102 protein-coding genes and 4 pseudogenes (2 of these 106 cut by a window edge) are annotated in these 115,343 nt (G+C 60.5%); 55 read left to right on the forward strand and 51 right to left on the reverse strand.

What is annotated here, in order from left to right:
* The 3 genes in view from FJV83_RS37595 to FJV83_RS28710 are tightly spaced (at most 28 nt apart) and all read left to right on the forward strand, a layout consistent with a single transcriptional unit that may run on beyond the window.
* A protein-coding gene (locus FJV83_RS37595; RefSeq protein ID WP_281408800.1) for a calcium-binding protein crosses the window boundary here: on the forward strand, positions 1-708 show its 3' portion. It extends 5,004 nt beyond the left edge of the window; only the last 708 of its 5,712 coding nucleotides appear in the window; its start codon lies off the left edge, out of view; the stop codon is at positions 706-708.
* 28 nt (positions 709-736) lie between these two features.
* Positions 737-2,482, forward strand: coding sequence for a type I secretion system permease/ATPase (locus FJV83_RS28705; RefSeq protein ID WP_095794101.1), 1,746 nt, complete (start codon positions 737-739; stop codon positions 2,480-2,482).
* Positions 2,482-3,786, forward strand: coding sequence for an HlyD family type I secretion periplasmic adaptor subunit (locus tag FJV83_RS28710; protein WP_095794088.1), 1,305 nt, complete (start codon positions 2,482-2,484; stop codon positions 3,784-3,786). Before FJV83_RS28705 ends, FJV83_RS28710 begins: the two co-directional genes overlap by 1 nt.
* 216 nt (positions 3,787-4,002) lie before the next feature.
* On the opposite strand, the gene FJV83_RS28715 is transcribed toward FJV83_RS28710, so the two are convergent.
* From FJV83_RS28715 to FJV83_RS28750, 7 genes are all read right to left on the reverse strand, one after another.
* Positions 4,003-5,691: an LTA synthase family protein gene (locus FJV83_RS28715; protein WP_245437931.1), complete on the reverse strand. Its 1,689-nt coding sequence runs from the start codon at positions 5,689-5,691 to the stop codon at positions 4,003-4,005.
* Positions 5,692-6,463: 772 nt separating this feature from the next.
* On the reverse strand, positions 6,464-6,688 hold the full coding sequence (locus tag FJV83_RS28720) for a helix-turn-helix domain-containing protein (protein WP_095794089.1): 225 nt from the start codon (positions 6,686-6,688) through the stop codon (positions 6,464-6,466).
* Positions 6,689-7,110: 422 nt separating this feature from the next.
* Entirely contained in the window at positions 7,111-7,569 is a 459-nt protein-coding gene (locus tag FJV83_RS28725) for a MucR family transcriptional regulator (protein WP_095794090.1), read from the reverse strand.
* Positions 7,570-8,333: 764 nt separating this feature from the next.
* Entirely contained in the window at positions 8,334-10,400 is a 2,067-nt protein-coding gene (locus FJV83_RS28730; RefSeq protein ID WP_185973340.1) for a mechanosensitive ion channel family protein, read from the reverse strand.
* Between the two features lie 212 nt (positions 10,401-10,612).
* Positions 10,613-11,143, reverse strand: coding sequence for a hypothetical protein (locus FJV83_RS28735; RefSeq protein WP_142878208.1), 531 nt, complete (start codon positions 11,141-11,143; stop codon positions 10,613-10,615).
* Positions 11,113-11,499 (reverse strand): hypothetical protein, encoded by a 387-nt coding sequence (locus FJV83_RS36595; protein ID WP_185973341.1) that lies wholly within the window; start codon positions 11,497-11,499, stop codon positions 11,113-11,115. Before FJV83_RS36595 ends, FJV83_RS28735 begins: the two co-directional genes overlap by 31 nt.
* 390 nt (positions 11,500-11,889) lie before the next feature.
* The gene (locus FJV83_RS28750; protein WP_095794092.1) at positions 11,890-13,605 is read right to left on the reverse strand and encodes a hypothetical protein; all 1,716 of its coding nucleotides are present in this window, start codon (positions 13,603-13,605) and stop codon (positions 11,890-11,892) included.
* Between the two features lie 25 nt (positions 13,606-13,630).
* On the opposite strand from FJV83_RS28750, the gene FJV83_RS28755 reads away from it, so the two are divergent.
* The 11 genes from FJV83_RS28755 (at position 13,631) to FJV83_RS28805 (ending at position 25,652) form a co-directional block, all read left to right on the forward strand.
* Positions 13,631-14,074 carry a hypothetical protein gene (locus tag FJV83_RS28755; protein ID WP_245437932.1) on the forward strand — a complete coding sequence of 148 codons (444 nt, stop codon included), beginning with the start codon at positions 13,631-13,633 and terminating at the stop codon, positions 14,072-14,074.
* Positions 14,075-14,282: 208 nt separating this feature from the next.
* Positions 14,283-15,083, forward strand: coding sequence for a hypothetical protein (locus FJV83_RS28760; protein WP_095794093.1), 801 nt, complete (start codon positions 14,283-14,285; stop codon positions 15,081-15,083).
* A 390-nt stretch (positions 15,084-15,473) separates the two neighbouring features.
* Complete coding sequence (locus FJV83_RS28765) at positions 15,474-15,713, forward strand: DUF3604 domain-containing protein (RefSeq protein WP_095794094.1); 240 nt, start codon at positions 15,474-15,476, stop codon at positions 15,711-15,713.
* Positions 15,710-16,585, forward strand: a complete 876-nt coding sequence (locus FJV83_RS28770) for a peptidylprolyl isomerase (RefSeq protein WP_095794095.1) — start codon at positions 15,710-15,712, stop codon at positions 16,583-16,585. The genes FJV83_RS28765 and FJV83_RS28770 overlap by 4 nt, the downstream gene beginning before the upstream one ends.
* 44 nt (positions 16,586-16,629) lie before the next feature.
* Positions 16,630-17,625 carry a HupE/UreJ family protein gene (locus tag FJV83_RS28775; protein ID WP_095794096.1) on the forward strand — a complete coding sequence of 332 codons (996 nt, stop codon included), beginning with the start codon at positions 16,630-16,632 and terminating at the stop codon, positions 17,623-17,625.
* 11 nt (positions 17,626-17,636) lie between these two features.
* Positions 17,637-19,601 carry a DUF3604 domain-containing protein gene (locus tag FJV83_RS28780; RefSeq protein ID WP_095794097.1) on the forward strand — a complete coding sequence of 655 codons (1,965 nt, stop codon included), beginning with the start codon at positions 17,637-17,639 and terminating at the stop codon, positions 19,599-19,601.
* 491 nt (positions 19,602-20,092) lie between these two features.
* The gene (locus FJV83_RS28785; protein WP_210202267.1) at positions 20,093-21,121 is read left to right on the forward strand and encodes an alpha/beta hydrolase; all 1,029 of its coding nucleotides are present in this window, start codon (positions 20,093-20,095) and stop codon (positions 21,119-21,121) included.
* Positions 21,122-21,159: 38 nt separating this feature from the next.
* Positions 21,160-21,486, forward strand: a complete 327-nt coding sequence (locus FJV83_RS28790; protein WP_095794099.1) for a hypothetical protein — start codon at positions 21,160-21,162, stop codon at positions 21,484-21,486.
* Positions 21,487-21,522: 36 nt separating this feature from the next.
* On the forward strand, positions 21,523-22,941 hold the full coding sequence (locus tag FJV83_RS28795) for a DUF1254 domain-containing protein (protein WP_095794100.1): 1,419 nt from the start codon (positions 21,523-21,525) through the stop codon (positions 22,939-22,941).
* 169 nt (positions 22,942-23,110) lie between these two features.
* Positions 23,111-24,616: an arylsulfatase gene (locus FJV83_RS28800; protein ID WP_348645158.1), complete on the forward strand. Its 1,506-nt coding sequence runs from the start codon at positions 23,111-23,113 to the stop codon at positions 24,614-24,616.
* Positions 24,617-24,743: 127 nt separating this feature from the next.
* Positions 24,744-25,652, forward strand: coding sequence for a formylglycine-generating enzyme family protein (locus FJV83_RS28805; protein WP_142885363.1), 909 nt, complete (start codon positions 24,744-24,746; stop codon positions 25,650-25,652).
* 806 nt (positions 25,653-26,458) lie between these two features.
* Here the strand turns inward: FJV83_RS28805 and FJV83_RS28810 are convergent.
* The gene (locus FJV83_RS28810) at positions 26,459-26,707 is read right to left on the reverse strand and encodes a conjugal transfer protein TraD (RefSeq protein WP_095793751.1); all 249 of its coding nucleotides are present in this window, start codon (positions 26,705-26,707) and stop codon (positions 26,459-26,461) included.
* Between the two features lies 1 nt (position 26,708).
* On the reverse strand, positions 26,709-27,035 hold the full coding sequence (locus FJV83_RS28815; protein WP_095793782.1) for a conjugal transfer protein TraD: 327 nt from the start codon (positions 27,033-27,035) through the stop codon (positions 26,709-26,711).
* Positions 27,036-27,207: 172 nt separating this feature from the next.
* On the opposite strand from FJV83_RS28815, the gene traA reads away from it, so the two are divergent.
* The 3 genes from traA to FJV83_RS28830 all read left to right on the forward strand — a co-directional run bounded on the left by traA (position 27,208) and on the right by FJV83_RS28830 (position 31,472).
* Positions 27,208-30,255, forward strand: coding sequence for a Ti-type conjugative transfer relaxase TraA (traA, locus tag FJV83_RS28820; RefSeq protein ID WP_095793753.1), 3,048 nt, complete (start codon positions 27,208-27,210; stop codon positions 30,253-30,255).
* Between the two features lie 131 nt (positions 30,256-30,386).
* Entirely contained in the window at positions 30,387-30,620 is a 234-nt protein-coding gene (locus FJV83_RS28825) for an AlpA family phage regulatory protein (RefSeq protein WP_142877766.1), read from the forward strand.
* Between the two features lie 180 nt (positions 30,621-30,800).
* Positions 30,801-31,472, forward strand: a complete 672-nt coding sequence (locus tag FJV83_RS28830; protein ID WP_142877767.1) for a hypothetical protein — start codon at positions 30,801-30,803, stop codon at positions 31,470-31,472.
* 52 nt (positions 31,473-31,524) lie between these two features.
* Here FJV83_RS28830 and FJV83_RS28835 read toward each other — a convergent pair whose 3' ends face one another.
* Entirely contained in the window at positions 31,525-32,604 is a 1,080-nt protein-coding gene (locus tag FJV83_RS28835; RefSeq protein WP_095793756.1) for an ATP-binding protein, read from the reverse strand.
* Between the two features lie 137 nt (positions 32,605-32,741).
* Between FJV83_RS28835 and FJV83_RS28840 the strand changes: the two genes are divergently transcribed.
* Both FJV83_RS28840 and FJV83_RS28845 read left to right on the forward strand, forming a co-directional pair.
* On the forward strand, positions 32,742-33,107 hold the full coding sequence (locus tag FJV83_RS28840; protein WP_142887462.1) for a hypothetical protein: 366 nt from the start codon (positions 32,742-32,744) through the stop codon (positions 33,105-33,107).
* Positions 33,104-34,768, forward strand: a complete 1,665-nt coding sequence (locus FJV83_RS28845; protein WP_095793758.1) for a hypothetical protein — start codon at positions 33,104-33,106, stop codon at positions 34,766-34,768. Before FJV83_RS28840 ends, FJV83_RS28845 begins: the two co-directional genes overlap by 4 nt.
* 31 nt (positions 34,769-34,799) lie before the next feature.
* On the opposite strand, the gene FJV83_RS28850 is transcribed toward FJV83_RS28845, so the two are convergent.
* From FJV83_RS28850 to FJV83_RS28865, 4 genes are all read right to left on the reverse strand, one after another.
* Positions 34,800-36,251 (reverse strand): hypothetical protein, encoded by a 1,452-nt coding sequence (locus tag FJV83_RS28850; RefSeq protein ID WP_142877768.1) that lies wholly within the window; start codon positions 36,249-36,251, stop codon positions 34,800-34,802.
* Between the two features lie 23 nt (positions 36,252-36,274).
* Entirely contained in the window at positions 36,275-37,348 is a 1,074-nt protein-coding gene (locus FJV83_RS28855) for a reverse transcriptase family protein (protein ID WP_210202265.1), read from the reverse strand.
* Positions 37,349-37,630: 282 nt separating this feature from the next.
* Positions 37,631-38,779, reverse strand: coding sequence for a hypothetical protein (locus tag FJV83_RS28860; RefSeq protein WP_142885358.1), 1,149 nt, complete (start codon positions 38,777-38,779; stop codon positions 37,631-37,633).
* Positions 38,780-39,190: 411 nt separating this feature from the next.
* Positions 39,191-39,418, reverse strand: a complete 228-nt coding sequence (locus FJV83_RS28865) for a helix-turn-helix transcriptional regulator (protein WP_095793762.1) — start codon at positions 39,416-39,418, stop codon at positions 39,191-39,193.
* A 246-nt stretch (positions 39,419-39,664) separates the two neighbouring features.
* Between FJV83_RS28865 and FJV83_RS28870 the strand changes: the two genes are divergently transcribed.
* The 4 genes from FJV83_RS28870 (at position 39,665) to FJV83_RS28885 (ending at position 42,879) form a co-directional block, all read left to right on the forward strand.
* Entirely contained in the window at positions 39,665-40,093 is a 429-nt protein-coding gene (locus FJV83_RS28870; protein WP_095793783.1) for a hypothetical protein, read from the forward strand.
* Between the two features lie 245 nt (positions 40,094-40,338).
* Positions 40,339-40,563, forward strand: coding sequence for a hypothetical protein (locus FJV83_RS28875; protein ID WP_142877769.1), 225 nt, complete (start codon positions 40,339-40,341; stop codon positions 40,561-40,563).
* Positions 40,560-42,341 carry a recombinase family protein gene (locus tag FJV83_RS28880; RefSeq protein WP_095793763.1) on the forward strand — a complete coding sequence of 594 codons (1,782 nt, stop codon included), beginning with the start codon at positions 40,560-40,562 and terminating at the stop codon, positions 42,339-42,341. The genes FJV83_RS28875 and FJV83_RS28880 overlap by 4 nt, the downstream gene beginning before the upstream one ends.
* Positions 42,342-42,381: 40 nt before the next feature.
* A complete protein-coding gene (locus FJV83_RS28885; RefSeq protein ID WP_210248210.1) occupies positions 42,382-42,879 on the forward strand; it encodes a sulfotransferase family protein in 498 nt (165 codons plus the stop codon).
* 336 nt (positions 42,880-43,215) lie between these two features.
* Here FJV83_RS28885 and FJV83_RS28890 read toward each other — a convergent pair whose 3' ends face one another.
* On the reverse strand, positions 43,216-43,827 hold the full coding sequence (locus tag FJV83_RS28890; protein WP_142877770.1) for a hypothetical protein: 612 nt from the start codon (positions 43,825-43,827) through the stop codon (positions 43,216-43,218).
* A gap of 408 nt (positions 43,828-44,235) precedes the next feature.
* On the opposite strand from FJV83_RS28890, the gene FJV83_RS28895 reads away from it, so the two are divergent.
* From FJV83_RS28895 to FJV83_RS28905, 3 genes and pseudogenes are all read left to right on the forward strand, one after another.
* A complete protein-coding gene (locus tag FJV83_RS28895; RefSeq protein ID WP_246689054.1) occupies positions 44,236-44,787 on the forward strand; it encodes a site-specific integrase in 552 nt (183 codons plus the stop codon).
* Positions 44,788-44,869: 82 nt separating this feature from the next.
* Positions 44,870-46,183: pseudogene (locus FJV83_RS28900) on the forward strand (TRAP transporter fused permease subunit); the annotation flags it as partial.
* Positions 46,180-46,551: a DUF1850 domain-containing protein gene (locus tag FJV83_RS28905; protein ID WP_095793764.1), complete on the forward strand. Its 372-nt coding sequence runs from the start codon at positions 46,180-46,182 to the stop codon at positions 46,549-46,551. The pseudogene FJV83_RS28900 and the gene FJV83_RS28905, both read left to right, overlap by 4 nt.
* Positions 46,552-46,631: 80 nt before the next feature.
* Here FJV83_RS28905 and FJV83_RS28910 read toward each other — a convergent pair whose 3' ends face one another.
* Positions 46,632-46,970: a cupin domain-containing protein gene (locus tag FJV83_RS28910; RefSeq protein WP_095789633.1), complete on the reverse strand. Its 339-nt coding sequence runs from the start codon at positions 46,968-46,970 to the stop codon at positions 46,632-46,634.
* 9 nt (positions 46,971-46,979) lie between these two features.
* Positions 46,980-47,153 (reverse strand): annotated as a pseudogene (locus FJV83_RS28915) (SDR family oxidoreductase); the annotation flags it as partial.
* A 144-nt stretch (positions 47,154-47,297) separates the two neighbouring features.
* Here FJV83_RS28915 and FJV83_RS28920 point away from each other — a divergent pair.
* Positions 47,298-49,082: a thiamine pyrophosphate-requiring protein gene (locus FJV83_RS28920; protein ID WP_095789632.1), complete on the forward strand. Its 1,785-nt coding sequence runs from the start codon at positions 47,298-47,300 to the stop codon at positions 49,080-49,082.
* Positions 49,083-49,767: 685 nt separating this feature from the next.
* Here the strand turns inward: FJV83_RS28920 and FJV83_RS28935 are convergent.
* Positions 49,768-51,357 carry a GMC family oxidoreductase N-terminal domain-containing protein gene (locus FJV83_RS28935; protein ID WP_095789630.1) on the reverse strand — a complete coding sequence of 530 codons (1,590 nt, stop codon included), beginning with the start codon at positions 51,355-51,357 and terminating at the stop codon, positions 49,768-49,770.
* A 4-nt stretch (positions 51,358-51,361) separates the two neighbouring features.
* On the reverse strand, positions 51,362-52,864 hold the full coding sequence (locus FJV83_RS28940) for an aldehyde dehydrogenase family protein (RefSeq protein WP_095793765.1): 1,503 nt from the start codon (positions 52,862-52,864) through the stop codon (positions 51,362-51,364).
* A gap of 206 nt (positions 52,865-53,070) precedes the next feature.
* On the opposite strand from FJV83_RS28940, the gene FJV83_RS28945 reads away from it, so the two are divergent.
* The 10 genes from FJV83_RS28945 to FJV83_RS28990 all read left to right on the forward strand — a co-directional run bounded on the left by FJV83_RS28945 (position 53,071) and on the right by FJV83_RS28990 (position 61,573).
* Positions 53,071-53,970, forward strand: a complete 900-nt coding sequence (locus FJV83_RS28945; protein WP_095789628.1) for a hypothetical protein — start codon at positions 53,071-53,073, stop codon at positions 53,968-53,970.
* 33 nt (positions 53,971-54,003) lie between these two features.
* Positions 54,004-54,591 carry a YceI family protein gene (locus tag FJV83_RS28950; RefSeq protein ID WP_095789627.1) on the forward strand — a complete coding sequence of 196 codons (588 nt, stop codon included), beginning with the start codon at positions 54,004-54,006 and terminating at the stop codon, positions 54,589-54,591.
* Between the two features lie 213 nt (positions 54,592-54,804).
* Positions 54,805-55,593 carry an SDR family oxidoreductase gene (locus tag FJV83_RS28955; RefSeq protein WP_095789626.1) on the forward strand — a complete coding sequence of 263 codons (789 nt, stop codon included), beginning with the start codon at positions 54,805-54,807 and terminating at the stop codon, positions 55,591-55,593.
* A gap of 13 nt (positions 55,594-55,606) precedes the next feature.
* Positions 55,607-56,401 carry a MoaF C-terminal domain-containing protein gene (locus FJV83_RS28960; protein ID WP_095789667.1) on the forward strand — a complete coding sequence of 265 codons (795 nt, stop codon included), beginning with the start codon at positions 55,607-55,609 and terminating at the stop codon, positions 56,399-56,401.
* Between the two features lie 17 nt (positions 56,402-56,418).
* Positions 56,419-56,808: a nuclear transport factor 2 family protein gene (locus tag FJV83_RS28965; protein ID WP_095789625.1), complete on the forward strand. Its 390-nt coding sequence runs from the start codon at positions 56,419-56,421 to the stop codon at positions 56,806-56,808.
* A gap of 65 nt (positions 56,809-56,873) precedes the next feature.
* Positions 56,874-58,082: an amino acid ABC transporter substrate-binding protein gene (locus tag FJV83_RS28970; RefSeq protein ID WP_095789624.1), complete on the forward strand. Its 1,209-nt coding sequence runs from the start codon at positions 56,874-56,876 to the stop codon at positions 58,080-58,082.
* Positions 58,083-58,261: 179 nt separating this feature from the next.
* On the forward strand, positions 58,262-58,999 hold the full coding sequence (locus tag FJV83_RS28975; RefSeq protein WP_095789623.1) for an ABC transporter ATP-binding protein: 738 nt from the start codon (positions 58,262-58,264) through the stop codon (positions 58,997-58,999).
* The gene (locus FJV83_RS28980; RefSeq protein WP_095789666.1) at positions 58,992-59,702 is read left to right on the forward strand and encodes an ABC transporter ATP-binding protein; all 711 of its coding nucleotides are present in this window, start codon (positions 58,992-58,994) and stop codon (positions 59,700-59,702) included. The genes FJV83_RS28975 and FJV83_RS28980 overlap by 8 nt, the downstream gene beginning before the upstream one ends.
* Before the next feature lie 5 nt (positions 59,703-59,707).
* Complete coding sequence (locus FJV83_RS28985) at positions 59,708-60,601, forward strand: branched-chain amino acid ABC transporter permease (protein WP_095789622.1); 894 nt, start codon at positions 59,708-59,710, stop codon at positions 60,599-60,601.
* A gap of 3 nt (positions 60,602-60,604) precedes the next feature.
* Positions 60,605-61,573, forward strand: coding sequence for a branched-chain amino acid ABC transporter permease (locus FJV83_RS28990; RefSeq protein WP_095789621.1), 969 nt, complete (start codon positions 60,605-60,607; stop codon positions 61,571-61,573).
* A gap of 56 nt (positions 61,574-61,629) precedes the next feature.
* Here FJV83_RS28990 and FJV83_RS28995 read toward each other — a convergent pair whose 3' ends face one another.
* The 3 genes from FJV83_RS28995 to FJV83_RS29005 form a co-directional block, all read right to left on the reverse strand.
* Positions 61,630-62,577, reverse strand: a complete 948-nt coding sequence (locus FJV83_RS28995) for a helix-turn-helix domain-containing protein (protein ID WP_179301155.1) — start codon at positions 62,575-62,577, stop codon at positions 61,630-61,632.
* Positions 62,578-62,800: 223 nt separating this feature from the next.
* Positions 62,801-63,697: an MBL fold metallo-hydrolase gene (locus FJV83_RS29000; RefSeq protein ID WP_179296046.1), complete on the reverse strand. Its 897-nt coding sequence runs from the start codon at positions 63,695-63,697 to the stop codon at positions 62,801-62,803.
* 56 nt (positions 63,698-63,753) lie between these two features.
* Entirely contained in the window at positions 63,754-64,077 is a 324-nt protein-coding gene (locus FJV83_RS29005) for a hypothetical protein (protein WP_095789619.1), read from the reverse strand.
* Between the two features lie 142 nt (positions 64,078-64,219).
* On the opposite strand from FJV83_RS29005, the gene FJV83_RS29010 reads away from it, so the two are divergent.
* Entirely contained in the window at positions 64,220-65,122 is a 903-nt protein-coding gene (locus FJV83_RS29010) for a LysR family transcriptional regulator (protein WP_095789618.1), read from the forward strand.
* Between the two features lie 716 nt (positions 65,123-65,838).
* A complete protein-coding gene (locus tag FJV83_RS29015) occupies positions 65,839-66,345 on the forward strand; it encodes a sigma-70 family RNA polymerase sigma factor (protein WP_095789664.1) in 507 nt (168 codons plus the stop codon).
* Here FJV83_RS29015 and FJV83_RS36600 read toward each other — a convergent pair whose 3' ends face one another.
* The 10 genes from FJV83_RS36600 to FJV83_RS29060 all read right to left on the reverse strand — a co-directional run bounded on the left by FJV83_RS36600 (position 66,346) and on the right by FJV83_RS29060 (position 75,323).
* Entirely contained in the window at positions 66,346-66,501 is a 156-nt protein-coding gene (locus FJV83_RS36600) for a hypothetical protein (protein ID WP_179296030.1), read from the reverse strand.
* A gap of 396 nt (positions 66,502-66,897) precedes the next feature.
* Positions 66,898-67,797, reverse strand: a complete 900-nt coding sequence (locus FJV83_RS29020; RefSeq protein WP_245437886.1) for a class I SAM-dependent methyltransferase — start codon at positions 67,795-67,797, stop codon at positions 66,898-66,900.
* Between the two features lie 70 nt (positions 67,798-67,867).
* Positions 67,868-68,662 carry a GNAT family N-acetyltransferase gene (locus FJV83_RS29025; RefSeq protein WP_246691933.1) on the reverse strand — a complete coding sequence of 265 codons (795 nt, stop codon included), beginning with the start codon at positions 68,660-68,662 and terminating at the stop codon, positions 67,868-67,870.
* 194 nt (positions 68,663-68,856) lie between these two features.
* The gene (locus FJV83_RS29030; RefSeq protein WP_095793769.1) at positions 68,857-69,921 is read right to left on the reverse strand and encodes a glycosyltransferase family 4 protein; all 1,065 of its coding nucleotides are present in this window, start codon (positions 69,919-69,921) and stop codon (positions 68,857-68,859) included.
* Complete coding sequence (locus tag FJV83_RS29035) at positions 69,918-70,952, reverse strand: beta-xylosidase (protein ID WP_245437888.1); 1,035 nt, start codon at positions 70,950-70,952, stop codon at positions 69,918-69,920. Before FJV83_RS29035 ends, FJV83_RS29030 begins: the two co-directional genes overlap by 4 nt.
* Positions 70,945-71,706, reverse strand: coding sequence for a TIGR04290 family methyltransferase (locus FJV83_RS29040; RefSeq protein ID WP_095789663.1), 762 nt, complete (start codon positions 71,704-71,706; stop codon positions 70,945-70,947). Before FJV83_RS29040 ends, FJV83_RS29035 begins: the two co-directional genes overlap by 8 nt.
* Positions 71,707-71,708: 2 nt before the next feature.
* On the reverse strand, positions 71,709-72,512 hold the full coding sequence (locus tag FJV83_RS29045) for a sugar phosphate nucleotidyltransferase (RefSeq protein ID WP_142887463.1): 804 nt from the start codon (positions 72,510-72,512) through the stop codon (positions 71,709-71,711).
* Positions 72,512-73,612, reverse strand: a complete 1,101-nt coding sequence (locus FJV83_RS29050) for a glycosyltransferase (protein ID WP_095789612.1) — start codon at positions 73,610-73,612, stop codon at positions 72,512-72,514. The genes FJV83_RS29045 and FJV83_RS29050 overlap by 1 nt, the downstream gene beginning before the upstream one ends.
* A gap of 14 nt (positions 73,613-73,626) precedes the next feature.
* Positions 73,627-74,223 (reverse strand): histidine phosphatase family protein, encoded by a 597-nt coding sequence (locus FJV83_RS29055; protein ID WP_095789611.1) that lies wholly within the window; start codon positions 74,221-74,223, stop codon positions 73,627-73,629.
* Positions 74,220-75,323 carry an inositol-3-phosphate synthase gene (locus tag FJV83_RS29060; protein WP_095789610.1) on the reverse strand — a complete coding sequence of 368 codons (1,104 nt, stop codon included), beginning with the start codon at positions 75,321-75,323 and terminating at the stop codon, positions 74,220-74,222. The genes FJV83_RS29055 and FJV83_RS29060 overlap by 4 nt, the downstream gene beginning before the upstream one ends.
* 69 nt (positions 75,324-75,392) lie before the next feature.
* Between FJV83_RS29060 and FJV83_RS29065 the strand changes: the two genes are divergently transcribed.
* Positions 75,393-77,219, forward strand: a complete 1,827-nt coding sequence (locus FJV83_RS29065) for a hypothetical protein (RefSeq protein WP_246689055.1) — start codon at positions 75,393-75,395, stop codon at positions 77,217-77,219.
* A gap of 6 nt (positions 77,220-77,225) precedes the next feature.
* On the opposite strand, the gene FJV83_RS29070 is transcribed toward FJV83_RS29065, so the two are convergent.
* The 9 genes from FJV83_RS29070 to FJV83_RS29110 form a co-directional block, all read right to left on the reverse strand.
* Complete coding sequence (locus tag FJV83_RS29070) at positions 77,226-77,426, reverse strand: hypothetical protein (protein WP_246689056.1); 201 nt, start codon at positions 77,424-77,426, stop codon at positions 77,226-77,228.
* Positions 77,427-77,507: 81 nt separating this feature from the next.
* A complete protein-coding gene (locus tag FJV83_RS29075) occupies positions 77,508-78,554 on the reverse strand; it encodes a UDP-glucuronic acid decarboxylase family protein (protein WP_142877772.1) in 1,047 nt (348 codons plus the stop codon).
* A 23-nt stretch (positions 78,555-78,577) separates the two neighbouring features.
* The gene (locus FJV83_RS29080) at positions 78,578-79,681 is read right to left on the reverse strand and encodes a glycosyltransferase (protein ID WP_095793770.1); all 1,104 of its coding nucleotides are present in this window, start codon (positions 79,679-79,681) and stop codon (positions 78,578-78,580) included.
* Complete coding sequence (locus FJV83_RS29085; protein ID WP_095789607.1) at positions 79,678-80,772, reverse strand: glycosyltransferase; 1,095 nt, start codon at positions 80,770-80,772, stop codon at positions 79,678-79,680. The genes FJV83_RS29080 and FJV83_RS29085 overlap by 4 nt, the downstream gene beginning before the upstream one ends.
* The gene (locus FJV83_RS29090) at positions 80,769-81,899 is read right to left on the reverse strand and encodes a glycosyltransferase (RefSeq protein ID WP_095793771.1); all 1,131 of its coding nucleotides are present in this window, start codon (positions 81,897-81,899) and stop codon (positions 80,769-80,771) included. Before FJV83_RS29090 ends, FJV83_RS29085 begins: the two co-directional genes overlap by 4 nt.
* Positions 81,900-81,901: 2 nt before the next feature.
* Complete coding sequence (locus FJV83_RS29095; RefSeq protein ID WP_095793772.1) at positions 81,902-83,002, reverse strand: glycosyltransferase family 4 protein; 1,101 nt, start codon at positions 83,000-83,002, stop codon at positions 81,902-81,904.
* Positions 82,987-84,279, reverse strand: coding sequence for a TIGR04295 family B12-binding domain-containing radical SAM protein (locus FJV83_RS29100; protein WP_095789604.1), 1,293 nt, complete (start codon positions 84,277-84,279; stop codon positions 82,987-82,989). Before FJV83_RS29100 ends, FJV83_RS29095 begins: the two co-directional genes overlap by 16 nt.
* A complete protein-coding gene (locus FJV83_RS29105; protein WP_095789603.1) occupies positions 84,276-85,355 on the reverse strand; it encodes an NAD-dependent epimerase/dehydratase family protein in 1,080 nt (359 codons plus the stop codon). The genes FJV83_RS29100 and FJV83_RS29105 overlap by 4 nt, the downstream gene beginning before the upstream one ends.
* Positions 85,352-86,458: an NAD-dependent epimerase/dehydratase family protein gene (locus FJV83_RS29110; RefSeq protein ID WP_095793773.1), complete on the reverse strand. Its 1,107-nt coding sequence runs from the start codon at positions 86,456-86,458 to the stop codon at positions 85,352-85,354. Before FJV83_RS29110 ends, FJV83_RS29105 begins: the two co-directional genes overlap by 4 nt.
* 220 nt (positions 86,459-86,678) lie before the next feature.
* On the opposite strand from FJV83_RS29110, the gene FJV83_RS29115 reads away from it, so the two are divergent.
* A complete protein-coding gene (locus FJV83_RS29115) occupies positions 86,679-86,951 on the forward strand; it encodes a hypothetical protein (RefSeq protein ID WP_095793774.1) in 273 nt (90 codons plus the stop codon).
* A 42-nt stretch (positions 86,952-86,993) separates the two neighbouring features.
* Here the strand turns inward: FJV83_RS29115 and FJV83_RS29120 are convergent, their stop codons facing one another.
* On the reverse strand, positions 86,994-87,653 hold the full coding sequence (locus FJV83_RS29120; protein WP_095793775.1) for a response regulator: 660 nt from the start codon (positions 87,651-87,653) through the stop codon (positions 86,994-86,996).
* Between the two features lie 266 nt (positions 87,654-87,919).
* On the opposite strand from FJV83_RS29120, the gene FJV83_RS29125 reads away from it, so the two are divergent.
* The 9 genes from FJV83_RS29125 to FJV83_RS29175 all read left to right on the forward strand — a co-directional run bounded on the left by FJV83_RS29125 (position 87,920) and on the right by FJV83_RS29175 (position 101,565).
* A complete protein-coding gene (locus FJV83_RS29125; RefSeq protein WP_095793776.1) occupies positions 87,920-91,030 on the forward strand; it encodes a CheR family methyltransferase in 3,111 nt (1,036 codons plus the stop codon).
* Positions 91,027-91,404: a response regulator gene (locus tag FJV83_RS29130; protein WP_095789599.1), complete on the forward strand. Its 378-nt coding sequence runs from the start codon at positions 91,027-91,029 to the stop codon at positions 91,402-91,404. The genes FJV83_RS29125 and FJV83_RS29130 overlap by 4 nt, the downstream gene beginning before the upstream one ends.
* Positions 91,405-93,476: 2,072 nt before the next feature.
* Positions 93,477-95,870, forward strand: coding sequence for an FdhF/YdeP family oxidoreductase (locus FJV83_RS29145; RefSeq protein ID WP_142885364.1), 2,394 nt, complete (start codon positions 93,477-93,479; stop codon positions 95,868-95,870).
* A gap of 56 nt (positions 95,871-95,926) precedes the next feature.
* Positions 95,927-96,487 carry a cytochrome c gene (locus FJV83_RS29150; RefSeq protein ID WP_095774659.1) on the forward strand — a complete coding sequence of 187 codons (561 nt, stop codon included), beginning with the start codon at positions 95,927-95,929 and terminating at the stop codon, positions 96,485-96,487.
* Between the two features lie 11 nt (positions 96,488-96,498).
* The gene (gene coxB, locus FJV83_RS29155) at positions 96,499-97,476 is read left to right on the forward strand and encodes a cytochrome c oxidase subunit II (RefSeq protein WP_095774660.1); all 978 of its coding nucleotides are present in this window, start codon (positions 96,499-96,501) and stop codon (positions 97,474-97,476) included.
* 38 nt (positions 97,477-97,514) lie between these two features.
* Positions 97,515-99,386: a cytochrome c oxidase subunit I gene (gene ctaD / locus FJV83_RS29160; protein WP_246689057.1), complete on the forward strand. Its 1,872-nt coding sequence runs from the start codon at positions 97,515-97,517 to the stop codon at positions 99,384-99,386.
* A complete protein-coding gene (locus FJV83_RS29165; RefSeq protein ID WP_095774662.1) occupies positions 99,383-99,985 on the forward strand; it encodes a cytochrome c oxidase subunit 3 in 603 nt (200 codons plus the stop codon). Before ctaD ends, FJV83_RS29165 begins: the two co-directional genes overlap by 4 nt.
* 343 nt (positions 99,986-100,328) lie before the next feature.
* Positions 100,329-101,156, forward strand: a complete 828-nt coding sequence (locus FJV83_RS29170; protein WP_348643994.1) for a cytochrome c oxidase assembly protein — start codon at positions 100,329-100,331, stop codon at positions 101,154-101,156.
* 34 nt (positions 101,157-101,190) lie between these two features.
* Positions 101,191-101,565: a c-type cytochrome gene (locus tag FJV83_RS29175; RefSeq protein WP_095774665.1), complete on the forward strand. Its 375-nt coding sequence runs from the start codon at positions 101,191-101,193 to the stop codon at positions 101,563-101,565.
* 2 nt (positions 101,566-101,567) lie between these two features.
* Here the strand turns inward: FJV83_RS29175 and FJV83_RS29180 are convergent, their stop codons facing one another.
* Both FJV83_RS29180 and FJV83_RS29185 read right to left on the reverse strand, forming a co-directional pair.
* Positions 101,568-102,518 carry a cytochrome c gene (locus tag FJV83_RS29180; protein WP_095774666.1) on the reverse strand — a complete coding sequence of 317 codons (951 nt, stop codon included), beginning with the start codon at positions 102,516-102,518 and terminating at the stop codon, positions 101,568-101,570.
* Positions 102,518-102,825 (reverse strand): annotated as a pseudogene (locus tag FJV83_RS29185) (hypothetical protein). Before FJV83_RS29185 ends, FJV83_RS29180 begins: the two are co-directional and overlap by 1 nt.
* A gap of 580 nt (positions 102,826-103,405) precedes the next feature.
* Here FJV83_RS29185 and FJV83_RS29190 point away from each other — a divergent pair.
* The 3 genes from FJV83_RS29190 to ligD all read left to right on the forward strand — a co-directional run bounded on the left by FJV83_RS29190 (position 103,406) and on the right by ligD (position 107,165).
* A complete protein-coding gene (locus FJV83_RS29190) occupies positions 103,406-103,894 on the forward strand; it encodes an Hsp20 family protein (RefSeq protein ID WP_095774667.1) in 489 nt (162 codons plus the stop codon).
* Positions 103,895-103,969: 75 nt separating this feature from the next.
* Entirely contained in the window at positions 103,970-104,422 is a 453-nt protein-coding gene (locus tag FJV83_RS29195) for a hypothetical protein (protein ID WP_142885359.1), read from the forward strand.
* Between the two features lie 94 nt (positions 104,423-104,516).
* Positions 104,517-107,165 (forward strand): DNA ligase D, encoded by a 2,649-nt coding sequence (gene ligD / locus FJV83_RS29200; RefSeq protein WP_142877775.1) that lies wholly within the window; start codon positions 104,517-104,519, stop codon positions 107,163-107,165.
* A 141-nt stretch (positions 107,166-107,306) separates the two neighbouring features.
* Here ligD and FJV83_RS29205 read toward each other — a convergent pair whose 3' ends face one another.
* From FJV83_RS29205 to FJV83_RS37775, 4 genes are all read right to left on the reverse strand, one after another.
* Entirely contained in the window at positions 107,307-108,116 is an 810-nt protein-coding gene (locus FJV83_RS29205) for a Ku protein (protein WP_142877776.1), read from the reverse strand.
* A gap of 12 nt (positions 108,117-108,128) precedes the next feature.
* The gene (locus tag FJV83_RS29210) at positions 108,129-108,995 is read right to left on the reverse strand and encodes a Ku protein (protein WP_095774670.1); all 867 of its coding nucleotides are present in this window, start codon (positions 108,993-108,995) and stop codon (positions 108,129-108,131) included.
* Between the two features lie 380 nt (positions 108,996-109,375).
* A complete protein-coding gene (locus FJV83_RS29220; RefSeq protein ID WP_095774671.1) occupies positions 109,376-109,621 on the reverse strand; it encodes a WGR domain-containing protein in 246 nt (81 codons plus the stop codon).
* Complete coding sequence (locus FJV83_RS37775; protein WP_348628975.1) at positions 109,578-109,979, reverse strand: hypothetical protein; 402 nt, start codon at positions 109,977-109,979, stop codon at positions 109,578-109,580. The genes FJV83_RS29220 and FJV83_RS37775 overlap by 44 nt, the downstream gene beginning before the upstream one ends.
* Before the next feature lie 487 nt (positions 109,980-110,466).
* Between FJV83_RS37775 and FJV83_RS29235 the strand changes: the two are divergent.
* Positions 110,467-111,378 (forward strand): annotated as a pseudogene (locus tag FJV83_RS29235) (hypothetical protein).
* Between the two features lie 193 nt (positions 111,379-111,571).
* On the opposite strand, the gene FJV83_RS29240 reads toward FJV83_RS29235, so the two are convergent.
* Positions 111,572-112,546: a L,D-transpeptidase gene (locus tag FJV83_RS29240; RefSeq protein ID WP_348645159.1), complete on the reverse strand. Its 975-nt coding sequence runs from the start codon at positions 112,544-112,546 to the stop codon at positions 111,572-111,574.
* Between the two features lie 647 nt (positions 112,547-113,193).
* Here FJV83_RS29240 and FJV83_RS29245 point away from each other — a divergent pair.
* Positions 113,194-113,601 carry a DUF427 domain-containing protein gene (locus tag FJV83_RS29245; protein ID WP_142878166.1) on the forward strand — a complete coding sequence of 136 codons (408 nt, stop codon included), beginning with the start codon at positions 113,194-113,196 and terminating at the stop codon, positions 113,599-113,601.
* Between the two features lie 1,172 nt (positions 113,602-114,773).
* Here the strand turns inward: FJV83_RS29245 and FJV83_RS29255 are convergent.
* Entirely contained in the window at positions 114,774-115,058 is a 285-nt protein-coding gene (locus FJV83_RS29255) for a DUF982 domain-containing protein (protein WP_095776118.1), read from the reverse strand.
* Between the two features lie 22 nt (positions 115,059-115,080).
* Positions 115,081-115,343, reverse strand: the 3' portion of a protein-coding gene (locus FJV83_RS29260; protein WP_142878165.1) for a DUF982 domain-containing protein. Its footprint extends 43 nt past the window's final position; 263 of the gene's 306 nt are visible here — the last part of the coding sequence; its start codon lies beyond the right edge, outside the window — the gene reads right to left on this strand; the stop codon is at positions 115,081-115,083.

Raw genomic sequence — 115,343 nt, forward strand, 5'->3', positions numbered from 1 at the left:
GCCGGCCGCGCCAACGACGGGAATACCGATGGAGATTTCAGTCACGGTTCCGTGAGTCACACAGGAACGCCCAACGTTGGGGAATGGTGGCAAGTCGACCTTGGACAAACCGCTACAATCGACAAGATTGTCGTATTTAACTGGCCAGATTACTCATACAGGCTCAGCGACTTTGACATCGTCGTGACTAGCCAGCAACTGTCAGCATCTGCAACACTACAGGACGCGATCTCGCAGCCTGGTGCTCAATCCGTGCACTACGCAGGTACATTTCCCACAAGCGATACTGTGTTCGCGACCAGCGAAACGCATACGTTGACGAACATCAAATACGTCATTGGGTCCGCTTTCAATGACACCCTTCTTGGAGACGCATCGGCCAACATGCTCCTCGGTGGCGCCGGAAACGATGCGATTGAAGGGCGAGGTGGTCAGGACCTTCTGTCGGGCGGAGCCGACAACGACACCTTCATCTTCAAGGCCGGCTTCGGTCTCGACACCATCACGGACTTCACCGCTGGAGCCGCGTCCGACGATATTATCCAGTTCGGCAACGACGTCTTCGCCGACTTCGCCTCCGTGCTCGCTGCCGCCAGCCAGGTCGGCGCCGACACGGTGATAACCCACGACGCCGGCAATACGCTGACCCTGAAGAATGTTGCGCTGGCAAATCTTCATCAGGACGATTTCCAGTTCATTGCCGCCTGATGCCTGAACTGGAATTCACTTGAAGGCGATGCCGCAGTCCCGTCCATCAGAGCCGCCGCGAACGACCCTCGCGGCGGTTCTTGGCTCCTTCCGGCGTGCCTTCGCCGGCATTGCGCTGATGAGCGGTGTCGTCAACATACTGGCGCTGACCGGCTCGTTCTTCATGCTGCAGGTCTATGACCGCGTGATTCCCGGCCGCAGCGTACCGACGCTTGTCGGGCTTGCCGTGTTTGCAGGCACGCTGTTTGTTTTCCAGGGCGTGCTCGAGCTCATCCGGTCGCGGCTCCTGGTGCGCATCGGCATGGGGCTGGATGCCAGGCTGAGCGGCCAGGTCTATTCAGCACTCATGCGACTGCCCTTGCGCACCAAGCTCGCGGGGGATGGCCTGCAATCCTTGCGCGATCTCGACCAGGTGCGGTCGTTCCTGTCGAGCGCGGGGCCGACTGCGCTTTTCGACCTGCCGTGGATGCCGCTCTATCTCGGCATCTGTTTCCTCTTCCATTTCTGGATTGGCATGACTGCGCTCGCCGGCGCCATCATCCTGTTTGGCCTGACGCTGCTTGCCGAGGCCCGCACGCGCGAACCCGCCAAGGAAGCCAACCGCCAGGCCGCCGCACGCAACACGCTGGCCGAGGCGACACGGCGCAATGTCGAGGTACTGCAGGCGATGGGTTTTGGCTCGCGCATCGCCTCCCGCTGGGCCGATATCAACGCCGATTATCTCGGCACCAACGCCAAGGCGAGCGATCTCGCCGGCACGCTCGGAACCATTTCCAAGATCCTGCGCATGATGCTGCAATCGGGCATACTGGCGATCGGCGCGTGGCTCGTCATTCACCAGGAGGCGACGGGCGGCATCATGATTGCGAGTTCCATCATGATGGGCCGGGCCCTGGCGCCGATCGAACTGGCCATCGCGCACTGGAAGAGCTTCGTCACCGCCCGCCAGGCCTGGACGCGGCTCACCCAGCTCCTGGCGCTGCTTCCCGAGGCCGCGGCGACCGTTTCCTTGCCGGCGCCGGTTTCAGCCCTTGTCGTCGAAGGCATCAGCGTCACGCCGCCGGGCGAGCGGCGCGTGGTCGTGCAGGATGCCAGCTTTGCGCTGGAAAAAGGCGCTGGCCTCGGCATCATCGGGCCAAGTGCTTCCGGCAAATCCTCACTGGTGCGGGCAATTGCCGGCATCTGGCTGCCAGCGCGCGGCGCCGTTAGGCTGGACGGTGCAACGCTTGACCAGTGGTCGCCGGAGGAGCTCGGCAAGCATGTCGGCTATCTGCCGCAGGATGTGCAGCTGTTCGACGGCACCATTGCCGAAAACATCGCGCGTTTCGAGCCCGAGGCGTCCTCGGACAGGATCTTGTCGGCCGCCCGGGCGGCGGGTGTGCACGACCTGATCGTTCATCTGCCGGAAGGCTACGAAACACACATCGGCGAGGCCGGATCGGCCCTGTCGGCCGGCCAGCGGCAAAGGGTGGCGCTGGCGCGGGCTCTTTACGGCGATCCGTTCCTGGTCATACTCGACGAACCCAATTCGAACCTCGATGCCGAAGGCGAGGCCGCCCTGACCGAGGCGATCCAGGGTGTTCGCGCCCGCGGCGGCATCGCCGTCGTGGTGGCGCATCGCCCAAGCGCGCTGGCGAGCCTCGACCAGGCCCTGGTCATGGCCAATGGCCGGGTCCAGGCCTTCGGGCCGAAGAACGAGGTTCTGAACAAGGTCACCCGGCCGGCCGGTGTCCCGTTGAAAGTCGTGCCCGCGCCTGAAGAGAACGTGTCCTGATGGCTGTGGCTCCCACCATCGATCGCACCATCCGGCGCTATTTGCTTGGCGGTGTGGCCGCTTGCATCTTTCTTGTCGGTGGCGCCGGCAGCCTGGCGGCGGTGACCGAGCTTTCCGGCGCGGTGATCGCACCGGGCAAGCTGGTCGTCGATTCCAGCGTCAAGAAGGTGCAGCATCCCACCGGTGGCGTGGTCGGCGCCATTCTAGCACGTGAAGGCGATGCCGTGATGTCCGGGCAGGTCCTGATCCGTCTCGACGAAACCGTCACCCGCGCCAATCTGGCGATCGTCACCAAGGGGCTCGATGAATTCGATGCGCGTCTCGCCCGCCTCGAAGCCGAGCGCGACGACCATGCCGACATTGTCTTTCCCGCTTCATTGACATCGAGGCGCGATGACCCTGGCGTCGAGCGCGCCATGGCCGGCGAACAGTCGCTGTTCGAGTTTCGCCGCCAGGCTCGCGCCGGACAGAAGGCGCAATTGGAAGAGCGCATCGCGCAGCTTGCCGAGGAGGCCTCGGGGCTCACCGAGCAGCGGACTGCCAAAAGCCGGGAGATAGAACTGATCGGCACCGAGCTCGACAGCATCCGCATGCTCTGGCTCAAGAAGCTGGTCTCAATCGACCGCATGACGGCCTTGGAGCGCGACGCGGTGCGGCTCGATGGCGAACACGGACAACTGACGGCGTCGATTGCACAGGCCAAGGGCCGCATCGCCGAAACCCGGCTGCAGATCATCCAGGTCGACCAGGATCTGCGCAGCGAGGTCGCGACCGAGCTGCGCGACGTTCAGGGCAAAATATCCGAGTTCGTCGAACGCAAGGTTTCCGCCGAGGATCAGCTCAAGCGCATCGACATCCGCAGTCCGCAGGATGGCGTGGTCCACCAGCTTGCCGTCCATACGATCGGCGGCGTCATTTCGCCGGGCGAGGTGATCATGCTCGTGGTGCCGGTGGCGGATGATCTGACCGTTGAGGCTCGCATTGCCCCGCAGGACATCGACCAGCTCTCGCTGGGGCAGGACGTGGCCCTGAAGCTTTCAGCATTCAACCAGCGCGTGACGCCGGAACTGAACGGCGTGGTCAACGAGATCTCCGCCGATCTCAGCGTCGACGAGCGCAGTGGCGCTGGCTTCTACACGGTTCGCGTCAGCCTGCCGCGCACGGAACTGAAGAAACTGAAGGGCCTCACCCTGGCGCCGGGCATGCCTGTCGAGGCGTTCTTCTCCACCGGCAGCCGAACCATGCTGTCCTATTTGGTGAAACCTCTGGCCGATCAGATACAGCGCGCGTTCAGGGAAGAGTGACGCTCCTGCGTCGCCAGTTTGCGCTCTTCAGGCGGGCTGCCTTTGGGCCGCTTTGCTGATTGTCAGGCCGCGGTTTGGCGAGATTAGAAAGCGGAGCCGACGCCCGCCGATCGCCATCACAACCCGCTGCAGTCTGGCAAATTCGCGGCGATGTGGGCAAGACCATCGAGTGCTCCGCGCTCCAGCCATCTCAGCTTGCCGACGCGTCCCGTGGCGTTAATGTGGGCCGGCCTCGGGCGCCGTAGCCGACCGTGTCGGTCTCGGCTGCCAGAATGACCTGACGAGGATATCCTCGGCATAGATCGCGCCATCGAACTGACCCTGCCCGAGTTCCTGGGTCAGCGTCGGCCGATCCCCAAGCAGCGAGACGCCAAGGCCAGCCTGGCCATTCGCGGGCGGCACACCCAGCGCGTCGAGGATGGTGGGAAATATGTCAATCGTGCCCGAAAGTCCGACATATGTTCTGGACGGGATGCCATCTCCCGACAGTGAGAAAAAGTTGCGTCTTTCATACTTGTTCAGGCGGTCCGTCACCGCGCTTGGCGCACTGAGATGGTCGCTTTGCAGCGCCAGAACGGTGTTCGCCATCAGACCTTCGGCCTCGGCTTTGTGGATGAAGTCGGCAATGAGCATGTTGGTGCATTTCACGGCGTGGAGGATATTGGGAACTTGCGGGGAAAGTCCCGTCTTGCCGATACATTTGTCGGTCAGGTAGCCATCCATCGCATGCCCGCCACTGACGGCGATCGTCAGGGAGAACGGTTTGCCATCGCGCTGCGCGCGCCGCAAAATGCCGAAGCTCAGATCGAGGACTTCGGCGTCGTCGGCGCCGAAACTGTTGCCGCGCCCGGCGAGGGCGGCCACCACTTCGGGACCCCCGAAAAGCGATGAGTAGCCATGGGTGGAATAGAATGTCCCCTGACCGGTGAAGCTGAGTGGCCAACCGGTAACAAAGTTCTGCCGATAGCCCCGCGCCTTCAGGGCATCGCCCAGGCAGGTCAGGCCAGGCAGGAATTGCGAATGCTCCTCCAGATACCGGCGCGAGGTGAAGAACGTTATCAGCAGCGGCGTTCCACAGTTCGCGGCGACCATCCCTGAGATGGAGTTGTTGGTGTAGGCAAGCTGCACCATGTTGCTCGCCGAAACGCCACGCCTGTCGAATTCCAGCAGCGGCCCCATGACGTCGCCGAACTCCGCCTCGTTCATGTAGGTGCGCTCGGCGCTCTCGATGAAAATATGAACGAGGTTTTTTGGCGCGACCGTCACGGACGCTACCGCAACCTGCGGCTCTGCCAAAGCGATAATATCGACGAACCGTCGGGACAGGAAATCATGCAGCGGGTTGGTATGGATCGCCGCCGCGATCGGACGCGTCAGCATCGGGTTTGCCGCCAGGAAGAACGCCATCAAGGCAACGTCCAATCCTCTGGTCAGCGTGCCGCGCGCCTTCAGGGCGCCGAGACCGAGAAGAACGACCAAAATAACCAGCATCGTGCTTCCGGTATTCCACAAATACTCAAGGACGACACCCGGCGTAAGCATGCCGGCGCCGGCATGCATGAACATCGCACCCCAGTCGAAATAGCCGAAGACGCTTTCCAGATAGACATAGACAAGGAACAGAAGGCAGGGGAAGAGCGAGAAATAAGGTCTGAACCGCCTGCTTCCTTGTCGATCCGCCTTCCTGTCCCGGAAGCCGTCAAGCCAGAGAAGCGCGATCAAAACCCCCAGGCCGAGAACCGCAAGCAGCCCCTTCTCCTGAACATAGATAAGCGACGCGAGCCAGGTGAGCGATCCTACCGTCGCGACGCTAACCAATGGACCAACTGACCAGCAACGAACCGCAAGAAGTTTCGGCATACTTTGCACCCATGCGCCAATCGCAAAGTTGATATCCAGTATCACTTAAAACTATTATAATGAAATTCTGAAAAATCGCAGATATCTAATTGCTATTACTTGAGAAGGCGCTAATATACATCACCCGAAAATAGCCTCGGTTTCGACCCTCTGCCGTCTACAACGCCTTGCATAGTGCCCGAGCCAGGACTGATCCAAGGCGGTTTCCACCGTTACACCTTGGCCCTCGGCCAACCCTCGCCTCACACCTTTCATGACCATCAGCGTGCCCGACAAGTGCTCGCGGTTCAGGACCAACCTTGACGTTGGCATTTGATTTCGGCTCTCCGCATTTGCCAGGGGGGCACCAACAGCCGACAGTCTGCTTGCGGCCCCATTTCAGTCATCCCAATCGCGGGCCAGTGGGGCCGTTCTGAGAGCAATATATCGTTTCAGCGAGCGTCGATTGCCGATAGCTCCGGCGCTCAGCAGTTTGTCAAAGGTGCCGTGGCGCGAGATCGACACTGCGTTGTGGGGCAGGGAAGGGCGCATGTCTTGCGCCGATAACGCCCTCGCAGGTCGCTGGCTATATTTGCGATCTATCACCCGTCGCACGACGGTTGGGCAAACTGGCAAATCTATGATTTCAGGGGAAATTGGATCGAAGCGTGACCAACCGTGATCCACAATGGTCGTAGGGTGTCGAGCGGGATCGTTGTGCAACTCCCTCTCGCAGTAAGCTATCTTGTTGAAAGATATTGCAAAAATCTCTACACCCGAGAACGTGAGGGGAGGCTTATGGGGGCGGTGTTGGATGCTCCGCCGTCACTAGCCACGCTCACTCACCGCCGTTCATGCTGAATCGCTTTGACGCACGGCACGCCACTGTATTCTTGTGATCCCACGTCTCTAGTTCCTCAATTGGATACAACACGGCTTTGCCAAGCTTGACGTACGCCGGTCCAATCCTCTTGGCTCGCCAATTTCGCAGCGTTCCAACAGAAATGGTGCCGCGATAGCGTTCCGAGACTTCCTCAGCTGTCAAAAACTTCCTGTCGTCCATCAAGCTCCCCAAATGTCCGACGTCGGGAACATGGGAGCAGGCTCAAGCACGCTCCCAAACCCTTGGTCATGCAGTTGCGTGGCCATGAGTAGGTATGTGCATCGGAAATAAAAGCCGCTGAGTGGGGGAGTAGAAGCAGGGGATATGTCTGGATAGAAATCGGATCAACTGCCAACGGGTGTGCAAGGTCGGTCAACCTGGGCCAACCGAAACGCTCGGTGACCACGGCACGAGTTGCGAGTCGAGGCCGTCGTTGATCATCGCCAAGCGGCCCGATGACAGTTTCAGTTTCCGCCCCGCTAGGAAAAAGGCCGGCGCCCTCGCTGGGAGGTTGCCCGAATGGCGCCGGCCAGACGGTCCTTTTCAGGTCCGCCGCTCGCCAAACACAGCTGAGTCTTTCCGTTGCGTCAGGTAGTGGCGGACTACGCTTTGGCTTTCTGCTTCCCAGGTGCCTTCTTGGCTGGTGCGACGGGTTCAGCCTTGCGGCCAAGTCCGATGGACTTCGCTAGTTGCGAGCGCTGAGCAGCGTAATTCGGAGCTGTCATTGGGTAGTCGTGCGGCAAGTTCCACTTGGCGCGATAGGCCTCCGGTGTCAGGCCGAAGTCCGTGCTAAGATGCCGTTTCAGTGATTTGAACTTCTTGCCGTCTTCGAGGCAGATAATGAAGTCCGGCGTCACCGACTTCTTCGGGTTGACCGCGGGAGTTTGCGGCTCAGCGATCGGTGGGACCGGAGTGCCAAGTCCGGACAGCGAAGCATGAACCGATGCTATCACGTCCGGCAAGCCAGACACCGGCAATGGATTGTTGCTGACATATGCTGAGACAATGTCGGCGGTTAACTCAGTTAATTCGGCAGAGCGGGTATCGGATTCGTTGGTCATTGGTGGTCCTTTTTGCCTGATTTATCCCCTCTCTATGGGCGGATGATCAACGACGCAACCGTCGTCCTAAGCCTAATCTATCGAACTGCAGTGGAGCCAACGCAGAATTTGTAAGGTCTTCGGACAACCCTTTGATGTTATTTCCGAAGTAGTTCCTGCCGTCGAGCGAATGAAGCTCGTGGAGCGGAGCTGCCTGCCCAGCCTCCGGTTTGGCTGGGGTTCTTGGAAGCTTTTCGAACTTTCTGGGTCACGTCTCAGCCCGAGTTGCGCGCGCTTATGGACAAAGCGGGACACTAGATTCGGCTTTTGGATAATTTCGGTGGCAGCGACTTTCTGGCGCGTGTGACTTCCTGATAGCGCCGGTCAGCACGACGCCCCCAACGGCCCAAGTTCTGAATGGCAGCTTTGCGGCGGAACCCACCGCCCAATCCCGGCCGCTTGGCATTCCACCGTCACTATCTGAAAGCGGACATAGCGAAGTTCAGTTCGACGCTGCTCGAGTCGCGGCACCCGGCATCAACTGGCGGACGCTGTTGTCAGCAGCAGAACTTCGTAGCGGTATTGTCGGGCAGCATTGCCTAGAATGCAGCGCCTAATAGAGCGAGAGGAATCCGAAACCAACCTTCTCTGGCCTGGAGGTCATCAAGCAGCCATCGGCGAGATGACTGCAGAGCCGAAAAGGCAAAGCACTCCCCAGGTCGCGCGTTGCAGGCGCCACCTGGATCTTGCCGGCCTTGTGGCTGACGTTCGATGCTCTTCTTTAGCTAGTTGGCAGCTTGCTTCATTTTGAGTAGTTGCTGCGCGGCAGCCGCGTTGTCGCCGCCACCTGCCACATGTACGGTTGGAACGGCGAGCTTGATGCCGTTATCGTCAAATGCCTTCTTAATCATCATGAACGCTCTCCGCTTGATGCCGAACTGAGTTCCCGGCTTGGTCATCAGCTTCATCCTGATGTCGATCCCTGAGTCGCCGAAACTGTCGACACCTTGCATTTTCAGTGGCTCGATCGTATCGGCCGCGAATTCAGGATCCGCGGCCAGTTCCTGACCGATCTTCTTGATAAGCTTGCGAGCGAGGTCTACGTCAGAATCGTAGGTGATACTGAGAGCCATCTTGTCCATCACCCAGTCACGGCTCATGTTTTGGATAGCGCCGAGCGCGCCGAACGGCACGGTGAAAATCGGTCCGCGATGATGCCGCAGCCTGACTGATCTCAGGCTGAACGATTCGACAGTGCCCTTATAGCTACCGCTCTGAATATACTCGCCGACACGGAAGGCATCGTCCAGCATGTAAAAAACACCGCTCAAAATGTCCTTGACCAGCGTTTGCGAACCGAAGCCAATAGCCACGCCGAAAATGCCGGCGCCGGCGATCAAAGGTGCGATCTGTATGCCTAGTCCGGACAGGATTGTCAGCACAGTGACTACGGCGATGAAGACAGCGAGCGCGTTGCGGAATATCGGCAGCAGCGTACGCAGCCGGCCGTCGCGGGCAACGTCGCCGGCGTTGGACCCGGCCGCCGGCGAAAGCGCCATCCGGTAGGCGATCAGCGCCTTCGCCATCTGCCAAAGTAGGTCGGCAACCAGGAGAACGATGATGCCATTAAGCAGGCCTGAAATCACTAGCTCGCCTGTTTTACTGCCTGCAAGGGCTGCAGCTCTGATGCGCCAGAGATAGGCGAGCCATGCGACCGCAGCGCCGATCACTGCCGCCCTGGCACCCCTGACGATCAAAACGTTCCCTACGATGCCGAGGGCGCCACTGCGCTGCGCCCGGCCGACGAAAGCCTGTGCGACGCTGCCAACCCCACGTACGACGGCCGGCAACAGCAACACATAGAGGCCGAGCCATAGCACGCCAAGCAGTCCTGCCACCCAAACTAGCCAAAGCGCGATCAGATAGAGCGTCAGCAGCGATTGCCTGACTGCGGTAGCTGCGCTGCCCGGCCGGCGCCATACGATTTCGACAGCGACGGCGAGCATGCCCAGGCCACAAAGCAGTGCAACCACCCGCGCAACGTCGATGGAGAAACCGATGCCAGGCATGAGACTGGCCACGGCCCAGCCAAACAGCAGAAATCCGGCCATGAGGTTTACGCGCGGAATCCAGAAAGGCCGCGCGGTCTCATCTGTGGCAGGAACTGCCGTCGGCGTCTCATCCGACGTTCCGCTGCCCGCGCGGGCTACTCCAAACAGCAACATGGCAACTGCTCGGATGAATCGCACTGCGACGAAGGCGAGCAGCAAGGTCAGCACGATGCGGCGAAGCAAAGGCGGCCATTCCAGCGCGACAAACGATCCGATGGCGGCCAGAGCAAATGTCACCAAGGCAGCGACCTCGGACAGGAGTGCCTGTTTGGGGTCAACTTCTCCGCCAGAATGGCCCAACGCCAAAGCCCGGCGAACAAGCCACTCTGCGCCGAAGCCGATGACGGTCAATACTGCCAGGATCAGGATCACCAGGCCGGGCCTGCCAGTATTCACGTCCCGCGAGACGACGCCGGCGGCATTGGCAAGCTCTTGCGGGATGCGAGGAATGGCGTCACTGAGCGTGACGAGTCGTGCGCGAACGGCCAGTTCCCAACTAGAGATCGCATCGGCCAATGATGCGGCAGACGGTTCCTCGGCGGCTGCCGGTGTCTTTCCCTCGAGCCATACCTTCACCTCGGGGTCGGAGAGCAGGTCGAGGAGTTGCCGCGCCTTTGCTGGCGGCACGCCGTCCGGAGGCTGTTGGGCATGAGCCCAAGAGGTTGCAGCGAGCAGCCAGAAGAAAATCGGAACGACTGCCTTCACCAAAATACCAATTCGAGTGGGCAGTGCTTTGCTCATCGCGCCCTCCGGCAATTCTCGATCGACAATAAGATCGGACTATCCCGCAATCGAACGAACCATGGCGGATCGAACGCGGAACCTTGCTACTTGACCACGTCAGACTCGCCCGGCCGCCAGGACTGTTGGTGACTGGGCCATGCAGGTGGTCATGCCCTCACAACCCCACCATCGCGTCGACCTCTATGCCGGTCGAAAATCGGTGGAATCGATCAGCCTGACTTTTGTGCGGTCAGGCACTTGCGACCTGCTGCCATAGCCTTGAAGGTGCCCTTCAGATCGACGACAAAGCTACCCTGGGTTTGCGGAAAAACGGTCATCTTGTATTTCTTCGCCACGTCGCGTTTGAAAGATGGGTCATCTGTCAAAATGTAACCTCCCGAAAAGCCGCCTTTGAGTTGGCCGGTCGTTGTGGTCACCACGCCGCGGTAAAGATGGCCGTCGATATCGACGAAGATGTCCTTGACTCCGTTCTTGATGCCAATGTCCAGCTTTGTGAACACGCCAAGGTACCCGACCGCCTGGTTTGCGGCTACGCCCATTTGCACCGAACCTGGGCCAAACGCACTCACGATCAGGCAATCTCCGCGTGTTTTATTTGCGTAGACAGTCCAGCCCTCGACATCGTCCCCGTATTTGACAAGATTATCGCTAGCTTTGGGGAGGGGATTTTCTTGCGCGCAGACCGCCGTCGCAGAAAGCGCTACTGACGCTACCAATATGAGTGCTGTAAAATTTCGCATGGTTCTCCCTCAGATTTAAGAGTTTTTAGTTCGCGGCCTTTGAAGGCCGGGTGAAGCGACGGTGCTGCCCCCGAATGCCAACAATGCCCAGAAAGATTTGCTTTCGCTTCGCGCCGCAGTCGCAGCTTCCCTTCAACAGTCAGACAATGTAGTTCGTCCAACTTTTCATCCGCACAAGGATTCGTCGAACGACGGTGACCGACGCCATATGGTTGCTGTACACGGGGATCTGACCTGTCGATCCGGCAGGCAGCTGGTATGGCGATCTCGTAAGGGATTGCCCAGACAGCGATCGCGCCGTAGACGACCAGCAAAAGCACGATGATCACGGTAATGAGTGCGACGCTGTCGAGCATTGTTGTTTCCATCCGAGGTCGAGGCGCCCTTCTTCAGTCCACTTTCCCGCCGGGCTTCTTGCTTTTCCATCGATGCTGCCGGCGGGACCATGGTCATGCATTGACTGGAGCAATGCATGACCCACCTACGCTGGGGCATTGTCCCGTTGTTTTGAAGGTAACTAACTGTAGCCTACCCATTAAAAATGCGGTCTGGCCCGCTGCCGGTTCGTGGATACCGATAAAGGTTTGACGGAACTGGAGGAATGCAGAGCCGAGCGCAGGTCGCGCAAGGTCTAGGATGGCGCCGGGGCGGGCGTGTTCGGTTGCCTCAGGCGCTTCGATAGTCTTCCGCGACAGAAAACGAGCTATGCTAGCTCGACTGCGCGGTTTAAAATCGGCGCAGCCCACTCAATCAGGGATCACAAGACCTGCTTTTCTAAGCGAGCCGAGAATGGTCTCGACATCTTGCGGGCGGGCCAAACGCATTGACACTTGCCCCCTCAGGTTCTTCACCAATGCCGGAAAATTCTGTTGAAGCCATTCGCTTTCGCGGTGCGCTTCCGCAACATTTCCTGCCTCACCGTTTATCGCAGCGCCAATCAAATGATAGATCGGATTCATCGGCGAAGGAGCTTTCTTCAGCCAGTTCGCTGCTTGCGCATAGTCGCCGCCAAAATAGGAGCAGAGGGCCAAGACCGCTTCATAGTCGGCTGAGGTTCCGGGATTCAATTGACGCGCCCCCGCTATCATCGAGCAACCTTTCGTCCATTGTCCTGAAACGGCCAGGCGCTCGCCATATTCGCTCAAAAACTCGGTGTCGTTTGGGTTGAGTTTCAAGCTCTCCTCGCCTAGCGCCAACGCGGCATCAATCTGTCGGTCGAAATAGAGTGCCAGCATTTTTGCCTGACGCGCTGGCATATTCAGGGGATCGAGCGCCGCGGCGTGCCGGGCGGCAGCGAAAGCGCGCTCAAGCGCTGATGCCGGAGGCCTCCCATCGACTCCATACCGGTAGTCATCGACATAGACCAATGACAGGAGACCCCATGCCGAGGCGTAGCCGGGGAAGCGATCCACAGCTTTCTCAAGGCATGTACGGACAGCGGGACGGCGCTCCGGATCCATTTCCAACCGATACGCATAGAAAGAAAGTGTACAACCATAGGCTACCCAATCATCGGGGGCGTTGCTCACGTCGAGATCCTCGTCCGCCTGGAAGATCACGCCGTAAACCTGAGCCAAATTTTGTGATACGCTGTGCGCAATTTCCTTCTGGGCATCCCGAAATACCGAGACTTTCAATGGGCCGTCGTAGGTATTTGCCCAAATGACCGACCCATTTCCGCGATTGATGAGCCGGACCCGAAGCTGAAAGGCCTCATCCGACAGCGTGACACTTCCAGCGACAACAAATCGTGGTGGCGCCAATGAGGCATCTTCCGGCTTCGGGGCTGACTCCATAACCAGCAAGTCTCTGAACTTGGAAAGCTGCTCGACAATTTCCTCCTTCAATCCACTTGCAACCACGCCTGCGGCCTGAGTGCCGCCCGGATTGTCAAACGTCTGCACGAGCACTCGGGGCCTTGCTGGCTCGGTATATGTGGAGGGCGCCCACCACCACCAGACCGATAGAGATGCCACGATCGCCACAAGAGGCATGAGCACGGCTGCCAGCACTCGCGGCCGAGTTCTCCACAGGGTCGGGCGCTCCGAGACTGGCTGCGCGACAAGTGGGGCCGGGAGCGGTGCTAACTCAGTTTCGGCCTGGCGTGCGAACGAAGGAACATATCCGCCCTTGGGAATTGTTATGAGTATAGGATCCCTTTGTCCTGAGGTCAGGTAGTAGCGTTCCAGCGCCCGACGAAGGTGGCCGGCCTCAATGCGGACGATTGGGTCCGTCTGAGGGTCAAATGATTGGCCACGGCCGAACACTTCGACCGCGATGGTGTAAGCCTTGATGCGATCGCCACGCCCGGATAAGGCTTCCTCGACCACGTAGCTAAGGAAACGGTGCTCACGGCCCGTGGCATCGAAGTCCGCGCTGCCGAGGATCAGGCCAAGCTGGGCGCGACAACTCTCGGCAGGGAGAACTGGCTCCGCTGTGAAGGATGATTCAGGCTTATTCACTGCCCCTCGCTCGACCAGTGACTACATGGTCCCCCACGTAATTTACATTCCCCAGCCGGTCGTGGGCAATATACAATTCACTCAGGTCGCGAACTGGCGAATTGAAAATCGAATTGAAAAAATCGTTATTTCGGTCGGATTTATGTCAGATCAACGAATCATGGCCACGCAACAGGAATCATCCGAGAGACAAAGAGCGATCCTAGCGGCGGTACGCCGCTTTCCGCAGTTTGAGTTGGCGATCCACCGACTGGTCGTTCGGAGTGAGAGCTTTCTGGAAATATGCGAGGAGCTTGCGGACGCCGAGCGGGCGCTCTCAAGTGTCGACCAGACCACAACGACATTGGTCGAGGCCAGACGAGCCGAATGGCAGCAACTTGTTGACCGGCTGGTTGGAGAGGTCGGGGCAGCGGTGCGGGACTCAGAGGCTCCCCGCAACCTGGGCGTCAATCCTCGGCCGCCATGGTAAGCGCCACGGATGGTCAGAACTGGTCGGTGGTCAGCCTCCCGCCATACGGGGTTCGATTGCAATTGCACAACCCTGTTAACGATAGGATGCTGTCGCAATGCGGTTGTCTAACAATCAGCCCTACGGCGCTACGTCGTGGTCCAATGTCGACTAAGCCTTCTAATGAAACCGGGACTGAGAGTCGCAACCCACAACCGAGCAAAGATCAATGAAAATTTTCTGTCGGACGGTGACTACCGGCTATGCCGCGCTTTGTATCCTGTGCCTTGCTAACAACGCGGGCGCGGCCGATCTGGTCTCCCCGGTGACGCCGGACCTGAAACCCATAGTGACCGAGCAGGGATGGACGTTCAGCGTCGCGCCGTATTTCTGGGCTGCTGGCCTCTCGGGCGACGTGGGGCAGTTCGGTTTGCCCGCCGTCGAGGTTGATTCTAATTTTGGCGACATCCTGAAGAATCTTGATTTCGCGGCCATGGCCGTTATCGAGGCACGCTACGACCGCTACAGCATTTTCGGCGACCTCCAATACGTCAAGATTTCCGCCGGCAATGGCACGCCCAAAGGCATCTTGGCAGACAGCGTCGATCTCACGTCGCAAACTTTTTCAGGTCTGGGTGGAGTTGGTTATTCAGTCCTCCAGAGCGACGCTGGACGTCTCGATGTGGTCGGCGCCATGAGGGTCTGGTCGGTCAATACGGACCTTGAGTTCCATGGTGGAATTCTTGACGGCCGCTCCGCCAGCGACGGCAAGACCTGGGTAGACGGGCTGGTTGGTATTCGTGCGAACTATTCGCTCACACCCGAGGTCTATGTCACCGGTTGGGGAATGGTGGGAGCTGGCGCGGCCAATGTCGATTGGGACGTCGCAGCCGCGCTGGGCTATCGTTTCAACGATCGATTTTCGGCGGTCGTCGGCTATCGCGCATTGGGCGTCAACTACGACAATAACGGGTTTGTCTTCGATGTCGTGCAACAAGGCCCGATCATGGGTCTGATCATGCGTTTCTAGGGCAGCGCCCAAATCGCAGCAATTGCGCCAGACCTTCGCAGGGTCCTGGCGCGGGGTTTTGAAGAACCGGGGTAGGGCGGACGGGCCGGCGCCACTACCCGCGTTAAGTTGGCCAGTCGCGGCGCTGATAGTGATGCTGACGGCCAAGTAGAACGTGCTGCAGGCAAAGAATGCGTCTGAACTCGTGGGTGATGCGCGCCAAAAGGTCGGCGACGACTTGGCCGGGCGGAAGACACGCAGTTTTCCCGAACTCGTTGCGCAGAACAGGTCTGGACGTCCGAAGCCTGTGATCGACAGCTTGCACCCAGCTGCATCTTTACAGTTAATTACGTTCCCCACCCGCGCCCTTTGTGTGCAAACCATCCCAGGCGTCCACTGCTGTTGGCCGCGATGCAATGGGTACATTGGGAAGAGGGCATGGGCTACCTCAGCGAAGTGAAAAAGCCGGAGATGCTGCAGAGCGAGTATGCGCGCACAGCGTTGCAGACTGGCCTGCGGTTCGAGGCGAAGCTCGGAGTGAATACCTATGAATTCGGCATGATAGGCTCGACCGACAGCCACACCTCGCTCACCACCACCCAGGAGGAGAACTTCTTCGCCCGGATGTCAGCGCGGGATCACCGCAAGTGAGTTGGCTGAGAGAACCCCTGCTGCATTTCGCGGTCGTCGGCGCGATCCTGTTCGGCAGCTACTCGTGGCTGCACGAAAGCAGTGTCGCCGCTTCAGCTGTCCAACCCGTCCGCATTGGCGAGGGCGATGTACGCTGGCTGAAGCAGACGTGGTCGAGCCAGTGGCTGCGCCAGCCCACGGCGGAAGAGTTGAAGGGTTTGGTCGACGATTTCCTGAACGAAAAATTGTTGGCACGCGAGGCTGAAGAGATGGGCCTTGAGCAGGACGACTCCATCATTCGCCGCCGCCTGGCGCAGAAGCTGAAGTTCCTGGTCGAGGACACTGCCCAACTTGCCGAACCTAGCGTGACGGACCTGCGGCAGTTCTATGCTGCCAATCCCGCACAATTCGAGACGCCGGGAAAGCTGTCGTTCAGGCAGATCTACTTCGATCCGAGACATCGCAAGGACGCCGCAGCGGACGCCCAAATGGCGCTCGCCGCGCTGAATGCGACGGGCGACGCGGACGCGGCGGCGGGTGATCCTCTGATATTCGGCGACAGTTTTGAAAACACCAACGAGCTGGCGCTGTCGGGGATGTTCGGTCCGGACTTTGCACGCGAGGTCATTGCGCTCGACCCCGGCCAGTGGCGCGGTCCGGTGAAGTCGGGGTACGGCGTTCACCTGGTGCTGGTCACCGAGCGCACGCCGACGGTGTTGAAGCCTTTCGAGACGGTCAGGGATGCCGTTCTTGGCGAATGGCGCGGCGCCAAGCAGACAGAGCTCACCCGCGACTATCTCGTCGAGCTGCGCAGGAAGTACGCGGTAGAGGTGGACGACAGCGTTAAGGCGATGCTGGGACCAGAGCCGGCACACAACGTGGCGGCAAAATGAGGCGACCGGGCAAAAAGTCTCTTCTCATGGGATGCGCCCGCGCAATGGAGCGCGTTGCGCTGGTCGTGCTGGCAGCGGTCATCATCGTGCTGCTGCCCGCGGCCGCCTCTGCCCATGAGGTACGCCCCGCCTATCTCAGCGTGCAGGAAGAGGCGCCGAACGAGTTCAGCGTGCTGTTCAAGACCCCGATGCAGGGCGACGCGAGACTGGCGTTGTCGGCGCTGTTTTCCGGCAGGAACGAGACGTTGACGCCGATCGTCTCCCATCCGACCGGCGATGCGATGGTGCAGACCTGGCACATGCGCACGCTCGACCCGCTCACTGGCCAGAACGTTCTGATCGACGGCTTGCAGAACACCATGACCGACGCGCTGGTCCATGTGGCCTTCGCCAACGGCAACAGCTGGACGGCGCGGCTGACGCCGAGCGAACCTTCCGCGGTAATCCCCGCGTCGCAGAGCGCCTGGGCGCTGTTCGCCACCTATGTCCGCCACGGCATCGAGCACATCGCGTTCGGTTTCGACCATCTGCTCTTCGTCTGCGGGCTGATGCTGATCGTGCACGACTGGCGAAAGCTGGTGAAGGCGATCACCGCGTTCACGGCGGCGCATTCCATCACCTTAAGTTGCGCGACGCTCGGATGGGTGAGGCTGCCTTCGCTGCCGGTGGAGACGATGATCGCCATCAGCATCGTCATGGTCGCCGCCGAGGTCGTGCGCATGGAGCGCGGCCAGCTCAGCCTCGCCATCGTTCGGCCCTGGATGGTGGCCTTCGCCTTCGGCCTGCTGCACGGCTTCGGCTTTGCCAGCGCGCTGGTCGAGCTCGGCCTGCCGCAAGGCGACATCCCCCTGGCGCTGCTCAGCTTCAACGTCGGCGTCGAGCTCGGACAACTGGCCTTCATCGCCGTGTTGCTGAGCTCGGTATACGCCGTGCGGCGGGTCATCTTCATTCCCCGGCAGGCGATCGTCGCGTCAGCCTATGCCATCGGCATCATCGCAGCATTCTGGAGCGTCCAGCGGCTGGACGCGATGTTTTCATAGTGGAGGTTCAAATGAAGTTCAGAAATCTCGATCGCGCACTGCTGAGAAGTGCAGCACTTGCAGGCCTGTTGGTCGTCGCGCAGTCCGTTCGGGCTCAGGAGGCTGTGAATACGGATATCGGCGACATCGACAAGACCACCGGCGCAACGGTGTTCCAGACAAAGCGGCCCTACTCGCCTTATGCCGGCCGCAACTTCCCGGTGCGGCCACTATTCGGCGACACCCATTTGCACACCGCGCTCTCCTTCGATGCCGGCGCTGCCGGCGCCAGGATCGGGCCGCGCGAAGCGTACAAATTTGCCAAGGGCGAGGAGATCGTTTCCAACACGGGGCTGCCGGTGAAGCTGTCGCGCCCGCTCGACTTCCTGGTCGTGGCCGATCACTCCGACAATCTCGGTTTTTTCGGCGATTTCCTCGCCGGCAAACCCGAGATCCTGCAAAATCCCCAGGCCCGCACCTGGTACGACATGATGCAGTCGGGCAAGGGCGCCGAGGCGGCCTACGACATCGTCAAAACCTTCGCACAAGGCAAGTTTCCGAAGGAGATTACCTATTCGCCGGGCAGCGCCGCGTATCGTTCCACCTGGCAGAGCATCATCGACGCGGCCGAAGAGGCCAACGAGCCCGGCCGTTTCACCGCGATCATCGGTTATGAATGGACCTCGCTATCGAAGGGCAACAATCTGCACCGCAACGTGATCTTCCGCGACAACGGCGACAAGGCCGCGATGATCGAGCCCTATACGACGCAGCCGCCGCTCGGCTCCAACAATCCGCGCGACCTCTGGAAATGGCTGCAGAACTATGAGGACAAGACCGGTGGCCAGGTGCTGGCGATCGCCCACAACGGAAATCTGAGCAACGGCACGATGTTCCCGATCATCGAGTCCTTCACTGGCAAGGAGATCGACCGCGAATATGCCGAGCAGCGGGCGCGCTGGGAGGTCCTGTACGAAACCACGCAGATGAAGGGCGACGGCGAGAGCCATCCGGTCCTGTCGCCGAACGACGAGTTCGCCAATTTCGAGAAGTGGGACAAGGGCAACCTCGACCTCAGCGAGGCCAAGAAGCCGGAGATGCTGGAGTTCGAATACACGCGCTCGGCCCTCAAGAATGGCCTTAAGCTGGAAGCGAAGCTCGGCGTGAACCCCTACAAGTTCGGGCTGGTCGGCAGCACCGATTCGCATACCGGCCTCGCCACCGCCGATGACGACAACTTCTTCGGAAAGGTCGCGTCGGCCGAGCCAAACCCCGAGCGCACCTCGCATGCCTTCATGTCCAACGCGAAGCTCGGGCTGAAGATCATGGAATGGGAGATGACCGCGTCGGGCTACGCAGCGGTGTGGGCGCAGGAGAACACCCGCGCCTCGATCTTCGACGCCATGAAGCGGCGCGAGACCTATGCCACGACCGGGCCGCGCATGGTGGTGCGCTTCTTTGGCGGCTTCGACTTCGAGGCCGCCGACGCCAACAGCCGCAGCCCGGCGATTGCCGGCTACAGCAAGGGTGTGCCGATGGGCGGCGACCTCAGCCACGCGCCCGACGGCAAGGCGCCGACGTTCCTGGTCGCCGCGCTGAAGGACCCGATCGGGGCCAATCTCGACCGCTACCAGATCGTCAAGGGCTGGCTAGACGCGGCCGGCGAGGTGCATGAGAAGATTTACGACGTCGCCTGGTCCGGCGACCGCAAGGCGGACGCCAGCGGCAAGCTGCCGCCGGTCGGTAGCACGGTCGACGTGCCCAATGCGACGTGGACCAACACGATCGGTGCGCCCGAGTTGATCGCGGTCTGGAAGGACACGGATTTCGACCCCTCGCTGCGTGCTTTCTACTACGGCCGTGTCATCGAGATCCCGACGCCGCGCTGGACCGCCTACGACGCGAAGTATTTTGGCCTGACCTTGCCGGCCGACGTGCCGATGACGACCCAGGAGCGCGCCTATACGTCGCCGATCTGGTACAATCCGGCAGGTTAATTTGGGTGGATCCCTGCAGGAGGGCCTGCATCATGCGTTTGTTGGATGGCAATTTTGTTGCTGTTCCAAAACGCGCCAGCTGAAGTCAATTTCCGGCCACGAGCTTCAGGGTTCCGGCCGTAGGATACAGTTAGTTACCTTCCTTACAGGACGCTCGAAACGTAAGCGGTTTCCGCGCCACCGTTGGGGATTGATCGCGATCAGTCAGCTGCCGATCTTGTATTGGGTCGGCAAGCGGGTTGTGTCTTGACTGACCTTTACGCAAGTCGCGTCACGCGACGACTTGTGTCCGATCACGGACAACGCTCGGCGGGGGGAGGCAAGGCTGCCTTCTCGGAGATGACATCGGGGTGCACGAAAGAATGAAGCTGGTAAATCGCTGCCGGGTACTGGTGGGAGTGAGCATGCGAGCAGGGCGAACCCTGGCAATATCCTCTGCTTGCGCACTCATCCTCTCTTCTTGCGCAAGCAGGCCTGAGACCGGGGCCCTTTTGTCGAATACCTCCGTAGCTCAAGGTGCCAGTTCGCATACCATTCTCGTTGCTACCACTCGAGCGCCTGATGCTCGACCGGGAACCTACTTCGATGGCGAACGGTCATCTGCCCTGAACTTTGCATCGATCACCGTCAGCGTGCCGCCGAACCATAGGGCTGGCAATGTCGAATGGCCTTCTTCGAAGCCGGGAAATGCTCAGACGGATTTTGTCACGCGAGATGGCGAGGTCCTGCCGAACGAAAAGCAGTTTCTGGCCGAATTGAACCAACGTTTGAAAGCTCAGCCCAAAGGCCAGCGCAAGGTCCTGCTCTTTGTGCATGGTTACAACACGCTGTTTGCCGAAGGACTCTATCGCTTCGCGCAAGTCGTTCATGATTCCCGTGCGCCTAGCGTTCCCGTCTTCTTCAGTTGGGCCTCGCGGGGCAAGACGCTGGACTACGTATATGACAACAACAGCGCGACTATCGCTCGCGACAGATTGGAGCGGACGCTGCGCCTTTTGATGGCAAGTGATGCTGATGAAATCAACGTCCTCGCGCATTCGATGGGCAACTGGGTGACCGTCGAGGCATTTCGGCAAATCAAGATATCGGGAAATATCGCTTCAGCCGGCAAGCTTGGCACGGTGATACTCGCCGCCCCCGATATCGACGAGGACGTATTCAAATCGGAAATGCAGCGAATCGGAAAACCTAAAAAGCCGTTTTTGATCATTCTCTCGCGCGACGACAAAGCATTGGGACTGTCGCGAGTTATCGCTGGCGGCAAAGATCGGCTTGGAGCGAGTAAAGACAGTGCGGGCCTCGCAGATCTCGGCGCCATCGTGGTCGACCTGTCGAATGTGAAAGCGACGGATGCGACCAATCACGGCAAGTTCGCTCAAATTGCAGAAATTGCGCCGGAACTTCGCAAGGTCCTGGCGCAGGGTATTCCAGATCAGGAAGAGGGCGGGCTGGCCGGCGCCACTACCCGCGTTCTCACGTTACCAGTCGCGGCGCCGATAACGATGCTGTCGGCCAATTAGAACCTGCTGCAGCTATTTGAATTTAGAGAGGATGAACGATGACAAGAATTAGCTTGAGATTGGCCGGTGGCGCGGCTGCGATTGCCGTCGCTATAATTTTTGGCGGACTGATCGACGAAGTTGTACCGCTCCCCTCTTTCGTCGGCGACGCGCAGGCGCGAGTTGGTCATCCGCTCACGCCCGGCAGCGTCGCTGGCGTTGCCAGGCGTACCACTCGCCGAACAATCCGCCGGACGGCTATCTACGTGAACAGCCTCCCGGCCGCGTGTGTGAAGACCACCGTCTACGGCCCCGTGCTGTGGCACTGCGGCGGCAAGTACTATCAGGCTCATAACGGGCGCTACGTCGTGGTCCACATACAGTGACTTGGGGTTGACTTCTGGAAACAGCGGAGGGGAAAAATGCCGTTGGTTCAAAGCTTCTTCGGCAGCATCTTGTTGTGTCTGGCCGTGGCGCTTCCAGCACAGGCGCAGGACGCGCCGAAACCGACTAGCTGGCAGGAACAGTACGCCTATTCCCTCGGACTGCAGGCCTATGTCTTTGGATTTCCCTACGTCTACCTGCCGTCATTGCGCTGGAATTGGGTGACCGTGCCAAAGCCTGCCGGAAGCATCACGCCCTACGCGCCGCTGAACCACTTCTACAACGTCCGTGATCTGGCCACGGCCGAATACCGCGATGGCGGCTCGCCGAACAACGACACGCTGTATTCCATCGCCTGGATCGACGTGTCGAAAGAACCGCTCATTCTGACTCATCCCGACATGGGCGACCGCTACTTCACCTTCGAACTGGCGAGCATTGACAGCGACAACTTTGCCTATGTCGGCACCCGCACCACTGGGGGCAAGGCGGGAAGCTACGCGATTATCGGTCCGAACTGGAAGGGTCAGCTACCGGCTGGAGTGAAGTCTATCACGCCGTCCAGAACCAACAGCGTTCTGATCCTCGGACGCACATTGGTCGATGGTCCGGCCGATCTGCCTGTCGTCCGCAAGCTGCAGGACCAGTACACGCTGATCCCGCTCAGCCAATGGGGCAAGGCCGAACCTTTGCTGCCTGCGAGCCGCGATGTCTGGGCTCCCTTCGACGCGAAGACCGATCCGCTCGGCGAATGGAAGACGATGAACCGGGCGATGACCGAGAACCCGCCCGAGGCGAGGCTGGCGAAGCTAACCGAGCTTTTCGCCAAGATCGGCATCGGCCCCGGCCAAGACATCGACAAGCTGGACGAGGACACCAAGCGCGGTCTGGCGCGAGCTTCCAAGGACGGCTTTGCCATGCTTCATCAGGTGATCCGCTCTGGCGCTCTCGGCAAGCGCGTGAACGGCTGGAATATCCCGCCGAAGGCGATGGGGACGGCGGGCCTGATTGACGATTTCCTGCTGCGGGCGTCAATACAGTGCCTTGGCGGGATCATCGCCAACGACCCGGACGAAGCAGTCTACTACAACACCGCGCTTGACCAGTCAGGCCAGCCGCTGGACGGCAACAAGCAATATGCGATGCGCTTTGCTCCCGGCCAACTGCCAGAAGTGAAGGCGTTCTGGTCGATCACCATGTACGATCCCACCTACAACCTAGTTGCTAATTCCATCAACCGATATGCAATCGGAAACCGGACCCCGAACCTCAAAACCGATGCCGATGGTGGTCTGACGCTTTATATCCAGAGCGAGGCTCCGAGTGCAGATAAGATGGCGAACTGGCTGCCAAGTCCGAAAGCTGGCTCGTTCACCGTCATTATGCGGACTTATATGCCGGACAAAGCCATCGTCGACCAGACGTGGGCACCACCGGGAGTCGCGCCTGCTCGCTGACCACCCGATGTAATCGACCGAGCAAGTCCGAAATGGGGTCGGAGGCAGAAGGGCGGCTTACCGCCTGCGATCCCCTAACCTGGCGGGGACTATGAATAGACAAGAAGTATTCCGGAAAAGCGTGCTCGGCGTCAGGCTAGCGCCGACAAATCAAGGGAGGGCGAAAAAGGTGAACAACGATCAGGACTTGCCGGAAGCCGATATCGGCATCAAAATCACGCGCCGCGACGCATTGATGGCCGGCACGGCGGTAGCCGTTTCCCGCTTGGTTGCACCAATCGGCCTTTCGGGCGCGCTCGCTGGCCTCGCCGGCGTTCAGCAGGCAGAGGCACAGCCGGCGGCCCCCAACATCGTCTACATCATCTCCGACGATCAGGGCTGGAAGGACGTGGGCTTCCACGGCTCGGATATCAAGACGCCCAACATCGACAAGCTCGCCGCCGAAGGCGCGCGGCTGGAACAATTCTATGCCCAGCCGATGTGCACGCCCACCCGCGCGGCGCTGATGACCGGGCGCTATCCGCTGCGCTACGGGCTGCAGATGGGCGTTATCCCGTCAGGTGGCAGTTACGGCCTTGCCACCGACGAGTATCTCCTGCCCCAGATGCTCAAGGACGCAGGATACAAGACCGCGATGGTGGGCAAGTGGCATCTTGGTCACGCAAAGACTGAATACTGGCCGCGCCAGCGCGGATTCGATTCGTTCTACGGCGCCCTGGTCGGCGAAATCGATCATTTCAAGCACGCTTCTCATGGCGTGATGGACTGGTACCGCAACAACAAGCCGCTGAAGGAGCCTGGCTTCGATAATACCCTGTTCGGCACGGAAGCCGCCAAGGTAATCGAAAAACATGACGGCAAGGCGTCACTATTCCTGTATCTGGCATTCACCGCACCGCATTCGCCCTACCAGGCACCCGAAGAGTACATCAAAAAATATGCTCATGTCGCCGATGAGCAACGGCGGCTCTATTCCGCCATGGTCTCCGTCATGGACGACGAGATCGGCCGGGTTGTTGCCGCGCTCGAGAAGAAGAAGATGCGCGACAATACAATCATCATCTTCCAGAGCGACAATGGCGGCGTGCGGGATGCAATGTTTGCGGGCGAATCGAAGGTCGGAAACAGCCTTCCGGCCGACAATGGGCCATATCGCAGCGGCAAGGGCACGCTCTATGAGGGCGGCACCCGTGTCTGCGCTCTGGCGAACTGGCCGGGCAAGGTGAAGGCCGGTGACGTGAACGGCCTGATACATGTCTCGGACATTTATCCGACCCTTGCTGGGCTTGCCGGAGCGAAGCCAACCAAGAACAAGCCGCTCGACGGCATGGATGTCTGGGGGACGATCAGCGAAGGCAAACCCTCGCCCCGCAGCGACATGGTCTACAATGTCGACCCGACAGGCGGCGCAATCCGTGAGGGCGATGTGAAGCTTGTATGGTCGGCCGGCGTGTTGGAGCGCGTCGAACTGTTCGACCTAGCCGCCGACAAGTCCGAAACTACTAACCTGGCCGACAAGAAGCCGGACAGCGTCAAAAAAATGAAGGCGAAGATCGTGGATATCGCCAAGCAAATGGCACCGCCGCTGCTGATCGGGGAGGCGATCAAGCTGACCTTCGGTGCACCGCCAATTGCAGCGGATCCATCCTCGATGTTCAATCAACTCGGAGACTAGTTCGGCCCGGATCAAAGTTCGCTTCTATGGAACTATAGTCATGAATGATGCAGGGATGGCTGTGCCGTCTACGGAGGATCTGGAGCATGTTCGTTCCGTTCCTAGGCACAGCCCGCCATTTCCAAACATGGTGCGAATCCCTGGTGGCGAATTCCTAATGGGATCAGACCACCATTATCCGGAAGAGGCTCCAACCCACCGCGTCGTGGTCGATGGTTTCTGGGCGGATGTGACGACTGTTACGAACGATGATTTTGCGAAATTTGTCGCGGCGACAGGGTACGTGACGCTGGCTGAGCGTCCTGCCAACGCAGCCGAGTATCCCGGCGCGCCGGCGGAGTCGCTCGCTCCCGCATCGGCGATATTCGTTCGACCGCCGCCTGGCACCAACCGAAGCGACCATTACCGGTGGTGGGCCTATGTGAAGGGTGCCAATTGGCGCCATCCACGTGGGCCTGCGAGTTCTATCAAAGGTCTCAACAACCACCCGGTAGTCCACCTCGCGTTTGAGGATGCCGAAGCCTATGCGAACTGGGCGGGAAAGGCGCTCCCGACCGAGGCGGAATGGGAGTTCGCGGCACGTGGAGGATTGGACGGCGCAGAGTTCGTATGGGGCGACGAATTGACCCCCGGCGGCCGGCATATGGCCAACACGTATCAGGGCGACTTCCCATTCCGCAACGATTGCGAGGATGGCTACGAGTGGACCGCTCCGGTCGGCTCGTTTCCTGCAAACAGCTATGGTCTCTACGATATGGCAGGCAACGTCTGGCAGTGGACCACGGACTGGTACCAGGAGCATCGCCGCATCGAAAGCCCTTGTTGCACGATGACAGATCCGCGCGGCGGCGAGCGCGACGCGAGCTACGATCCGCTGACGCCTGACATCAGGATTCCGCGCAAGGTCACCAAGGGCGGGTCCTTCCTCTGCGCGCCCAACTACTGCCGGCGTTATCGTCCCGCCGCGCGCATGGCGCAGGCGATAGACACGTCCACTTGCCACCTCGGCTTCCGCTGCATCGTGCGTCCGGTGTGAGGGAAGAGTGCGGAAGCTTGACCAGTCCGACGCGGCGCACAAAGCTATCGTCACCAAAAAGGGTTAGGCCGCGACCGCCAATGTGTGAGAGTCCGCTGGTGCCTCTGTACGGTTTCCCAAGCTAAATCCCAAAGGACGCTGGCGGCCTTGATGCGATAGTCGCGAGCATGCCGGCACGACCCTTAGGGCTTCGACGGATAGCTAGAGAGAGGGGCACAGTCCGACATTGGCTAAACCACGCTTCGGCGGACTTTTTCGTGCGCGCACAATTTTTTCGACGCCCGCGTCGTATGGTGTTGCTGCTGCGGCGGCTCGTGATGCCGCCAGAAACAGGAGGCCCGAGATGTACTCTTCAATGTTACCGACCCATGGCGCGTTGGTTGAAATCGCGATGCGACTCGCGACGACGACAGATCGGCAGCGGCGATCGGCTACATACGATCCGGTGAAGTGCGGAGATGCCTGGTGTCCGTGGTGCCACATGACAGGCGCCACAAAGCCATCGGAACTGGAAGCTGTTGCAAATGATGACCCAGCCGAAACACGCAGGTACGATTGCACGGTCTGCCGAGAAAAGTTTCGAGTCGGCACGTAATTATCGGCCGAGCGCTGGGTCTGCGAAGGTTATGCCAAACCGAATATTCGGCAAAAAAATAACGAAAACAATGGAGATGGCGGAGAGAGTGAATTCCAAGCGCGGCCTAGTGTTCTCTGCGTGTAAAATACCCTTTTCACACTGACTCGGTTTTTGGTCAGGCGTGATCGAATGGGCTGCTTCGCATCGCCCGCCGCCCGTCGACCACCTTTCATCTTGTCTGGCTCATTTGGTCTTCATGCCGGTCCGCGTTGAATGCCTGCTTTCCCTTCGCGATCCATAGGTCCCGCGCCTGCTCGCCTTCGTGGCCCTGCAGCTCGGCAGCGATCCAGAGCAGCGCGCCGTAGATGATAGCGCGATCGTCATTGGCGAGCTCGACAATGCCTGCCTTGACGACGAGACCGCCGAGTTCGATCAGATGCCGTGTGCGCTTGCGGCGCTCGACCTGCCAGGTGCGCATGTCATTGCGAGCCTGTGCCGCCTGCCGGCGATTGCGGGCTGCCCGATTGCGCCGGAGCGCGTCGCAGGTTGCCTTCAGATGCCGGAGCAGTTCGCCGGGACCCGCTCTCGAAAAACATCACCCCACGCTTGGCCCATGCCTCACGCTTTGCGGCTTCTTTTGTTTCAGCGATTGCGACCAGCGCGCCGGCCAATTCGTCGGTGCTGAGTTGATCGGCGCCGGTGGCGATCACCAGCTCGCCAAGCTGCTGGACCTTTCGCGTTTTGAGTTCTCGTGCCTTTTCTTCCAGCGCCCTCAGTTCCGCGTCGAAGTCTCTTGGTTTACGCATGGCGGTCTCCATAGATTGTCGATGCAGGTATGACAGGCGAGCGCCTGCCGGAAGGCTTCAGGGTTGCCGAGACAGGCGGGGACGGGCTGGTCCATCCCGAGAATTTTTCGAGGGAGGGCGCGCTTATACGTCGTGCCGACGTGCGCTTTGACGTGCAAATGATCTGGTCGCGATGGCGATCTATCATCTTCACGTCAAGGTCATTGGCCGCAAGGCCGGCTCGAGTGCTGTTGCCTCGGCCGCCTACCGGTCGGCCTCGCGGTTGCGCGACGAGCGGATCGAACGCACGCATGATTTCTCGGCCAAGCGCGGTGTCGTCCATTCCGAGGTGATGATGCCGGAGAATGCACCAGAAGCCTGGAGCGACCGCGAACGGCTGTGGAACGATGTCGAGGCCTTCGAGGTCAGGAAGGATGCGCAGCTTGCCCGCGAGGTGGAGTTTGCCCTGCCGCGTGAACTCAGCCAGGCGCAAGGCATCGAGTTGGCGCGCGACTTCGTTCAGACCGAGTTCGTCAGCCGGGGCATGGTCGCCGATCTCAACGTGCATTGGGACAGGGCAGAGGACGGCAGCCCCAAACCGCATGCCCATGTCATGCTCGCCATGCGATCCGTGGATGAGAACGGTTTTGGTCCAAAGGTCCGTGACTGGAATCAGACCGAGCTGGTCGAGCGCTGGCGTGAACGATGGGCCGAGCTTGCCAATGAGCGCCTTGCCGAACTCGACATCGACGCCTGCATTGATCATCGCAGTCTGGAAGCGCAGGGCATTGCCTTGGAGCCGCAGACTCAGATTGGTGCACCGGCCCAACGCATTGAAGGCGACGGCCTTGACGCTGCCGGCATTGAAGCAGATCGCGCCGAACTGCACCGCGACATCGCGCGCAACAATGGCGCGCGCATCATCGGGGATCCATCGGTGGCGCTGGACGCCATCACGCATCAGCAATCGACCTTTACGCGAAGGGACATTGCGAAGTTCGCGCATCGACACAGCGATGGAATCGAGCAGTTCAACCACGTGATGGCAGCCGTCAGCAACGCGCCCGATCTGGTCGAACTCGGCAAGGACGGACGCGGCGAAGATCGGTTCACGACCCGGCAGATGATCGAGACCGAACAGCGCCTGCATCGCGCGGCAGAACGCATGGCCGGACAGGAGCACTATGCGGTGAGTAACGCACATCGCGAGGCTGCTCTCGCGAATGCCAAGCAGCTCGGTCTTGTCCTTTCTGGCGAGCAGGCCGATGCATTGACTCACATCACCGATGGCCGCGGTCTTGGTGTTGTTGTCGGCTTTGCCGGAACGGGCAAGAGCGCGATGCTGGGTGTTGCACGCCAGGCATGGGCGGCAGCGGGCTTTGAGGTCCGAGGCGCGGCACTCTCCGGCATTGCGGCCGAGAATCTCGAAAGCGGCTCAGGCATCTCGTCACGCACCATCGCCAGCATGGAACACAGTTGGGAACAGGGCCGTGACCAGCTCACCGCACGTGATGTCCTGGTGATCGACGAGGCTGGCATGGTCGGCACGCGCCAGTTGGAGCGCGTGCTCTCCCATGCGGCGGACGTTGGTGCAAAAGTAGTGCTGGTTGGTGATCCGCAGCAGCTGCAGGCCATCGAAGCGGGTGCTGCATTCCGTTCGATCCATGAGCGCCACGGCGGCGTCAAGATCGGCCAGGTGCGCCGGCAGCGCGAGGACTGGCAGCGTCACGCCACGCGCGATCTGGCAACCGGCAGGATCGGTGCTGCGATCGGCGCCTATGACGCGAAAGGCATGGTGCACCAGGCTGCGACGCGCGATGAGGCGCGCAGCAATCTGGTCGAGCGCTGGGATCGCGACAGGCAGGCGCAGCCACAGGCAAGCCGGATCATCCTCACCCACACAAACGACGAGGTGCGCGCGCTCAACCACGCAGCGCGAGAGCGCATGCGCGCCGCCGGCGATCTCGGCGAAGAAGTGCAGGTGGATATCGAACGCGGGGTGAGAAGTTTCGCCAGCGGCGACCGCATCATGTTCTTGCGCAACGAGCGCGGGCTCGGCGTCAAGAACGGCACGCTTGGTGTGATCGAAGAGGTCAGCACACACAACATGGCCGTGCGCACCGATGACGGCAGGTCCGTACGGTTCGATCTGAAAGACTATGCCCACATTGACCACGGCTATGCAGCGACCATTCACAAGGCTCAGGGCATGACCGTTGACCGCACCCATGTCTTGGCAACACCGGGTATGGATGCGCACGGCAGCTACGTTTCGATGTCGCGGCATCGAGATGAGCTGAACCTACACTACGGCAGCGATGACTTTGCAACACAAGACCGGCTCGTCCGCACGCTGTCACGCGACCGCGCCAAGGACATGGCGTCGGATTATGAGCAAGCCGACCCAGCTCAGATCTATGCCGAGCGGCGGGGGATCACTTTCCGCGAGCGTGTGGTCGAGATCGTGCGCCGGATCGTTCCGGAGAAACTGCGCGATAGGATCGGCGGGCTGCTGGACGGGCTGCGCTCGCCCGGAGACGGCGAACCCGGCCAGAACCGTGGGCAAAGGCCGGGAAGGGAGAATGTCGGGGCCCAGATCGGAGATCGTGGCCCCACGCCTGGAAGAGAAGCTCTTGCTGAGGGAGCGCAGCGCGACACGACTGTGCCGGGGAACCGAGAGGCAGAAATGCGTCGAGCCCGCACCCAGGCGCTTGTGGGTCACGCGCGCGTCATCGATGCGATCCTCAGCACCGGAAGTGAGGACGGGCAGGGCAGTCCCGAGCAGATGCGCGAATTGAAGGATGCCCGTGGCGCGTTCGAGAAGGTTCGGCGGCATGGCTGGCGTGACGCCGAAGCGGCCTACGTCAAGAACCCTGAGCTAGTTCGTGAAGCGGCGGCCGGCCGGGTCAACCGCGTCGTGCAGGCGCTCCAGCTAGAAACCGAAATCCGCACCGGACTGGACATCGATCCGGGCCGCCGCGCAGACCGTTTCGTGGAACGCTGGCAAAAGCTTGATCGCACGGGCCAGCGCCAATACCAGGCCGGCGACATGTCCGGCTACAAGTCAACGCTCTCGGCTATGTCCGACATGGCAAAAAGCCTCGAACGCGATCCACAGCTGGAATCCCTGCTTGCCAACCGCAAGCGCGATCTTGGCATCAACATCGATTCCGGCCGGCGCCTTGGTGCGGAACTCGCATTCAGCCATGGCATCGGTAGGGGGCGGGGCCTTGGGCTTTGAGATCCCTCCGATTTGCCGCCGTTTTCACGCCGCAGGCGGCTGAAGCCACAAACCTGATTGCGTCCAGCGTTCGGTCTGTCCTGTCTGTCCCAATAGATACCAGCAACAACCACTGAGAAGCAGCGCGAGCTATGTCCGAGCCGGATCGCATCATACGCCTCAGAACCGTCAGGACCGGTCTGTCCCGCTCGACCATCTATCGCAAAATCGCCGAAGGCACGTTCCCCGCGCAGATCAAGATCAGCATCAACGGGGCGGGCTGGCGGGAATCCGACGTCAATCGATGGATCGCCGATCCTGTTTCGTGGTGTGCCAGAACGGGGCGGAACATAGCTACTAGCGGCAAACGGTCTGAGGGCACATAAGTTCACCTCTTGTCGAATCCGATGAACGATTAGGGCCGTCTCCTGGCAGCCCCCATCGGACGCCTTTTTTGCCGAAGTTGACATCAGACCCGTCGTGAATCGGGTGACCAACTAAGTAGACAACCCGGACCGTCGTGCACACTAGGGTTTAGTTCGGCATTTTCCAGCGGGAGGACGCCAATGCAGAGTTCCGAGGTACTTATACGGCGCGCCGAGGTTGTCTGCGTCCACCTCAATACACTTGAGGAACTCCTAAATGTATCGAAGCCGGGGGTCGCAGAGGCGCTCCGCGCCAGCCTCTCTCTACGATTTCTATTCGACGGTGCGCTCATTCAAACCGCTCATCTGCTCGGGCACGCCATCGAGATACCCGCACCGGTCTTAGAGAGAATTCCAATTGAGGAGGCGGTGCTCTTTGCGTGTGGCGGCTATCATCTGGGAGCTGCAACTGTTAGCCCGCACTACACCTACCGGGAGCCAGGACCCAACAGTGGGCACCGTCCGCAATTTGAAAGTCAGGTTGCCAGTTCCCCTAGCACGCACGTGTTCGCCGACATCAAACTGTCGAAGTTCCTGCTACAGCCTTGCTTGGGCCTTGTTGGCCTCACCATCTCGCGCAACGCCACGATCCGGTATGTGGCCAACAAGTGTGGCGGCGCACACCACCACGACGACCTCGCCGGGTTCAGCGAGTTGGATATGCGGCTGACACTTGTCGGGCATGCATTGCGCGTGAATGGTGACAGTATATCAGCGGTGTTTCTTGAAACACTTGGAACGGCGTCGCTGCTGCTCGCTTCGAACAGCATCATCACCCTACGTGCAGCTTTGGCCGCAGCCAGAACCCACTAAAGCCGCACCTGTCGATTGTCGCGCGGATGCCCGAAACTTCAGGATTCGACCATCAGCGACCATAAACCGAAACGCCTCTGACCTTGTCATAAAAGCGATCGATGAGCCTTTGCTCGTCTACGCGCTCCACGCGCATCGGCCGTCCGAGGCTCGCAAACCTGGCGTTGGGAAAAGCCCATTCAAGCTTTGAGTTACGCCGCAGATTTTTCACGGCAAACAAAACTCCGAACGGCCCTCGAATGCCCGAGTCATCTAGGATGAGTTGAATGTCTCGCAAATGCCGGGCGAACTCCGCGTGAAACTCGTTAATGGTCAGCCGTCCCTCCCCGTCCCGAACAGAAAATGGATGGGCAACATAGGAATGGACGAGCCAATCATCGTCGATAAAGAAGCGCGATATCGAACGGCCCTCCTGAAAGGTTGCGTCCCGAACCTCAACGCCATTATCGCAGCCTTTGAAAACGCCACGGCTTTCGCCATGATAGTGACGCATCACTTTCAGAACAGTTCGGCCGGGATCAAAAGACGTCCGCCCTCGTTCGTAGTGCTCCTGCGGCACGATCGCTATATGCAGGGTCGCGCCATTGTTCTGCATGATGTCGCGCGCTTCGACAGCTGCATTCTCACGTTCCATCAATTGCACCGTGTCGGCCTCTAGCTTCTCTAGTGGCGTAAACAGGGCGTGGAGTTGGTCGCGCGGGATTGGCGTATTTTGGGCGCCGGTGCGCAGGTAAAAGCCGCCTGTGATTTTGTTCTGATAGGGTCGTAACCGGTGGTCGGGCAGATCAAGACAAAGAATGAAACCTCCCGTGTCCAAATCGAGGAACTCTGCACGAACGCCCAACGGCTTGGGATCGATGTTGTCCTGAAGGATCGAGATGATGCGGCGTTGCAAAGCATCCCGATCGCCATCCATCGCTTCGAAGCGTTCGAAGGCGCCCTTCTTTTCATGTACCCCAACGATAAGATATCCAGGCCCTGCATTTAGAAACGCGACCACGTCATCGATGAAGTTTGACTTTCCACGTTGCTCGTCGAGGTTCAGGCGTGCCTTGAATTCATGGTGTTGCCCCTCGATGACAAGGCCAGATCGGATGCTGTCGCGTGTCGGCGCGGCTGGTTGTTTATTCATTCTGTAGCCCTCTCAAATTTTTCCGATCAAATGCTGTGGGCAACATTTCATCGCCGGGTATTTAGATCAACGCACGCTTGAGAAATATGCCTTTAGATAACAGTGTTCCCAACACCGCCCGACAGACGGAATAATTCTTGAACATCGCCGATATCGACCTCGACATATTCCTTGACGACGTCTGTTCACTCGACAGACGCCCCCGGGCACCGTCAACGACGCGCCCTTGGACCGGAGAGCAACTTCGGCGCTTTCTCGAAGACCAGTGCGGACTGAAGCGTGCCCTGTCGTCTAGCCGGCCCAAGGGGCGGTTTGTCGTCCATCATGACGAAGCATTCCCCATTCTAAACGTGCTCTCTCAAAACGGTGCTGTGCCGCTAACCCTCACTGAGGCCGACACCTTGATCCCGATCTTTCAGGATTACGTCGACTTCGGCGACGTTCGTGCCCAAGGTTTCCCAGGCTCGGGCTCCCTCCCGAGCGGCAAAGGAGAGGCTCAGTGACACTGGACGGCTTCCTGAGTTTCCTCGCGCTTTTCATTGCATTCTACACGATCGTATCGCCAGTAACGCGACTACGCGCGCAGTTGCATCTGGCGGTGCAAATTCCGTTGGCGCTTCTGGCAGTCTCGCTTGTCTTCTACTTCGAGTTTTTCTCCTTGGTGAGTCAGCCTTGCCTGTTAGCAAGCACTGAAGCCTGTACCTGGCTGACTTTCCCCAAGGATGGCAGCTTTACGCCACCCCAAGCCGCTTTCCTGGTCGTATTCGTGTGGATGATTCTTGCTTGGCGTCTCAACGTCCTGCTGAAGCCGGGGCCGCGCTCCATGGTGGCCGTCGGCAAGATCATGCAGACCCTGCTCTATGAACGTCGCTTCGCGGAACTGCTGGATTTCATACGACCGCATCTCGGTCTGATACAGGCCGTGGCCGAGCGGCAGCTACTACGACAGAGAGCACACGACTGGTTGGCCGATACGAACTGGCTGCGCCGTCAGCAAATCCGAACGTTCAAGCCGGCTGAGTGTGACGGGGACGAGCCGAAGCAGCCAAGGGCGGGCTATGGCAAACGGATATCTGAGGCTTTCCGGCGGCGAATTCGTTGGGCGAGGCACTTTGTCCCGGCCAGTAGTAGAGCTCAAGCCAGCGCCGAGACCCTTGTGCGCATGCTTTTGCGTTCTGAGGAGTTTAGGAAGTTCCTCGTCACGATGCGGCCGGACGCACTCCCGGACTTCATGGCAATTAAGCTGCAACCGCGTTTCGATTTCTCGGACAAGGCGCTGCGCGATTTGATCACCGACAGTGGCAGCAGGCTCTACCAGGAAATTGAGCAGAACCAGAATCTCGCGGACAAAGGTGGCTATGCAATCCCCGGGGAGAATGTCCTGCTCCGGTTTCTGTTCGGCGATGCCCAGGTGGCTCACAACTTGGGAGCCTGGAAGCCCATAGGCGATGCCGTCATCGACACCATCCGTGCGGGAGCACCCAGTGGCTATGTCGCCCATCTCAATGGGCGTGCCAATGATTTCGACGATGAACAATGGCACGATATCACTTTTGTCGGAATTCGGTATTTCGATATCATGGTCAATGAGGCTATGCGTCAGGGTGTTCCCTATCATATGTGGCTATTTTACCTGCCACTCTTCGTTACCGAACTGGAAGGAATCTACGATACGACCGGCCACAACATCGACACGATGGCTGAATTTCCAACCCGCAATGCCCGCCTGCTGTACGAAGCGTTTGACGTCATGGGCAATTGGGTGCGCAATATCCGGCATCTCGATAGCACATCGCGGCATGCTGTGATTCCGGCGATGAATGAGTTCTCGACAGGCGCCATCCCGGTCGATGCTGCCGTCGCTCTCGGCAATGCCATGGCGGTTGTCGCGCTTTCCGACCGCATCGGCGACACCTTTGCAGGCTATCTCCATGACGGAATCCTCCACGACATTGCGTCCCTCTCACATGAGGGGCTTGAAGGACGCATGCGAGCTCTTTTGATCCGGATGATCGTCGCAGGAGGTAATCGGCATCCGGCGGCTCGATATGGGCAGCGCCTCAAGACCTTCCTGGTAATGGCTGACCATGTTTTGCGCGGATCGGTCAAAGACTATGTCGCCGCGGTTGAGGCTGCTTTCCCGGAATCGCGGAGAGGCGGATGATAGACTTGGCCCGCGCCAAAGCCGCGCATCATTAGTCGTTGTCCTCCTCGATAAGCTGACCGACCATTTTCTCGGCATAGTCGAATGCGCTTGGCGTGAGGGAACGGATTTCGATCGGAATCTTCAGCGAGACAGCGTCTGTTAAGTTGCTCGCATGGATGCGAAACTCGATTGCTCCCAAAGCCTCTCTAGGGCCGTGCGGCTCGATAGAGACGTCGAAGTCCTCGTTCCCTTGGCCATGTCTCCACAAATCGCATGACAGACTCAGATCTGAGCCGGAAGAGCCTGCCCTGTAGTAGAAGCCTTCCGCATCATGCTGCTTGGGTATGAAGGGCAGCGCAGAAGGGATAGCTGAGTCAAGATTGTCCCACAGCCCAAAGCTGCGCATGTGCCTTCCCAGCATGTGGACATAGTTAGGGCGAGTTGGTGCCGCCGGAGGCGACGGAAGTCCTTTTCGTTCGGCGGTATCATCGTCAACATCGCGCTTAGGTCGCCAGATGTAAAAGCTTCCATGGGCTTTCATTTCAACAAGCGCGTTTTCAGCAGGCCGCGTACCGACATTCCGTGCACGAAAACTGGCCACCAGCTTCGATGTCTCAGCAACCAGCCGTTTATGAATGCGCCCTAACGCTTCCTCCAATGCTACTTCCCACTTCTTGTAGGCGTCGTGGTAGGCCTCGATCTGTTGATCGGTCGGAGGCATATGCAAGCCTTTTAGGGACTCTAACGAAATCCCCTTACTCGATGACACGGGCGGCACCGCCTTCGGGGGAATGAAATTCTTCCGCTCGGGAAATTTTTCTCGCGCTTGCCGCATCAGCGCTTCAATTTCGCTCGGGACCAATGCCTCAACATGCGGGTTGTCGAAGACAATCCTGTCAATAGGTTGACCACTTCCGTCAACGCAAGCCACCTCGAATTTCGGCTCGGCGGTGCGCAGGCGGACAATTTCAGCCTGCGCCGCTCTAAGTTCCTTATCGGCCTTTGTTTCTTCAGGAGGCGCTAGCCATGTCTCGGGAATAGCATAGTGTGCCACACCCGCCGTGACTGCAGACGCCATCACCCCTCCGTCGTGTGTGAGGACACCCACATCCAATTCTAAATTGTTTGTGGCAAAGCCGCTTGTGATCCCAACCAGCGTGTCATCAGCCTCATCGTAGTCGAGCGTAGTTGCCAGCGCCGCATTTGGTTTCAGACCGACCTGCAATGACAGCAAGATTTTAGGGTTCCTTTCGCGCAACACAATGGGATTGAGTTGGTTTGAGATTACATCACGTAGAAGCCCGTGTGCCTTTCGGGCACGTTTTCCTAGCCGTGTAGTCATCTCGCCTTTGCTCTTATCAATCTCCTTTTGAATTGGGCGGGTGACAATCAACTCGACTTGATCGAAGTCCCCTAGCTCCGACCACGGAAGCTCTCCAATATCTTTGCACTGAAAGAAAAGGTTGGTGTCGGGGAATAGGTGGATTCGAGTCTTGTTCATGAAGAAACCAACCGCCGGCGCAGCTAACGATTCCAGTTCACCGTATTGAATAGCGTATACAACTTGGCGGCGTACGTTTCGTCGACCTGATGGGCGAATGCGATCAATCCCAAGATATGACGCCGCATGCCGATAAGTGAGACGAAATTCCTTTTCAGCCTATGTTGTTCGGGGCCGATCTTTTGGCTTGTTAACGCGTATAGATGAGTTTCGATGTTGTTTCTGAAATTTTTGGTTAGTCTAGGCTTATCCGTGTCGATCAGCACGCCTAGGAGAACCTTCCGCCCGCCAGGAGACACGATCGTCGTCTTTTGGCGATGTGTTTCGAGCCCGAACTTCGCGAGTTCAGCCTCTACCTTTTTGACGAGACTCATCGCCTGTCGCCGGGTGGTTGTGGTGATCCGGGAGAAAGCCAAGTCGTCTGCGTACCGCGAATAAGCCCAATCCGCGGTGATCGCGATAAGGTCGAGTTTCTGGTCAAGGGTTTCCACCACCCGGTTCGCAAGCATAGGGCTCGTAGGGGCACCCTGAGGTAGGTGGCCTTTGGAGTGTTGGCGGTATGGGCGCCGGCCTCCACGTCCAAGAAGTGCACGCGCATCATTGCGATTGTGGTCCGCTAGCCTGGTACATATCCTGGCCATTTGAAATGATATCAATGCCCCGTAACCAAATGACCTAAAAACCTGATAGACAGAGTCCTCAAAAATAGACTCGAAGAAATGCCGGACGTCCATTTTGACGACCCACTTCGCACCCGCGTGCTTCTTAGCGGCATCAACGAGGTCTCGATCTCTTGTGAAAGCAAAACTGGCATGATGGGAGGGCGTGGCCTGCAAGATGTTCTGGGCAATCCAGCGCTGCACCCTCATCAATTTTGGATCTGGGACGCATATCGTACGATAACGGCGCGGCGGCGCCGGCACTGCGTTCGCCACCCCGCGCTTCTTCACTCGAAAAACCCGGTACGGGTCGATCTTTCGATGCGCAACCTCTTGAAGGAAGTCCGCGTTGACATCGGCAAGATGTGCAAGATGATTCAGTGTGAAGATGATCGGCAGGTCCGGGTGCTTCCGCTTGACCGCCGTTGCCGCCGCCAAGCAAGCCTGGATTGTGCTTTCGGACCTACCCTCCGACCGTGCGCCAACTATGAAGGCCTGAGAGTCCCAACGATACGGCATCTACTTTAGCGCGGCCCTGGCGGCGTCGCGTCGTCCGTCGAAATGAGCCTCCGAGGAGGTTGCCTGAAAGGCAACGATGGATGACGCGACGTGGACTTGCATTCACGAGCTCTTTCAGCGGCAATGGAAAACTCCATTCCCCAAGACAATGGATTCGTATCCATCATCACGGCCATCCCGAAGGATGACAATAGCTAGACGCTAGCGTGGGACTCTCAGAGTCTCTGGATAATATGCTTCCTGGTTGGTGGCAATGATCGGCTTAGATCCTTGAAGAGCTTTTCCCGACGCCAGAAAAGCGTACCCTTTATCCGTTAACCTACCGCTGCCCACTATTAACCCGTTTTGGAGAGCCTGGCGCAGAATGTCCATTAAGGTGGGCACAGGAAGCCCTGTTCTCGAAGACAAAGCGGTTTCCGATCCTTTGTGCCACCGTCCGCGTAGCAACGTCAGTACGAGTATTGTTAGGCGGTCCTCTTCCGTAAGTTCTCGTCCCATATGAATGCCGTTGTCGGCCGCCGCGTTTTCAACGACCTCAGCCACCGGCCTCACACCGAATAATCCATGAAGTTCAGGCGGCGCAGGTCCGTCGAAAAGCGCGCGCCAGCCATCGCGACTGCAGTGAACCATTGCCGGAGTGTTGTTCGGAATGCGGTAGCTGAAGGCTATCAGCGCGGCAACATTTTCGAATCCGTAGCGCCCACAACCTCGTCCCTCTGCGGGTCCATTGTTATCGATCAACTTCGTCCAAGCGAAGTACAAGCGTGGCGACGTGTTCCAACTCACAGTAGGGGCTATCCACTCAGCAGTGGTTTCCGGGCGCATCCGGTGTTTCCGAACGCTTGCAAGCCCAGATTCGGTTGCTGCTGCTGCGATCACCCGGAACTTGATGAGCTTCCTAGACATCCAAGAGCGAATTGTGGGCACCGCCCAAAACTTGTCCAGCATGGATCTAACGCGACTTCCGGAGCCAATGAAATCAGTGATAATCACAATCTCGCCGGCTGGGGCAGACTTGGCGCGGAGACTATCGGGGCCGGGATGATTCATGAAAATTTTGGGCCATGCATCCTTCTGTTGGGAGGCGACGAACGCGAGCAGGCCTTCGCTGCCTACCCTGGCCCGACCTCGAACGGGTTTCACAGCCGGAGGCCCGGATCTGCCGATTGCACGCCGGCGCACTCTGCCGTCTTTGTCGGGCAGGTCTTGTGATGTAAAAATAGCCGCTTCCTGGAACTCCCGCTCCGCGTAAAGTGCAACTCTCCTGTTTCGATGGCGAGTCCCTTTGGCGATGCGGTCCAGGGCAGTCCTAATTGATGTGACGACCTGCTCTTCGTTTAAGAGCAGCATGGCATCCAGCATCGCGGCGGCTTGAACGCGATCGCCCTCGGAAAACTGAGCCAGCCAAGATCTGCCTGTACTCGTTTGGCTTGATGTCAGAGGGGCTGCCATTGTTCCTGATCAACCGTTTCCGCGTTAGGCCACCCGCTTGGCTGACAGGCTCGGCGCGACAATCCCGCCCCTTGCAGTTCGCGATGCGAAGTCTGGTCTCCAAGGGCCGAAGCAACTCCGCCGACTTGGTATCCTAGCGATCATCAATGGCCGTAGCTAGCGTTGCCAGGTTCCCAAGAGAATAAGGCTCGGGCCTTGGCATTCTGGTGTACTGCCGAGCGTCATCTAGTACGAGGGAGTGTCCGCTTTCAGTAGATGTTAAATCCGGCTGGTATGATCGGGACAAGGCGCAAAGCCGCCGCTCGTCCCCTAATCTAATTGACCGCCCTTCGACTTACGAATGAGTCCTTCCGGCTCCATTCCGAGCGCGTCGGCGATGCGTCCGAGAACCGTGACACTAGCCGAAACATCAGCGCGTTCAATCGCTCCTATGTAGCGAGAGCTCAGCCCCGACCGCTCTGCTAATTCCTCTTGGGTCAGATGCCGCCTGTTTCGGGCATGCCGCAAATTGATAGCTAAGATTTCCTTTAGATCCATCCCGAGAGATAACTCGCGAATGGAACGATCATTCCAGGAACGATAGTTCCTATTCGCAGTTTTATATGCTATGAAGTGAACCCCCTTCGTCAGCAATGATGGTCACCTGAAATGAATGATGCCTCTGAGGTTCCAGTCGATAGCGACCGCTCTCTCGATCTCGTTCTTGCCCTCTGGGCCGAGTGGAAACAGGCTCGATATGTTTCGCTGATGCTATGTCGAGTGCAGCAGCGGTTGGAGGCACGAATGATGGTCGATACCGGAATTCAGGTATTGACTGCAGGCGCGTCCGCGCCGCGTCGAAGATCAGCAGCGACGTCCGACGCAGCCTCTCGATACGCCATAGCTTGCGAAGCCGAAGCTCTTGCCATGACCGAGGCGCTCAAACTTCAGGACGAAATGCCCGACCTCCGGTCCTCATCGCTCCTCGGCATTGTTGCTAAGTTGGAAATGATTGCCGGCGCCGACAGGGATATCGGTGATCCCACCGATTTCCCGTGGCCGCATATCGCTTCCGTCCTAAAAGACTTGAAGGCAATCACAGGGGATCTACATCGCAGTCGACCGGACCGCACCATTGTCCGTGCTGACGTGGCGAGATATTGGAACGAAGCCACCAAGTTTGTGATGGCGCTTTCGGACGAGGGTCCGCAGCGGAATGCGCCTGTCGCGTAAACTTTGCGTCGCCGTCGTAGGCGCAGGCCCCCAGCCCAGGTGCACCTCTCCCTTGGAGAATGGTGCCGATAAGAGCAGGTTAGAAAGCTTGGCGACGCCCCTCAACGAACTTCATGATATACGCGGTGGCGAAAACACATCGCCGTCGAACCTCGTTCGGTTGATCCCTGTCCGATTTATACGCTGCGGCGTGCCAATTGCACGATTGATGGTACGCGTCTCTTTGCTCGTCGCTGGTCATCGCGATGCTAGCTCTCGTGAAGCCGGCACCAGACACAGGCAATGGTTCTTCCCTCATCGAAACCGCCGCTGCGGTAGCGCCGGAAGAGCTTCGCAAAGCCATGCTTGAGTTCGTCGAAGCGCTTGCCATCGCTGATGCTAGGCGCGATCATCTCGTCGCTATCGGCTCATCGATTGACCGAAGTTCTGCAATTGATTCGGATCACGCCCAGAAGGCTCCCAAGATATGACGCGAGCCGCTATCTACGCTCGTTTTTCGACCGAGCTTCAAAACGAAAAGTCCACCGAAGACCAAATCGCCCTTTGCCGCGCTTATGCAGCTCGCAACGGTTTAGATGTCGTTGCCGTCTATGAGGATAAGGCGCGCTCCGGAGCGTCGTTGTTCGGTCGCGACGGGCTCCTGGCTATGCTGGAGGCGGCCGGCCAAAAAACGTTTGATGCGGTAGTCGTCGAAGCGCTTGACCGCCTTTCACGCGACATGGCGGATCTCGCGGGTCTTCATAAGCGGCTCTCTTTTCTCGGTATCGAAATCCAGGCAGTTCATGATGGTATCGCCGATGCGGTCCTCATCGGTATTCGTGGGCTGGTCGGTCAAATGCAGAGGGAGGATGGCGCCAAGAAGGTGCGGAGGGGCATGGCTGGCGTTGTCCGTGATGGACGTCACGCCGGAGGCCGGGCCTATGGCTATCGACCTATCTTAGGTCGCCCTGGCGAACTTGAAGTCGTCGAACGGGAGGCAGAAGTTGTCAGGCGCATTTTTGACGCCTACTCTGCTGGTCGAACCCCACGAGACCTAGCTGGTGATCTCAACCGCGATGGGATAGCGCCGCCGCGAGGAACACGCTGGAACGGCTCCACCATCAACGGAAATGCCCAACGCGGGGTGGGTCTGCTCTTTAACGAACTCTACGTTGGTCGGATCATTTGGAACAAGGTCCGAATGGTAAAGAACCCCGATACTGGCAAGCGCGTCTCTAGGCCAAATCCGAAGGACCAGTGGCAGACGAAAGAGGTTCCGCATCTTCGCATTGTCGACGACGACGTTTGGCAAAAGGCACAGGCACTCAAAGTCGCGAGGGTGAACGCATCCTCTCGTTTCAAGCGCCGCCCGGCGCACTTGTTATCCGGCCTACTTCGCTGCGGCATCTGCGGATCGGGCATGTCGGTTCACGATCGTGACAAGACCGGCAAAACGCGTGTCAGGTGCTCCGCCGTTCGTGAAAGCGGGAGCTGCTCCAACCGGCGCATTATTTACTTGCCCGAGATCGAGAGGGCAGTCCTCGATGGCATGCGCGAGCAGTTGAAAGCGCCGGACCTGATCGAGGCATACATCCGCAAATATAACCAGGAGCGCCGAGAATTGGCGGCACGGTCGAACTCGATGCGCTCAGCGCTAGAAGCCAAGCGCGATCGGGCAAAAGGCGAACTTCAGCGGGCGATCGACCTTGTGATCAGGGGCGTGATTGCTGAAGAGGATGCCAAGCAGCGGATCGCAGAACTCAAGTCACAGCTTTCTCTGATCGAGGCGGAACTCTTTAGTCTCGATGAGCCACCATCAGCCGTGGCTCTCCATCCAGCCACCTTGCAGCGGTATACCAAAACCGTCGATGGCCTTTCAAAGGCGTTGGCCGACCACGCGACTGCTGCAGATGATCGTGGCCCACTTATCCAAAACTTCCGAGAGCTTGTTCATAGCGTTACGGTGTACCCAAAACCTGCACGGAAAGGCTTCGAAATCGAGGTCAAGGGCAAGCTCGCCGCCCTTATTGGCGGAGCAGCGTTCCCTACCGCGCGGTACACCGGAAAGCCCACCCCATTAGGCGGCCGCTACGGTGCGGCCGTCAGAGACGATAGTGGGTATGAAGTGGTAGCGGGAGGCCGTTTTGTCCCGACCCCCGGTTCAAACGTCGACACTCTACGCGAGAAACTCGCGCGTCCTCCGGAATGTCAGATTCAGCGCGTTATCGTATCGGGGCTGGGTTCGGCCGCACCGGCACGCACACTCTGAACTTGGCGCTTGAAATGCTCGGGTTCGGATCGTGCCATACATGGAGGACGTCAACTCTAACCCAGAGCAGCTGATCCGCGCCGCCGGGCGTGGCGAGCCGGTGGATTGGGACGTCGTCTATGTCGGTTACAAGTCGGCAGTCGACTGGCCGACGGCCTATTTCTGGCGCGAACTCGCTGAAAATTTCCCCGACGCCAAGCTCATCCTCACCGTTCGCAACCCCGAGGACTGGTACAGGAGCGCACGCGCCACGATCTTCAACACCATGGGCGAGACCTCCGACCCGCAAAGTTTTGGCAGGGCCGTCATAGAGACGAAAATTTTCGGCGGTCGTCTCTACGACGAAACCCATGCTATCGAAGTGCTCGAAGCCCACAACGCCGAAGTGATCTCGGCTTTCCCGCCGTCGCGCCTGCTGGTCTATCAGGTGGCCGAAGGCTGGCCGAACCTTTGCGCCTTTCTCGGCGTCCCGATCCCGGCCGAAACCTTCCCACACAGCAACACCACTACCGAATTCCGAAGCCGCTTCGCCAAATAAGCCCCGCACCGAGTTCGAGGCCGCGGCCCGGGTAACGCGCGTAGCAGCCTGTCTACGCCCGCTCCGATGCTTGAAACCAATAGAAGCGGGTGCATCATCAGGGGGAGGATGACCGCTGTTGGGCGCGAAGGTGCCATTGCGGCTAGCGGCTCGGATGTCCGCTTCTGGACGGCGGTCATGATAAGTTCAATGGCCAACTTGGCGGCCCAATGCTGACTGGCAGATTGGGCGCCGTATCCAGCCCGTCCGGTTTTGGACAAGCTTGGCCACACTCTCCAACGGATCTTGGAACAGCTGCGGTTGGCTTTGCCGGCCGGGCGAGTGCATTGTTGCCCACTAACGCTTGCGCAAGAAAACCGGTACGACGTGGTGAAAAGCGATTCCCTCATCGCGGTGTTCACCCCCGGTAATCGCTGCAAACCATGCTGCCGCAGCGCCAAGCGCTGAGCCTGCAGCAGTCGCGAAGCTAAAAATGGCAGTTATGTGGGCTGAAAGGCGCACCGTACTTTCGTTGAGTGGCGCGTCAGGGCGATTGACCACGGCGGCCGCGCCGTGTCCACCAATCATCGCCAAGAAAAACGCGGCTCCAAGTGTCGCTAGGGCCCAGACTTCGATGCCGTGTATGCCATCGCGGAATTCGCTTTCACTTTCGTTGCTATCTTCCCAGCGCGTGCGCATTCGTCCAGCTACATAACCGCCGGCTGCGGAACTTGCTATAGCAATGATAACTACCCACAGCCCGGCCACCAGCACATTCCAGGAGGCGCCACCGTTGGGAAGAGTCGGAGAACCCAGCGCCAAACCAACGCTCGACCCGAATTGCAGAAGAACCACCGAAACGGCGCAAGCGATTACACCCCCGCCAAATATGCCTCCCCACTCAAGATAGGACGATGTAGCCACTTTTGGGGGCACTGCGGCGCTTTCCGTTGGGGCTATTTTTGCCATGATCTTACCGAAGTCCAAGAAATGACAGAATGAACAAAACGATCACGACGAGGCCAACAAGATAGATTATTCCGTTCACGGCATCCTCCTCCTGATTGCTGACCGAAACACAACGTCTCCGGGATGTTTTGGTTGCAAAAGAGCCTGGCCCGGAAATCTGGACATTGACGATAGGTGGAAATTCCGCCTGAGCTCGGCATTCCCAATGATGTACGCATTTAAGCAGCGGCGAAGCTGATTCAATGCATCCGTTGCCCTGCTGGACCGGAATGGAGCCGCAGAACGAACCCGCTACGCGGGAGGGCGCGAGCGGTTGAGGTAAAGATCAAGAACCGGTCGTTGCGCTCGCGTTGAGCGTGGTCCGGCGGGGGCAGAGCATGACGGGCTTCTTCAACAAGGAGCCTGACCATGCCCCATTCAGTTCTCGAAGCTCCGATCAGCCCGTTGCGCCAACGGCTGATCGACGACATGAACATGCGGCGTTTCTCACGCGAGACGCAGCGCAACTACCTTCGCGACATCGGACGCCTGGCGACATTCCTCGGGCGTTCACCAGACGCTGCTACCGCCGACGACCTGCGCCGGTTCCAGATCGAGCAGCACGACGACGGCGTTCCGGTGCCGACCATGAACGGCATCGTGTCGGCACTGCGCTTCTTCTTCACCCACACGCTCGACCCCCCGGACCTGGCGCGAAGGCTTGTCCTGGCTGGCGCATCCGCGCAACCTGCCCGTGGTGCTCAGCCGCGACGAGGTGGCCCGGCTGCTCAACGCCACCACGTGTCTCAAGCACCAGCCGCATTATCAGTCGCCTATGGCGCGGGCCTGCGTGTGGCGGAGGTGTCGACGCTGAAGGTCGCCGACGTCGATAGCGAGCGCATGCTGCTACGGGTCGAGCGCGGCAAGGGCGGGCGCTACCGCAACGCCATCCTCGGAGGACCTGCTCACGCTTCTGCGTGAGTGGTGAAAGGTCGGACCATGGAGCAACCCAGCATACCGCGCGCGCTGGCAATCTGCCGCAAGCAAGGCTGGAAGTTCGACATTGATGAAACGGTTCGGCTATCGTGCCGCCTTCGCCGGCGGCGTCGAGGCGACCGCTTCGATGGGTGGCCAGATCATGCCGCCGGTGATGGGCGCCGTCGCCTTCATAATGGCCGAGACCCTCGGTATCGAGTATCGTGAGGTGGTGCAGGCGGCGATCATTCCAGCCGTACTCTATTTCGCGTCGGCCTTCTGGATGGTTCATCTCGAAGCGGGTCGCGCCGGCCTGATGGGGCTGCCGCGTTCGCAACTGCCGTCACCACTTGCCGCGCTTAGAGAACGCTGGTTCCTGATCCTGCCGCTGGCAGCGCTCGTCTATCTGTTGTTTTCCGGCTACACGCCGCTTTATGCGGGCACCATTGGCTTCGCGATGACTGCGCTGCTGATCCTCGGCGGTTCAGTTGCACTTGGCCTGCCTTCACAGGCGTTTGGTGTCATATTCTGGATCCTGCTCGGCGTCGCGGCTGCCAGTTTCTTCAAGTTCGGCATCGGCATCGTGCTGGTGACGGCCGGAGCGCTCATCTTCGTCAACTTGTTTGTCAAGGGCGGCATGGACACGCTTAATGCCTGTCGCGATGCACTTGCTCAGGGCGCTAAGTCTGCGCTTCCGGTTGGTATCGCCTGTGCCATTGTCGGCATAATCGTGGGCACTATGACATTGACCGGTATCGCTAACACATTCGGCGACTACATCGTCTCGGTCGGCCGCGATAGCTTGATCCTATCGTTGATATTGACGATGATCACCTGCCTCGTTCTTGGCATGGGCATTCCGACGATCCCCAACTATATCATCACGTCGACGATCGCCGGACCGGCATTGCTGGCGCTGGGTATTCCGCTACTCGTCAGTCACATGTTCGTTTTCTATTTCGGAATTATGGCCGACCTTACACCGCCAGTGGCACTTGCCTGTTTTGCTGCGGCACCCATCGCGAAGGAAAGCGGGCTAAAGATTTCGATTGAGGCTATCAAGGTCGCTGCCGCCGGTTTCGTGATTCCCTTTATGGCGGTCTACACGCCGGCCCTGATGCTGCAGCCCGGCGGAGCTTTGGCCAACGAAATCGGCTTCTATCCCGCCGTTGTCTATATCGTGTTCAAGACAGCTCTTGCCATCTCGCTTTGGGGCGCTGCGGTCGTGGGCTTCCTCAAAACTCACATCGCTTGGTGGGAAAGACTGCTCGCAACGGCTGCGGCGTTTGCGCTGGTTGCGGCGGTCCCGATATCGGATCAGCTAGGGTTTGCGCTCGCCGTGACCTTCTTCGGCCAACATTGGTATCGCACCCGGATAGCCGTCGGAACCGTGGACCGATGAGCCTTTGCATCCTTGCTGCCGGCAAAATCACGGTGCTCGTCGGTGCCACCTTCACGTTGTCATGGACGCATTCGGTGGAAAAGACCCGCTGGGAAGAAAAGTGGCGGGCGACATCTGCTGGATTGCAAATCGTCGAGGCGCGCATCCAAGGCTCTGGCGCCGGGATGGACCCGCCAGAAGGGTCGCGGTTTGAGAAGGGTTGGTGGGTCTATGCGCCCGACAGGAAAGCACTTCCCCGGCTCGTGCTTGCTGCATCGGGAGCGACAGGCGAGGGCTGGACCATCTGCGACAACGGTACGTGCATGGTTTTTGGGAACGCAGCCGATGACCCTGTGGCTTTGCGAGCATTCAATAACTCGATCCGGTAGGAACACCGCCGACCTATGCCGCTGCGCTATTACAGCTGTTGGTGACGCCTGAAATCCGCCAGGCGCGCCATTGTTTTCGATCAGTTGAGAAAATCGGCACGGTGCGGCGTAAAGCTGTCGACCAGCCGTCCCGCTTCCAGCGCCTTGACGCCATGCACCAGACCGGACGGCACGATGAAGCTGCCGCCGGCCTCGAGAATTTCCGTCCGCCCGTCGATGGTCACCTCGAAACGGCCCTCGGCGACATAGCTTGACTGGACATGCGGGTGCGAATGCAAGGCGCCGACGCCACCCTTGTCGAAGCCGAATTCAACCAGCATCAGCTCATCGGTGGAGAGGAGAACGCGCCGCCTGTTGCCGTCTGCCGTCGGCGTCCAGGCGCCCTCGCCGGCATGCGCGAAGATCTTGGTCTTGGTCATGTCCTCTCCTCAGCGCGCCAGCCAGCCGCCATCCACCGGAACTGCGGCGCCATGCATATAGTCGGAAGCCCGTGCCAGCAGGAAGACGGCGGCATCGCCAATGTCCGACGGCTCGCCCCACCGCCCCGCTGGAATGCGCCCGAGAATGGCGGCACTTCGCTCGGGGTCGGCCCGCAGCGCCTGCGGCGGCGTAGGACAGCGGGCAGAGGGAAACGCGCGCTGGCGGCGCCTTCTACCGGTTTTGCTGGCGGCACCGCCGAACGAACGGAACATGAGCGGACATCGTCAGTTTATTGTTGTTCGCATTCGTCAAAAAAGGCCGCTGCCATGTCCCGTACCGTTGGTGATTTCGTCGTTTCGCGACTCCATGAATGGGGCGTGCGCCGGATGTTCGGATATCCAGGAGACGGGATCAACGGAGTTTTCGGTGCCCTCAACCGTGCGAGGGGCAAGATCGAATTTATCCAAGCTCGGCATGAGGAAATGGCAGCCTTTATGGCCTGCGCCTATGCAAAATTCTCCGGCGAACTGGGCGTATGCATAGCGACGGCCGGCCCCGGTGCGACGCATCTGCTTACGGGTCTCTATGATGCCCGTATGGACCACCAGCCGGTTCTGGCCATCGTCGGACAGCAGGCACGCAGCGCCATCGGCGGTCACTATCAGCAGGAGGTCGATCTTGCGGCGCTTTTCAAGGACGTGGCGGGAGCGTTCGTGCACCAGGCCTCGGCCCCCGCGCAACTGCGCCACCTTGTCGACCGCGCCATTCGCATTGCGCTGGCGCACCGGACGGTCACGGCGCTTATCTTGCCGAATGATCTCCAGGAGATGGGCTATGAAGAGCCACCGCGGGCCCACGGCACCCTACATTCCGGAGTAGGCTATCGACCCCCAACGGTAGCACCGCACGCCGATGACCTGAAGAAAGCAGCGGATGTTCTCAACGCCGGGAAGCGGATAGCCATGTTGGTTGGCGCTGGCGCTCTCGGCGCGACGCAGCAGGTGATCGAGGTTGCAGACCGGCTGGGCGCCGGTGCCGCCAAGGCATTGCTGGGCAAGGCGGTCTTGCCAGATTCCCTTCCATGGGTAACCGGATCGATTGGACTGCTGGGCACCGAGCCGTCCTGGAACCTCATGCGCGACTGCGACACGTTGCTGATGATCGGCTCGGGCTTTCCCTACGCCGAGTTTCTGCCAAAGGAAGGCCAAGCCAAAGGCGTCCAGATCGACCTCGAACCAGGCATGATGTCGCTGCGCTATCCGATGGACGTCAATCTCGTCGGCGAAGCTGCCGAAACACTCGAGGCCTTGCTGCCGCTGCTGAAGCAGAAGAAGGACACATGGCGCAAGCAGATCGCAAAGGACACGGTCTCTTGGTGGAAGCTCCTCGAGAGCCGGGCGCATGTCAAGGCCGACCCAGTCAACCCGCAGTTGGTCGCATGGGAACTGTCGTCGCGATTGCCCGACAATGTCATCCTGACCAGCGACTCCGGATCCTGCGCCAACTGGTATGCACGCGACATCAAGATCAGACACGGCATGAGCGCCTCGCTGTCAGGCGGTCTGGCGTCCATGGGCGCGGCGGTTCCCTATGCGATTGCCGCGAAATTCGCCTATTCGCACCGAGCGGTCGTCGGCCTTGTCGGCGACGGCGCCATGCAGATGAACAACATGGCGGAGCTGATCACCGTCGCGAAATACTGGAAGAACTGGGCGGACAGCCGCCTTGTCATCTGCGTTTTCAACAATCAGGATCTCAACCAGGTGACGTGGGAACAGCGTGTCATGGAAGGCGACCCGAAATTCGAGGCCTCGCAGCAAATTCCCGACGTGCCCTATCATCGCTTTGCGGACCTGATCGGGCTGAAGGGGCTGTTCGTCGATCGCCCCGAAGAACTTGGCGGAGCCTGGGACGAAGCCCTCGCATCCGATCGCCCGGTCGTCCTCGAGGTCAAAACCGATCCAGAAGTGCCGCCACTCCCCCCGCACTTCACTTTTGACCAGATCAGGAACCTGACCTCGTCCCTCGCCAAGGGCGACCCCGAAGAGATGGGCGTCATCGGGGGAACTGTCCGACAGGTGCTAAGTTCTATATTGCCGGGGCAAGACTGAATGGTCGGCGATTGGATGTTCGGCACGTCAAAGAATGATGCGAGACCGAGCGTCGTCTACGCGAGCGAGGCGGAAATGCCGACCATATGAGGGACCCGCTGGCGGCTGGAGGTCGGCGAAATCAGTCGCAGCGATTAACGCGAGAGAACATGTCGTCTTGCGGACCCAAAGCTCCTTTCGAGCCAGAACAAGCCTGAAGGATAGATGTGCGTCAGCTGCGCCTGGGCAAAGTCTTCTCAACCACATCCGCTTGAGTTCTGTGAAAATGGCGCCAAGGCTACTGCGCGGGAGTCGACATCGCGTCGAGCCGGTTGGCCATTTTTTGCCAACCACACGCTGGGCGAGTTGAAGACCTGGTCGGATCGCAACCTGGAAGAACGAGCTCGCTTGACGCATCCCACTCCTCTTCGTCCATCATCGTTCGTCCACTGCTAAGGACGATCTGCTTGATGAAGGCGAAATTTGTGCGCAAGTTCGGGAGCAGGCAGATCGAAATCGGTCAAACCGATCATGTCACTGGTCTTGTCCCGCCACACTTCGGGCGCGCGCGAGCCGCGCCTCACCTGCCAAAGCCGCCCAGCGCGGTCGACTGATTGGAGCTGCCATCGATAGCCGCTCGCCGCGGCAATGACCGACACGGATCATTCGCGTACAGCGGCTAACAATTCTTAAGAGGGAGGGCGCACTAGTTCTCGCCCAGTATGAAATCGGCGCAGCGGTCGCCGATCATGATTGCTGGCGCGTTGGTGTTGCCGCTGGTCAGCCTGGGCATGATCGATGCATCCGCGACGCGCAGGCGCGGCACACCGCGCACGCGAAGCTGCGGATCGACCACAGCCTGATCGTCCGTTCCCATCCGACAGGTGCCGCAGGGGTGATAGACCGTCTTGGCGTGGCGGATGATGTGGTCGACTATTGCCGCGTCGCCGAGATCGTCGGCATGGCCGGGCGCGAGCTCCTCGGCAACGACCTCGCGCAGCGCCGGCTGGCGCACGATGGCGCGCGCGACCTTCATGCCGGCGAGCAGCAAAGCTAGATCGTCGGTGTGCGAAAGGAAGCCGGTGGTGAAGCGGATCGGATCGCTTGAATCGCGCGAGCGCAGCAGCACCGAGCCGCGCGATTTCGGCCTCAGCACGCATGGGTTTAGCTCCATGCCGTGGCGTTCGATTGAGCCGTGCTCGGCGCTTTCGATCATCACCGGCAGTACATGGAACTGCACATCGGGCCGGCCGTCGCCGTCGGTGTCGAAGAAGCCGCCGCTTTCGACCACGTTGGAGGTGAGCAGACCTCGCCGGAACATGAGATATTCGATGCCGTGCCGAAGCGCTTTGAAGCCGCGATCCTCGCCGAGCAGCGAGACAGGCTTGCGGGTCAGCGCGTAGAGCGGGGCCGCGACATGATCCTGCAGATCCTGGCCGATCGCCGGCATATCACGGATGACTGGTATGCCCATTTCCGCGAGATGCGCCGCCGGCCCGAGGCCGGACAGCATCATCAGCTTCGGCGTGGCAAGCGCACCGGCGGCCAGGATGACTTCGGCCTTCGCGGAAGCTGTATGGCTCTGCCCGTCCGGCGTTGTGTAGGTCAGGCCGGTCGCCGCGCCATTCTCCAGCGTCAGCCCGGTCACCAGCGCATCTGTGACTATTTTGAGATTGGCATTGCCGGCAAGTGGCCGCAAAAACACTTTCGCTGCCGACTGCCTTTCACCGTTTGCGGTCGTCGTCTGGTAAAACCCGACGCCCTCCTGCCGCTCGCCGTTGAAGTCGTCATTGAAGCGATAGCCGGCCTGCTGCGCGGCTCGCACATAGGCGAGCGACAGCGGATGCCGGTAGCGCGCATCCGAAACCGGCAGCGGACCGTCTATGCCATGCCGTTCGCCGGCCAGCCTTTCGTTGCGCTCCAGCCGCTTGTAGACCGGCAGCACGTCGTCCCAGCCCCAGCCCGGGCAGCCGAGATCGCGCCAGCCGTCATAGTCCTCCGGCTGACCCCTTATGTAGAGCATGGCGTTGATCGACGAGCCGCCGCCGAGCGTGCGTCCTTGTGGGATCGGCAGCGAGCGGCCGCCGACGCTCGGCTCCGGCTCCGACTGGTAGATCCAACTTCGCGCCGTGCCGATCACCTTGGCGAAGGTGGCGGGCATGTCGATGAAGCGCGTGTTGTCGGCCGGACCCGCCTCGACGATGAGTACGCGCTTGCCCGCCGCGACCAGCCGGTTCGCCACGGTGCAGCCGGCGGATCCGGCGCCGGCAACGATGTAGTCATAAACCTCGGCCATCTGGTCAGGCGTAGCGCATGATGGCGGTTTTGGCCTCGAGGTAGCCCTCGATCGCCGCACGGCCATGCTCGCGGCCGATGCCGGACTGTTTGAAGCCGCCGAAGGGGGCCGCGGGGTCGAGCGTGTTGTGCGAGTTGACCCATACCGTGCCGGCCTTGAGGCCGTGGATGGCGGTCATCGCTTTGCCCATGTCGCGGGTCCAGATCGAGGCCGACAGGCCATAGCGCGTGTCGTTGGCAATGCGGATAGCCTCATCGAGATCGGCGACCGGCATTGCCACCACCACCGGTCCGAACACCTCTTCGCGCACGATCTCCATGTCGGGCCGGACGTGATGCAGGATAGTCGGCGCCACATAGTGTCCCTTGGCCGGAACCGCCCGCGCGCCACTCACGCGTTCGACGCCTGCCGCAAGGCTGCGCTCGACAAAGCCCTGGACGCTGTTGCGATGCTTGGCCGAGACCAGCGGGTTGATCTGTGCCTCTGCGTCGCGGCCGGCGCCCATCGTCATGCCGTCGGCGATCTCGGCCAACCGCGCCAGCGTGCGATCATAGATCGACTTCTCGATCAACAATCTCGCCGCCGAGGTGCAGACCTGGCCCTGGTTGAAGAACATGCCGAGCCCGGCCAGCAGCAGCTCGATGCCGTCTTCCATGTCGGACAACAGGATCATCGGCGACTTCGAGCCGAGCTCTAGCGTGAACCGCGCGACACGGTCGACCGCGGCGTGGCCGACGCGTTTTCCCACTTCCGTCGAGCCGGTGAAGGTGAGCTTGTCGATGCCGGGATGGCGGATCAGCGCTTCGCCGGTGACGGAGCCGCTGCCGGTGACGATGTTGACGACGCCGGGCGGGAAGCCGACCGCCTCGATCAGCTCAGCGAGCCTGAGCAGGCCAAGCGGCGTTTCCTGCGGCGGCTTCAAGACGACCGTGCAGCCGCAGGCGAGCGCCGGGGCGATCTTCCACATGCCGATCAGCAGCGGAAAATTCCACGGCACGATGGCACCGACGACGCCGACCGGCTCCATGACGGTCATCGCATGGTGCTTGGCGCCGGGGGGCACCGGAATCGAGACCTGGAAGGTCGAGCCCTCGATCTTGGTCGCCCAGCCGGCATAGTAGCGCAGCCAGTCGACCGTGCCGCCGGCGCTGAGCATGCGGGCGACGCCGAGCGACTTGCCGTTCTCGATACTCTCGATCTCGGCGAGAAGATCGGCGTCGGCCTCGACCGCGTCGGCAAGCCTCAGCATCAGGTTCTGGCGGTCGACCGGCCGCATCGAGGCCCATGGGCCTTCGAGCGCTGCCCGGGCAGCGCGCACCGCCTGGTCGACGAGTTCGGGGCCACTTTCGGGCACATGCGCGACGATCTCGCCCGAGGCGGAATCGTCAACAGCGAGACCGTCGCCGGCGAGGCCGTCGACGAAATGGCCATTGATGAAGGGCCGGTGCGAGCGCGACAGGAATGCGGCGGCGGCGGTGCTGATCGGCGGCACGGTTCTCTCGTTCACGCCATTCCTCCTCGAAAATCCGATGAACAGTCTTGAGAGGGTTATGGAGCGTGCCGACGCGCTTCAAGCCGCTGTGGGCGTGAGTGCGCTTTCAGTCAAAACAAAGTTCCCGCTCGGACAAGACGGCTCGCCTTTGACCAATCAAGATTGGACAACGAGATCGGCCACGCTGGTACGTTCTTGATCGGTCTTGGAGGCGGCGGCGGTTGAGCGCGATTCTCGGCAATGCGATGGTCATTACTGCGGCACTGCCGCTATTGTTCGGCATCGTCCTGGCCCTGCTTTCACGGTTTGCCGTGCCGGCGTCATCGCCGGTGCTCACGCTGCTCTGGGCCGCACTGCTCCTGTTCTTCTATTGGGACACGCTCGGCCCGCCCGTCATGCCGCCGGTTGCCGCCAGCCAGAAGCTGGTCTATCTCGCCTTTGCCGGCACCGTCATCTGTATCCTGCCTGAGCGGATCCTGGCAGGCCGGACGGCAAGCGTTCTCGCCGTTGTTGCCCTGGCGGCAGCATTCCTCTGGCTCGGCTGGCGTCGCATTGCCGCCGGCTCGCTCGACCTGCAGATGATCGCAGCACTCGCCGTTGCCCTGCTGGCGCTCATCGGTGCGGCGATGCTCATGGCGCGGCCATCCTCGCCATCGCCTTCGGCCGAGGAGCCGTTCCTGGCGCCGGCTGCCGCCCTATCCATGTCGCTCTCCGGCGCCATCGTCTCGGTGCTTGGCGCATCGATCGTCACCGGGCAATTGCTCGGCTCGCTCGCCGCGCTGACCGGCGGCTGGTGCCTTGTCAAGTATCTCGCGACTTTGCGCGGTGGCGCAGCCTCCGCTTGGAGCAAAGGCGTGGAATTCCTGCTGCTCTACGCTGCCGTCACGGTGCTGATCCAGGTGGCACTGCTCGCCCCCAAGGCTAATCCCTTGGCCCTCATCCTATCATCCTTGCCGCTGCTCGCCGCCGTGCTCGTGGGCGACCGGCTGCAAGGCCTCCTTCCCGGCGCACGGCCCTTGCGGCCGCTGATTGCCGGTCTCGTGATCGCCCTTCCGGCGATGCTGGCCATCGTGACGGCGATCGTCTGGGCGCCGCACGGGGCCGCTCTTGGCTTTTCCTGAGCCGCTTCAACAACCACAAATAGGGAGAGATATATGAGTACGAAGAGATTGATTGCCGCGCTCGCTTTTGCTGGCGCCTCCATGCTGGCATCGGCCGCCTATGCCGACAATTACGAGATCGACGGCCAGCACGCCTGGGTCTCCTTCACCATCAAGCACGGCATTTACAGCGTCGCGCACGGCCAGTTCGACGCGGTCAAGGGCGCGATCGTAATGGACAAGGCTGACGTCACCAAGAGCAGCGTCAAGGCAGAGCTCGACGTCGGCGCCATCCACACCGCTTTCGATCAGCGCGACAGCGACCTGAAGGGGCCCGATTTCTTCAACGCAGCCGAATTCCCGACGATCTCCTTCGAAAGCACCAAGGTCGAGAAGATCGACGATAAGACCGGCAAGGTCACCGGCAACCTCACCATCAGCGGCGTCAGCAAGGAAGTCACGCTCGACGTCAAGCTGCTCAACGAGGCCCCGGCGCCGTGGGATGCGACACTGACCAAGGCGGCCTTCAGCGCCACCGGCAAACTGAGCACCGCGGACTTCCCGATGGCCAAGGCCGCCGACGGGTTCGGCCTTGGGCCTGAAGTAGACATTGCCATCGATCTGGAAGCGATCAAGAAGTAGATCACTGCAGTCGGCGGACCTGTGGTGGCCGCCGCGCGGCTCAGATGTCGCGCGGCGCTTCGCCAGGTGGTTCTGAAGTGCGCGTTCAGTCAAAACAAAGTTCCCGCTCGGACAAGACTGCGGAACGGCTTCGGCGCAATATCCTCAGAGAAGATCGGCACATGGCCAACACCGGCCTTTAGCCGGCGCGACAGCACCACTCGGGATGGACCAATGAGATTTTCCGGCAAGACGGCACTCATCACCGGCGGCGGCACCGGCATCGGCGCGGCCGTCGCCCGGCGCATGGCAGCCGACGGCGCCAGGGTGGTGCTGATGGGCCGGCGGCGCGAACCGCTCGAAGCCGTTGTCAGGGATATTGGCGGGCTGGTTGTGCAGGGCGATGCCGCCGACGCCAAATCCGTGCGCGCGGCCCTTGCGCAAGTGCATGACAAATTCGGTCCGGTCGACATTCTCGTCGCCAATGCCGGCGGCCACGGCGTCGGCCCGACTGTATCGATGAGCGACGAGACCTGGGCGCTGGCGACGCGTCTCAACCTCGACACCACTTTCGTCTGTGCCCGCGAGTGCCTGCCGGACCTGATCGCGCAGAAGGGAAACATCGTCGTCGTCGCCTCGATCGCCGGCCTGTTCGCCGGCCCGGCGGCGGCCGGCTACGTCACCATGAAGCACGCCTGCGTCGGCCTCGGCAAATCGCTGGCGCGCGACTATGGCCGCCAGGGCGTGCGCACCAACATCATCTGCCCCGGCTGGGTGGCGACCGACATGGCCGACGAGCAGATGCAGGTCGTCGTCGAAAAACACGGCCTCGACTCTATCGAGGAAGCCTATCGCATGGTCACCAGGGATGTGCCGCTCGGCCGCCCGGCGACGCCAGAAGAAGTGTCCAACGTCATCTGCTTCGTTGCTTCAGGCGAGGCGGCGATGATGAACGGTTCGATCCTGACCATCGACGGCGGCGCCACCGTCGTTGACCTGCCAACGCTTGCTTTTGTCGATTGATTTGGAGATGGCGATGAACGACCAGAACAGACCTGCCGACTGGAAGCACTTCGACGATTTCGCCGCCGGCATCGCCACCAACCGTCTGCCGACGACGGACGCGTTGCGCGGCCAGACCTTCAAGATCACGCTGAACACCGGCCGCGTCATCGACCTCGCCTTCACATCGGCCGATACCGTGGCCTGGAGCGAAGGCAGCGATGCCGGTGCCGACTGGTACGAGGCGCTGGAAGTGGCGCCACAGGTCTTCTTCATCAACATGGTTTTCGCCACGCGGCTGACGGAAGATGAGGCCTTCATCATCGACATCGGAACGCGGCGTGTGCTTTCGGTGCGCGAGCGGGTGCGTGAGCCTGGCGAGGCGCCCGGCGAGCCGCGCGTCGCGCAGGTCTATTCTGCAGGTGTGCTTGGCGATCCCTCGGTTCCGCCTGCCGGTACCGAACCCGCGCCGACCCGCGATCTGATCGGTCTGACCGCGCACTACACATACAGCCCCAACCACGTCTACGAGCACATCTATCTGAGCTCTGAACGCTATGCCTGGCAGAACCTCGTCGGCGTCCAGCGCGGCCATGGCGATGTCGATCTCGCCACCACCTGGAAGTTCGCCGAAGGTCTCTACGTCTTCGGCTTCCGCGAGTTCATCATCCCGGTCGCCTCGCTGTTCTTCTACAATTGGGAGACGATGCGCTCGACCGGCAAATTCCTTGGCGTCACCAGCCAGGGCAAGATCGAGAACAAGCCGGCCGGCGCCTTCATCGAGAAGAAATCCACAACCGTCTACGGCCCGGGCAAGGCGCCCGTCTAAGCAAACAGGTGAGTAGTATGAGCAGGAATTACGAGGTCATCAAGGCGCACTATGCCGGCTCCGACGCCAAAGATCTGGCGGCGATGATGGCGCCAGTCACCGACAAGACGGCTTGGACCGAAATGGCGGGCTTCCCTTATGCCGGAACTTATGTCGGTGGCGACGCCATCATATCAGGCGTCTTCAAGCGTATCGGAGAGGAGTGGGAGGGCTATGCCCTGAAGGTCGACAAACTGGTCGACGGCGGCAGCACCATCGTCGGCATCGGCACCTATTCGGGCATCTACAAAAAGACAGGCAAAGCGATGTCGGCGCGCGTCGTTCATGTCTGGGAAATGCAGGACGGCAAGGCCGTCAGCTTCGAGCAGTTCACCGACACCAAGCTGGTGGCAGCCGCGATGGGCTGAAGCATTGGCGCTGTGAATGCGGGCCTCGCCCTGATGCGTTGGCCCGATGAACCTGGGAGGATGGAATGGAAATCACTTTGAAGGGAATGCTGGCCGGCCTGTTGCTGTCCACCGCGCTCAGTGCCGCCGGCACGGTCGCCGCCAATGCCGGCGACACCGAAATCGTCATCGGCGCGCCGATCTCGCTGACCGGGCCGCTGGCCGGCGACGGCAAGGAACAGAAATGGGCCTATGAGCAGGCGGTCGCCGACATCAACAAGGCCGGCGGCATCATGGTCAAGTCCGCCGGCAAGAAGCTGCCGGTGCGCCTCGTCGTCGCCGACGACGAAAGCTCTGAAGGCAAGGTGGCGTCAGCCCTGGAGAACCTGATCAAGGTGCAGAAGGTCGATGCGCTGCTGTCGACCCATTCCGGGCCGATGAACATCGCCGGCGCCATCGTCGCCGAGAAGTACAAGAAGTTCTACATGATCACGACGGCCTTCCCGTTCGAATGGCAGCCGTTGAAGCTCAAATACTCGGCGCTTTTCTTTTTCCATCCTGGTCCCGGCGCCGAGGTGCCGTTCGAGGTATGGGACAAACTGCCAGCCGGCGAGAAGCCGAAGCACCCGGCCCTGGTCACCGAAGATTCGCCTGACGGCAAGGGCTTTGGCGGCGCCTTCCAGGCGGCGGCGAAGAAATACGGCTACAGCTTTGCCGTCGACGATCCCTGGGCGATCGGCGCCACCGACTATTCGGCGCTGATCACCAAGCTCAAGGCCGCCGATGTCGACGCCATGCTGGTCTTCGGCTCGCCCGCCGACACCATCACGCTGCTCAGGCAAATGAAGGAACTCGGCTTCTCCGTGCCATATTTCCACGGCTGGAAAGGCACCTGGACCGGCGAATTCCATGAAGCGCTGGGACCGGACTCCGACTACATCATGACCGACGGCTTCTGGTCGGCGAGCTACCCCTACAAGGGCGCCAAGGAACTCGGCGAACGCTACGAGGCCGAGTACAAGAAGGACTCCGTCACCGTCGGCGCCTTCTATGCCAATGCGCAAGTGTTGGCGCAGTCGATCGAGAAGGCCGGCAGCACCGATGCCGCGGCGATCCACGACGCGATCTTCGGCCAGGAGTTCAAGGACACCGTGGTCGGCGACCTGAAGTTCGACGAGACCGGCTTCGCGCTGATCCCGAGCGTCGCCACGCAATGGTGGCAGGGCAAGCACCAGCTCATCTATCCGGACGGCACCTGGACCTACAAGCCGGCCCCGGCCTGGGACAAGCGCTGACAGGCGGGGGCAGGGCGTTCGCAAGGGGAGGCACCCCTACGAACGTTGGCGCTGCCCCTCATTGCCCCGCTGGGCTTTTCTCCCCGCATAGTGACGGAGAGACAGGGCTGGCCACAGGGCCTCGCGTATCCTGGCAGCTTCCCACACCCAATTGCGCTCACCGGAGAAACGGAAACACGATGCAGCCTAACGAAACCCTGCTTCGCCTCGAGGCGGTCCAGAAGCGGTTCGGCGGGCTCGTCGTGCTCAACAATGTCGACATCGCCGTCGGCCGCAACGAACTGATCGGGCTGATCGGCCCCAACGGCGCTGGCAAATCGACGCTGTTCAACGTCATCACCGCCATCTATGCGCCGACGCAAGGGCGGGTGCTGTTTCGCGGCAACGACATCACCGGTATCGCACCGCACCGCATCTCCAGGCTTGGCATCGCCCGCACCTTCCAGCTGGTGCGCACCTTCCTGACCATGACCGCCTTCGAGAACGTCATGGTCGGCGCCGTCTACGGGGCAGGGGGCCGCGTCAAGCATGCGACCGAGGCGGCGAATGCCGCGCTCGAACTGGTCGGCCTCACCGCCCGGCGCGACATGCGCACTGCGCATATGACACTTTCCGACCGCCGCATGCTGGAGATCGCGCGCGCGGTTGCCTCAGACCCAGCGCTGCTGCTCCTCGACGAGCCGATGGCGGGCCTCAACCCGACCGAGATCAAGCGCATGGTCGACGTCATTCGCCGCGTGCGCGCCGAGCTTGGTCTTTCGATGCTCTGGGTCGAGCACAAGGTCGACGCCATCATGAAAGTATGCAGCCGCGTTATCGTCCTCGACCATGGCGAAAAGATCGCCGACGGCACGCCGCGCGAAGTCACCCAGAACCGCAAAGTCATAGAGGCCTATCTTGGCGAACCGGCTGCTTGAAGTAAGCGATCTCCAGGTCGCCTATGGCGACGTCGGCGCGCTGTGGGGCGTCTCGCTCCATGTCGACCCCGGCACCATTGTCGCCATCGTCGGCGCCAATGGCGCCGGCAAGACGACGCTGCTCAGGACCGTCTCCGGCCTGCTCAAGCCGAAAAGCGGCGATATCAGGCTGGCCGGCCAATCGCTGGTCGGCAAGGCGCCGCAGGAGATTGCCTCCATGGGCATCGCGCATGTGCCGGAAGGCCGCGGCCTGTTCCGCCAGATGACTGTGCTAGAAAATCTTGAACTCGGCGCCTTCCAGCCCAAGGCGCGGCCGCGCACCAAGGTATTGCTCGACAAGGCCTATGCGCTGTTTCCGCGCCTCAAGGAGCGCGTCCATCAGAAGGCCGGTTCGCTCTCCGGCGGCGAGCAGCAGATGCTGGCGATCGCGCGGGCCACGATGTCGGAGCCGTCGCTGCTCATCCTTGACGAACCGTCGCTGGGTCTCAGCCCGCTGGTCGTGCAGCAGATGTTTTCGCTCATCCAGACCTTACACGCTCAGGGCGTCACCATCCTGCTCGTCGAGCAGAACATCCACCAGGCCCTGAAGGTCGCCGACTATGCCTTCGTGCTCCAGACCGGCTCGCTCGCCATGCAAGGCACCGGCGCCGAGCTGATCGCCGATCCCGAAATCCAGAAAGCCTATATGGGCGTGTTGGAGTAGATCAGATGTTCAAATTGCCCCCTCCCGACATCCTGCTCCAGCTCTCGCTCAACGGCGCGCTCGGCGGCGCCATGTACGGTGTCGCCGCCGTGGGCCTCAGCCTCATCTTCGGCACCATGCGGCTGATTTTCCTCGCCCAGGGCGCGATGATCATTCTGGCCGCCTATTTCGTGCGGGCGCTGTTCTACGGTCTCGGCATCGACCCGTTCCTGTCGCTGCTCATTGTCGTGCCGGTCGGGCTCGGTGTCGGCTGGCTGATGTATCAGGGCCTGTTCCGCAAGGCGGCTGCCGAGGAAGACCGCAACGTTTCGCTGCTGATCGCCGTCGGCCTGATGTTCCTGGTGCAGAACCTGATGACCGTGGTCTGGGGCGGCAACACCGCCGGCGTGGTGACGAGCTATACGGCGACCGGCATCGAGCTGCTGGGCGTCCGCACCTCGTTCACCCGCACGATGGGTTTCCTGATCGCGCTTGCCGGCACCGGGCTGGTGATGCTCTTCCTGCGCAAGACCATTGTCGGCAAGGCGGTGCGCGCCGCTTCGGAAGACATGGACGCGGCGACGCTGATGGGCATCAGCCCGCACCGCGTCAACGCCATTGCCTTCGCCATCGGCATTTCGCTGGCGGGCGCAGCCGGTGTGGCCGTCGCCACCACCTTCCCGTTCAACCCCTTCGCCGGTTTCATCTTCAGCCTGAAGGCGCTGGTGGCGCTGGCACTGGGCGGCATCGGCAACGTCACCGGTGCGCTCGCCGGCGGCATCCTGCTCGGCCTGATCGAAGCCTACGTCCAGTTCTTCATTTCCGGGGGCTGGACCAACGCCATCGCCTACGGCGTGTTCCTGGCCGTGCTGATGTTCAAGCCGGAAGGCCTGTTCAGCCGGCCCTACAAGAAGGCTTGAGAGATGATCAAAGCCTTCAAATGGATCGCTATTGTGGTCGTCGCGGCGCTCGCGCTGCTGCCGCTCCTGCCAGGTGCTGTCGACGCCTATTATTTCTCGTTCCTGTTCTTCGTCTTCCTCTACGCCATCATGGCGCAGAGCTGGAACCTTGTTGCCGGTTACGGCGGCCAGATCAGCCTCGGTAGCCACGCCTTCTTCGGGCTGGGCGCCTACACCACCGCCATCCTGTGGACCGGCAACTATATCTGGGGCTCGCTCTATGACACGCACCCCGGCATCTATTATTTCGATCCGGTGACGATGGCGCTGGGCGGCGTGGTGGCGGCCCTTGCAGCGGCCATCATCGGCGTGCCGCTGCTGTCCAAGCTGCGCGGCGACTATTTCGCACTGGGCACGCTCGGCTTCGGTGAGATCGTCAAGGTGCTGTTCGTCAATGGCGGCGACTTCACCGGCAGCGCCTTCGGCATCGTCGCGCCCGCCGGCCTGTTCGACACGCTGCGTCCGCATTACTGGGTCGCGCTCGGGCTGATGGTCGGCACCGCGCTCGCCATCCGCGCTCTGATGCGCTCACGTTATGGGCTGGCGCTGATCGCGGTGCGCGACGACGAGATGGCGGCGTCGGCCAACGGCATCGATGTGCTGAAGGTCAAGGTGGCGGCCTTCGCCGGCAGCGCCTTCATCGCCGGCGTCGCCGGCAGCCTCTACACCTTTTACATTTTCCATGTCGGCCCGGACTCGGTCTTCGATCTCGACTGGATGCTGCTGCCGCTGATGATGACGGTGGTCGGCGGCACCGGCACGCTGCTCGGCCCCATCCTCGGCGCGCTGGTCATGTACGCCGTCTTCGACCTCGCGCGCATTGTGGTGCCGGACTATCACCCGGTGGTCTCGGGGCTGACCATCATCCTGGCGATGCTGTTTTTACCGAAGGGGCTGATGCGCAGCTTTGCGGGCAAGGCAAAGCTGGCGTAGGCGATAAGCTTCCCGATGAATGCAGCGCCCGAACTCCGCCGTTCAGACCCACGCGCCTAATGCACCGCCGTCCTTAACCTCTCCCTCAGTTCCCTCGGCGCGACATCATACTTGCTCTTGAACGCCCTTGAAAAATGCGCGCTGGAATTGAACCCACAGGCGAAGGCGATTTCCGAAATCGAGGCCGAGGCGCGGGCAGGGGACAAAAGCTCCTCCTTGCTGCGCTCCAGCCGCCTGTCCCAGACGAAACGTTCCAGTGTCATGCCTTCGCCTTCGAAGGCGCGGTGCAGGTAGCGGCGGGAGCAGCCCATGTGGCGGGCTATGTCCTCGGCCGAGAGATTGCTGCGCGCCAGGTTGGCGTCAATATAGGCGACGATGCGCTCGCGCAGCGCTTCCAGCGGCGAGCGGCGGAACGCCGGCGCCATGGGCTTCGCCTGTATCAGCCCGTTGACGAGCTGAATCAGGCTTTCGCCGACGCGGCGGCAGCCGGCTTCGTCGAGCTTGTGTGCCTCGCCAATCGCCATCTGCATCAGACCGGACACGATATGAGTCAGGCTGTCGCCCTCGCCAGGCAGCGGCACCGGCACCGAAAGGCGCGCCAGCGTCTCGTCGCCAAAGGTCGAGCGCGGTACCTGCAGGATGAGCTGATCGACATCGGAGAGGTTCTGCAACGAATAGGCTCGCACCGGATCGTAGATGACCGCCGCGCGCGGCCCGAGATCTATCGCCGTCTGCTGCTGCTCAAAGCGGCTGCGGCCCTTGAGCTGCATCAGGATCTTGATCGCGTCCGGATCGAAGCTGCGCCAAAAAGCGCGGTCGTTGACGACTAGGTGGGACTTCGCCCTGATTTCCGAGAGCCGGCAGGAGCCCAGATCGACCGAGATCAGCTTCGGCAGGGAGGGCGCCTCGCCGCGCGAGAAGCGCTGCGTGATAGGGCCGAACAGCATCCGCGAAGCGGACAGGAAAGCCTCGCCGTCGGCGATGCTCACGTGGTGGTCGAGCATAGTCTCCTCCATCTTCATTTCGTCTCCCGTCTTGATGCGGGATTTGCGATGCAACGGCAGCGCCGATGCAACGGCCAGGAACTTAACATGCTAACTATATTCGCCGCAACGGCGAGAACGCATCAATCAGCCGCTTTAGAAGCGGCGCCTTCCGGGCGGGCGAGGGTCAAAGCAAGCGGCCGGAATTCCCACATTCTCCGGCCGCTCGAGATTGCATCTCACCTCAGCCCCACTTCATCTCGCCTTTGGCAACCTTCGAGCCGATGTCGAGAGCGACGCCCATGCCGAGGTTCGGAAAGCGGGCCTCCATGGCGGCCTTCAGCGCGGCGGCGTCGGCAGCCTTGGCCAACTCTTCCTCGAAGGCCTGCAGGTAGGTCTTTGTGTGCTCTATGGCCGAGATATCGGTAGCAGACTCCGGCATCAGGTGCCCTGGCACGACGACAGCGGGCTTCCTGGCGGCGATCTTGTCGAGATTGTCGATCCAGGCTGCACGCAATTCCCTGGTCGGGGTGTCCGCCGTCCACACATGCACGCCGGCAAAGATCAGTACGCCGCCGAAAACCGCGTTGATCGAAGGCGCCCACAGATATCGACGGTTGGCAAGACCTGCAGCCGCAACGATCTCAACCGTTTCGCCGTCGACTGTCAGCGATGGACCATCAAAAGCTTCAGGCATGACGATATCGGCCAGTACCTGCGGGCCATTCTCCTTGAGCTGCGGGCCCCAGACGGCGAGCTTCTTGTCGACCGAGCCTTTAATTGCCGCCACCGTTTCCGAGGCCGCAATGACCTTCGCATCTGGAAAAGCCTCACGGATCGGCTTCAGGCTGAAGTAATAGTCAGGGTCCGATTGGCTGACATAAATTGCCGTCAGCTTCTTGCCGTTGGCCTTTATTGCGTCTGCCAGGAAACGCCCGTCCGGATAGCTGAAGCCGCCGTCGATCAGCAACGCTTCGGATGATCCCGACAGCAGGACTGGAGCGCGGAAGAAGCCGTTCGAGCCGGCGGGAAAGTGCTTCCAGACGAGTCCGGTCCCGCTTGCGCGGCCTAGATCGGCGGGAGCAAAAGCGGCCGCGGCGATGGCAGCGGAAGTTTTCATGATCTGTCTCCTGGTGAGCATTTTGAAACTCCTTTTGTGATGGGCAAAGAAATCGGTCTGCGCGCTCGAGGCCAGGACTACGTCAACCGGGCCCAAGTGCCGGACAAATTGAGGAAGCTGCGATCGGGCTTGGTGATGTTGGTATGGATGACCCCATTCTCGAAATCCTCGACGTGGGTCACGGTCGTCCCGTCAGCCTCAATCCAGGTCACCATGAACACGCCCTGCCGAATGGGGATTGCCCGATAGGTCACTGCCTCCGCCTTGGCGAAGTTGTCCATTTGCTCAGGGGCAAACCGCATGGTTTCCCCGTCGCTATCGAACTTTAAATGAAACGCGAGTTCGCCAAAGCGGGCCTCATAGAGGTGGCCGATAGCCGGAAACATTTTCGCCGTCGTCATGCGGGGACCCTTCGAATGCTGGGCAGATCAGCCGGCGGCTGAACTCAATGCGCAAAAGATGCATTGTCTTGATTGGTCGATAAATCCCGACGAGTTGGATTCAATGTAAGCTATAGACACACAATCCTGCGGAGCGACGACCATGGAAACGATCAATCTCAATAGGCTGGCCTACTTCGCCGCGGTGGTGGAGGCAGCTTCCTTCACCCGAGCGGCGGAGCGTCTCGGCATTACCAAGACTGTCGTGAGCCAGCAGGTGGCGCGACTTGAACAGGAACTCAAGACAAGCCTTCTGCTTCGCACGACGCGGCGGGTTGAGCCGACCGAGGCAGGCCGGCAGCTTCACGCGCGATGCGCCATGATTCTGCGGGAGGCCGAGGCGGCCTTCAACGAGCTAGCCCAAACAAACGCTCAGCCAATGGGAGTTCTGCGGGTCACTGCGCCGAACGATTATGGCACAACCACCATCGCGCCGCTTGCAGCCCGGTTTTGTCGCACCTATCCGGCATGTCGTGTCGAACTGATGCTTTCGGACATCAGGATCGATCTGATTGCGAACCAGATCGATCTGTCGATCCGCGCGGGCTGGCTGGTGGATTCGAGTCTTCAGGCACGCAGGATCGGTTCCTTTCAGCAGATTCTCGTGGCGGTGCCTGATCTGGCGAGGAGCCTATCGCCCGCCGAACCCGAGGATCTATCCGAGTTGCCCTTCATCGCGAATGTCGCGCTGAAAGAGCCGCTCGTATGGCGTTTCACGCGAGGTGAACACGATCGGCGCACAGTGCGGATGAAGCTTGGGCTGACAATCAACGCCACCCCGGCCGTGCTGGAGGCGACCCTGGCCGGCGGCGGAATGTCCATCCTTCCAGACTTTGCCCTTGGCGACCACCTCGCGGCCGGCCGGCTGGTGCCCGTTTTACCCGCGTGGAACCTACCCTCCGGCGGCATCCATGCTGTGTATCCGGCCGCCCGCTTCCGGCCGCCCAAGGTGACGCGATTTGTGGAGATGCTCGCCCAAGCCGAGAGGGTCAGTGTCGGCACCTGATCGCGCTAAAGGCAGTCCATGTGACCGCCCGCGTGGCCGCTAGCTGCGACGTCTACGCAACGTAAATTTGATGCTCGTGGTCCCCATCAAATCCGCCTTTTGTGGTTGAGATCGGCAAGGGCGACAGAATCGGTCAGGAAGCCTCCCACCCCGGCGAATGCGAGCGGGGAGTCCCAATTGTCGATCTGTCGACCGCGCCCACGAGGGTCGTCGTTGATGGTCATTTCACCTGACATAACTCGCCTCAACTTGGATGCGAGCGGTAGGAGAGGTTTCTCATCGGAACCTCCACCGCCAACCGGGCAGCCACATGACCCGAGGGCCGGCGGAGGAGCTTCAGCGTCACCGCTAAGGTGGCGGCGTGGGGCTTCAGCCTATGCGCCGCCGAGGAAAAATTGGTGGTCGCATACAGGCTCGGCCGTTATCGTCCAGTCGACATCGACGCCAGGGAGGCGGCTTTGTGCGCAGCGCACCCATATTCGAGGAGACCTCGCCTCTTAGGTAGGCGTCCTCCCGACAGGATGATAGCTGTTTCGATCCACGCCGAATTTCTGCAGAGTTGTCTCGCATGCGAGGAACGAACCAAACTTCCATGCATTTAGCAGGGGCTGCATTCGTACACTCTTCTTCGGGGAGCTGGACCCTTGTCATCCGAAGGCTACATTTCGGCCGATCAGGAAACCAATGAAGTTTCCATAGTTGGGCTCATACCGGCCATGCGGGCTTTCGCACGTACCTTCTGTCGCGTGCCCGACGATGCCGACGATCTGGTACAGGAGACGCTGACCAAGGGTCTCGCCAATATCGACAAGTTCGAACCTGGCACACGCATGAAGTCGTGGCTCTTCACCATCATGCGCAATACGTATTATACGCGGATCAAGATTGCCGCCCGGGAAGCGCCAGGCCTGCTCGACTGCGCGTCATCCAGGCCGTTTTTGGAAGCCACCCAGGAATGGAGCGTTCAGAGCAGGGAAGTGCATTGCGCCATCCAAAAGCTACCGGAGCACCAACGCGAGGTTCTGATGCTGATTGGCGTTCTGGGAGTAAGCTATGAGGAAGCGGCCGAGATATGCGGCTGCGCGGTAGGGACGGTCAAAAGTCGGCTGAACCGCGCGCGCGCCAATATTCTCGAGTTGCTTGGGGAGAGTTCGCTGCAGACATTGATGGAAAGACGAAATCATCTATCCGATGGGCAACTCGGTATGGACAGCCGCAGATAGTCAGTTCTTCAGGTCACGTCGACGCTTCTCGATCAGCGCGTTTTGCAGCTCCATTGCCAGCCTGGTCAGCCGGTCTGGAATGCTTTCCCGCTCTATGGCATCGAGGAGAGAAGCGATCTCTCGATCCATGGCCAGACCAAACTGGGAGTCGATCATATCATCCCTCGAACGAGACATCCGAATTCTCTTGATAAGAGCGGTTCCTTGAACTCAGTGTGGCGACAAATGCCCGAGATTACAAGGGGATGTCTGCCGCCGGCATGATTGCCAGTGGCCCTTGCACAGGTTTATTCCCTTGGCCTGATATCGCTGGGGGCCAAAAATGCGATGTGACAGCGTTCAATCCTCAGGCAATTAGTTCGCGGCATGGTCCTCATATTGGTCGGACTTGAGGCGATTGCCATCAGGTCCGCGCACTTTGCTTTGCTGTTTTTTGTCGCGATTGGCGAATCACGTTTTCTCCGACCTTGTCTTTGGTACGGTCATCGCGTCAGCCCGGTTCCCTTGCGCTTGCCGGATGCCATAGTTTCCTCTTCGGGTCGGTGACGGTCTTCAGCCTCTTGGTTCGACGTCGGAACTGGCGGCGCGCGGTAATGTTCCACCGCGGCGAGCGAGCAGGAATGCGTCTCCATCCCATGACCGGAATGGCTTCTCGCCGTTGATGACAACCCGCAATTGGTGAGTTTCCGCCAGACGGCCGATGTCGGCGCGGTCCAAAAAAAGAGATCCGCGATAGGAATAGTTCAGAAGGGCCAGCCAGCCCGACCGTTTCAGGACGCGTGCGATCTCATCGAAGTGCCGCTCGGCCATGCCGGCCAGAACCAGATAGGGAAAGCTGTCGACCGCCAGCACGCAATCGAAACTACCATCGTCGAATTCGGTCAGATCGAGACCGGAGGTTTGCCGCAACTCGACATTGCCCAGCGCGGCGCATCGTTCGGAGGCGATGGAAATCATCCGTGAGGATATATCGATGCCGACTATCCGATTGAATGATTTGGAAAGCGCGCGCTCGAAACGGCCGATGCCGCAACCAATGTCCAGAATATCCCGGTCGGTTCCAGTGAAGTCCTGCTCCTTGAGCCATGCAGCGACGTCCTCGGTCATGGCCAACAGCCTTCCGTCATCGCCGAGCGATGCGAGCTGGACACTCGCTGCTTCCGAAATAGCCGCGGCCGCATCGAAGCTCGTGGCCAGCCGCGTGACGACAGCGGCACCGGTCTCATGGTGATCGCGTACGTGCCGAACGGCCTCGCCCGTCGCCCGCAACTTGGCAAACGCGCCGGGTTCGCGGCGAAGCAGCCCGGCCACGTCCTGCAGCCTTTCCGCGTCTCGCGAATCGGAGGGAACGACCTCCCGCACGATCTCCGCCAATTCCGCCACCGCGACGTCCACCTGCAGATGAAGCGCCAGCCTGGCTACGACGGCTTCGGCGCAAACAGCGTCCGCCATGCAGTCTTCTACGACCGCTTTAATCGATCTGCGGCGGTGGGCGGATTTTGACCCGGTTGCCCTCACCCTATCAACTCCGCGTCCAGATCCTGCGCATGGTCCACCTGTCGACGGCGCCCCAGCCATATTTGTAGGCCTCCTGACCACGCAGGAAATCGAACTCGCGGGCACCTTCGCGGATCGATTCCGCGATCGCGTGGCCGATTAAAATCGCGCCTGGACTCTCCTCGGAATAGGCAGGGTCGAAGCCCCCGAGATAGGCATAGGCACGACCGCGATCATGGAAGCCGTAATAGGCGCCGACGGTCCTGCCGTCGATCGCGAACAGCCAGCATCGGACCAAGCCGCGAGCGTCGAGCAAGGGAAGCGAGCGCCTGTGGAATTCTTCTACGGCGACTTTGGCCAACACGCCACCTCCGCGCCCGGTCCAGCGCGCGTCGTGCAGGCGTATTAGATGATCGAGGCAAGCCTGGGGATCGCCGCGTGCGGAGGACAACGCGGTCCGGCCGCGTCTGGACGCGGCCCGGCGCGCCCGCCGCAACTGGCGCCTGCGTCGGTAGGGCACAGAGCCCGTAAGAGTTTCGTCGCCGGCAAGGGCGAGCACGGGGCAAGCGCTATGAGCGACTGGCCGTCCGGCTTTCAGGTCAGGATGCGTGATCGCAAAACCGACACCCCCCTCCGGCAAATCTGACAAGATCCATTGAGACCATTCAACCGAGAGGATCTTGTCGACAACAGCAGCGAGGACCGGAGCCTCGGTGCCGGGAACACAAAGGATATCCAGGTAGTCGCTGAGCGAAATGCCGACCGGAAGCAATTTCGAGCCGTCGATCCCGTGCTCGAGATAGAGCGGCGCCAGCGCCATCAGATCGCCTCCGCGCCAAACCGCGACCATCGCTAGACCTCCGGGCGCGAATGTGCGCCACCATGGCACCAGCCAGGCGGGAGACTGAAACGGGGTCGCCGAAGAACTCTGCTCCCACAGTTTCCACCAGTGTGGCGCAAGCGTTTCGAATTGCGCCGGGTCATCGATGATCTCGCTGCGCAACAAAGCTTCGCTCACGGTGCGATGGCGAGGCGCCTGGCATCTGTGCCAAGTCGCGCCAGCGCATGATAGGCGTCCATGTAAGACGAGATCATTCGCTCCAGCGAAAACCGCCGCCGTGCCTCGGCCCGGCATGCCTCGGCGTCCAGGCTGGACGCCGCAATGATGGCTTGCGCCATCTCCTCGATCGTGTTGACGAGAAAGCCAGTCTTGCCATGCTCGATGACATCGGGCAGCGCACCATTCGGAAAGGCGACCACCGGTGTGCCGCAGGCCAGCGCCTCCATGGCGACAAGCGAACTGGTCTCGGCGGCAAGGCTCGGGATGACCAGACAGCGCGCCGCGTTGAGAAAGCGCCGCTTGGCGGTGAAACCGAGCGGACCAAGGAAGCGTCGGCGGCCGTCGAGGCGGGGTTGGACCTCATCGCGAAAGTAGCGCGTGTGCAGTTCATAGGAATAAACCTTACCGCCGACAACCAGCGGCACACCTGCTTGCTTGGCGGCATCCAGCGCTAGGTGGATGCCCTTTTCCGGACAGATACGGCTGAGAACCAGGGCGAAGTCGCGTTTCGCTTGCGGCAGGCCGAGCGCCTCGATGTCGACGCCGTTCGGAATTGGCGCCGCTAGCCTGGCGCCAGGTGGCGCGGTTTTCTGCTGGGCGGTCGAGACTGCATGAAGCCACACGTCGTCGCGCTTCGGGCGCAATGCCTCGGCCGGATACCAGTCCAGCGGCAGGTGAAGGGTCACCAAGGTCGGGCCGTCGTCTGGCAGATAAGCGTCGAAGTCGATACCATGCAGATGAACCACATCAATCGGCCAATTGGCGCGGGCGGCGGCGATCGCAGCGCGATGAGCCTGCTGCGCGCGGCTCTTGGCCGTTTCGTCGAGCACGCCGCTTTCAGCCGGTATTTCCACAAGCGTGCCGCTCGCGCTGGAGCCCCGGCAGCCGACGACGATTGATCGATTGCCCGCGCGAACCAGCGCTCGGTCAAGCAGCGACAGGACCTGTTCGGCACCCCCAACCGCATCCGGTCCGACAGGCGCGAGAGGATAGGCGACATTGAGGACGGTGAGCGTCATGGCCGGCTGAGCCACGGTGCCAGAGCCAGTGAATTGGTGGCGGAACCGTGAGCTTCTACTCCGGTCGGTTCATCTAATGACGGACCGGGTCGCATGAGGGCCTCACGCGAGGCCCGCTGCGTCGGGCGCGAGGCGGACGTCAGTCCGGGCGCGTATCGGCGGATCATCGTTGCACAGAACTCGGCGAATTCCTCGGGCACCAGGGGAGGGCTGGTGTGGTGAGGCATCATCCCCCGATGTTCGGGCGTGAAGCAGAAGGTGACCGTTACGTCGAAATCGGCGAGTGCCTCCATCTGTCGATCGAACCAGTCCAACGCATTCGGCCTGAAGCTGTCGGCCCAGGAAAGCCCTGTGCGCATGTTGGTAACGCCGAGCCTCTTCATCCAGGCAATAGAGTTGTCCAGTCGCGGGTCCTCGAAATGAAACCACTGCACCAGTCCCATTTCGGGTGTGTAGCGCGGGAATTCCTCAAGCGCCGGCTTCGGCGTGCCGTCCTGGCGCAGCAGCCCCATGTGGAAGTGACGATAATAGGAGGATCCCTCCGCTTCGCGATGCCGTGTCGTGGCTTCCCATTCACGCGGAAGGTCGTAGAGGCTGTACCACTGGATGCGGGGTGCGTTGCCGAGCAGCAATTCGGCGGTTCGCTTGAGGCCCCAGGCCTGTATTTCCTCGGCCCCGAAGGTCGACACGCCGACCTCGCTGACCCAGATGGGGAGATCGGTGACGGCCGCGATCTCACCGATCTTGTGCGGCCATTCCTGAATTTGCCACAGGTTCCAGTCGAGGGGGAAGCCGTGAACCGCGACGGCGTCGACATGGTCCAACACCCCGAATTCCTTCATGCGCGTGATAAAGCCGGGATCTATCGGCGAGATGCCGCCAAGCACTTTTGTCAGAGCTGGGTTCTCGGACGCGATCGCGTCCGCCGATAGGATTGCCATCCTGGCAAAGCGGCTCCAATCGGGGTCGAGCTCAGGGTCCCAATGCGATTTGTTGTTGGGCTCGTTCCAGATCATCGCGGCTTCAATCATGGAGCTTTCCTTTCGACGGATATATCGCGCCACCGCCGGCCGGATCGCCGGCAGCGCGGCAGAAATAGACCTCCTGCTCGGGATGCAGCACGATCTCGAAACCGGCACTGCGCAGCATCGCCTCGGTACAGGCCCGGTTCGGTATCCACCAATTGGTCGGATCGTCGGCATAGCGGTGTTCGATGAAATGCAGCTTGGGAAATTCCGACCGCTCAAACAAATCATGCGTCCAGAAATGATAGTTCTCTTCCAACTCGGGCAGATCCTTGCTGCCGCGTTGCATGGACTGGAAGATCATCAAGTCACCGGCGACGTGCTCACGGATCAGGTCGAGCGCGAGCAGGGGGTGGCGCAGATGGTAAAGCACCCCCATGAACAGCACGACATCGAATGTCTCGCGCAGGGCGCCGACGTCGTAGACCGAAAGTTTCCGGAATTCGATCTCGCAGTCCGCGATCTCGGCGGCAAAGCGGGCCTGTGCCAGATACGCCTCGTCGAAATCTATGCCGAGGACGCGTGTAGCGCCTCGCCGTTTCATCTCGATCGAATAGAAACCCGCATTGCAGCCAATATCCAGCACAGTTTTGCCGGCCAGATCCGCGGGTATGGCATCGGCGAATTTGCGCCATTTGATCAGCGGGTAGTTGCCGAGAAAGTGGTTAGGCGCGGTTTCGACGCCGGCCAGTTCCATGTTGTGGAACCAAGGGCCGAGCGCGTCGATGCGGCGGCGGATTTCGGCATGGGAATGCAACATGGTCACGCTCCTTCCCCCGGAACGACAGGTACATGCGAATGCGCCCCGGACATGATCGTAGTGGGCTGGTGACGAGCGGACGGAACGCCGTCTTCAAGCAACCGCAGGGCTGTGCGATAGCCGTTGAAAGTGCCGACATCGACATAAGCGGACCCTGCCTTGATCCCGTAGGCCACCCCCCCGGTCGCGAGATAGGCGTTGATCAACGTGCCAATATATTCGTCACGACCGTCGCGCTCGCGCCAGAGTGTGGCAAGCCGATGCAGGATCTGGCCAGGCATTTTGAACGCCCCCCAAACCCAATTCGTGGACGCGTCCTGTCGCTTGACCTGGATTTCGATAACGCGCTCGTCATCTTCGGTGACGACGGCGTCGAAGAACTCCGGGCGACCCACCGGGAATAGCAAAAATGAAAGCTGATCGTCAGGCAAATGACAGAACCCGTCCTCGGGAAACCAGATCGTATCCGGAAGGCCGACGAGGACGACCTCGTCGCCCGCGACGAGGGGCGCTGCTCGGAAAATCGCATCGCAGAGACCGACGGGGTTGGGCTGCACCACAAAGAGAGCCGCTGCCTCGCCATAACCGGCGGCGTAGTATTCGAGAATGTCGGATTTGCCCGATCCGATGATGAAGCAAATCTTGTCGACGCCGGCCTGGACCATGCGCCTCACCAGATACTCGCTTACGGCGCAAGGACGTTCGGTCTGACCGTCGATCCGGCTGCCAACCGGCAGCAGCTCCTTCGAGAAGCCGAGCGGTTGGATGCGGCTACCGCGCCCGGCGGCGGGCACAATGCCCAACATCAGACTGCTTCCTCCATCGGTTTGCTGACGGGATTTTGCAAGGCGTCGGCCAGGATTTTGTCCAGTTCCGCTGCACGCTTAGCGGAAGTGTGCTCGCTCAAGACCCGCTCGCGGGCGCGTCTTCGGATGCCGTCAAGTTCGTGCTCCGGCAATTCCAGCGCGGCGACTACGTCATCCGTCTCATGGGCTAGCAGGACTTCGCGGCCGGGTTCGAAGAAGTCCGAAAGGCCTGGCCATACGTCGGTGACGATGGCAGCCCCACACGCGGCCGCTTCGAAGAGGCGCCCCGACGGGCACCAGCCCTTTTGCGCCATAGCTTCCCGGGTGACGTTCAGCGTCAGCCGCGACGACGAGAAGAAGGCCGGATGATCGGCTGGCGGCAAATGCCTGACAAAGAAGATGTTGTCGCTCCACGGGAATTCCTGCGGATATTGCGCGCCGGCAATGATGAAGCGTTGATCAGGCAGGCGCATGGCCGGGCGGACCAGCAGCTTATCGACGCCGGCCTGGCGATCCGTCGCGTAGGTCCCGAGATAGGACAGACCACCGACGAATTCCGCCCGCTTCTCTGCCGGCCGGTGCCGGTCCGGATCAACATGGCCGTAGAGCGGCATCACGCGGCGCGCGCCGAGCACAGTCTTCAGCGCCTCGGTCGCCGGGCCGCCGGTGTAGCTCAGTACAAGGTCATAGTCAGCAAGTCCCTCTGGTCCGAAATAGGGCGGACGCTCGCCGTGCTCGAGGCGGGCAAGCGTCACCGGAGTATCGAGATCGTAAAAGACACGCAGTCCACGACTTGTATGCTGGGCCAGGCGCGAAGCCTCAACGGCGTCGGGACAGTAGGACGTGACGACGACGACGTCCGCTTGCTTCATCGCACGCTCCGCGACGCGGCGGATATCCTCCCAGTCCGGATAGATAACGACGTTGCCTCCATCGAGCTGATCCAGATCGCGGGTCCCGGCATAATAGGGAGTGTCGCATTCGAAAAAGGTGATAGACCAGCCCAGACGGGCGAGCGCGCGGATCAGTCCGCGCCAGAGCGTCGCATGGCCGTTCCCCCATGAAGATGTAACGGTGAGACCGAAAATGACCATCCGCATCGGGAACTTCCTCGTCAGGCAGCTTCATTTAATCGCACGAGCTTTGAGCCCCAGTCGCCCGACACAATCGTCGTGATCGAGGCGGGATCGATGTCGAAGCGAAAGCAGTCGCCGACCGGCAAGTTAAGCACCTTGCAAACGGCCGCCTTGATCACGTCGGCGTGGCTAACCAGGGCGACGCATTCGTTCTGATGCAGCTGGCGGACGCCGTTCATTAGAGAGACGATGCGGTGCTGGACATCCAGCATGGTCTCGCCGCTGGGCGTCCTGGCCTCCTGCCGCTGGTCGTTCCACGCGCGCCAACCGGCGTCGCTGCTCAATTGATCGAAGGTCTTGCCCGACCAGTCGCCGAAATCGATCTCGTCGAGTTCGGCGCAGATCGCGATTTCGCCGACACCGCAAGCGAGTGCGATTGGCAGCGCCGTCTCCTGGGTGCGTTCGCGCGGGCTGCATAGGATGGCCGCGATCGTCTCTCGGGCCATGCGCCCGCCAAGGTGCTCTGCTTGAGCCTTGCCGGACTCGCCGAGGTATACACCGGCCATGCGCCCGGCAAGATATGAGCCGACATTGTCGTGCGCCGCATGGCGGATTAAAAAGAACGTCGTCGTCATTCCGCGGCATCCAGCAGAGGATCGTCCTTGCCGGCGATGAAAGCGAGCGTGCGCTGGCGTGCTTCGGCGTCGGTGAACTGTTCGGGAGGCGACTTCATGAAATAGCTACAAGGGCCTGTCAGCGCGCCGGCGATGCCGCGGTCGAGGGCCAGCTTGGCGCAGCGCACTGCGTCGATCACCACGCCGGCGGAATTGGGCGAATCCCACACCTCCAGCTTCAGCTCGGCATTCAGCGGCACGCCGCCGAAGGTCGTGCCTTCAACGCGGATGTAGGCCCATTTTCGGTCAGTAAGCCAAGGCACATGATCGCTTGGTCCGACGTGAATGTTGCCCGGCTCCAGGGCAACATCGAGCTGGCTGGTTACCGATTGCGTCTTAGAGATCTTCTTCGATTCCAGCCGCTCGCGTTCCAGCATGTTGAGAAAATCGGTGTTGCCGCCGAAATTCAGCTGATAGGTTCGATCGACGCGCACGCCGCGCTCGCGAAAGAGATTGGCCAGCAGCCGGTGCACAATGGTCGCGCCGACCTGGCTCTTGATGTCGTCGCCGACCAGCGGCAGCCCGCGTTGTTCGAAACGCCGGCGCCATTCCGGACGTGAGGCGATGAAAACCGGTATGCAATTGACAAGGGCGCAGCCGGCCTCCAGAGCACATTCAGCATAGAAGCGCGTCGCCTCCTCCGAACCCACCGGAAGGTAGGAGACCACTACGTCGGCTCCGCTGTCGCGCAGGATATCGCTGACATTGGCAACCGGTTCAGGCGCTTCCTCGATTGCGTCGCGCAGGTATTTGCCGATCCCGTCAAGCGTCGGTCCGCGTTCGACGCGAACACCGGTAGTCGGCGCGTCGGCAAAGCGGAACGTGTTGTTCGGGGTGGCGTAGATCGCATCGGCGACGTCGCGGCCAACCTTGTTTTTGGCGACATCGAACGCGCAGACAATCTCGATGTCGTCGACGTGATAGCCACCGAGATCGGCATGCATCAGCCCCGGGATCGGTTCGTTGCTTTTTGCATCACGATAGTAGGAGAGTCCCTGCACCAGGGAGGATGCGCAATTGCCAAGCCCGACGATACCAACACGAACCTTTTTCGATCCCACGAAACTGCCGCCTTATGCTGTTCAAAGGTAAGTTCCTTGCGCCGAACCGCCACCGCGCCAGAATGTTCCTTGGTCTATCGAAAAATTGCGCGAGGCGGCATGGATCGAAGCTGCACCCGCCGCGTTGCCCGCACGACAAAAATCGGAAATCGGTCGATGATCGTCTACGGCGACAACAAGCGGACCCAGAACGCAGCACAACTTCAAGAGACAGCGATCGAACTGGCCCAAAGCCTCGATCGGATCCCTTGCGGCATCCGGCGCCATGCTGCATTGGTCGGGTTATTCATCAGTGCGTCGGAGCTGGTACAGGGGCTCGCCGATGCCGATTTCAAGGTCCTGGGCGTCGACACCAATTCGCCTTCACAACGGCTAGGCGCCGAGTTGCTGGTCGGACTTGCGGCAGAGGTGGCGAGATCGTGGCGAAGTGGGTTCGTCGTGGGCGCCGGCATCGATTCGCGACTTCTCCAATTGCTGGCCGGGCTCGATTGCAAGGCAGAAATTTTGACCGGCTCGGCCGAAGGCTACGCACATTATGCGCTTTATCCAGAGAGTTATCTCGGCGCGGGGCGGGAGTCGGGTCTCGATGCGAACACATGCGTGATCGGCATCCGCAGCATCGGCCTGGGGCTGGCGGCCATGGTGGCGGCCGCGATCGGTGCGCCGGCGCCCATTAGCGTGCGCCCGATCGGCCATCCTTTCGATCGGCGGGTCAATGCCGATCCGCGGCTGGTTGCTGCCTGGAGGAGTGAGCCCAGGGCTCGCTTCGCTGTCGTCGATGAAGGTCCCGGCCTGTCGGGAAGTTCGATCCACGCTGTCGTCGCGTGGCTGAGAAAACAGGGCATAGATACGGAGCGCATTCACCTGTTCCCCAGCCATTCGGGCGATCCGGGGGCCGAAGCGTCGCCGGATGTTCGGGAGACATGGGGACGCTGCCGCAAGCAAGTGGCGATGACGTTCGAACGCACCTTTCCCGAAAGCTCGCAAACGCTGCGCGATTGGGTAGCCGAGGTGGTTGGCAGTCCGAAATTGCGCTTGACCGAAATATCCGGCGGAGCGTGGCGCCCCCTTCACTACGCCGACGAAAGGCGCTGGCCACCGAGCGCACGCGGCACTGAACGGCGAAAGTTCCTGGCCTCCGCAGATCAAGATCGCTGGCTCGTCAAATTTGTCGGCCTCGGCAAAACTGGGCTGCGCAAGATGGAAGCCGCCAAGATGTTGCATCACGCCGGATTCGGATCGCAAGTCATGGGGTTCTGCCACGGTTTTCTGGTCGAACGGTGGACCGATGGCACCACGATGGATCAGCTACCGCTGTCCAGGCAGAGACTTGTCGCGGCGGTCACACGCTATCTGGCCTGGCGCGCGACCAGTCTGCGAACCAGCGAACCCGGTGCATCATTGCTCGCGCTGGCGGAGATGGCCGTTCACAATGCTTCCGAAGCCTTGGGCGAAAGCCAGGCGGCGAGACTGCGAACCTGGTTCTCGAAGCAGACGCCCACACAGGTATCGGAACGGGTCGAGATCGACGGCAGGCTGCATCCCTGGGAGTTTCTGGTCGGTTCCGATGGCACGCTGATCAAGACGGATGCTGTCGACCATTGCCGAGGACACGATCTGATCGGCTGCCAGCCGATAGAATGGGACCTTGCCGGCGCCTGCGTAGAATATGGGCTGTCCAAAGCCGAGGCGGCGACGTTGATCGGCGGCATGGGTAGCAGCGTTGACGCCGGACTCATCGATTATTTCAAACCTTGCTATTTGGCGTTTCAGCTCGGGTTGTGGAGCATGGCCGCTCAATCCGAAAATGGCCGGGAAAGAGCAAGGCTGGAAGAGACGGCAAACCGATATGAGGCAGGACTGACACAGTTCCTGGGCCAGGCCATGAAGGTATAGTCGCCGTCAATCCAGGCTTCGCAGCATGTCTGCTTCCTGCTCAAGAATACTGGCCACCTCCTCCCGCTGCAGATGCGTCATCATCAGGCTGACACAGCACTCCAGATAGGTTATCGAGGCTCGCCGCAGATACGCAGCCGTCTCTCGTTCCGCCATCTTGTCGATATCGGTCCGAGATTGCTTGGGGTGCATGAGGAGGTCCTCCATTATGTGGTCCTCTCGTCAAACCAAAAGATTGCGCGGATGTTCCACGCGAATCGATGCGAAGATGTGACTGGGGTCCCGGCATCAGGCAGGGAGGTTCTGCAGCCCGCCTGACGTGGGTCTCGTCCTTGCCGAACGTCCTGCCATTTGATCGCCGATCGAGCGGCCTTCAAGCATGGCGAAATAGCTGATCGTCCGCGCGAGCCCCTCGTTGAGCGACACTCTTGGCGTCCAGCCGAGCAGCGCTTTTGCGCGCGAGATATCGGGCTGCCGGCGTCGAGGATCATCCTGCGGCAGCGGCAGGAACGTCATATCCGATTTGGTGCCGGTCATAGCCTTCACCAATGCCGCCAGCCGCACAATGGTGAATTCGCCGGGGTTGCCCAAATTGACCGGCTTGCCCGGATTGGGGTTGATATCCATGAGACTCATCAACCCGTCGATTAGATCGGAGACGTAGCAGAAAGATCGCGTCTGCATGCCGTCGCCGAAAATCGTCAGCGGGCGCTTCTCGAGCGCCTGCATGATCAGGTTCGAAACGATGCGGCCGTCCGCCGGATCCATCCTCGGCCCGTAGGTGTTGAAGATACGCGCGACACGAACGTCGGCCTTCCCGGCTCGCAGATAATCGAAGCAGAGTGTCTCGGCCGTGCGCTTGCCCTCGTCGTAGCAGGCGCGTGGGCCGGTGCAGTTCACATGGCCGACATAGTCTTCCCTCTGCGGATGTTGCTCCGGATCGCCATACACTTCACTCGTAGAGGCCTGCAGCAATCCCGCGTCGTTGCGCGCGGCGAGTTCGAGCAGGTTCAACGTTCCGATGACGCAGGTTCGCGTGGTGTGGATCGGATCGGCCTGGTAACGCGGCGGCGAGGCGGCGCATGCCAGGTTGAAGATGCGATCCACCGGCTCGCCAAGGTCCAGTGGACGGCAGATATCCTGCTCGATCAACCGGAAACTCGGCTGGTCCATGATCGCGTTGATGTTCTCCATGCGACCGGTAAGAAAATTGTCGGCGCAGATCACACGCCAGCCATCGCGTAACAATGCTTCGCAAAGATGCGAACCGAGGAAGCCCGCGCCACCGGCGACGAGCACCGTCTTTGCCCTTTGCGCCTTTTTTGATTGTCGCATCGCGATTTTCTCCTGTCTGCCAGTCATGCTGCACTTCCGATATCGAGATCGAGGACCACCGCCCCCTTTTGCGTAAGCGCCGTGATAAATTCGCAAGCCCGGGCCACACCGGTATGGGAAGCAAGGACGAGTTCGCGTGCCCGTTCGGCCATGGCCAGACGTGTCCGAGCCGATTCCCGCGATAGGATCGCGACGACCTTGTCCGCCTTCTTGGCCGTGTGGATCGTCGATGAGGGAAAGAAGCTGTCGAGGCCTGGCCAGCGGTCGCTGATGATCGGCGTGCCGCAAGCAGCGGCTTCGAAAAGGCGCACGCTGGGCGACCATCCCGCCGCAATCATGGAACTGCGTGTGACGTTCAGCGTGTAGCGCTGACGGCTGTAGAATGCGGCATGATCGGCCGGCGGCAAGTGTTCAATGCGCTCGACATTGTCGGGCCAGTCGATGTCGGACGGATATTGCGAGCCAGCCACGACAAAACGCCGATCCGGCATGCGCCGTGCCGGCTCGAGCAGAAGTGCATTGAGCGTGGCTTGCCGGTCGGCGCTGTAGGTGCCGAGATAGCCGAGGTCCCAGCCGATTGGATCGGCGGTGTGGTGATGTCGTTCCGGATCGACCGAACAGTAGAGCGGCTCGGCTCGGCGTGCGCCGAAGGTCTGTGTCAGATCGGTCAGCATCGGGCCACCGGCAAAAGAGAAATAGATGTCGAAGTAGGGGATCTGGCGCCAGCTCAGATAGTCGCAATCGTCCGCCGACAGCTTCGCCAGGGTCACCGGTGTGTCGATGTCGTAAAAGCAGAGTTGTCCTTTGCAAAGTGAAGCGACGGTGTCGATCACCGCGCGGCCTTCCGGCACGAAAGAGCCGATCACCACGACATCGGCCTGTTGCAGACACCGGCCGTAGTCGCGTTGCAGTGCCTGCACAGTTTCATAGTAGCGCAAGGCGCAGAAATCCGGATCGCGCAAATCGCGGTGATTGGCGTACCACGGCACATCGCGCTCCAGAAAAGTCACGCGATGGCCGAGTTGGTGGAGGCCTTTCAGCAGACCTCGAAAGGTGGTGGCATGACCGTTTCCCCAAGACGAGGAAAGCGACAGGCCGAGAAAGAGAATGTCCAGCTGCTTGGTCATTCGGCCGCCTCCACGGTCCCGTGCGTCAAATGCCGTTTGAAGACCGCATCAGCCACGGCCGCCCGCAACGCGTAGGTATGATCGGCGAGAACGCGTCGAAGTGCGGCCTGGCCGATCGCCTTTGCCCGGACAGGCGTCAGCGCCTGCATGATTTCGGCGACATCGCCGCCGTCGCGCGCCACAAGGATCTCCTCGTCGGGTTTCAGGAACAGCTCGACGCCGAGCCAGGCATCGGTGATCAGGCAGGCGCCGGCGCCGGCCGCCTCGAAGACACGCGTGGCGGGTGAAAAACCGTTCGCGGCCATGCTGTCGCGGCTGATGTTCAGCACCGCCTTTGGCGTGACATTGAAGGCGTTGTGATCACAGGTGCCGACATGGCCGAGCCAGTCGACATTGGCGGGGAGCGGCTTGTCCCCCCACCCAGATCCGCCGAGCAGAAAACGTTGTTCCGGCAGCCGGCTCGCAGGATCGAGGAAGAACGATCCCACACGCGCTTCACGATCCGGCAGCCTGTTTCCGAGGAACGCCAGGTCGCAGGCAAAACGCGCATTGCTGGCGACCGGGTGGTGCGTTTCGGGATCGAGTGCATTGTAGATTGGCACGCACTCGTTCGCGCCCAGGGCGCGATAGGCCCAGACCACGGGATCGCCGCCGCCATAGGTCAGCACAAGATCGATTTCTTGCAGCGCACGATGCAGCGGATGGTCCGGCTCGTCGCGCAGCTGGGCGAGCGTCGCCGGCGCGTCGACGTCCCAGAACACGATGAGCGCATCGCTGCGGGCGTAGCCGAGCACGGCGCGCAGCAGCGCCTCATCCTCGAAGCCGACGCCACTCGCCTTGACAACGATATCGGCCTCGGCGGCACGCGCCGCAACCTGCATCAGGGCTTGATGGGTTGCCTCGTAGACGACGACAGAGCACCAGTTCGGCGCCTCGATGTCGCGGTTCTTCTGCCGGTCATAGACGTCAGGCTCGTAGAAAGTGATTTCGTAGCCCAGTTGCGAAAGCGCCTTCAGCAATCCTCGGTAATAGGTTGCGGCGCCGTTCCAATAGGAGGACAAAAGGCTCGATCCATAGAATGCGATCTTCATGCAACGGCTTCCTTTGCGGCGGTCAGCTCGGCGGTGTGCAGGGTCGTGCATTGCCAAAGCACGTCGAACAACTCGTCGACGCGGTGATGGCAGGTATGCCGCGAGCGGATGGTCTCAAGGCCCGAGGTCATTAGGGAAGCCGCAAAATCGGGATCGGCCAACACCGCCTGGAGGTGTTGCCGCATTTGCGATCCATCCTCGGCAAACAGGAAGTCGACGCCGGGTCTGAAAAGCTGCTCGACATCGGACCATGGCGCTGAAATCAGCGGGATGCCGCAGGCAAGTGCCTCGAACATGCGGATTGTCGGAATTCCGGGCAAGCCTTCACGATAAGGACGCCGCGGGACGTGCACCGTCACACGATGCGCGGCGAACGCCTTCGGCACGTCGGCATTGGCGATCCACCCTTCGTAGCGCAGACCGGCGGCAGCCAGATCGGCAAGTGCCCGTTCGGGATAGCGGACACCGTGAACAGTGGCCTGAAGACCCAGATCGCGGACCGGTCCGATCAGGAACTCCTTGAGTTCGGCCGTCCGCTCGTCGTCGCCCCAGTTTCCGATCCAGACCAGGTCGGACGTCGCGTGCATTTCCGGGTGCGGTTTGAACAGCCGATCGTCCGCCGCTTCATGCCAGGTGAAGACACGCTTGCCCCAGCCGGCGCGCAGATAGCTCTCGCGCAGCGCTTCGCCAAACGCGAGAACGCCATCATAATGTTCCAGGCGCAGCGCCGACATGGCCTCGGTGGCGGACACGGCGCGGTGATGTGTGTCGTGAAACAGCAAGGTGAATTTGCCGCCATCGGCCCGGGCACGGCCGATGCGAGCGACAAGCTCCGGGTCGGTCCATTCGTGGACGATCACCACGTCGGCCTCGGCGATCCATGCTTCATGGTCGAACCCGGCATCATAGGTCACCGGCATCAGTTCGGGGAAATCCTTGCGAAAACGTTCGATCGCGAAGGATCCCTTCTCGGCCAGCAAGTTCGATCGGCTCCAGCCGTCAGCCGGCTCCAGAGCGATGGCCTGATGCCGGCGCGCCACCAGTTCGCGCATGACGCCTCGAAGGAAATGGGCGTTGCCATGGTTCCAGTCGGAGACGAGCGAGTGGGCGTAGAATAAAAAGCGCATGATCAGCGCTCCGCAACGGCCAGCGCCGCCTTTTCGTAGACGTCACGCATGGCCGCTGCCTGTCTCGCCAGAGTGAACCCGCGGCTTCGGCGGAAGGCGGCGTGGCCGAGCTCTAACCTGTGCCCGGCATCGCTGGAAAGGCGATTGATGCAGGCAGCGAGATCATGCGGGTCACGCGCGTCGAAGAACATCGCGGCACCGTCCCATAGTTCGCGATAGGTCGGGATGTCTGAGAGCACCAGGGGGGTTGCCGACATAGCCGCCTCCAGCGCCGCCAGACCGAACGGTTCGTACAGCGATGGCGATACAAAAATGCCGGCCCGGGCCATCAAGGAGCGCACCTCGTCATAGGGCAGCGCCCCGAGAGGAACGGCGTGGTCGACGGTGGCGCGCTCGCCGTTCGGGCCGTGAAGCGAACCGGCTGTAAAGAGAGGCCATTGCGTCAACGAGGCGGCCTGGTCGACCACCGCCACATTCTTTCCCTCGTCCCACCAGCGGGCGGCGGCGAAAACGAGCGGCTGGCGGGTTTCCGCTGGCGGGACTGGGCGTGCGGCATTTCCCACGACGTGAAGGCGTGCGATCGGGCCATAGCAGGTCTCGAGCATCTCGGCATGGCTGCGGCTCGGGGCGATGACTGCGTCGGCCCTGTCGAAGCCACGCCTGTTGCGCTCCTTCTGCCAGCTCCATGCGTTATCCAATGCCTGTCCCTTGACGCAATGGAACCAAGTCGTCACGCATGAATGCGAGACCGCTATGACTGGGCAAGGCGCATCCAACCCCACGGCCTGCGTCGGTCCGTTGAGATGGACAAGGTCGATCGCGTAGTCGCGTATCGGCGCACGCAATTCCAGCGGCAGACCGTCGAGGTCGCCGGCGCTTCGGGTCATCCAATCCAGAGGCGTATTCAGCCAGATGAGCGTCGCGAAAGTCCTTGCCTCATTGGCCTGTTGCCCAGATGGTTGCGGCCCCAGACCGGCGAACACAACGCTGTCGCCGCCATTGACCAATTCCCGGCCGAGATCAAGCGCATAGCGCCATACTCCGCCCATGGCATCGACGGTCATCAGGACGCGGCGTTTGCGTGGCGTCAGTGTCCGCAACATGCCGCCTCCAGTTCCGCCAGCGGGCGCGGGCGCTTTTCCTGGATGTCGCTGAACTTCTGGAACGATGCGAGGTAATGATCATGGGCGCGCTCCCAGGCAAGGTCGTCGGGTTCGCCCCAAAGCTCGCGATAGCTGGGCGAACTCGGATATGGATAAAGCGGTACCGGTTCATTGGCCCACACGCCATTGTCGATCAGGTGGGCTCGCCAGTGATCGACAAGGGCAGGATCGTCCTCGACGACGCCGATCAGATTGGCCTGAACGAAAGGAACGTGGCGTCTGGCCTTAACCAGCAGCGCGGCGAGTTCCTCGGTGTCCAGCCTACAGCGCTTCGCGAGCATGGCCCGCCCTTCCACCGTCAAGCTTTCGAGGCCGGCTTCGATGGAGACGCAGCCTGCCGCGCCGAGCAATTCCAGCATCTCAGGTTTCCACAGATCGATGCGGGTCTGGACGCCGAATTTCACATCGCGGCTTACCAACGCCTCCAGCAACGCCTTTTGCGGCAAAAAGATTTCGTCGATGAAGTAGATGTAGCCGGCACCTTGGGCGATCAGCCGATCGATTTCAGTCACCACCGCTTTGTGGTTGCGGCGGCGATAGGCATCGCGGAAATCGATCTTGGCGCAGAAGCTGCAATTGTAGGGGCAGCCGCGCGACGCTTCGACCTCGGCGCCGAATCCAAACTGTTGGTCATCGAACCGGTGATGATGATGCGAATGGGCGGCGATCCAGTCGGATGGCCATTCCAGCGGCGGGTGATCGACAAACGAACTGGAATGGACCCCGCCGTTCGAAACCAGCTTGGCGTCCAGCAGATAGGCGGTCGAGGGCACCGCGCTCCAATCGTCGCGTCGTGCAAGTTCGGCGACAATTTCCTCGCATTCGCCGCGCACGACGATGTCGGCGCCCAGCTTGCGCAAGGTCGGCGCCGGCGTCGCCGAGCCATGTGGGCCGACCGCGACCGTGCGGCCGCCACGCCCGGCCAGACGATTGAGGAAATCGGCCGGCACGCGCAACTCCGGCGGTGCGCAGCGCCAGAACAGATAGGTCGGGGCGGTGCTGACAACCGTCATTGCCGGCGCGAAATCAGCCACGCGTCCGCACAGCCCTGAGTTGTCGAGTTTCTGCAATTGCCCGTCCAGCAGCAGCACCTCATGGCCGGCCGCTTCGAGCAGGGCTTTCGAATAGCCGAGTTCCAGCGGCAGATGCGGTTGGCGGCAGCCGAAATAGATGCTGTCGTCATATGTCCAGGACGGGTTGACCAGGGCTATTCTCATGCCACGTACCTCACGGCTTCGGGGCGGGGCTCAAGCCGGTGGCGCTGCAGCCAGTCGGCGAGATCGCGAATGCCCTCGCGCCACGCAACCTGCGCCTTCCAGCCAAGCGCGGTCTGGATCTTGCGGGTATCGGCGACGAAGAAGGGCTGGTCGCCGGTCCGTTCCCCATCATGGCGGACCGAGAGTTCGCGGCCGGTCAGGCTGCCGATCTCGCTCAACAGCATACGCAGGCTGAGCGCATTTTCTGGTCCGCCGCCAAGGTTGAATGCCTGGCCCTCGGTAATGTCGATATGGTCCAGCACAGCCCTGTAGGCGGCGACCGCATCGGAAACGTGCAGGATGTCACGCACCTGCCTGCCGTCGCCGTAGACGGTGATGTCCCGTCCTGTCAGGGCGCTGAGCAGGAAGTGCGCTACCCAACCCTGGTCCTCCGTTCCAAACTGGCGCGGTCCGTAGATGCAGCTCATCCGCAGTACCGCCGTGGGCATGCCATAGGATTTGGCGTAGTCGAGCACATATTGGTCCGCCGCGCCCTTGGAGCAGCCATAGGGCGTGCAGAAATTCAGGCTGTGGGCTTCATCGATGCCGCTGGCCTGGATCGCGCTATCGCAAGGTATGTAGCAGTCGTCGTGCGGTTGAACCGCGACGTCGGGGAGGCTGCCGTAAACCTTGTTGGTGCTGGCGAAAATCACCGGAATGCCCTCGCCGCTCAGCCGCGCCGCTTCCAGCACGTTGAACGTTCCGCGAAGGTTGATGTCGAAATCCTCGTCCGGCCGGACCAGGCTCGTGGTGACTGCCGTCTGTGCGGCCAGATGGAAAATCGCCTTGGATCTCATCAGAACCGGGGCCAGGGCATTGGCGTCCCGCACATCAATGGTCTCGACGGTAAGGCGGCTACCATGTTTCTGGACAAGCCATTCCAGGTTCTGTTCGACGCCGGGACGGCTGAGATTGTCGACCACCAGCACCGGCTCGCCATCCGACAACAGGCTATCGGCTAGATTTGATCCTATGAAGCCGCTGCCGCCGAGGATGGCGACCGGCGCTTCGCGTCGGTTGCGTGCGCCCGGGCTCATGACACCAACCCGCGCTCTTCGAGTTCGCGCTTCATTTCGGTGCCGCGGTCGACGGCGGCCGTATTGCGCACCCAGGAAACGAAATCCACGAGAGAATTCTCCAATTGCAGGCCGGGTTCGAAACCGAGCAGTTCACGCGCCTTGGAGATATCGGCGAAGCAGTTGCGAATGTCCCCGGAGCGCGCCTTGCCGAGCAGTTCTGGCGAACGGTTCGGTATTCCCATGGCTTCCGCCAGCAATCGCGCGACTTCGCTGATCGCATAGGCGCGGCCGCTGCCGATGTTGATGACGTGGCCCTTTGCCTGACGTTGCTGCAGCGCAAGACGAAAGGCACGTGCGACGTCATGCACATGAACGAAGTCGCGCTTCTGCTCCCCATCCTCGAAGATCATCGGCCGTTGGCCATTGGCGAGACGTGAAGCGAAATTGGCCAGCACGCCGGTATAGGGATTTGATAGTGCCTGGCCGGCACCGAAGACATTGAACAGGCGCAATGCGACCGCATCGATGCCGTAGGCTTCGCCGAAGATCAGCACGGCGCGTTCCTGGGCGTATTTTGTCAGCGCGTAAATCGAGGCGAGGTCGACCGGCTTTTCTTCATCCGTCGGCAGCGGCGAAAGGGGTTCGCCTTCCGGCGACAGCGGATTCCACTGTCCGCTTTTGATGTCGCTTAATTTGCGCCTTGCATTGTCGATGCGCCGGCCCTCGGGCGTGGCATAGAGGCCCTCGCCATAGACGCTCATCGAGGAGGCGACGACGATCCGTTCGACCGGATGCTTGATCAGCGCTTCAAGCAGTGTCGCCGTGCCCAGATCGTTGGTGCCGACGTAGCGCGCGATCTCGTACATTGATTGTCCGACACCGACTTCCGACGCCAGATGAATGACAGCGTCGACTCCTTCCAGCGCCTCGGCAACGGCCTCGCGATCGCGAATATCGCCCTTGATCAGTGCGGCACCGGTGGGAAGCGTGACCGCTTCGCCCGCATGCACCTGCTCCAGCAGGACGTCGAGAATGCGAACTGAATAATTCTGAGCGATGAGTTCTTGTGTGACGTGGCGGCCGATGAAGCCGCAGCCTCCTGTAACCAATATGCGTTTCACGACGACTCCTCTCCCCGGACAAGTGACTTCGGCGCCCCGAACTTTTCGGCAAAAGGTTTGTTCCCTGTGCTTCAACAAAGTTCCCTTCGCGGGCTTCGTCTGAAAGCAAGCGCAACGCCATCGGCCCACGATGCGGGAACATTCCCGCCGGTATGCTGTTAGGGCGCTCGACAGCCGCCGTGAGACCGTAAGGCGAAGCCTATGATCAAGGGAGATTTCAATGTCGCAGTCCCACACGACCACCAATCACGACGAAATTCGCAAATGGGCCGAGGAGCGGCAGGGCCGGCCGGCAGTGGTCCGCACCAAGGGCGAGGGCGGCATCTTGCGGATCGACTTTGGCGAACCCGAGGAAGGATTCGACTCCATTGATTGGGACGAGTTCTTCCGCATATTCGACGAGAACGATTTGGCCTTCCTCTATCAGGCCAAGACCAGCGACGGAAAGTCCAGCCGTTTCAACAAATTCGTCGAGCGCGATCGCAAGAGTTGAGAAGTCCTGGCGGGAGGCGACTTGGCCTCGGCCCAGGAGAATTCAATGCATCAGCTTTGCGCCGCGGGCTTTGGCCACCTCTCGCATGACATCGTTGAGCCAGTTTTCGGTGGACTGGCCAAGCTGCCGGTGGTCGACGTCCCGGATCGCTTGCTCGAGTGTCCTCTCGACCAGCCGGTCCGATGCGTGGACGTCCCCCAGCAGAAGACGCGCCGCGAGGCGCAGTTTGGGCAAGAGGGTGAAAACGTCGTCTGGCGGGGAGGGCACGGAGATCTCCGCTTGTTCGGATGCCTGCCGCGGAAAAAGCGCATTGAACACAGCCTTGCTGCCCGAGGACTTCCGCAAATTGCTGGCGTAGCGGAGATGCTCGGGAATCGCGATCTCGTTGTCACCGCTGAAGAATACGAAGGGGATACCGCGGCGCATCAACTTGTCGGCGATCGGAAACACGCGTCGGCCATTAAGATTGACGTCCAGGATTGCAGCTTCGGCTTGATCGGTATGTTCAGACGCCTGCTCGACTGTAGCCGCGGGCCCGAGGATGATAGCACCCATGTTGCCGAAAAACCTCGCAAGATCCCCCGCCAGCGTCCATTCGTCTTCGACAATCAGAATATGCACCCCCCGCAGATCGCGCACGTCGTTATCCTTTATTCGAACGGTGTTGAGGATGCAAAGAAGGCACTCCCATTTTCCTGTCATCCAGTGCCGCCTGCAATCGTTTCGCCAGCACGAGCATGCGATCCGGTACGGGCCCACCGAGACGTTCCACTCACTCAGGCGCCCCCCACACCATGAGCGCCAGGAGTTTCAAGCCAGCAAAGCGTTTTGTCATTGAACCATCATGGACATCGGGCCAACGTCGTCCATGCTGACTTGTTCCATCCTCCAAGCGCGCTATATGGTCATATCCTGTCCGATCCGACCTTGAGAGACTTCATGTCGGTCGGGCGAAAGGTGGACATGCCGTGACAGCCCGATCAATCAAGTTCCCCATCGTCGGCATCGGTGCGTCCGCGGGGGGCATCCCCGCAATGGAAGGGTTTTTCAAGGGCATCACCGGTAGGCCGGGCATGGCGTTCGTGATCATCACGCACCTTAGTCCCAAGCGCAACAGCCTGCTGCATGAGGTTATCGACCGCTACACCGAGATGCCTGTCGTGGTGGTCGAGGACGGCGTGGCCGTTGAACCCGACCACGTCTATGTGATGCCGGAAAACGTCACTCTGGTCATTGAGAACGGCGTGCTGCACCTGCGGCGGCCCAATGGGCTTACCCAGGAGCGCAAACCCATCGACATCTTCTTCAGCGCACTCGCCGAAGACCAGGGTGAATACGCGGTCGGTGTGGTACTGTCGGGAGGTGATTCCGATGGGACCTTGGGTGCCAAGGCCATCAAGGAGCGGGGCGGGCTTACCGTGGCGCAAGCACCGGACGGCTACGGCCCGCGCAACCCCGACATGCCGCAGAGCGCTATTGCCAGCGGTCTCATCGATGTTGCCGTGCCCGCCGAGGAGATTGGGGCGAAGCTCCAGGCTTACGCCCGCGGCTTCGACACGCTGGATGGGCTGCCGAACGAAGAGGACATCCCTACGGCCGACATAGATAAGGTCCGCGAACAGATATACGGCATTTTGCGCAGCCACTCCGGCCACGACTTTTCAGGCTACAAAACCAAGACATTCCTACGCCGGATCAAGCGGCGCATGCAGATCGCTCAGATTCAGTCCATCAGCGCCTATATCGATTGGCTGAAGAAGGACCCTCGCGAGGTGATGAATCTGTTTCGCGATCTGCTGATCAACGTCACCAACTTCTTTCGCGATCCCGATGCCTTCGAATTGCTAGAACAAAAGATCATCCCGCGGCTGTTCGAGGGCAAGACGGCGAGCGATACGGTTAGGGTCTGGATTCCCGGCTGCGCCACCGGCGAGGAGGTGTTCTCCATCGCCATCCTGCTGCGTGAACACATGGAAATGCTGTCAGCCATTCCGCGCGTCCAGATATTCGCCACCGACATAGACGAGCCTGCCCTGGCGGTGGCTCGCGCCGCACGCTATCCCGAGGCCTTGATGCAGGGTCTTTCCCCGGAGCGCAAACACCGGTTTTTCAACGGCGATGGCGAAAGCTACGTCATCAGCAACGAGATCCGCGAACTGTGCATCTTCTCGCCGCATAGCATCATTCGCGATCCGCCCTTCTCGCGCATGGATCTGGTTTCCTGCCGCAACCTGCTGATCTATTTCGGCCCAGCCGTTCAAAGCCGCGTTCTTCCTGTCTTCCACTATTCGCTGAAGCCGGGTGGCTATCTTTTCCTCGGCACGTCCGAAAGCATCGGGCAGCACGAAAATCTGTTCGCCACCATCGACAAGAAACATCGCCTCTTCCAGGCACGGGAGCATGCCTCGCCACATATCAGGCTGCCGGCCCTGTTCGGGGATTCCACTTCCGGCGTCTTTCCCGCCGAAACAGCTGGCTTGAAGAAGGGCACGGTCGGCTACCCGCTGCGGCAGGCTGTCGAAGCGCAGGTGCTTGAGCGGTTCGCGCCGCCGCATGTCCTCGTCAACGCCGAAGGCGACGTCGTCTACTATTCGGCGAGGACCGGCAGATACCTCGAAGCGCCGCAAGGTATCCCCAGCCGGCAGGTGCTGACGATGGCCCGCCGCGGACTTCGGCTGGACCTACGCGCCGCATTAAGGGAGGCGACGACAACACGCCGCACGGTTGTGCGGGACAACCTCAGCGTCGAGGAAGATGACGAACGCGTGCAACCGATCAAGCTGACGATCGAACCGCTTGCCGAGAGAGGCAATGGTGAGCCGCTTTACCTTGTCCTCTTCGAGCCGTCGGGACCGAGGCAAGCTCGGTCCAATGAGGACGGTGGCAGCCATAACAGCGACAGCACGGCCGATCTCGAGCGGGAACTGCGCGACACAAGAGAGCGTCTTCAATCCACCATAGAAGAATACGAGACGGCCCTCGAAGAGGTGAAATCCTCGAATGAGGAACTCGTCTCCGTCAATGAAGAGGCGCAATCGACCAATGAGGAACTTGAAGCGTCCAAGGAAGAGATGCAGTCGCTCAACGAAGAGCTCAACACGATCAACGCGGAGTTAGCCAGCAAGATAGATGAGCTAGATCACGCAAACAGCGATCTGCGGAACCTGTTCGAAAGCACCGATATCGCGACCATCTTTCTCGACCGCAGTCTTGTGGTGCGGACCTTCACGCCGGCGGCCTCCTCCTTCTTCAACCTGCGCCCCTCCGACGTCGGCCGGCCCTTGACGGATCTGTCGAGCCAACTCGATTATCCAGAGTTGAAGCAGCACATCGACAAGGTGTTCGAGACAGGCGAGACCCTGAACCACCATCTTGCGCGCGATTCCAGGGGCCTGTTTCACATGGTACGCATCAATCCCTATCGGGACAAGGGTAATAGGATACAGGGCGTCGTGGTGACATTGGTCGACGTGACCACGCTGGCGCGGGCGGAAGAGCATCAGCAGGTACTCATCTCGGAGCTCAACCATCGCGTCAAGAATATGCTGGCGGTGGTCGCCAGCATCGCCAACCGCACGCGGGACAGTTCGGATACGAAAGAAGCATTCGCGGATGCGTTGATAGGCCGGTTGCACTCCATGTCCAGAGCCTACGGACTGCTGACCCGCGAGAGGTGGAAGGAGGCTTCGGTCAAGGAATTGCTGCATCAGGAACTGGAACCCTTCGGCATCGAACGGATCGAACTCGATGGCGACGACGTAAAACTCGGCCCGCAACAGGGCCTTTCGCTTAGCATGGCCATCCATGAGCTGGCTACCAATGCGGCCAAATATGGCGCCTTGTCCAAGCCCCGAGGCAGGATCAGCGTCAAATGGGCCATGGATGGCGACAGTTTCACGCTTCGCTGGCGCGAAAAGTACGGGCCTGCCGTCAAGAAGCCGTTGAATGATGGCTTTGGCCTGAACCTGTTGAAGGGGGAAATCGCCTACAGGCTCGGCGGTCATGTCGAGACGTTTTTTGGCAAGGAAGGTCTCGATGTCCATATCGCCTTTTCGGCAAACCATGAGGATACGCCGTGAGCGATACACCCCGCGTTCTGGTGGTCGAGGATGAGTGGCTGATCGCGCAGGACATAGCGTCCGAGTTGCGTGCAGCGGGCTATCCGGTGGTCGGCCCTGTTTCGTCCGTGGCCGCCGCGCTTCAACTTGTGGAGGCGGACAAGATTGACGTCGCGTTGCTGGATATTCAACTCAACGGTGAAACAAGCTTACCGATCGCGGAAGTCTTGTTGGCTCGCGGCACCCCGTTCGCGTTCGTAACGGGATTTGGGGAGCGCGATGTTCCAGCCCCGTTTCGAAACTGCAAATTCGTGGCAAAACCCGCAACCGAGGCGACCATCCTCACCGCCGTGGCCGACCTAGCGTCGCTTCGCGCCGCCAAGACGCGGTCGTGATTTCAAGCCAGCCAGTCGCGATCAATCCAGCGGCTTGTCGGTAGGCCGGGGCGTGGTGCTCGGTTGACGTGGCCACCCGGCATTTCGATTGGCGACTAGATTATCCAGCGCCATGCTCAATGGCCGGGATGCGCCGGCGGCCGTTGGCGTCACCGGCTTTGCGCCGGCGTCCGTTGTTTGGCATCTCGCTTTGGGTGCGGCAGACCACCGCGTTCGGCGATCGGACGGCGGGTTTCGAGTTTGAACCTTCCTTTGGCATGGTGGCTTCTTTCCTTGCAAAGCAGGAAAAACGTTCATGCAGGCAGGTCAAACTTCGACGCGGTTGAAAGTTCCGGGACCGGGACGATACCAGGCTGGCGGCTGCAACCGCCTCGAAGAGATTTATTCCGGCTCGGAGGGTCGGCCGCAGATCATGAAGGACGGTCGATCTCGCCGTTCTGGAACCTTTGGCCTGAAGCGTGTCTTCCGCTCAGACGCGAGCGACTCGAATAAGGCGAAGTGGAACAACTTACGTCGATGCAGGTTGCGTGTCGCACGGCGTCGTCGCCCCCCTTCGTTGACGCTGCACGATCGGGATCCCTCAACCTGATCAGCCCGCGCGCTCTCCTTTGCCGGGAGGCGCGGGCTTTTACGTTGGCCGAACGATCGTGTTTTGACTACAGGCGGGAACAACCCACCGGTTCGACGGTTCGGCGTTCAGGAGAATCGGAATCCACTATGCCGATGAAATTGCATTCAGGCGCGTGAAGATGCTGGTCGAACATACGTTCTCGCCAGAAGCAGGAGGCATGATTTTGTCTCGACCGAGTTGGCGTGCAAGGCCACCCGCCAAGTGGTTCGCAGCCCGATCCAACCGAACTCGACCAATTGCTGGCCCGAAGTGCGGTAAAACAAGGACTTTCCGTGCGCTTCGACCGAATAGGTCCCTTGTCGACTGCTTTGCCCGAACTCACAGGGGAAAAGCCAGCATGAAAGCCTTGTGGTCGCTGTGCGGCATCGGCGTTGCTGGCGTTGGCGCAACAACAATGTCGTTCTCGTCAAATCCAAGACGAATACGACGCAAAGCCAGCCAGTCGGCAAGAATTCGAAGATGGATACTAGTGCTGGCAGGGAACCCAAGGCACGTGTCGCCCAAACCCTCTAGCGGTTAGCGGCCATCCGGCGGTTCAGGTGGCCGCCGCTGGTTATAGGGGTTTGGGACGTCGCCGGGAAAATGCGAAGCGACATCCTGCCAATAATTCTTACTAGAACCGATTTCGCGGCGGGCATGGGCTTTCTTGGCGCGGTGCACCAGGAGTTTGAGCTCTGATATTAGCTGGCGCAGTTTCCTTTGGGCAAGCAATAGAGTTTCGCGCGCAAGCCCCGCACGCGCCACTCGACGAAGGCGGACGACATCGTATTGACGTGCTCATCGGAAACGATGCCTCCAGCCGTCTGGGGGCGTCCAGGTGCGGAACATCTCTGCTGGGCTGATCATAACACACGGTGAGAATACGGGCATGGAGCGTGGTGATGGGCATCCTTGCCGATCTGGACAAGAAGCTGACGGACAATCTGTATGAACATGGCAGCGAGCTTACCGAACCCGCTGCCGACCTGCCGAGGGCGGTCGTCGGAACGTCGACCGGCTGATGCCTTTCATTCAGCCCGAAGCGCGCGAGGTAGTGAGAAGACAGGTCCTCGGGCTTGTCCACGAATACAGGATCGAGAACCCTGCCGGCGCGGCCGAGCAGGATTAGCAGATCTGGTAGAGGCAATTTCCCTACCCTGTCGTCGCTTCGCGGACCTGATCGGGCTGAAGGGGCTGTTCGCCGATCACCCCGAAGAACTTGGCGGAGCCTGGGACCAAGCCCTGGCATCCGATCGCATGGTCGATCCTCAAGGTCAAAACCCATCGCGAAGTGTCGCCACCGCAGTTCACATATGACCAGATCAGGAAGCTGACCTCGTCGCTCGCCCAGGGCGACACCGACGAGATGGGCGTCATCCGTGGAACCGTCCGACAACTGCTAAGTTCTATATTGCCGGCGCAAGACTCGTGCCACGCCGGCGAAGTGAGCGGCGAGGCGGAAATGACATCAAAGACACGGTCCCCAACCATCCGACCATATAAGGGACCCGCTGGCGGCTGGGGGTCGGCGAAATCCGTCGCAGCGATTAACTCGAGAGAACGTGTCCTCTTGCGGGACCCAAAGCTCCTTTCGAGCCAGAACAAGCCTGAAGGATATATGTGCGTCAGCTGCGCCTGGGCAAAGCCTGCTCAGCCACATCCGCTTGAGTTCTGTGAAAATGGCGCCAAGGCTACTGCGTGGGAGACGACGTCGCGTCGAGCCGGTCCGGCATTTTTTGCCAACCACACGCTGGGCGAGCTGGAGACCTGGTCGGATCACGACCTGGAAGAACAAGGTCGCTTGACGCATCCCATGCGTTGGGATGCAGCCAGCGACAAATACATTCCGGTCGCCTGGTCCGATGCCTTTGATGAGATTGGGAGAGAGTTGCGTTCTCTCGATCCTCATCAGGTTGATCTCTACACGTCCGGGCGTGCCTCGCTTGAGACCAGTTACATGTACCAGCTGTTCGCACGTATGTATGGCAGCAACAATTTGCCTGACAGCTCCAACATGTGTCACGAGAGCTCCTCCGTGGCGCTCCCGGAAAGCATCGGCTCATCCGTCGGGACGGCGATCCTGTCCGATTTCGAGAACACCGACTGCATTTTCTACATCGCGCAGAACGTTGGAACATCGTCGCCTCGGATGCTTCATGATCTCCAGGACGCCGTCAACCGGGGCGTCAAGATCGTCACCTTCAACCTGCTGCGCGAACGGGGGCTGGAGCGCTTTGTCAATCCGCAGTCGGCACAGATGCTGACCGGGAAAGAGACAAAGATCTCGTCGGAATATTATCAGGTCAGGAATGGCGGCGATATCGCAGCACTGTTCGGGGTATGCAAGGCGCTGATTGAAGCTGACGACGCCCTCAAGGCATCAGGCGCGAGCCGCGTGGCGGGGCAGGACGGGAAGCCGAAGGACCAGGACAATGCCGCGATGGTCGCCTTTGCGGCCTCGATGGCCTCGGCAGACAAGAAGCACGTGCTCGATCACGATTTTATCCAGGAACACACCACCGGTTTTGAGGAATTTGCTCAGGCCGCGCGAGCCCATCAGTGGGAGGAACTCGAACGCGTGTCGGGGCTCAGCCGCTCAGAGATGATGCAGGCTGCTAAAACTTACGCGAACGCCAGCGCCGTCATGATGATTTACGGCATGGGCCTGACGCAGCACCTCCTGGGTGTCGAGAACGTTCACATGGTCTGCAACCTGGCACTGCTGCGCGGCAATATCGGCAAGCCCGGAGCAAATATCTGCGCCGTGCGCGGCCATTCCAACGTGCAGGGCCAGCGGACCGTCGGGATCACCGAGAAACCCGGGCTGGCGCCTTTGGACAAGCTTTCCCAGCTCTACGGCTTTGAGCCGCCGACATGGACGGGCCGCTCGACGGTCGAGACCTGCGAAGCGATCATCAACGGCCAGTGCCGCGCGTTCATCAGCCTGGGCGGAAACTTCCTGAAAGCGATACCCGACACGGCCGCCATGGAAGAGGGATGGCGCAAGCTGCATTTGAGTGTGCAGATCGCGACAAAGCTCAACCGCAGCCATGTGCTGCATGGAGAGGTCGCTTATCTGCTGCCGTGCCTGGGGCGCATTGAAGTCGACCAGCAGGCAAGCGGTCCGCAGGCGGTGTCAATTGAAAGTTCCATAGCTCATTTCCATGGCTCTCGCGGCAAGGCGAAACCGGCCAGCTCCGAGCTTCTCTCCGAACCTGCCATCGTTGCCGGCATCGCCAAGGCTACACTCGGACAAACGAAGGTTCCGTGGGACGGCTGGGTCGGGAACTATGCGCAGATACGAGACGCTATCGAGCGCACTTACCCGGAGACGTTCAAGGATTTCAACAAGCGGCTTTTTCAACCTGGCGGATTTGCCAGGCCGTTGCCCGCGCGAGAACGCAAGTGGGTGACGAAAACGGGAAAGGCCAACTTCATCACGCCGCACAGATTGTTTCCGGAGTTCTTCACATCGGGGAGGGCCGACGTCCTGCATCTTTCGACACTGCGATCCAACGACCAATTCAACACCACGATCTACGGCTACAGCGATCGATTCCGTGGCGTTGAAGGCACTCGCCGGGTCGTGTTCATGAACGGCGAGGATATTAGCCGGCTGGGCTTCGTCGATGGCGAGCACATCGATGTGACGACGGCGATCGACGATAATAACATTCGTAAGATCACTGGCCTGAGGATCGTTCAGTACAACATTCCGAAGGGATGCTGTGCGGCGTATTACCCCGAGGCAAACCCGCTTTTCCCTTTGGCTCATCATGATCCGAAGGCAAAAACACCTTCCTATAAACTTCTACCTGTGCGCCTTACCAGATCGAGCCTTAATCCGGACGGCTAATTCTTTTATGGGCTGAGGGCCCCTTGATAGACACAAGAAACCCAAACTGGGCATTCATGGCGGCAGCGTTTCTGCTGATCGGTGTCGGTGCCTGGTTGGGCTGGTTTCGCCAGGCCAGGGAGCTTCGTGTGGATCCCCCCGTTGCGGCCGATCTCGATCAATTCCGGCTCATGCCCAATGCGATCAGCGGAACACCGCCAGAGAGTTATTTTGCGCAGGGCAAGCTTTATGAAACGGATGCCTACAATCTGAGCCAAGGCAAGCGCCTTTACGCCTGGTTCGGGTGCTCGACATGCCATGGAGACGGACGCGGCGGTGTCGGCCCGTCCTTCCTTGACGGCTGGTGGCTGTATGGTCCTGAAGTGGTCTCCATCGTCGCCTCGATCCGTGATGGCCGCCCGCACGGCATGCCCGCCTTTCACGACCGCATGACTATCGAGCAGATCTGGCAGCTCGCGGGTTATGTCCAGACGATCGGCTCGTATACGCCGAAGACAGCGGCGCCTAGCCGCAACGATGACAAGCAGACCCGCCCGGCCGAGAACCGAGGCCCCGCGAAAATTCTCTTCGATGAGGGCCCGGTGGGTGTCCATCCAGATCAGGGACCTTCGCCGTGAGAGCCCCTTGCATGGGCCTGTTGTCGACGGGTGCTCTGGTGTCAGGCTGCAATGGCAGCCAGTCTGCGCTTAACCCCTACGGGGCTCCCGCCATTCATCTCGAGTATCTGATCATCGGGATAGTTGCCCTGTCCGCGATGATCTGGTTGCTGGTGATGGTCATGCTCGTCCTGGCGCTCAGGCGGGGGCGTCGGGCCGAGACGGAAGGCCGGACATCGGAAGGTCGGCTCACAATGACGGTCTCGGCCGCGGTCGCGGTGACGGTGGCCATTATCGCCGGCATGACAATCGCCAGCTTCTTCACCACCCGCAGCATCGGGGTCCCGCAAAGTGCTGCCGTGACCATCACCGTGAGAGCACAGCAATGGTGGTGGCAGGTCATCTACGCCGGGTCCGATGGCACGCCCACCTTCCAGACCGCCAACGAAATCCATATCCCTGTCGGTCAAGATGTCCGGCTTCAGCTTGAAAGCGCCGACGTCGTCCATTCGTTCTGGGTTCCCAGCCTGGCCGGGAAGCAGGATCTCGTTCCGGGTCGCTCAAACGATTTGCTGCTTCGGGCGGAAAAGCCTGGCATCTATCGCGGGCAATGCGCCGAATTCTGCGGCCTGCAGCATAGCCATATGGCGGTTATCGTCGTCGCAGAGGCTCCGTCCGATTATGCGCGCTGGATCACAGCACAGCACGCCGATGCGATGATGCCGGCCGATCCCGATGCCGCCTCGGGGCAGGTGGCCTTTCTGGCAAAGCCCTGTGCGGCCTGCCATACCATCCGCGGAACGCATGCTACCGGTACGACAGGACCCGACCTGACGCACATCGGCAGTCGCCAGACAATCGCCGCCGGATTGCTGGAGACCACGCGCGGTTCGCTGGCGGCCTGGATTGCCGATCCGCAGACGCTGAAGCCGGGGAACAATATGCCGATGGTTCCGCTGACCAGCATCGAGCTCCAGAATATCTCCGCCTATATGGAAAGTCTCAAATGAGCGCAGCAGCGGATCGCGAAGGCGTTCGGGACACCGGGATGGAAGCCGGCGAACTCGATCGTCGACTTGCCGCGACCTGGTCAACGCTCCCTGGCCTATGGGGTGCCCTATCGACTGTCGATCATAAGATTATCGGCCGCCGCTATATGGTCACGGCATTTGTCTTTCTGGCACTCGGCGGAGTGCTGGCTTTGCTGATGCGGCTTCAGCTGGCGCAACCCGAAGCCCGGTTCCTCGGGCCCGATCGCTACAACCAGATTTTCACCACGCATGGCTCGAATATGATGTTCCTGTTCGCCGTGCCCGTCATGCAGGCGATGGCCATCTACCTGGTGCCCTTGATGGTGGGAACGCGAAACATCTCATTCCCCCGCCTCAACGCGTTTTCCTACTGGATGTACCTTGCCGGCGGTCTGCTGTTGTGGATTGCGTTCGCCGTCGATACCGGTCCGGACGTTGGATGGTTCGCCTACGTACCGCTGTCGGGGCCTCAATATGCCGCCGGGAAGCGGGCCGACATCTGGGCCCAGATGATCACCTTTACCGAGGTTTCCGCTCTCGCCATCGCCGTCGAAATCGTCGTCACCGTATTCAAGCAACGCGCGCCGGGAATGTCACTGGACAGGATTCCGCTGTTCGTCTGGTCGATGCTGGTCACGTCCTTCCTGGTCATCCTCGCCATGCCGGCGATCATGATCGCCAGCACCAGCCTGATCCTCGATCGGCTCGTCGGGACGCATTTCTTCAACCCGGCCGAAGGCGGTGACGTGCTGCTGTGGCAGCATCTGTTCTGGTTCTTCGGCCACCCTGAGGTCTATATCATCTTCCTGCCCGCGGTGGGCATGGTCTCCAGCATCGTCGCTACATTCACACAGCGGCCGGTGTTTGGATATCTGGCCATGGTGATGGCCTTGATCGCGACGGGCGTTCTGGCCTTCGGGCTGTGGGTGCATCATATGTTCGTGGCCGGCCTTCCGCGGCTGGGCGAAAGTTTCTTCACCGCCTCAAGCATGGCGATCGCCGTTCCGGCAGGCCTGCAGATCTTTTGCTGGCTGGCGACGATTTGGGCGGGACGGCCAATCTTCAAGACGCCGTTTTTGTTCGTCATCGGGTTCATTGTCGTGTTTGTCATTGGTGGGCTGACCGGCGTGATGGTGGCATCGGTTCCGTTCGATACACAGGTTCACGACACCTATTTCGTCGTCGCGCATTTCCATTACGTCTTGGTGGGTGGCGCCGTGTTTCCCTTGCTGGGCGCCGTCTATTACTGGTTTCCGAAACTGACAGGCCGAATGATGAGCGAGACGCTTGGCCGCTGGTCGTTTGGCCTCATCTTCTCGGGTTTCAATCTGACTTTCTTCCCCATGCACATTCTCGGCCTGCAAGGCATGCCCCGGCGCATCTATACCTATCAGCCGGAGATGCCGTGGTCCGGCCTGAACATGTTCATCAGTCTCAGCGGGATCGTGCTGGCCGCCGGTTTCCTGCTGTTCTTCATTGACGCCATACGCAGCGCCAGATCAGGTCCCGTCGCACCAGCCAATCCGTGGGGCGCCTCAACGCTGGAGTGGGCGACGTCTTCGCCACCGCCGTCCTATAATTTCGCGCGGCTGCCTGTCGTCGAAAGCCTAGAGCCCTTGTCGGACAGATCGGACCCACTTGGTATCGTCGAGGGTCTGTACACGGACAGGCGCGAACTGCTTATCACCAGTGTCGTGGAAGCGCGTGCGCAAGCGCGTGAATCTTCGGTCGGGAATTCGATTTGGCCGCTCCTTGCGGCGCTCGCTACGTCAGCAATGCTGATTTGGTCGATCTTTACCCCTTGGGCCGTGGTCTGGGGCTCCATACCGATTGCAATCGCACTCATTGGCTGGTTCTGGCCAAAGGGCGACCCGGAGGACGAGACATGAAGCACGATGTCGTCCTTGACGTGACGGAGCTTCCCGCGCATGGCCTTGGCACTGCCAGCCTGTCCTGGTGGGGAACGCTCGCCTTCATGCTCATCGAAGGCACCGGTTTTGTCCTTTCGATCGTGATTTATCTCTATCTGATGAGCGTGGCACCGCGGTGGCCGCTGGATACCGCGCCGCCTGATCTGCTTGCAGGCACGACCCTGACGGTCGTGCTGCTTGTAAGCCTCATACCCAATGTCTTTGTTACACGCTGGGCGCGTAGCCAAGACCTACGAAAGGTCCGAATTGGCCTCATTGTCATGTCGCTGGTCGGCGTCTTGCCGCTTATCTTGCGTGTTTTCGAGTTTCCCGCCATGCACATCAAGTGGGACCAAAACGCCTATGGATCGATTGTATGGGTGATGCTCGGCCTCCATACGACACACATCTTGACCGATCTGGGTGAGACTGTCGTGCTGACCAGCCTGATGTTCACGCGCCATGGCGACAATGCGCGACGGTTTGGCGATGTGGCCGACAATGCGATGTACTGGAACTTTGTGGTGCTGACGTGGTTGCCGATGTACGTGTGCCTCTATTGGGTTCCACGACTTTGAGCAGACGCTGGTTGCGATACACGGGATTGGTCGTGCCGCCTGCCGCTTGGGCGGTCACCACCCAGCTTGGACAAATCACGCCCTACGTGGATTGCCGACGGAATTTTCCCTGGACGGCCGCCCTTTGTGCCGCGCTCCTAGCGGCGTCGATCGCTGGTGTCGTGGCATCACGTACGGGCTCCGCCGGATTGGCCAGATCCGAGCGATTTATCACCGATGCGGGTTTCCTGATCGCGCTGGCATTTGTGTTGACGCTGTCGTTGCAGGGGGCGGCTACGATGCTGCTGGATCCATGCCAACGCTGATCCGCACACTGGTCGCCTTGATCATCGCCAGCCCGGCTATGGCGCATGGGAACGAGACACACGGTTCGGCATACCCTTGGACGTTTGACCCGTGGATCGTCGTGCCGCTAGCTGTACTTACCATACTGTACGGCGTTGGCGTCATAAGGTTGACTTGGCGGATCAGGAGACCGGGCATCATGTTGATCCGGGTCTTGCCTTACTGCGGCGGCACGCTGGCGTTGGCAGGTGCACTGCTTTCGCCGCTTCATTGGCTTGGCGAACACCTCTTTACCTTCCATATGATCGAGCACGAGATTGTCATGGCCGTATCGGCGCCCTTGATCGTGCTGGCTCGGCCAGTGGGTCTCCTGCTTTGGGGATTGCCCCGAACAACGCGCCACGCCGCTGGCTCGGCGATGCGTATGGCCGTTGTCCGCAGAGCATGGGACTGGTGTATTGGCGCCACCAACGCGACCATCATTCACGGCGTTGCCATCTGGGCCTGGCACGTGCCCGTCCTGTTCGACGCCGCCGTGACCGACACGCTCCTTCACCGCCTCCAGCATCTGAGCTTCTTCGCGACGGCGATACTGTTCTGGTGGGCAATTGTCTGGCGAAGTGATTATGGCGCCTCGGCATGGCATTTGTTCCTGACCATGATCCACACCAGCATCCTGGGCGTCTTGATGGCGCTTGCCCCGCGCGTGCTCTATGTCGCGCAGACCCAAACCGCGATGGACTGGGGACTAACGCCGCTGGAGGACCAGCAATTGGCGGGCATGATCATGTGGGTGCCGGCAGGAACGGTCTATGCGGCCGCGGCAATGACCATGCTGGCGCTCTGGATCCGGCACTCGAGCGGAAGAAAGGCGCAAAATGCCTAGCTTGCTGTTGTCTGTTCCCGGTCGAGCAGCCTTAATGGCCGGCGGCCTTATCGTGGCTTCAGCTGCGTTCGTCACGGCCAACATTGCGCGTGACAATCATACCCGAGCCGCCACCGCGAAAACGATGACCGGTGGCGATCCCGATCGCGCTCCGGCAATCTTTCGGCGGTATGGTTGCTCCGGATGTCACACGATTCGCGGGATCCCGGGGGCGGACGGTCAGACGGCCGCTCCGCTTACGGGACTATCGAGGCGCGTCTACATCGCTGGCGTTCTGGAAAACCGCTCCGACAATCTCGTTGCCTGGATCGTTTCGCCGCGCAGTTTTTCCCCGCGGACGGCGATGCCGATGACGGGTATTTCCGAACAGGAAGCCCAGGATCTCGCCGCCTACCTCTATGCCGAATGAGCCTATGGACCAGGCGTTGCAATCGCAGGAAGCGCCTTGACGTAGCGCGCGATCGCCTGGCGGTCGCTATCAGGCAGCATCGCAGAGTTCGTTACCACATCGGCCATGGATGATCCCACGCGTCCATGATTGGGCGTCTCGCCAGTCTTGAGCATCGTTGCGATATCCGCCTCGCCCCAGCTGCGCAATCTCTGTTGAGTTATGTTGGGCACAAAACCCGTCCCTTGCGGATCGATGCCACCGGCAAAAAGGGTGCCGGACTTGATTGCTCCGAATGCGTTGCGGCTCGAGTGGCACTCCGCGCAGTGCGATACGGTTTCAACGAGATAAGCCCCGCGATCACGTGTCGATATCCCGCTCGTGTCTGCGGCCGATCGACCTTCGCGAAAGAAGAGAAGTTTCCAGAACCCGATTGACCGGCGGACCATAAACAGAATTTTGGGATCGTGGGGCGGCGCACGACCCGAAACCTTCGGAAGCGTCCGCAGGTAAGCATACAAATCCTTGATGTCCGCAACCGTCATTGCCGTAAAGCTCGTGTAGGGAAAGGAGGGATAGTAGTGCTCGCGGCTTGGCGAGACGCCTCCGACAAGGGCATTCGCCAGGTCGGCCGCGGTCCACGTGCCTATACCGTCGACCGGATCGGGAGAAATGTTTGGTGGCCGGAAAGTCCCAAATGGCGAGCCAAGTGCCATCCCGCCGCCGAGCTTAAGCCGGTCCGATTGCCCTGGCGTCGCATGACAGGACGCGCAATCGCCGGCCGCGAAGACGAGTTTGCCTCGCGGAGCATCGCCGCCGTCAAATTGCGCATCGTTTTGAGAGAATGGCGGGCGCGCTGCCGTCACGTACCACGCTATCGCCGCGGCGGCGCATGCAATCAGTAGCGCAACAAGGGCAACACGGACAGCGCGCCGTGTCGCGTTGCCATGCGAAGGATGTGTGCCGCCATGCATCACTGTTGATCGTTATCGGGCTCCTTACTCCGGCCGATCATGCGAGCCAACTCGGAGAAGGAGGGATCTCGGTTTCGCCTTGCGCGTGGTTGGCCATCTGCCGAACCCTGATTGGGAAGCAGGCCACATCACGGTTGGCGCGCGACATGTCTTCGAACAGGCGCTCATCGCCAGCCAAATTAAGCTCGGCAGTTCGCAGCGTCAGATCGATGTCGTCGATGTTGAGAATGCCTTTAGGTGCGACGGCATTGTTAATCGAGGCAACCGCCAGAAGTGGGCCCTGGAGCTGGAGGTTTGCGACGTTCATTGGAAGGTTACGTCCTGGCGTAGGCGGTGACTACGGTCTCACGGTGCTGGTCGATGTGCATGGCATGCTCCTGCGCCCTATCTTTGAGTCAACATCCAAGATGACGTCGAGTTCCACAGTACGGCCCTTTCCTCGCGGCTGGCTCGTTAAGCCGTGCCCTTCACGACTGGAGGCGATCGTCTCGACGGGCTTTCCCCTTTTTCGTTGATCGGGATCAGCCGATAAGCCTGCACCGCATCGACGGGCCCAGGAAGGTCGGCTTAAGTCCAAGGAAAGGGCCAAACAAAGGGAAGAATGTCCTTTGCCGAGAGCTTTGGCTCGGACGAGGCCGGGCTCAAGGGCTTCCGTTGAAATGTGACGCCTCGGGTCCGCCGGCGGCGTTTGGCGATCCGAGCGCGCATGTGACGAGGCCAGGGGAACAGGCAGGGACGTTGATCAAAAAAATAGGATCTGCCCTCTTGAACCGGATTTCGGGTTTTCCCAAATCGTTCTGCGTCGGGGCTTCGGCCCGACGGATTGGGCGTCGCAGAGACGCTGCGGCGCTGCTTGTAACCCATGTTGCTTTACGGAGGATATGGCTATGAGAAGCTTCGATTATACCCCTCTCTACCGCTCGACGGTCGGCTTCGACCGTCTCTTCGACATGCTCGACAATGGCGTGCGTTCGGAGTGGCCGCCCTACAACATCGAAAAGCTCGGCCCGGACGACTACCGCATTACGATGGCGATCGCCGGGTTCAGTGCGGAGGAAGTCGAGCTCACCCAGCACGGCCCCGAGCTGATCGTCACCGGCCAGAAAAAGCCGGAGGAGGCCAACCGACAGATTCTCCACCAGGGATTGGCCATCGGCAATTTCAGGCAGGCTTTTAAGCTGGCCGACCACGTCAAGGTAGCACGTGCGGCGCTCGAAAATGGCCTGCTTTCGGTTGATTTGGTGCGCGAGATTCCTGAGGAGCTGAAGCCTCGCCGCATTGCCATCGGCTCGACCGGCAGCGCCGCGTCAGGGGATGAGACAGCGACTAAGAAGCAGATTAGCCAGGATACGGATCGGCAGCGCGACGCCGCCTGAGTTCCGCGCGAACATCAAATGCTGCGATTTGCCTCGCGGCAGCGTCCGGGAGGCACGAATTGCGGAGAAACGGAGATGACAGGTCTTACTCCAGACACAAACAATCGGGATGCCGATCGACGTCCGATATTCCAGCGTCCCGATGAAATCCTCAACGATCCGGCAATGAGCCGCGAGGAGAAGCGGGCGCTGCTGGCTTCCTGGGCATCCGACGCCCGCGCGGTTCCAGGCCGGCCCTCGATACGTCAGCTGGACGACGGCTCCTGCATCGAAGTGGATGAGATTCTCCAAGCGCTCAAGGCGCTGGATGCAGACATTTGCGCGAGCACCAGCCAGCAAACACCAGGACTGTCGCGAAGACCGGCGCAGCGTCGCGGACGATTGTCCTTCTCACATTGGGCGCGCATTGTGCGCCATCGTCGGCGCGACGACGATGACGACCCACCGCCTTGTCCTGTATTTGCGGCCGTTCCGCCCAGCACTGGCGGTGGCGGTGCCTTTGCTTATCCCGAGCCCGCGCTGGCATAACGCCAGCGCGGGCGCGACGCCCGGGGGGGAACATGTTTGCCACTCTGAACATTCCTGCTTGTAGGCCGATTGGTCCGTGGTCCGAGGGCATCGAATGGCGAGCGACAAGCTAACAACATACAAGGCCAAGCGCGATTTCAAGAAGACGCAGGAGCCGAGCGGTCAAGGGTCGGTCAAGCCTTCGAGCCGCCGCCGTTTCGTCATTCAGAAACATGACGCGACGCGACTGCATTACGATCTGCGACTTGAGCTCGGCGGCGTTTTCAAATCCTGGGCCGTGACGCGCGGTCCCTCCCTCGATCCTCATGACAAGAGGCTCGCCGTCGAGGTGGAAGATCATCCGCTCGACTACGGGGATTTCGAAGGGACGATTCCAAAAGGCCAGTATGGCGGCGGCACGGTCATGCTGTGGGACCGCGGCTATTGGGAGCCCGAGGGAAAGAACAGCCCCGAGCAGGCGCTGGCCAAGGGCGATTTCAAGTTCACGCTCGAAGGGGAGCGGCTGCATGGCAGTTTCGTGCTGGTGCGGATGGCCAACGACCGCGAAGGCGGCAAGCGCACCAACTGGCTGCTGATCAAACATCGCGATGAATATTCCGTAGAGACAAACGGCGCCGCCATCCTCGACAAGAATGACACCTCTGTCGCGTCCGGACGCAAGATGGAGGCAATTGCTGCCGGCAAGGGCCGCAGCCCGAAACCCTTCATGCTGCAAGGCGGCAAGGCCGAGGCCGATGCTGTGTGGGACAGTCGTACAGGCTTGGCGGCGCAGGAACGGAAAACAAACGTTCGCGGAAAAAGGAACAAGCACGGGACAGTCATTCACGCCGATCTTCCCGACTTCATTGCCCCACAGCTCTGCCAGACGCTGGCACGGCCGCCCTCCGAGAGCGGATGGCTGCACGAGATCAAGTTCGACGGCTATCGCATCCAGATGCGCGTTCTGGGCGGCGAAGCGATCTTGAAGACCCGCAAGGGTCTCGACTGGACGGTCAAATATCCCGCCATCGCCCGAGCCGCCGGCAATCTGCCCGATGCGATCATCGATGGCGAGATCTGCGCGCTCGACGAAAACGGCGCCCCGGACTTTGCCGCCCTTCAGGCAGCGCTGGCCGAGGGCAAGACCGATGCGCTTGTCTACTTCGCCTTCGACCTGCTGTTCGAAGGCGCTGAGGATTTGCGTGTCTTGCCGCTGAGTGAGCGCAAGGCGCGATTGCGTCAGTTTCTGACCGACACGGGTGAGGATGATCGAATCCGCTTCGTTGAGCATTTCGAAACTGGCGGCGAGGCAGTGCTTCGCTCGGCCTGCCGGCTGTCCCTGGAAGGCATCGTGTCGAAGCGCGCGGATGCGCCCTACGTTTCCGGCCGCACCGAGACGTGGGCGAAGTCAAAGTGTCGTGCGGGCCATGAGGTCGTCATCGGCGCCTATGCCACAACCAATGGCAAGTTCCGGTCGCTTCTGGTCGGCGTCAACCGCGGCGATCACTTCGTCTATGTCGGCCGCGTGGGCACCGGCTATGGCGCAGCCAAGGTCAGGGACCTGCTGCCGAAGCTGAAAGCTGCCGCGACTGGGAAATCACCCTTCACCGGCATCGGCGCGCCGAAGAACGAACCCGGCGTCGTCTGGCTGAAGCCGGAGCTGGTGGCCGAGATCGAATTCGCCGGCTGGACGTCCGACGGGCTCGTGCGCCAAGCCGCCTTCAAAGGTTTGCGTGAGGACAAACCGGCCGAGGAGATCGAAGCCGATAGACCTGCCTCGCCGGAGAAGACCAAGGTGCCCCAGCCGCGGAAGCCGACCTCAGCGAAGCCTTCCCGCAGTAGCGGCAAGGTCGATGTCATGGGTGTGCTGATCTCGAACCCGGACAAGCCGCTGTGGCCGGATGCCAATGATGGCACCCCGGTAACCAAGGAAGATCTCGCCCGCTATTACGAAGCGGTCGGTCCCTGGCTGATAGAGCACATCCGCGGGCGGCCCTGCTCAATCATCCGCGCGCCGGATGGAATCGGCGGCGAGCAGTTCTTCCAGCGTCATGCGATGCCGGGAACCTCAAATCTTCTTGAACTGGTGAAAGTGTTCGGCGACAAGAAGCCCTACCTGCAGATCGACCGTATGGAGGGCCTCGCCGCCGTCGGCCAGATCGGTGCGCTGGAACTGCATCCCTGGAATTGCGAGCCACAGCAGCCGGAGGTGCCGGGCCGGCTCGTCTTCGATCTTGATCCAGGTCCCGACGTTCCGTTCAAAACGGTTGTCGAAGCGGCCAAGGAAATGCGCGCCCGCCTCGACGATCTTGGGCTCGTCAGCTTCTGCAAGACGACTGGCGGTAAAGGGCTGCACGTCGTCACGCCCTTAGCGGTCACCAAGCGCAGCAAGCTCACCTGGCCGGAGGCCAAAAGTTTTGCTCATGATGTCTGCCTGCAGATGGCGCGGGACAATCCAGCCCTCTACCTGACCAAGATGGCGAAGAACCAGCGCATCGGCCGCATCTTCCTCGACTATCTGCGCAACGATCGCATGGCGACCGCCGTGGCTCCGCTGTCGCCGCGGGCCAGACCCGGCGCGACAGTCTCCATGCCGCTCACCTGGGCACAGGTCAAAATCGATCTCGATCCGAAGCGCTTCACCCTGCGCACGGTGCCCGGGCTCCTGGCAAAGAGCACGGCCTGGAAAGACTATGGCGATGGCCATCGCCCCCTGGAAGCATCCCTCAAGCGACTGGCAAGATCGATGCGGCGGGCGGCCTGACGCGCGACGGGAGTTTCCTACCATACGAAGTCACCGAGAATGTGAGCTTGCAGGGCATGATCGCCTGGCCCCGGACATGGCCCACGAGGTGGCCTGGGAGACCGGGGCAGCCCGACCCTTGAAACGGCTCTATCTCGACGTCTAGCGCTTGCCGGGACGATTCTGAGCTTCGACGGACTTGCGCAGGGCATCCATGATATTGATGACGTTGTTTGGCGTCGCCTTCGGCTCGGAGGCCTTCGCCTTGGCCGGACGCTTTGTCTTCTTGCGCTTAGCCTCGATGATGTCCAGGAGCTTGTCCTGCACGGGATCGGAGACCAGCTTGCTGTCCCAATGGCGGGTCTGCTTCTTGATAAATTGCTGGATGAGGGGCATCATCTCGGGATCGGACTTGTTCGCGTCGATCCCCTCGAAATAGGCGTCCTCGTCCCTGACCTCGTCGCCATAGCGCAGGGTCCACAGTACGATGCCCTTGCCGCGGGGTTCTAGCATCACCGCGCGCTCGCGCCGCGAGATCACCAGCCTGGAGATACCGACCATGTCTTCTGCTGCCATTGCGTCGCGGATGACCGAGAAGGCCTCCTGGCCGACCGGATCGTTTGGCGACAGGTAATAGGGGGTGTCGAGCCAGATCCATTCGATGGAATCGCGCGGCGAGAACACATCGATATCGATAGTCCTGGTGCTGTCCAGGGCGACGTCCTCCAGTTCCTCGTCTTCGAGAATGATGTAATCGTTCTCCCCACGCTGATACCCCTTGACCTCGTCCTCCTCCTTGACTTCCTTGCCCGTGACGGCATCGACGTAGTGGCTGACCACGCGGTTGTTCGTCTCGCGGTTGAGCGTATGGAAACGGACCTTTTCGCTCTCCGACGTTGCCGGCATCATCTGCACCGGGCAAGTGACCAACGAGAGCTTCAGATATCCTTTCCAATAGGGTCGAACGGCCATGATGGTCTCCGATCAGGCCGCGCGTCTGGAGCCGGCGGCCCGCTTGGGCTGCTTTCGGTTGCGGTCGGTCTTGGCGACAGCAGCGCGTTTCGGCTTCTGGGTAGGTACCAGCCCGGCGCTCCGGCGCAAGGTCTCCAGAAGATCGCTAGGCTTCGACGGTGGCGGCGTCTTCTTCTTCGGCAGTGGCTTACCTTCGATCTTTGCCTTGACGAGCTCGGCGACCGCTGCGTCGTAGCGGTCGTTGAAGGTCTTGGCGTCAAACGAGCCTTTCTTCGTATTGATGATGTGTTTGGCGAGATCGAGCATTTCACCCTCGATCTTGATCTCGGGAATATCCGTGAACGCTTCCTTAGCCGAGCGCACCTCATAGTCGAAGTTCAGCGTGGTGCCGATCAGGCCGCTGCCATGCGGGCGGATCAGCACCGTGCGCAGCCGCCGGAATAGGACCGTACGCGCCAGGGCGGCGACTTTCGCCTGTCGCATGCCGTCGCGCAGCAGCTTGAACGCGTCGGCGCCCATCCGGTCCGGTGCGAGATAATACGGCTTGTCGAAATAGACGTCGTCAATCTCGTCGCAGGGCACGAACGCCTCGATCTTAAGCGTCTTGTCGCTCTCCGGGACGGCGGCAGCGACTTCCTCGGGTTCGAGCACGACGTAGTCGCCGTTCTCCATCTCGTACCCCTTTACTTGATCGTCGCGCTCGACCGAATCGCCAGTCTCGCTATCGATAAACTCGCGGCGGACGCGGTTACCAGTGGCGCGGTTGAGCGTGTTGAAGGCGATGCGCTCGGACGACGACGCGGCGCTATAGAGCGCCACCGCGCAGGAAACCTCGCCGAATTTGATGTAACCCTTCCAATTCGCTCGCGCTGCAACCATGACACTCCACTCCGGCACAACCTTTGCGAGTCAATAAGCCGCAGGCCGCCGATATGGTTCCAGAGTCAAAAAGAATCGGAATTCAACGAGTTGGCGGCGTCGGTCGATAGGATCGAGACGCGTCATCCGGCAGGCGATCGACAAGCGCATGTCGACGGCGTCCGCTCGGTCGCGGAGGCGTTTCGGTCCGGCTGATTTGGCGGGAAGCGGAATGAACTAGAGGCGAGGCCGCTGACTTGAGCAATGTCTCGATTGCTTGAGCTGAGACCGGTTTGCTGTAGTGGTAGCCTTGCATTTCATCACAATTGTTTTTGAGCGGAAGGCCACCTGGCCGTCGGTTTCGACGCTCTCGGCGATAACCCTCATATTCAGCTTTTGAGCTAAGGAACAACATAGCCTCGCCGTCGCTTTGCGCGCTCAAGCCGAACCAACGCGCAAGCGACATCTTGTGGCTCATCAAAGGTCTCGATTTTGATACGGCCCTTCGTCCCGATCCGCCCCCAGTTGCGGATGAGTGATGCGCCACCGAACAGGGTCGGCTGAATAGTCAGCGAATAGAACCTGGCCATGTTGCGGGCGTCGTCAATGCGGTGCAGATGAGCTGGTCGTATCTCTGGGGTACACATGCTGCGGAGTCTCGCTCCAGAGCGCCGAAACGTCCAACGAGTTCGATGAATCGATCACACCCAATCGATTCACAATGCTGATGTATTGAACCGGAGCCGCTTCCCAAAGGCCGCCGCCGAGCATGCCGACTGGGAAGCGGAGGGGCTGAGCGCGCAATCCAAACTGCGCCGAAGAGAAGCCCCGGAGCTTCAATTGAAAGAAAAGTCCTGAGCGATGGGCCATGTCATTCTTCTTCTTCGGTTCGAACCTGTTAGCGCCCGCGATTGTGATCATCTCCATGCGCCGGAAATAGATCGCGCACCCACAACGCGGAGGCGGATTGCCAGCGGTGAAGACGATCTGTTCGTCGGGGCGCATTTGCACGCCAAAAGCGCGGCCCGGAAGCTGATAGGCGGCCGGCGACGTTCCTTTTGAGGCCAGTCAGATGCTCAATCCCAGCGCACCATGAGCAACACTTACTTTTCGTCTTTGTAGGACTTGGCGGCTTCTTCTATCCTGCGCCAATCGTCGCCATATCGGCGCAGAAGTTCCCGCGCCTGGTCGGGCGAGACGGTATGGGTCTCCACAATATGCCTCACCTCCGAGTCCTCGCCTTTTAGCGGGCGTGAACGGGGCTTCTTTGGCCGTAGGTCTGCTGTAGCCATTTCCTGTCGTCTCGGCATGGATTCGCCTTTCAGATCAGAGTTAATCACCGGGGGACGAGAAGGTTTCACGGCCACAGGGATGCGTAGATGGGCTTGTCGCGCTCCCTTGCGTCAAGTTGACCTGTGCATTGTGGATCAATGCTCGTGAACCTAAAGGCTGGGGAGGCGTTCATGGCAAGGAAACGCCCACAATCAGCACGATGGAACACTCGGACGCTCATCACGTGCCAGGGAAGGGCAATGCTCCCGGCGCCGAAGCTCGCTTTGCGTTCGATAGAATGGCTGTCGAGCGATTTCGGCGCGCCTTTCCCCGAGCGAGGTGGAATGACGAGTGCAAGAGTTGGTTCGTCCCCCGAAAGACGGCCACGCGCCGGATCGACCGCTGGTTGACACAAGAGGCAGAGATGTTCGCTCTCCACGGCGACAGCAAGGGTCGTGATGCCTTCGTCTTCGATTCGATATCCAGCTCATATCTGGAGGTTTCCGACGACCTACGTGTTCGCACGCCTTATTCGAAGACCGTCCTCGAGGAACTGCGGGCAATTCCGTGGGCAAGTTGGGACGACGAGCTGCGAGCCTGGCGGGTGCCGTTCCGTTCGTTTGAGGAGCTTCGGCGCCGATGGCCGAACATAGAAATGGCTGCCCGACATGCCGAGCCGGCAGAAAGGAGGCGACGACGAGAGGCCGCCAGAGACACTGAAGCTTACAAGGCCTCGAAAATGCGGAATGCCGAACGTCGGCGTCATCGCTATCCACTGCCAGCCGAAGGTTTACCGCCTCTTGGCCGGCCGGTTGCGACAGCGCAATACGGTATCGTCGTTTTCAACTAAGCATCGGGTGAACCTGTTGAGCCGTCGGCCTTGATGGCTTCATATCCAAACGCAACACGTAAAGATGTCGACTGCGTTTGGGGTAGGTGGCGTTCGGCTACGCTCGCCGAGTTGGTCAGGACATGGCCCGCACGCAATCCGCCAGGAGCGGACGAACTTTTGCGCGGCTGGTGGCAACCGACGCTTGCCGAACTGAGAGTCGCCCGTCGAAATGCCCGGAGCCTAGAACGGAAAGAATTAAGTCGTAAGCTAAGACGGCTAGCTGACTTGCAGTCTGAATGAGACGGATCAACATGACAGCAAACATACTGGGCTCTTCGGTAAGCGGCGGGTTACCTGCCGGGGTCACATATGGCGAGGTAGGAACACCAGGTCTTGGAGCCAGAGATTGCGCACAGCGGTGGGCCACACATGAACTTGTTCGCGTGCTTATGAGAGTGCTCGCCGTTCGCCTAGCATGCTTGTGCCACTGAGGCTACCCGCCGCCTGCGTTCGCCATCTCGTCCTTGAAGCTGACTTTCGTGCCTTTTTGCACCATGGAGGCGAGGTCCTCGGCATCCCAGTTGGTCAGCCTGATGCAGCCATGCGAGAAGGTCGCGCCGATCTTGCCCGGTTCGGGCGTGCCGTGAATACCGTAGCTCTCGATGGAAAGATCGATCCAGACCGACCCCACGGGATTGTTCGGTCCGGCCGCAATCGTGAACGGCCGCTTGGCTTTGACCCCCTTGAAAGCGAAGTGCGGATCGTAGTGATAGGTGGGATTGCGCACGACGCGCTTGACCTGCGCCTCGCCGCTCGGCGCCGGCTTCTCGGCGCTGCCGATGGATGCGGGAAAGACCGCGAGCCATTTACCGGAAGGATCAAGAACGCGCACCAGGCGTGCGCCCTTGTCGACCTCGATCCCGGCAATTGTGGCGGGAGGATCACCCCGGTCTACATCCGGAACCAGCAACTTAGTGCCGACCTTCCTGAAGCCGATGCCCGGATTGAGCCTCCTGAGCAATCGCTCACTTATGTGGAAGCGCTCGGCGAGCTTCTCCGTGACGTTGTGATAGCCGAGCCTCCGCAGGTGGGCCATCCTCTCCATGCGCGCCGGAATGCGCTTGGTAAAGGGTCCGCTTAGATCCTTGCGCGTCAGCTCGTAGCTCACCACAACCGGGTTGGTGGAGGTTGCCGTCAGCCTGTCCCAGGTCTCCAGCGTGAGCTTCCCATCGGAGGGCAATCCGTTCGCAGTCTGAAAGGCCCTGATGGCCTTTGCGACGTTCTCCGAGAAGCGGCCCTCGATCAAGCCTGGCGAGAAGCGGGCGCGATCCAAAAGTATCTGCGCTTTCAGGATAACCGGGCTGAAGCCTTTCGATCCTTCGGCTGAGAATTGCGCTTGATTGACAGTGGCGAGGTCCAGCTTGGCCGCCGCTGTCCCGCCGCAAGTGATGGCAAGCGCCGCAGCCACGAGGAGAAGGAGCCTGACCATAGATGCACTCCACCAGAACCTGGTTCTACGACGTATCAAGGCCGATATGGTTCCGCCCAAGCGGCAACTCACTGTGGGGACCGAACGACGGAAAGTGATGAGGACACCCGGGCATTCGGGCGCGCTCTCACGGGATGCGCTCTGGCCAGGCTTCGCGATCAACCAGAGGAAGGCGAGGACGGAACAGGCGAGCTTCGATCGCCGATCTCCCTGCTGGCTCGAAGAACCAAGATGGACGGTGCTCGTGATTAGGAGGAGGCGGTTATCGTCGCTTTCGCCGCATAACACCGCTATGGCTCGACGCCGTCACTGAAGAATGAACCGGACATCAGAGACGCCACCCTCAAGCGCTCCTGCGACGAGAGCCACGACAACTCCGAACTCATCGCGTTACTTCGCCGCCGCCTACGACGTCGCCCGCAGGAGCAGCACCCTCAAGGTTTGACCTGCAAATGGGGCATGACACCGGGAAGGCTTCAAACCCGTCCTGATCCAGCAAAATGCCGGGACTAAAAACATCTAGGAACAACGCGTAGGGGTAAAAGGATTTGCGCCAATTGCGTCCTTGGCAGGAACTGGCATGACAGAGCGACGTTTTCAGGGACACGCAGTCAAGGAGAGCTAGAATGCAAACCTCCCCCCTGAGTCCCGAGCATTCTGCGATGGCGCCTGCCATCGTTCCCTTTCATGGGACAGTGACAGTCAGATTCTCCGACGCCATTGTCGCATCCAGCGAGCGCGCAAAACTGCTCTACGAAGACGGACGAAATCCGGTCTTCTACATCCCTTTCGAGGATATCTATTTCGAGCTTTTCGAGAAAACCAACTCCGCCTCGGAGTCCCCATGGGGCACGGCTGGCTATTGGCGCGTTCATGCAGCCGGAGCATCCGCCGATAATTTCATGTGGGCCTATGAAACTCCTGAAAGGGCCGCCCTGGCCATCGCCCGGCACGGCGCTTTCGACCCCCAAAAGGCTCGCATTGACGCCGATCCGGCAGAGGACAAGCAGCATACGCCGCACCTCCCCGATTAGTTGTGTGGAGGAAGCGGTACGAACCGCCGAGATCTCGATTAGCAGCGCATCGGTTGACGACGGGGCGTCGGTCAAGGTTTGCGCAGCGGGCCGAAACAATAAGCATGGACTGGCTGGAAAGCGTCCAAGGTTGGTCGTTCCGATCTTAGCCTTCTTTGTCCACCCCTCAAAGCTGCAACTGCTCAAAGCCTCCGCGAGGGCTTTGAGGAGCATTCCGGCGCCGCCGCACGCTGCAATATCGCCACCCAGGAAAGAGGCGCTCGCCGCTTCAAGGAGTTTTGCAGAGCAGGCGAGATTCTTTACCGCGGCAGCCAACCCACAAAGCGCAGGGATACCTTTGGCAAGCGCGTGCAAACGACATGCCGTTGCACTCTATACCCCCTAAAGCGGCGGCACGCTCTCGCCATAAAACGCCAGAACTTTGTTGCCTCCGAGCGTCCCGCGCACCTCCCGGCAGTTCGAACAAGGGCTGGCTTCGCTGTAAGTGTCCGATTTAGGGCCGGAAGGACGCGCTCGGCCACTCGGATGTCTCGGCCGGAGTTACGATGCTAAGGGTAGAGGCGGTCGCGTGCGCAGGGGGAGGACGCTCCTCATGCATCGCTTCAGGACTGCACCGGGCCGGCCAGACGATCACAGCGGGGTGAGGGAACCTAAGTGTGCTGGACATGTTGGCGCTTGGGCACAGCAAAAGGAACCAATCAATGGCACCAAAATCATCGCGCGACATTCCGGGACAAAAGCCTCGCAAGGACAGGGATCGCAATCCGGAAGGCCGCCGTTAAAACCCCGGATGAGACGAATGACTGGGATCGGGATGCAGTCCACGGTGAGGAAGATTTCACCGGAATAGACATTGAGCGGGATCGAGTCGAGATAGGCGTCACCGTCCCAGGATTATGGCATTGCCTAAGAGGCTGAAGTGAGCCGCTTGGCACCCAAGTACATTAACGCCGAAGCAACACGAACTCGGTCCCAACCGGCTGTTTCGGCGCGGGTTATCAGCTCGTCAACATGGGACGTTAAGGCATCTTGGCAATCGGCGTCATACGGAGTCGCGATTACCTCATGAGTTGGGGGTCTAATTGCGGCTTCCTTTACCATCAACGTTCTCGTGAAAATAACAAGATTGAGGGAAAGGCGGCCGCCGGCTGTGGCAACCGCCTTTTTTGGCCTTAGACGTGGTCGGGCGTCCACGTTGAGAGGGGCGGGGTCGTGACCCCATCATCCATCAGTATATCTTTTTTCCGAGCGAAGGCCGTAAAAATGCCCCGTGCGGTTTCAGGGTCGATATCGCCTACCAAAGCGGCTTTGCAGGCTCGAATAGCCGCTTTCTGTTCCGGGCTATTGCCGCACCACTCCACTGCAAATTGATAGGCCTCGGCAACTGTGTTGAGTTGACGGGGAAAGCCTAACCCAACCCAGACGCGAACCGGTTGTTCAAAAGGCTTTGATAGCATCGCTGACTACCTCCTCCCATGCTCACGTGACCAACCCGCCGCTTCGGCTCCGGCCTTCGGGAACCACCCATAGGATGGCACCTGTTACTTCTTGATGGATCTTGGCTGTCTTTGCGAATCCACAAAATGCTTGGCGGGCGGCCGAAAGCGGGTAGTCGCTGTCGAACGCTCTCTGGCAGGCGCGAAGAGCGGTTTGGTAGCTAACGCCCCGTCTCTCCTTTGGCCACTCGTAGAGGAATTCCAGGGCGTCCTCGAGATCAGCAATTTCCTGTACCAGACTGCCGC

The sequence above is a fragment of the Mesorhizobium sp. WSM4307 genome, from assembly GCF_007003945.1.
GTDB lineage: Bacteria > Pseudomonadota > Alphaproteobacteria > Rhizobiales > Rhizobiaceae > Mesorhizobium.

Coding starts and splice junctions, on each gene's coding strand:
- FJV83_RS28705 (WP_095794101.1), top strand. CDS start 737: ATGCCGCAGTCCCGTCCATCAGAGCCGCCGCGAACGACCCTCGCGGCG.
- FJV83_RS28710 (WP_095794088.1), top strand. CDS start 2,482: ATGGCTGTGGCTCCCACCATCGATCGCACCATCCGGCGCTATTTGCTT.
- FJV83_RS28720 (WP_095794089.1), bottom strand. CDS start 6,688: ATGGACGACAGGAAGTTTTTGACAGCTGAGGAAGTCTCGGAACGCTAT.
- FJV83_RS28725 (WP_095794090.1), bottom strand. CDS start 7,569: ATGACCAACGAATCCGATACCCGCTCTGCCGAATTAACTGAGTTAACC.
- FJV83_RS28730 (WP_185973340.1), bottom strand. CDS start 10,400: ATGAGCAAAGCACTGCCCACTCGAATTGGTATTTTGGTGAAGGCAGTC.
- FJV83_RS28735 (WP_142878208.1), bottom strand. CDS start 11,143: ATGCGAAATTTTACAGCACTCATATTGGTAGCGTCAGTAGCGCTTTCT.
- FJV83_RS36595 (WP_185973341.1), bottom strand. CDS start 11,499: ATGCTCGACAGCGTCGCACTCATTACCGTGATCATCGTGCTTTTGCTG.
- FJV83_RS28755 (WP_245437932.1), top strand. CDS start 13,631: ATGGTCCCCCACGTAATTTACATTCCCCAGCCGGTCGTGGGCAATATA.
- FJV83_RS28760 (WP_095794093.1), top strand. CDS start 14,283: ATGAAAATTTTCTGTCGGACGGTGACTACCGGCTATGCCGCGCTTTGT.
- FJV83_RS28765 (WP_095794094.1), top strand. CDS start 15,474: ATGCAATGGGTACATTGGGAAGAGGGCATGGGCTACCTCAGCGAAGTG.
- FJV83_RS28775 (WP_095794096.1), top strand. CDS start 16,630: ATGGAGCGCGTTGCGCTGGTCGTGCTGGCAGCGGTCATCATCGTGCTG.
- FJV83_RS28780 (WP_095794097.1), top strand. CDS start 17,637: ATGAAGTTCAGAAATCTCGATCGCGCACTGCTGAGAAGTGCAGCACTT.
- FJV83_RS28790 (WP_095794099.1), top strand. CDS start 21,160: ATGACAAGAATTAGCTTGAGATTGGCCGGTGGCGCGGCTGCGATTGCC.
- FJV83_RS28795 (WP_095794100.1), top strand. CDS start 21,523: ATGCCGTTGGTTCAAAGCTTCTTCGGCAGCATCTTGTTGTGTCTGGCC.
- FJV83_RS28805 (WP_142885363.1), top strand. CDS start 24,744: ATGGTGCGAATCCCTGGTGGCGAATTCCTAATGGGATCAGACCACCAT.
- FJV83_RS28810 (WP_095793751.1), bottom strand. CDS start 26,707: ATGCGCACCTGGCAGGTCGAGCGCCGCAAGCGCACACGGCATCTGATC.
- FJV83_RS28815 (WP_095793782.1), bottom strand. CDS start 27,035: ATGCGTAAACCAAGAGACTTCGACGCGGAACTGAGGGCGCTGGAAGAA.
- traA (WP_095793753.1), top strand. CDS start 27,208: ATGGCGATCTATCATCTTCACGTCAAGGTCATTGGCCGCAAGGCCGGC.
- FJV83_RS28825 (WP_142877766.1), top strand. CDS start 30,387: ATGTCCGAGCCGGATCGCATCATACGCCTCAGAACCGTCAGGACCGGT.
- FJV83_RS28830 (WP_142877767.1), top strand. CDS start 30,801: ATGCAGAGTTCCGAGGTACTTATACGGCGCGCCGAGGTTGTCTGCGTC.
- FJV83_RS28835 (WP_095793756.1), bottom strand. CDS start 32,604: ATGAATAAACAACCAGCCGCGCCGACACGCGACAGCATCCGATCTGGC.
- FJV83_RS28850 (WP_142877768.1), bottom strand. CDS start 36,251: ATGAACAAGACTCGAATCCACCTATTCCCCGACACCAACCTTTTCTTT.
- FJV83_RS28860 (WP_142885358.1), bottom strand. CDS start 38,779: ATGCTGCTCTTAAACGAAGAGCAGGTCGTCACATCAATTAGGACTGCC.
- FJV83_RS28865 (WP_095793762.1), bottom strand. CDS start 39,418: ATGGATCTAAAGGAAATCTTAGCTATCAATTTGCGGCATGCCCGAAAC.
- FJV83_RS28870 (WP_095793783.1), top strand. CDS start 39,665: ATGATGGTCGATACCGGAATTCAGGTATTGACTGCAGGCGCGTCCGCG.
- FJV83_RS28875 (WP_142877769.1), top strand. CDS start 40,339: ATGCTAGCTCTCGTGAAGCCGGCACCAGACACAGGCAATGGTTCTTCC.
- FJV83_RS28880 (WP_095793763.1), top strand. CDS start 40,560: ATGACGCGAGCCGCTATCTACGCTCGTTTTTCGACCGAGCTTCAAAAC.
- FJV83_RS28885 (WP_210248210.1), top strand. CDS start 42,382: ATGGAGGACGTCAACTCTAACCCAGAGCAGCTGATCCGCGCCGCCGGG.
- FJV83_RS28890 (WP_142877770.1), bottom strand. CDS start 43,827: ATGGCAAAAATAGCCCCAACGGAAAGCGCCGCAGTGCCCCCAAAAGTG.
- FJV83_RS28895 (WP_246689054.1), top strand. CDS start 44,236: ATGCCCCATTCAGTTCTCGAAGCTCCGATCAGCCCGTTGCGCCAACGG.
- FJV83_RS28905 (WP_095793764.1), top strand. CDS start 46,180: ATGAGCCTTTGCATCCTTGCTGCCGGCAAAATCACGGTGCTCGTCGGT.
- FJV83_RS28910 (WP_095789633.1), bottom strand. CDS start 46,970: ATGACCAAGACCAAGATCTTCGCGCATGCCGGCGAGGGCGCCTGGACG.
- FJV83_RS28920 (WP_095789632.1), top strand. CDS start 47,298: ATGTCCCGTACCGTTGGTGATTTCGTCGTTTCGCGACTCCATGAATGG.
- FJV83_RS28935 (WP_095789630.1), bottom strand. CDS start 51,357: ATGGCCGAGGTTTATGACTACATCGTTGCCGGCGCCGGATCCGCCGGC.
- FJV83_RS28950 (WP_095789627.1), top strand. CDS start 54,004: ATGAGTACGAAGAGATTGATTGCCGCGCTCGCTTTTGCTGGCGCCTCC.
- FJV83_RS28955 (WP_095789626.1), top strand. CDS start 54,805: ATGAGATTTTCCGGCAAGACGGCACTCATCACCGGCGGCGGCACCGGC.
- FJV83_RS28960 (WP_095789667.1), top strand. CDS start 55,607: ATGAACGACCAGAACAGACCTGCCGACTGGAAGCACTTCGACGATTTC.
- FJV83_RS28965 (WP_095789625.1), top strand. CDS start 56,419: ATGAGCAGGAATTACGAGGTCATCAAGGCGCACTATGCCGGCTCCGAC.
- FJV83_RS28970 (WP_095789624.1), top strand. CDS start 56,874: ATGGAAATCACTTTGAAGGGAATGCTGGCCGGCCTGTTGCTGTCCACC.
- FJV83_RS28975 (WP_095789623.1), top strand. CDS start 58,262: ATGCAGCCTAACGAAACCCTGCTTCGCCTCGAGGCGGTCCAGAAGCGG.
- FJV83_RS28985 (WP_095789622.1), top strand. CDS start 59,708: ATGTTCAAATTGCCCCCTCCCGACATCCTGCTCCAGCTCTCGCTCAAC.
- FJV83_RS28990 (WP_095789621.1), top strand. CDS start 60,605: ATGATCAAAGCCTTCAAATGGATCGCTATTGTGGTCGTCGCGGCGCTC.
- FJV83_RS28995 (WP_179301155.1), bottom strand. CDS start 62,577: ATGCTCGACCACCACGTGAGCATCGCCGACGGCGAGGCTTTCCTGTCC.
- FJV83_RS29000 (WP_179296046.1), bottom strand. CDS start 63,697: ATGCTCACCAGGAGACAGATCATGAAAACTTCCGCTGCCATCGCCGCG.
- FJV83_RS29005 (WP_095789619.1), bottom strand. CDS start 64,077: ATGACGACGGCGAAAATGTTTCCGGCTATCGGCCACCTCTATGAGGCC.
- FJV83_RS29010 (WP_095789618.1), top strand. CDS start 64,220: ATGGAAACGATCAATCTCAATAGGCTGGCCTACTTCGCCGCGGTGGTG.
- FJV83_RS29015 (WP_095789664.1), top strand. CDS start 65,839: ATGCGGGCTTTCGCACGTACCTTCTGTCGCGTGCCCGACGATGCCGAC.
- FJV83_RS36600 (WP_179296030.1), bottom strand. CDS start 66,501: ATGATCGACTCCCAGTTTGGTCTGGCCATGGATCGAGAGATCGCTTCT.
- FJV83_RS29020 (WP_245437886.1), bottom strand. CDS start 67,797: ATGGCGGACGCTGTTTGCGCCGAAGCCGTCGTAGCCAGGCTGGCGCTT.
- FJV83_RS29025 (WP_246691933.1), bottom strand. CDS start 68,662: ATGGCGCTGGCGCCGCTCTATCTCGAGCACGGGATCGACGGCTCGAAA.
- FJV83_RS29030 (WP_095793769.1), bottom strand. CDS start 69,921: ATGACGCTCACCGTCCTCAATGTCGCCTATCCTCTCGCGCCTGTCGGA.
- FJV83_RS29035 (WP_245437888.1), bottom strand. CDS start 70,952: ATGATTGAAGCCGCGATGATCTGGAACGAGCCCAACAACAAATCGCAT.
- FJV83_RS29040 (WP_095789663.1), bottom strand. CDS start 71,706: ATGTTGCATTCCCATGCCGAAATCCGCCGCCGCATCGACGCGCTCGGC.
- FJV83_RS29045 (WP_142887463.1), bottom strand. CDS start 72,512: ATGTTGGGCATTGTGCCCGCCGCCGGGCGCGGTAGCCGCATCCAACCG.
- FJV83_RS29050 (WP_095789612.1), bottom strand. CDS start 73,612: ATGCGGATGGTCATTTTCGGTCTCACCGTTACATCTTCATGGGGGAAC.
- FJV83_RS29055 (WP_095789611.1), bottom strand. CDS start 74,223: ATGACGACGACGTTCTTTTTAATCCGCCATGCGGCGCACGACAATGTC.
- FJV83_RS29070 (WP_246689056.1), bottom strand. CDS start 77,426: ATGGAGGACCTCCTCATGCACCCCAAGCAATCTCGGACCGATATCGAC.
- FJV83_RS29075 (WP_142877772.1), bottom strand. CDS start 78,554: ATGCGACAATCAAAAAAGGCGCAAAGGGCAAAGACGGTGCTCGTCGCC.
- FJV83_RS29080 (WP_095793770.1), bottom strand. CDS start 79,681: ATGACCAAGCAGCTGGACATTCTCTTTCTCGGCCTGTCGCTTTCCTCG.
- FJV83_RS29085 (WP_095789607.1), bottom strand. CDS start 80,772: ATGAAGATCGCATTCTATGGATCGAGCCTTTTGTCCTCCTATTGGAAC.
- FJV83_RS29090 (WP_095793771.1), bottom strand. CDS start 81,899: ATGCGCTTTTTATTCTACGCCCACTCGCTCGTCTCCGACTGGAACCAT.
- FJV83_RS29095 (WP_095793772.1), bottom strand. CDS start 83,002: ATGTTGCGGACACTGACGCCACGCAAACGCCGCGTCCTGATGACCGTC.
- FJV83_RS29100 (WP_095789604.1), bottom strand. CDS start 84,279: ATGAGAATAGCCCTGGTCAACCCGTCCTGGACATATGACGACAGCATC.
- FJV83_RS29105 (WP_095789603.1), bottom strand. CDS start 85,355: ATGAGCCCGGGCGCACGCAACCGACGCGAAGCGCCGGTCGCCATCCTC.
- FJV83_RS29115 (WP_095793774.1), top strand. CDS start 86,679: ATGTCGCAGTCCCACACGACCACCAATCACGACGAAATTCGCAAATGG.
- FJV83_RS29120 (WP_095793775.1), bottom strand. CDS start 87,653: ATGACAGGAAAATGGGAGTGCCTTCTTTGCATCCTCAACACCGTTCGA.
- FJV83_RS29145 (WP_142885364.1), top strand. CDS start 93,477: ATGACATCAAAGACACGGTCCCCAACCATCCGACCATATAAGGGACCC.
- FJV83_RS29150 (WP_095774659.1), top strand. CDS start 95,927: ATGGCGGCAGCGTTTCTGCTGATCGGTGTCGGTGCCTGGTTGGGCTGG.
- coxB (WP_095774660.1), top strand. CDS start 96,499: ATGGGCCTGTTGTCGACGGGTGCTCTGGTGTCAGGCTGCAATGGCAGC.
- ctaD (WP_246689057.1), top strand. CDS start 97,515: ATGGAAGCCGGCGAACTCGATCGTCGACTTGCCGCGACCTGGTCAACG.
- FJV83_RS29165 (WP_095774662.1), top strand. CDS start 99,383: ATGAAGCACGATGTCGTCCTTGACGTGACGGAGCTTCCCGCGCATGGC.
- FJV83_RS29170 (WP_348643994.1), top strand. CDS start 100,329: ATGGCGCATGGGAACGAGACACACGGTTCGGCATACCCTTGGACGTTT.
- FJV83_RS29175 (WP_095774665.1), top strand. CDS start 101,191: ATGGCCGGCGGCCTTATCGTGGCTTCAGCTGCGTTCGTCACGGCCAAC.
- FJV83_RS29180 (WP_095774666.1), bottom strand. CDS start 102,518: ATGCATGGCGGCACACATCCTTCGCATGGCAACGCGACACGGCGCGCT.
- FJV83_RS29190 (WP_095774667.1), top strand. CDS start 103,406: ATGAGAAGCTTCGATTATACCCCTCTCTACCGCTCGACGGTCGGCTTC.
- FJV83_RS29195 (WP_142885359.1), top strand. CDS start 103,970: ATGACAGGTCTTACTCCAGACACAAACAATCGGGATGCCGATCGACGT.
- ligD (WP_142877775.1), top strand. CDS start 104,517: ATGGCGAGCGACAAGCTAACAACATACAAGGCCAAGCGCGATTTCAAG.
- FJV83_RS29205 (WP_142877776.1), bottom strand. CDS start 108,116: ATGGCCGTTCGACCCTATTGGAAAGGATATCTGAAGCTCTCGTTGGTC.
- FJV83_RS29210 (WP_095774670.1), bottom strand. CDS start 108,995: ATGGTTGCAGCGCGAGCGAATTGGAAGGGTTACATCAAATTCGGCGAG.
- FJV83_RS29220 (WP_095774671.1), bottom strand. CDS start 109,621: ATGTGTACCCCAGAGATACGACCAGCTCATCTGCACCGCATTGACGAC.
- FJV83_RS37775 (WP_348628975.1), bottom strand. CDS start 109,979: ATGCGCCCCGACGAACAGATCGTCTTCACCGCTGGCAATCCGCCTCCG.
- FJV83_RS29245 (WP_142878166.1), top strand. CDS start 113,194: ATGCAAACCTCCCCCCTGAGTCCCGAGCATTCTGCGATGGCGCCTGCC.
- FJV83_RS29255 (WP_095776118.1), bottom strand. CDS start 115,058: ATGCTATCAAAGCCTTTTGAACAACCGGTTCGCGTCTGGGTTGGGTTA.